General features: G+C 65.8%; 121 protein-coding genes and 3 pseudogenes (1 of these 124 only partly in view). 57 read left to right on the top strand and 67 right to left on the bottom strand.

Annotated features, from left to right (window positions below; all coding sequences use genetic code 11):
- Window positions 1-155: the beginning of an ATP-binding protein gene (locus CP958_RS04135; RefSeq protein ID WP_141400411.1), read on the bottom strand. It extends 1,636 nt beyond the left edge of the window; only the first 155 of its 1,791 coding nucleotides appear in the window; its start codon is at window positions 153-155; its stop codon lies off the left edge, out of view.
- A 72-nt stretch (window positions 156-227) separates the two neighbouring features.
- Here CP958_RS04135 and CP958_RS04130 point away from each other — a divergent pair, with 72 nt between their 5' ends.
- Complete coding sequence (locus CP958_RS04130; protein ID WP_096700732.1) at window positions 228-1,568, top strand: sigma-54 dependent transcriptional regulator; 1,341 nt, start codon at window positions 228-230, stop codon at window positions 1,566-1,568.
- A 36-nt stretch (window positions 1,569-1,604) separates the two neighbouring features.
- Here the strand turns inward: CP958_RS04130 and CP958_RS04125 are convergent, their stop codons facing one another.
- Window positions 1,605-2,972: a patatin-like phospholipase family protein gene (locus CP958_RS04125; RefSeq protein ID WP_096700731.1), complete on the bottom strand. Its 1,368-nt coding sequence runs from the start codon at window positions 2,970-2,972 to the stop codon at window positions 1,605-1,607.
- Between the two features lie 387 nt (window positions 2,973-3,359).
- Here CP958_RS04125 and CP958_RS04120 point away from each other — a divergent pair, with 387 nt between their 5' ends.
- The 3 genes from CP958_RS04120 (at window position 3,360) to CP958_RS04110 (ending at window position 6,485) form a co-directional block, all read left to right on the top strand.
- Window positions 3,360-4,643: an MFS transporter gene (locus tag CP958_RS04120; RefSeq protein ID WP_242442734.1), complete on the top strand. Its 1,284-nt coding sequence runs from the start codon at window positions 3,360-3,362 to the stop codon at window positions 4,641-4,643.
- A gap of 89 nt (window positions 4,644-4,732) precedes the next feature.
- Complete coding sequence (locus CP958_RS04115; protein WP_096700729.1) at window positions 4,733-5,944, top strand: CaiB/BaiF CoA-transferase family protein; 1,212 nt, start codon at window positions 4,733-4,735, stop codon at window positions 5,942-5,944.
- Between the two features lie 85 nt (window positions 5,945-6,029).
- Window positions 6,030-6,485 (top strand): hypothetical protein, encoded by a 456-nt coding sequence (locus tag CP958_RS04110; RefSeq protein ID WP_096700728.1) that lies wholly within the window; start codon window positions 6,030-6,032, stop codon window positions 6,483-6,485.
- 4 nt (window positions 6,486-6,489) lie between these two features.
- Here the strand turns inward: CP958_RS04110 and CP958_RS04105 are convergent, their stop codons facing one another.
- Window positions 6,490-6,696 (bottom strand): hypothetical protein, encoded by a 207-nt coding sequence (locus tag CP958_RS04105; RefSeq protein WP_141400410.1) that lies wholly within the window; start codon window positions 6,694-6,696, stop codon window positions 6,490-6,492.
- 389 nt (window positions 6,697-7,085) lie between these two features.
- Here CP958_RS04105 and CP958_RS04100 point away from each other — a divergent pair, with 389 nt between their 5' ends.
- From CP958_RS04100 to CP958_RS04025, 16 genes are all read left to right on the top strand, one after another.
- Window positions 7,086-8,216, top strand: a complete 1,131-nt coding sequence (locus tag CP958_RS04100; protein WP_096700726.1) for a hydrogenase small subunit — start codon at window positions 7,086-7,088, stop codon at window positions 8,214-8,216.
- Between the two features lie 6 nt (window positions 8,217-8,222).
- Window positions 8,223-9,242, top strand: a complete 1,020-nt coding sequence (hybA, locus tag CP958_RS04095) for a hydrogenase 2 operon protein HybA (RefSeq protein WP_096700725.1) — start codon at window positions 8,223-8,225, stop codon at window positions 9,240-9,242.
- A complete protein-coding gene (hybB, locus tag CP958_RS04090; protein ID WP_096700724.1) occupies window positions 9,242-10,447 on the top strand; it encodes a Ni/Fe-hydrogenase cytochrome b subunit in 1,206 nt (401 codons plus the stop codon). Before hybA ends, hybB begins: the two co-directional genes overlap by 1 nt.
- A gap of 13 nt (window positions 10,448-10,460) precedes the next feature.
- The gene (locus CP958_RS04085) at window positions 10,461-12,164 is read left to right on the top strand and encodes a nickel-dependent hydrogenase large subunit (RefSeq protein ID WP_096700723.1); all 1,704 of its coding nucleotides are present in this window, start codon (window positions 10,461-10,463) and stop codon (window positions 12,162-12,164) included.
- Between the two features lie 155 nt (window positions 12,165-12,319).
- A complete protein-coding gene (locus CP958_RS04080; RefSeq protein ID WP_096700762.1) occupies window positions 12,320-12,802 on the top strand; it encodes a HyaD/HybD family hydrogenase maturation endopeptidase in 483 nt (160 codons plus the stop codon).
- Between the two features lie 3 nt (window positions 12,803-12,805).
- Window positions 12,806-13,039 (top strand): HypC/HybG/HupF family hydrogenase formation chaperone, encoded by a 234-nt coding sequence (locus CP958_RS04075; RefSeq protein WP_096700722.1) that lies wholly within the window; start codon window positions 12,806-12,808, stop codon window positions 13,037-13,039.
- On the top strand, window positions 13,039-14,142 hold the full coding sequence (locus CP958_RS27295; RefSeq protein WP_096700721.1) for a nickel-dependent hydrogenase large subunit: 1,104 nt from the start codon (window positions 13,039-13,041) through the stop codon (window positions 14,140-14,142). The genes CP958_RS04075 and CP958_RS27295 overlap by 1 nt, the downstream gene beginning before the upstream one ends.
- Complete coding sequence (hypA, locus tag CP958_RS04065) at window positions 14,135-14,479, top strand: hydrogenase maturation nickel metallochaperone HypA (RefSeq protein ID WP_096700720.1); 345 nt, start codon at window positions 14,135-14,137, stop codon at window positions 14,477-14,479. The genes CP958_RS27295 and hypA overlap by 8 nt, the downstream gene beginning before the upstream one ends.
- The gene (hypB, locus tag CP958_RS04060) at window positions 14,479-15,420 is read left to right on the top strand and encodes a hydrogenase nickel incorporation protein HypB (RefSeq protein ID WP_096700719.1); all 942 of its coding nucleotides are present in this window, start codon (window positions 14,479-14,481) and stop codon (window positions 15,418-15,420) included. Before hypA ends, hypB begins: the two co-directional genes overlap by 1 nt.
- Before the next feature lie 123 nt (window positions 15,421-15,543).
- Window positions 15,544-16,617 carry a hydrogenase maturation protein HypF gene (locus CP958_RS04055; protein ID WP_096700718.1) on the top strand — a complete coding sequence of 358 codons (1,074 nt, stop codon included), beginning with the start codon at window positions 15,544-15,546 and terminating at the stop codon, window positions 16,615-16,617.
- Window positions 16,618-16,633: 16 nt separating this feature from the next.
- The gene (locus tag CP958_RS04050) at window positions 16,634-16,870 is read left to right on the top strand and encodes a HypC/HybG/HupF family hydrogenase formation chaperone (protein ID WP_096700717.1); all 237 of its coding nucleotides are present in this window, start codon (window positions 16,634-16,636) and stop codon (window positions 16,868-16,870) included.
- Window positions 16,867-18,006 carry a hydrogenase formation protein HypD gene (gene hypD, locus CP958_RS04045; RefSeq protein WP_096700716.1) on the top strand — a complete coding sequence of 380 codons (1,140 nt, stop codon included), beginning with the start codon at window positions 16,867-16,869 and terminating at the stop codon, window positions 18,004-18,006. The genes CP958_RS04050 and hypD overlap by 4 nt, the downstream gene beginning before the upstream one ends.
- Complete coding sequence (locus CP958_RS04040) at window positions 17,999-18,259, top strand: DUF4160 domain-containing protein (RefSeq protein ID WP_096700715.1); 261 nt, start codon at window positions 17,999-18,001, stop codon at window positions 18,257-18,259. Before hypD ends, CP958_RS04040 begins: the two co-directional genes overlap by 8 nt.
- 3 nt (window positions 18,260-18,262) lie before the next feature.
- Window positions 18,263-18,526 carry a DUF2442 domain-containing protein gene (locus CP958_RS04035; RefSeq protein ID WP_096700714.1) on the top strand — a complete coding sequence of 88 codons (264 nt, stop codon included), beginning with the start codon at window positions 18,263-18,265 and terminating at the stop codon, window positions 18,524-18,526.
- Entirely contained in the window at window positions 18,527-19,591 is a 1,065-nt protein-coding gene (hypE, locus tag CP958_RS04030; protein WP_096700713.1) for a hydrogenase expression/formation protein HypE, read from the top strand.
- A gap of 100 nt (window positions 19,592-19,691) precedes the next feature.
- A complete protein-coding gene (locus CP958_RS04025) occupies window positions 19,692-21,332 on the top strand; it encodes a hydrogenase maturation protein (protein ID WP_096700712.1) in 1,641 nt (546 codons plus the stop codon).
- Here the strand turns inward: CP958_RS04025 and CP958_RS04020 are convergent.
- Entirely contained in the window at window positions 21,329-21,562 is a 234-nt protein-coding gene (locus CP958_RS04020) for a hypothetical protein (RefSeq protein WP_096700711.1), read from the bottom strand. The genes CP958_RS04025 and CP958_RS04020 overlap by 4 nt on opposite strands.
- Window positions 21,563-21,676: 114 nt before the next feature.
- Between CP958_RS04020 and CP958_RS04015 the strand changes: the two genes are divergently transcribed.
- The 3 genes from CP958_RS04015 (at window position 21,677) to CP958_RS04005 (ending at window position 24,999) form a co-directional block, all read left to right on the top strand.
- Window positions 21,677-22,873 (top strand): TIGR03862 family flavoprotein, encoded by a 1,197-nt coding sequence (locus CP958_RS04015; protein ID WP_096700710.1) that lies wholly within the window; start codon window positions 21,677-21,679, stop codon window positions 22,871-22,873.
- A 100-nt stretch (window positions 22,874-22,973) separates the two neighbouring features.
- The gene (locus tag CP958_RS04010) at window positions 22,974-24,548 is read left to right on the top strand and encodes a glycosyltransferase family 39 protein (RefSeq protein WP_096700709.1); all 1,575 of its coding nucleotides are present in this window, start codon (window positions 22,974-22,976) and stop codon (window positions 24,546-24,548) included.
- A gap of 73 nt (window positions 24,549-24,621) precedes the next feature.
- Window positions 24,622-24,999: a hemerythrin domain-containing protein gene (locus CP958_RS04005; RefSeq protein WP_096700708.1), complete on the top strand. Its 378-nt coding sequence runs from the start codon at window positions 24,622-24,624 to the stop codon at window positions 24,997-24,999.
- Window positions 25,000-25,010: 11 nt separating this feature from the next.
- Here CP958_RS04005 and CP958_RS04000 read toward each other — a convergent pair whose 3' ends face one another.
- The 10 genes from CP958_RS04000 to CP958_RS03955 all read right to left on the bottom strand — a co-directional run bounded on the left by CP958_RS04000 (window position 25,011) and on the right by CP958_RS03955 (window position 37,245).
- Window positions 25,011-25,490, bottom strand: a complete 480-nt coding sequence (locus tag CP958_RS04000) for a DUF4167 domain-containing protein (protein ID WP_096700707.1) — start codon at window positions 25,488-25,490, stop codon at window positions 25,011-25,013.
- Between the two features lie 214 nt (window positions 25,491-25,704).
- Window positions 25,705-26,556 carry a peptide chain release factor N(5)-glutamine methyltransferase gene (prmC, locus tag CP958_RS03995; RefSeq protein WP_096700706.1) on the bottom strand — a complete coding sequence of 284 codons (852 nt, stop codon included), beginning with the start codon at window positions 26,554-26,556 and terminating at the stop codon, window positions 25,705-25,707.
- Complete coding sequence (gene prfA / locus CP958_RS03990; protein WP_096700705.1) at window positions 26,556-27,620, bottom strand: peptide chain release factor 1; 1,065 nt, start codon at window positions 27,618-27,620, stop codon at window positions 26,556-26,558. The genes prmC and prfA overlap by 1 nt, the downstream gene beginning before the upstream one ends.
- Window positions 27,621-27,626: 6 nt before the next feature.
- Window positions 27,627-28,874, bottom strand: coding sequence for a glutamyl-tRNA reductase (hemA, locus tag CP958_RS03985; protein WP_096700704.1), 1,248 nt, complete (start codon window positions 28,872-28,874; stop codon window positions 27,627-27,629).
- Window positions 28,875-28,887: 13 nt separating this feature from the next.
- Entirely contained in the window at window positions 28,888-30,126 is a 1,239-nt protein-coding gene (hisS, locus tag CP958_RS03980; RefSeq protein WP_096700703.1) for a histidine--tRNA ligase, read from the bottom strand.
- Between the two features lie 2 nt (window positions 30,127-30,128).
- Window positions 30,129-31,241, bottom strand: a complete 1,113-nt coding sequence (ispG, locus tag CP958_RS03975) for a flavodoxin-dependent (E)-4-hydroxy-3-methylbut-2-enyl-diphosphate synthase (RefSeq protein ID WP_096700702.1) — start codon at window positions 31,239-31,241, stop codon at window positions 30,129-30,131.
- Between the two features lie 115 nt (window positions 31,242-31,356).
- Window positions 31,357-32,622: a helix-turn-helix domain-containing protein gene (locus CP958_RS03970; RefSeq protein WP_096700701.1), complete on the bottom strand. Its 1,266-nt coding sequence runs from the start codon at window positions 32,620-32,622 to the stop codon at window positions 31,357-31,359.
- A gap of 68 nt (window positions 32,623-32,690) precedes the next feature.
- Window positions 32,691-34,964: a phosphoenolpyruvate--protein phosphotransferase gene (gene ptsP, locus CP958_RS03965; RefSeq protein WP_096700700.1), complete on the bottom strand. Its 2,274-nt coding sequence runs from the start codon at window positions 34,962-34,964 to the stop codon at window positions 32,691-32,693.
- Between the two features lies 1 nt (window position 34,965).
- Entirely contained in the window at window positions 34,966-36,000 is a 1,035-nt protein-coding gene (locus CP958_RS03960; RefSeq protein ID WP_096700699.1) for a nitronate monooxygenase, read from the bottom strand.
- Between the two features lie 24 nt (window positions 36,001-36,024).
- Entirely contained in the window at window positions 36,025-37,245 is a 1,221-nt protein-coding gene (locus CP958_RS03955; protein ID WP_096700698.1) for an aspartate kinase, read from the bottom strand.
- A gap of 173 nt (window positions 37,246-37,418) precedes the next feature.
- Here CP958_RS03955 and ubiG point away from each other — a divergent pair, with 173 nt between their 5' ends.
- On the top strand, window positions 37,419-38,153 hold the full coding sequence (gene ubiG / locus CP958_RS03950; RefSeq protein ID WP_096700697.1) for a bifunctional 2-polyprenyl-6-hydroxyphenol methylase/3-demethylubiquinol 3-O-methyltransferase UbiG: 735 nt from the start codon (window positions 37,419-37,421) through the stop codon (window positions 38,151-38,153).
- 27 nt (window positions 38,154-38,180) lie between these two features.
- On the opposite strand, the gene CP958_RS03945 is transcribed toward ubiG, so the two are convergent.
- Complete coding sequence (locus CP958_RS03945; protein ID WP_096700696.1) at window positions 38,181-38,954, bottom strand: YoaK family protein; 774 nt, start codon at window positions 38,952-38,954, stop codon at window positions 38,181-38,183.
- A 64-nt stretch (window positions 38,955-39,018) separates the two neighbouring features.
- Window positions 39,019-39,432 carry a DUF1178 family protein gene (locus CP958_RS03940; RefSeq protein ID WP_096700695.1) on the bottom strand — a complete coding sequence of 138 codons (414 nt, stop codon included), beginning with the start codon at window positions 39,430-39,432 and terminating at the stop codon, window positions 39,019-39,021.
- Between the two features lie 80 nt (window positions 39,433-39,512).
- Here CP958_RS03940 and CP958_RS03935 point away from each other — a divergent pair, with 80 nt between their 5' ends.
- Window positions 39,513-40,043: a class I SAM-dependent methyltransferase gene (locus CP958_RS03935; RefSeq protein WP_096700694.1), complete on the top strand. Its 531-nt coding sequence runs from the start codon at window positions 39,513-39,515 to the stop codon at window positions 40,041-40,043.
- Between the two features lie 125 nt (window positions 40,044-40,168).
- On the opposite strand, the gene CP958_RS03930 is transcribed toward CP958_RS03935, so the two are convergent.
- Genes CP958_RS03930 through CP958_RS03920 form a run of 3 tightly spaced genes read right to left on the bottom strand, consistent with a single transcriptional unit; the run spans window position 40,169 to window position 42,026 of the window.
- On the bottom strand, window positions 40,169-40,996 hold the full coding sequence (locus CP958_RS03930; RefSeq protein WP_096700693.1) for a carbon-nitrogen hydrolase family protein: 828 nt from the start codon (window positions 40,994-40,996) through the stop codon (window positions 40,169-40,171).
- Window positions 40,993-41,256, bottom strand: a complete 264-nt coding sequence (grxC, locus tag CP958_RS03925; RefSeq protein ID WP_096700692.1) for a glutaredoxin 3 — start codon at window positions 41,254-41,256, stop codon at window positions 40,993-40,995. Before grxC ends, CP958_RS03930 begins: the two co-directional genes overlap by 4 nt.
- A gap of 41 nt (window positions 41,257-41,297) precedes the next feature.
- Window positions 41,298-42,026 (bottom strand): ComF family protein, encoded by a 729-nt coding sequence (locus CP958_RS03920; protein ID WP_096700691.1) that lies wholly within the window; start codon window positions 42,024-42,026, stop codon window positions 41,298-41,300.
- A 46-nt stretch (window positions 42,027-42,072) separates the two neighbouring features.
- Between CP958_RS03920 and CP958_RS03915 the strand changes: the two genes are divergently transcribed.
- The 6 genes from CP958_RS03915 to CP958_RS03890 all read left to right on the top strand — a co-directional run bounded on the left by CP958_RS03915 (window position 42,073) and on the right by CP958_RS03890 (window position 47,598).
- A complete protein-coding gene (locus CP958_RS03915; protein ID WP_096700690.1) occupies window positions 42,073-42,969 on the top strand; it encodes a methyltransferase domain-containing protein in 897 nt (298 codons plus the stop codon).
- Complete coding sequence (gene sfsA, locus CP958_RS03910; RefSeq protein WP_096700689.1) at window positions 42,969-43,679, top strand: DNA/RNA nuclease SfsA; 711 nt, start codon at window positions 42,969-42,971, stop codon at window positions 43,677-43,679. Before CP958_RS03915 ends, sfsA begins: the two co-directional genes overlap by 1 nt.
- Before the next feature lie 7 nt (window positions 43,680-43,686).
- Window positions 43,687-44,490 carry a type I methionyl aminopeptidase gene (map, locus tag CP958_RS03905; RefSeq protein ID WP_096700688.1) on the top strand — a complete coding sequence of 268 codons (804 nt, stop codon included), beginning with the start codon at window positions 43,687-43,689 and terminating at the stop codon, window positions 44,488-44,490.
- A gap of 241 nt (window positions 44,491-44,731) precedes the next feature.
- Complete coding sequence (locus tag CP958_RS03900) at window positions 44,732-45,871, top strand: hypothetical protein (RefSeq protein WP_242442733.1); 1,140 nt, start codon at window positions 44,732-44,734, stop codon at window positions 45,869-45,871.
- 79 nt (window positions 45,872-45,950) lie between these two features.
- On the top strand, window positions 45,951-47,177 hold the full coding sequence (locus CP958_RS03895; protein WP_096700686.1) for a hypothetical protein: 1,227 nt from the start codon (window positions 45,951-45,953) through the stop codon (window positions 47,175-47,177).
- A 91-nt stretch (window positions 47,178-47,268) separates the two neighbouring features.
- A complete protein-coding gene (locus CP958_RS03890; protein WP_242442732.1) occupies window positions 47,269-47,598 on the top strand; it encodes a PilZ domain-containing protein in 330 nt (109 codons plus the stop codon).
- A gap of 130 nt (window positions 47,599-47,728) precedes the next feature.
- On the opposite strand, the gene CP958_RS03885 is transcribed toward CP958_RS03890, so the two are convergent.
- The 5 genes from CP958_RS03885 to CP958_RS03865 all read right to left on the bottom strand — a co-directional run bounded on the left by CP958_RS03885 (window position 47,729) and on the right by CP958_RS03865 (window position 51,754).
- Window positions 47,729-48,466, bottom strand: a complete 738-nt coding sequence (locus CP958_RS03885) for an SDR family oxidoreductase (RefSeq protein WP_096700685.1) — start codon at window positions 48,464-48,466, stop codon at window positions 47,729-47,731.
- Complete coding sequence (gene sppA / locus CP958_RS03880; protein WP_242442731.1) at window positions 48,463-50,205, bottom strand: signal peptide peptidase SppA; 1,743 nt, start codon at window positions 50,203-50,205, stop codon at window positions 48,463-48,465. The genes CP958_RS03885 and sppA overlap by 4 nt, the downstream gene beginning before the upstream one ends.
- A 69-nt stretch (window positions 50,206-50,274) precedes the next feature.
- Window positions 50,275-50,790, bottom strand: a complete 516-nt coding sequence (locus tag CP958_RS03875) for an RNA polymerase sigma factor (protein WP_096700683.1) — start codon at window positions 50,788-50,790, stop codon at window positions 50,275-50,277.
- 6 nt (window positions 50,791-50,796) lie between these two features.
- Window positions 50,797-51,252, bottom strand: a complete 456-nt coding sequence (locus tag CP958_RS03870; protein ID WP_141400409.1) for a hypothetical protein — start codon at window positions 51,250-51,252, stop codon at window positions 50,797-50,799.
- Window positions 51,253-51,418: 166 nt separating this feature from the next.
- Entirely contained in the window at window positions 51,419-51,754 is a 336-nt protein-coding gene (locus CP958_RS03865) for a rhodanese-like domain-containing protein (protein ID WP_096700681.1), read from the bottom strand.
- Between the two features lie 193 nt (window positions 51,755-51,947).
- On the opposite strand from CP958_RS03865, the gene CP958_RS03860 reads away from it, so the two are divergent.
- From CP958_RS03860 to aroC, 5 genes are all read left to right on the top strand, one after another.
- Window positions 51,948-52,415 carry a hypothetical protein gene (locus CP958_RS03860; protein WP_096700680.1) on the top strand — a complete coding sequence of 156 codons (468 nt, stop codon included), beginning with the start codon at window positions 51,948-51,950 and terminating at the stop codon, window positions 52,413-52,415.
- Window positions 52,416-52,602: 187 nt separating this feature from the next.
- Window positions 52,603-52,812 (top strand): cold-shock protein, encoded by a 210-nt coding sequence (locus tag CP958_RS03855; RefSeq protein WP_008621996.1) that lies wholly within the window; start codon window positions 52,603-52,605, stop codon window positions 52,810-52,812.
- Window positions 52,813-52,933: 121 nt separating this feature from the next.
- Window positions 52,934-53,371, top strand: a complete 438-nt coding sequence (locus CP958_RS03850) for a CBS domain-containing protein (protein WP_096700679.1) — start codon at window positions 52,934-52,936, stop codon at window positions 53,369-53,371.
- An 88-nt stretch (window positions 53,372-53,459) separates the two neighbouring features.
- On the top strand, window positions 53,460-54,278 hold the full coding sequence (gene fabI / locus CP958_RS03845) for an enoyl-ACP reductase FabI (protein ID WP_096700678.1): 819 nt from the start codon (window positions 53,460-53,462) through the stop codon (window positions 54,276-54,278).
- A 4-nt stretch (window positions 54,279-54,282) separates the two neighbouring features.
- A complete protein-coding gene (aroC, locus tag CP958_RS03840) occupies window positions 54,283-55,371 on the top strand; it encodes a chorismate synthase (RefSeq protein ID WP_096700677.1) in 1,089 nt (362 codons plus the stop codon).
- 47 nt (window positions 55,372-55,418) lie between these two features.
- Here aroC and CP958_RS03835 read toward each other — a convergent pair whose 3' ends face one another.
- The 4 genes from CP958_RS03835 to CP958_RS03820 form a co-directional block, all read right to left on the bottom strand.
- Window positions 55,419-55,853, bottom strand: a complete 435-nt coding sequence (locus CP958_RS03835; RefSeq protein ID WP_096700676.1) for a hypothetical protein — start codon at window positions 55,851-55,853, stop codon at window positions 55,419-55,421.
- A gap of 69 nt (window positions 55,854-55,922) precedes the next feature.
- Window positions 55,923-56,390, bottom strand: a complete 468-nt coding sequence (gene ruvX, locus CP958_RS03830) for a Holliday junction resolvase RuvX (protein ID WP_096700760.1) — start codon at window positions 56,388-56,390, stop codon at window positions 55,923-55,925.
- A gap of 16 nt (window positions 56,391-56,406) precedes the next feature.
- Window positions 56,407-56,697 carry a N(2)-fixation sustaining protein CowN gene (gene cowN, locus CP958_RS03825; protein WP_242442730.1) on the bottom strand — a complete coding sequence of 97 codons (291 nt, stop codon included), beginning with the start codon at window positions 56,695-56,697 and terminating at the stop codon, window positions 56,407-56,409.
- A 40-nt stretch (window positions 56,698-56,737) separates the two neighbouring features.
- The gene (locus CP958_RS03820; RefSeq protein WP_096700674.1) at window positions 56,738-57,334 is read right to left on the bottom strand and encodes a hypothetical protein; all 597 of its coding nucleotides are present in this window, start codon (window positions 57,332-57,334) and stop codon (window positions 56,738-56,740) included.
- A gap of 140 nt (window positions 57,335-57,474) precedes the next feature.
- Between CP958_RS03820 and gatC the strand changes: the two genes are divergently transcribed.
- Genes gatC through CP958_RS03800 form a run of 4 tightly spaced genes read left to right on the top strand, consistent with a single transcriptional unit; the run spans window position 57,475 to window position 60,923 of the window.
- The gene (gene gatC, locus CP958_RS03815) at window positions 57,475-57,762 is read left to right on the top strand and encodes an Asp-tRNA(Asn)/Glu-tRNA(Gln) amidotransferase subunit GatC (protein WP_096700673.1); all 288 of its coding nucleotides are present in this window, start codon (window positions 57,475-57,477) and stop codon (window positions 57,760-57,762) included.
- Window positions 57,762-59,234 (top strand): Asp-tRNA(Asn)/Glu-tRNA(Gln) amidotransferase subunit GatA, encoded by a 1,473-nt coding sequence (gene gatA, locus CP958_RS03810; protein WP_096700672.1) that lies wholly within the window; start codon window positions 57,762-57,764, stop codon window positions 59,232-59,234. The genes gatC and gatA overlap by 1 nt, the downstream gene beginning before the upstream one ends.
- Entirely contained in the window at window positions 59,234-60,691 is a 1,458-nt protein-coding gene (gene gatB, locus CP958_RS03805) for an Asp-tRNA(Asn)/Glu-tRNA(Gln) amidotransferase subunit GatB (protein ID WP_096700671.1), read from the top strand. The genes gatA and gatB overlap by 1 nt, the downstream gene beginning before the upstream one ends.
- A 52-nt stretch (window positions 60,692-60,743) precedes the next feature.
- The gene (locus tag CP958_RS03800; protein ID WP_096700670.1) at window positions 60,744-60,923 is read left to right on the top strand and encodes a hypothetical protein; all 180 of its coding nucleotides are present in this window, start codon (window positions 60,744-60,746) and stop codon (window positions 60,921-60,923) included.
- Window positions 60,924-60,962: 39 nt separating this feature from the next.
- On the opposite strand, the gene CP958_RS03795 is transcribed toward CP958_RS03800, so the two are convergent.
- The 4 genes from CP958_RS03795 to CP958_RS03780 form a co-directional block, all read right to left on the bottom strand.
- Window positions 60,963-61,778 carry a universal stress protein gene (locus CP958_RS03795; protein ID WP_096700669.1) on the bottom strand — a complete coding sequence of 272 codons (816 nt, stop codon included), beginning with the start codon at window positions 61,776-61,778 and terminating at the stop codon, window positions 60,963-60,965.
- Window positions 61,779-61,783: 5 nt separating this feature from the next.
- Window positions 61,784-62,101, bottom strand: coding sequence for a hypothetical protein (locus CP958_RS03790; RefSeq protein WP_197706345.1), 318 nt, complete (start codon window positions 62,099-62,101; stop codon window positions 61,784-61,786).
- 100 nt (window positions 62,102-62,201) lie between these two features.
- A complete protein-coding gene (gene had, locus CP958_RS03785) occupies window positions 62,202-63,284 on the bottom strand; it encodes a 6-hydroxycyclohex-1-ene-1-carbonyl-CoA dehydrogenase (RefSeq protein WP_096700668.1) in 1,083 nt (360 codons plus the stop codon).
- Between the two features lie 44 nt (window positions 63,285-63,328).
- Entirely contained in the window at window positions 63,329-63,739 is a 411-nt protein-coding gene (locus CP958_RS03780; RefSeq protein ID WP_347337832.1) for an ATP-binding cassette domain-containing protein, read from the bottom strand.
- A 202-nt stretch (window positions 63,740-63,941) separates the two neighbouring features.
- Here CP958_RS03780 and CP958_RS03775 point away from each other — a divergent pair, with 202 nt between their 5' ends.
- From CP958_RS03775 to CP958_RS03730, 10 genes are all read left to right on the top strand, one after another.
- A complete protein-coding gene (locus CP958_RS03775) occupies window positions 63,942-64,418 on the top strand; it encodes a MarR family transcriptional regulator (RefSeq protein ID WP_096700667.1) in 477 nt (158 codons plus the stop codon).
- A 252-nt stretch (window positions 64,419-64,670) separates the two neighbouring features.
- Complete coding sequence (locus CP958_RS03770; protein ID WP_242442729.1) at window positions 64,671-65,423, top strand: SDR family NAD(P)-dependent oxidoreductase; 753 nt, start codon at window positions 64,671-64,673, stop codon at window positions 65,421-65,423.
- Complete coding sequence (locus CP958_RS03765) at window positions 65,423-65,956, top strand: MarR family transcriptional regulator (RefSeq protein ID WP_096700666.1); 534 nt, start codon at window positions 65,423-65,425, stop codon at window positions 65,954-65,956. Before CP958_RS03770 ends, CP958_RS03765 begins: the two co-directional genes overlap by 1 nt.
- Window positions 65,953-67,398, top strand: a complete 1,446-nt coding sequence (locus tag CP958_RS03760; RefSeq protein ID WP_096700665.1) for an NADH:flavin oxidoreductase — start codon at window positions 65,953-65,955, stop codon at window positions 67,396-67,398. Before CP958_RS03765 ends, CP958_RS03760 begins: the two co-directional genes overlap by 4 nt.
- Before the next feature lies 1 nt (window position 67,399).
- Window positions 67,400-69,052, top strand: a complete 1,653-nt coding sequence (locus CP958_RS03755) for an AMP-binding protein (RefSeq protein ID WP_096700664.1) — start codon at window positions 67,400-67,402, stop codon at window positions 69,050-69,052.
- A gap of 64 nt (window positions 69,053-69,116) precedes the next feature.
- A complete protein-coding gene (locus tag CP958_RS03750) occupies window positions 69,117-70,280 on the top strand; it encodes an ABC transporter substrate-binding protein (RefSeq protein WP_096700663.1) in 1,164 nt (387 codons plus the stop codon).
- A gap of 71 nt (window positions 70,281-70,351) precedes the next feature.
- On the top strand, window positions 70,352-71,224 hold the full coding sequence (locus tag CP958_RS03745; RefSeq protein WP_096700662.1) for a branched-chain amino acid ABC transporter permease: 873 nt from the start codon (window positions 70,352-70,354) through the stop codon (window positions 71,222-71,224).
- The gene (locus CP958_RS03740; RefSeq protein WP_096700661.1) at window positions 71,217-72,206 is read left to right on the top strand and encodes a branched-chain amino acid ABC transporter permease; all 990 of its coding nucleotides are present in this window, start codon (window positions 71,217-71,219) and stop codon (window positions 72,204-72,206) included. Before CP958_RS03745 ends, CP958_RS03740 begins: the two co-directional genes overlap by 8 nt.
- The gene (locus tag CP958_RS03735) at window positions 72,203-72,979 is read left to right on the top strand and encodes an ABC transporter ATP-binding protein (RefSeq protein ID WP_096700660.1); all 777 of its coding nucleotides are present in this window, start codon (window positions 72,203-72,205) and stop codon (window positions 72,977-72,979) included. Before CP958_RS03740 ends, CP958_RS03735 begins: the two co-directional genes overlap by 4 nt.
- Complete coding sequence (locus tag CP958_RS03730; RefSeq protein ID WP_096700659.1) at window positions 72,972-73,658, top strand: ABC transporter ATP-binding protein; 687 nt, start codon at window positions 72,972-72,974, stop codon at window positions 73,656-73,658. Before CP958_RS03735 ends, CP958_RS03730 begins: the two co-directional genes overlap by 8 nt.
- Before the next feature lie 718 nt (window positions 73,659-74,376).
- Here the strand turns inward: CP958_RS03730 and CP958_RS03725 are convergent.
- Window positions 74,377-74,709: a hypothetical protein gene (locus CP958_RS03725; RefSeq protein WP_096700658.1), complete on the bottom strand. Its 333-nt coding sequence runs from the start codon at window positions 74,707-74,709 to the stop codon at window positions 74,377-74,379.
- Between the two features lie 274 nt (window positions 74,710-74,983).
- On the opposite strand from CP958_RS03725, the pseudogene CP958_RS26835 reads away from it, so the two are divergent.
- Window positions 74,984-75,082 (top strand): annotated as a pseudogene (locus CP958_RS26835) (leucine zipper domain-containing protein); the annotation flags it as partial.
- Between the two features lie 209 nt (window positions 75,083-75,291).
- Here CP958_RS26835 and CP958_RS03715 read toward each other — a convergent pair.
- The 10 genes from CP958_RS03715 to CP958_RS03680 all read right to left on the bottom strand — a co-directional run bounded on the left by CP958_RS03715 (window position 75,292) and on the right by CP958_RS03680 (window position 87,025).
- Complete coding sequence (locus tag CP958_RS03715; RefSeq protein WP_141400408.1) at window positions 75,292-76,134, bottom strand: hypothetical protein; 843 nt, start codon at window positions 76,132-76,134, stop codon at window positions 75,292-75,294.
- 27 nt (window positions 76,135-76,161) lie between these two features.
- Window positions 76,162-78,225: a patatin-like phospholipase family protein gene (locus CP958_RS03710; protein ID WP_096700655.1), complete on the bottom strand. Its 2,064-nt coding sequence runs from the start codon at window positions 78,223-78,225 to the stop codon at window positions 76,162-76,164.
- Between the two features lie 69 nt (window positions 78,226-78,294).
- The gene (locus CP958_RS03705) at window positions 78,295-79,056 is read right to left on the bottom strand and encodes a CHAP domain-containing protein (RefSeq protein ID WP_096700654.1); all 762 of its coding nucleotides are present in this window, start codon (window positions 79,054-79,056) and stop codon (window positions 78,295-78,297) included.
- 207 nt (window positions 79,057-79,263) lie between these two features.
- Window positions 79,264-79,596 (bottom strand): hypothetical protein, encoded by a 333-nt coding sequence (locus CP958_RS03700; RefSeq protein WP_096700653.1) that lies wholly within the window; start codon window positions 79,594-79,596, stop codon window positions 79,264-79,266.
- 20 nt (window positions 79,597-79,616) lie between these two features.
- Window positions 79,617-80,000 (bottom strand): hypothetical protein, encoded by a 384-nt coding sequence (locus tag CP958_RS25735; protein WP_141400407.1) that lies wholly within the window; start codon window positions 79,998-80,000, stop codon window positions 79,617-79,619.
- A 239-nt stretch (window positions 80,001-80,239) separates the two neighbouring features.
- Window positions 80,240-80,551, bottom strand: a complete 312-nt coding sequence (locus tag CP958_RS25730; RefSeq protein ID WP_141400406.1) for a hypothetical protein — start codon at window positions 80,549-80,551, stop codon at window positions 80,240-80,242.
- Window positions 80,552-80,633: 82 nt separating this feature from the next.
- Window positions 80,634-81,776: a hypothetical protein gene (locus CP958_RS03695; protein ID WP_141400405.1), complete on the bottom strand. Its 1,143-nt coding sequence runs from the start codon at window positions 81,774-81,776 to the stop codon at window positions 80,634-80,636.
- Window positions 81,777-81,989: 213 nt separating this feature from the next.
- Complete coding sequence (locus tag CP958_RS03690) at window positions 81,990-84,875, bottom strand: filamentous hemagglutinin N-terminal domain-containing protein (RefSeq protein ID WP_096700651.1); 2,886 nt, start codon at window positions 84,873-84,875, stop codon at window positions 81,990-81,992.
- A 12-nt stretch (window positions 84,876-84,887) separates the two neighbouring features.
- Complete coding sequence (locus CP958_RS03685) at window positions 84,888-86,594, bottom strand: ShlB/FhaC/HecB family hemolysin secretion/activation protein (protein ID WP_096700650.1); 1,707 nt, start codon at window positions 86,592-86,594, stop codon at window positions 84,888-84,890.
- The gene (locus CP958_RS03680) at window positions 86,591-87,025 is read right to left on the bottom strand and encodes a hypothetical protein (protein ID WP_096700649.1); all 435 of its coding nucleotides are present in this window, start codon (window positions 87,023-87,025) and stop codon (window positions 86,591-86,593) included. The genes CP958_RS03685 and CP958_RS03680 overlap by 4 nt, the downstream gene beginning before the upstream one ends.
- A gap of 264 nt (window positions 87,026-87,289) precedes the next feature.
- Here CP958_RS03680 and CP958_RS26830 point away from each other — a divergent pair.
- Window positions 87,290-87,427, top strand: a pseudogene (locus tag CP958_RS26830) (helix-turn-helix transcriptional regulator); the annotation flags it as partial.
- Here the strand turns inward: CP958_RS26830 and CP958_RS26825 are convergent.
- The 6 genes and pseudogenes from CP958_RS26825 to CP958_RS03650 all read right to left on the bottom strand — a co-directional run bounded on the left by CP958_RS26825 (window position 87,401) and on the right by CP958_RS03650 (window position 91,678).
- On the bottom strand, window positions 87,401-88,039 hold the full coding sequence (locus tag CP958_RS26825; protein WP_242442728.1) for a hypothetical protein: 639 nt from the start codon (window positions 88,037-88,039) through the stop codon (window positions 87,401-87,403). The pseudogene CP958_RS26830 and the gene CP958_RS26825 sit on opposite strands and share 27 nt — an antisense overlap.
- Window positions 88,040-88,041: 2 nt before the next feature.
- Window positions 88,042-88,479, bottom strand: a complete 438-nt coding sequence (locus CP958_RS03665) for a structural protein (RefSeq protein WP_096700647.1) — start codon at window positions 88,477-88,479, stop codon at window positions 88,042-88,044.
- A gap of 65 nt (window positions 88,480-88,544) precedes the next feature.
- Entirely contained in the window at window positions 88,545-88,874 is a 330-nt protein-coding gene (locus tag CP958_RS03660; RefSeq protein WP_096700646.1) for a phage holin family protein, read from the bottom strand.
- Window positions 88,875-88,886: 12 nt separating this feature from the next.
- Window positions 88,887-89,900 (bottom strand): annotated as a pseudogene (locus CP958_RS26820) (host specificity factor TipJ family phage tail protein); the annotation flags it as partial.
- A gap of 15 nt (window positions 89,901-89,915) precedes the next feature.
- Window positions 89,916-91,250, bottom strand: coding sequence for a hypothetical protein (locus CP958_RS26815; protein ID WP_242442726.1), 1,335 nt, complete (start codon window positions 91,248-91,250; stop codon window positions 89,916-89,918).
- Window positions 91,247-91,678, bottom strand: coding sequence for an NlpC/P60 family protein (locus CP958_RS03650; protein ID WP_242442725.1), 432 nt, complete (start codon window positions 91,676-91,678; stop codon window positions 91,247-91,249). Before CP958_RS03650 ends, CP958_RS26815 begins: the two co-directional genes overlap by 4 nt.
- A 52-nt stretch (window positions 91,679-91,730) precedes the next feature.
- On the opposite strand from CP958_RS03650, the gene CP958_RS03645 reads away from it, so the two are divergent.
- Both CP958_RS03645 and CP958_RS03640 read left to right on the top strand, forming a co-directional pair.
- The gene (locus CP958_RS03645) at window positions 91,731-91,955 is read left to right on the top strand and encodes an AbrB/MazE/SpoVT family DNA-binding domain-containing protein (RefSeq protein WP_096700645.1); all 225 of its coding nucleotides are present in this window, start codon (window positions 91,731-91,733) and stop codon (window positions 91,953-91,955) included.
- Window positions 91,945-92,283 (top strand): type II toxin-antitoxin system PemK/MazF family toxin, encoded by a 339-nt coding sequence (locus CP958_RS03640; protein WP_096700644.1) that lies wholly within the window; start codon window positions 91,945-91,947, stop codon window positions 92,281-92,283. Before CP958_RS03645 ends, CP958_RS03640 begins: the two co-directional genes overlap by 11 nt.
- Here the strand turns inward: CP958_RS03640 and CP958_RS03635 are convergent.
- Together CP958_RS03635 and CP958_RS03630 are read right to left on the bottom strand one after the other, a co-directional pair.
- On the bottom strand, window positions 92,280-92,906 hold the full coding sequence (locus CP958_RS03635) for a DUF1833 family protein (RefSeq protein ID WP_096700643.1): 627 nt from the start codon (window positions 92,904-92,906) through the stop codon (window positions 92,280-92,282). The two genes, CP958_RS03640 and CP958_RS03635, sit on opposite strands and share 4 nt — an antisense overlap.
- Window positions 92,907-92,995: 89 nt before the next feature.
- A complete protein-coding gene (locus CP958_RS03630) occupies window positions 92,996-93,331 on the bottom strand; it encodes a hypothetical protein (RefSeq protein ID WP_096700642.1) in 336 nt (111 codons plus the stop codon).
- 430 nt (window positions 93,332-93,761) lie between these two features.
- Here CP958_RS03630 and CP958_RS03625 point away from each other — a divergent pair.
- A protein-coding gene (locus CP958_RS03625) for an IS5 family transposase (protein WP_096700011.1) occupies window positions 93,762-94,525 on the top strand; the annotation gives its coding sequence in 2 pieces (ribosomal slippage) (window positions 93,762-94,092 and window positions 94,092-94,525; 765 coding nt in all).
- A gap of 5 nt (window positions 94,526-94,530) precedes the next feature.
- Here CP958_RS03625 and CP958_RS25720 read toward each other — a convergent pair.
- From CP958_RS25720 to CP958_RS03590, 8 genes are all read right to left on the bottom strand, one after another.
- Complete coding sequence (locus CP958_RS25720) at window positions 94,531-95,034, bottom strand: glycine-rich domain-containing protein (RefSeq protein ID WP_141400404.1); 504 nt, start codon at window positions 95,032-95,034, stop codon at window positions 94,531-94,533.
- Window positions 95,034-96,404, bottom strand: coding sequence for a hypothetical protein (locus tag CP958_RS03620; protein ID WP_096700641.1), 1,371 nt, complete (start codon window positions 96,402-96,404; stop codon window positions 95,034-95,036). Before CP958_RS03620 ends, CP958_RS25720 begins: the two co-directional genes overlap by 1 nt.
- Before the next feature lie 5 nt (window positions 96,405-96,409).
- Entirely contained in the window at window positions 96,410-96,886 is a 477-nt protein-coding gene (locus tag CP958_RS03615) for a hypothetical protein (protein ID WP_096700640.1), read from the bottom strand.
- Window positions 96,883-99,855, bottom strand: a complete 2,973-nt coding sequence (locus CP958_RS03610) for a tape measure protein (RefSeq protein WP_096700639.1) — start codon at window positions 99,853-99,855, stop codon at window positions 96,883-96,885. Before CP958_RS03610 ends, CP958_RS03615 begins: the two co-directional genes overlap by 4 nt.
- 147 nt (window positions 99,856-100,002) lie before the next feature.
- Entirely contained in the window at window positions 100,003-100,188 is a 186-nt protein-coding gene (locus CP958_RS03605; protein ID WP_096700638.1) for a hypothetical protein, read from the bottom strand.
- A gap of 26 nt (window positions 100,189-100,214) precedes the next feature.
- The gene (locus tag CP958_RS03600) at window positions 100,215-100,730 is read right to left on the bottom strand and encodes a hypothetical protein (protein ID WP_096700637.1); all 516 of its coding nucleotides are present in this window, start codon (window positions 100,728-100,730) and stop codon (window positions 100,215-100,217) included.
- 2 nt (window positions 100,731-100,732) lie between these two features.
- Window positions 100,733-101,692 (bottom strand): phage tail tube protein, encoded by a 960-nt coding sequence (locus CP958_RS03595; RefSeq protein WP_096700636.1) that lies wholly within the window; start codon window positions 101,690-101,692, stop codon window positions 100,733-100,735.
- Between the two features lie 28 nt (window positions 101,693-101,720).
- Window positions 101,721-102,149, bottom strand: a complete 429-nt coding sequence (locus tag CP958_RS03590) for an acyl-CoA transferase (RefSeq protein ID WP_096700635.1) — start codon at window positions 102,147-102,149, stop codon at window positions 101,721-101,723.
- A gap of 65 nt (window positions 102,150-102,214) precedes the next feature.
- Between CP958_RS03590 and CP958_RS03585 the strand changes: the two genes are divergently transcribed.
- Window positions 102,215-102,496 (top strand): DUF1778 domain-containing protein, encoded by a 282-nt coding sequence (locus CP958_RS03585; protein WP_096700634.1) that lies wholly within the window; start codon window positions 102,215-102,217, stop codon window positions 102,494-102,496.
- Window positions 102,493-103,014 (top strand): GNAT family N-acetyltransferase, encoded by a 522-nt coding sequence (locus CP958_RS03580; protein WP_197706344.1) that lies wholly within the window; start codon window positions 102,493-102,495, stop codon window positions 103,012-103,014. The genes CP958_RS03585 and CP958_RS03580 overlap by 4 nt, the downstream gene beginning before the upstream one ends.
- A gap of 9 nt (window positions 103,015-103,023) precedes the next feature.
- Here CP958_RS03580 and CP958_RS03575 read toward each other — a convergent pair whose 3' ends face one another.
- The 8 genes from CP958_RS03575 to CP958_RS03540 all read right to left on the bottom strand — a co-directional run.
- The gene (locus CP958_RS03575) at window positions 103,024-103,659 is read right to left on the bottom strand and encodes a DUF6441 family protein (protein ID WP_096700632.1); all 636 of its coding nucleotides are present in this window, start codon (window positions 103,657-103,659) and stop codon (window positions 103,024-103,026) included.
- Window positions 103,656-103,952, bottom strand: a complete 297-nt coding sequence (locus tag CP958_RS03570; protein WP_096700631.1) for a hypothetical protein — start codon at window positions 103,950-103,952, stop codon at window positions 103,656-103,658. Before CP958_RS03570 ends, CP958_RS03575 begins: the two co-directional genes overlap by 4 nt.
- Window positions 103,952-104,974, bottom strand: coding sequence for a major capsid protein (locus CP958_RS03565; protein ID WP_096700630.1), 1,023 nt, complete (start codon window positions 104,972-104,974; stop codon window positions 103,952-103,954). The genes CP958_RS03570 and CP958_RS03565 overlap by 1 nt, the downstream gene beginning before the upstream one ends.
- Before the next feature lie 14 nt (window positions 104,975-104,988).
- Complete coding sequence (locus CP958_RS03560) at window positions 104,989-105,378, bottom strand: head decoration protein (protein WP_096700629.1); 390 nt, start codon at window positions 105,376-105,378, stop codon at window positions 104,989-104,991.
- Window positions 105,379-105,390: 12 nt separating this feature from the next.
- On the bottom strand, window positions 105,391-106,602 hold the full coding sequence (locus tag CP958_RS03555) for a S49 family peptidase (RefSeq protein WP_096700628.1): 1,212 nt from the start codon (window positions 106,600-106,602) through the stop codon (window positions 105,391-105,393).
- Window positions 106,599-108,392, bottom strand: a complete 1,794-nt coding sequence (locus CP958_RS03550) for a phage portal protein (protein WP_242442723.1) — start codon at window positions 108,390-108,392, stop codon at window positions 106,599-106,601. The genes CP958_RS03555 and CP958_RS03550 overlap by 4 nt, the downstream gene beginning before the upstream one ends.
- Window positions 108,393-108,394: 2 nt before the next feature.
- Entirely contained in the window at window positions 108,395-108,604 is a 210-nt protein-coding gene (locus CP958_RS03545; RefSeq protein WP_096700627.1) for a hypothetical protein, read from the bottom strand.
- Between the two features lie 2 nt (window positions 108,605-108,606).
- Window positions 108,607-110,280: phage terminase large subunit family protein (locus tag CP958_RS03540; protein ID WP_141400403.1), on the bottom strand; the 1,674-nt coding region annotated here is incomplete at its 5' end.

Genomic DNA, 110,280 nt, shown 5'->3' with positions numbered 1-110,280 from the left:
TGCTGCCCCACGACCAGGGCGCCGTCCAGCGCCTCGGTGCGGGCCCGCTGGTAGACCCAGGCCACCACCAGCCCGCCCAGCAGCGCCGCCAGCACCAGCATCCCGGAGATGGGGCGACTGGGCGGCGCGGGCGATGGGGCTTCCGGCTGGGTCATGGCCTAGAGGCAAACACAGGAATCGCGTCCCCGGCAATTTGATTTTCGCGCCGGCTCGGTTATGGTCCTGGCATGAGCGCCGGTCAGATTCTGTTCGTCGACGACGAGGAACCCATGCGGATCGCCGTCAAGCAATGGCTTGGACTGGCGGGATTCGACGTGGCCGTCCTGGGGCGGCCCGAGGCGGCGCTCGCCCGGCTGTCCAAGGACTTCGCCGGCATCCTTGTCAGCGACGTGCGCATGCCCGGCGGCCTGGACGGGCTGGGGCTGCTGAAGGCGGCCCAGGCCCTGGACACCGACCTGCCGGTGATCCTGGTCACCGGCCACGGCGACATTCCCCTGGCGGTGGAAGCCATGCGGGAAGGCGCCTACGACTTCATCGAGAAGCCCTTCGTGCCGGAACGTCTGGCCGAGGCGGTGGGCCGCGCCTGCGAGAAGCGGCGGCTGGTCCTCGAGAACCGCCGCCTGCGCGCGCTCGGCGCCGGCGATGACATGGCGCACCGCCTGATCGGCCCGTCGCTGGCCATGGAGAAAGTCCGCGCCGACGTGCGGGAACTGGCCGCCCTGCCGCTCAACGTGGTGATCTTCGGCGACACCGGCTGCGGCAAGGAACTGGTGGCCCGCTGCCTGCACGATTACGGCCCGCGCGCCGCCAGGCCCTTCGTGGCGATCAACTGCGCCGCCATCCCCGAAACCATGTTCGAGAGCGAGTTCTTCGGCCACGAGGCCGGGGCCTTCACCGGAGCCGCCCAGCGCCGCGCCGGCAAGATCGAGCATGCCGATGGCGGCACCTTGTTCCTCGACGAGGTGGAAAGCATGCCGCTGGCGCTCCAGGCCAAGCTGCTGCGGGTACTGCAGGAGCAATGCGTCGAGCCGCTGGGCGGCAACCGCACCATTCCCGTGGATGTGCGGGTGATCACCGCCGCCAAGGCCGACCTGCTGGACGAGGTGCGGGCGGGCCGCTTCCGCGAGGATCTCTATTACCGCCTGCACGTAGCGGAAATCCGCCTGCCGCCCCTGGCCCAGCGGCCGGACGACATCGTCGCGCTGTTCCAAAGCTTCGCCGCCCGCGCCGCCGCCGCCCATGGACGCAATCCGCCGTCCCTGGCCGAGGACGACCTGCGGGCGCTGCTCGCCCGTGACTGGCCCGGCAACGTGCGGGAACTGCGCAACGAGGCCGAGCGCTTCGCCTTAGGGCTAGGCCTGCGGCGCGGCGCCCCCCTGCCGCCCCAGGACGACGAATCCAGCCTGCAGGCCAGCGTCGCCGCCTTCGAGAAGCGCCGTATCGAGGAGGCCCTCCGCCAGGCCAGGGGCGACGTCGCCCTGGTGATGGCCCGCCTCGACCTGCCGCGCCGCACCCTCAACGAGAAGATGGCCAAGTACGGCATCGACCGCCGCGCCCTCCTGCAATAGGTGGGCGGCGGGTCGCCCCGCCGCCCCTCTCCGGCGTCAGGAGGCCGGAGACGCCTGCTCCAGTTGTCCCAGCATGGTCTGCCACGACGGCGTCGCTCCGGAGACGCAGAGATTCGCCATGTAGGTGTCGGTCTGCTCGATCCAGGTAACCAATGCCTCCTGGGCGCTGCTCCAGGGAGGATTGCCGCCGCTGATGGGCGGATTGAGCCGGAAGAACTTGGAACCAAGCGCCTGGGACAGGAATGCGTCGGTTCCCATGCCAGGACCGTCCTTCAGCATGGTCATCAGCAGCATGTCGCCGTTGCAATTCAGCCAGCCGGGCCGACCGACGAACGGCAGGGCGCCGGCCCGCTCGACGCTGGTGTACTGGGGCTCGGTCGAGATGGAGGTGTAGCCGCAGCCGACGGAGATGAAGCTGTTGATGGGGATGTTGTTGTCGAGGCAGTAGAAATAGACCGCCAGCGCCGGACTGCCGGCATAGATGCCGCCGTCGACGAAGTAGTTGATCGCTCCGCCGTCGCTGCCCCCCTGGGTGAATTGCAGGTCGGCGGGAACCGGCGGCAGCAGCATGGGAAAGGCGCTGCTCATCAGGCAGGCCTGCAGGACGCTCAAGTTTTCCAGGGCCGAGGATGGATTGACCACCTGGGTGGTGTTGGTCAGCAATTGCGGGCCGGGCGGCGTCGAGGGATAGGTGTTGGCGCCGATGGTCACCGCCTGCTTGTTGATGACGGCGCCGACGGTGATGCCGTAATCGGGGGTCGGCATCGGCGTGGGTGGAAAATTGACGTTGAAGCTGGTGATCAGCAGGGTGTTCGGCGCATCCGACAGATGCATCACCGTCGAGCAGCCCTGATTGACCGGACCCGGCGTGAAATCCTCCATCCCGGGGACTTTCGACGATCCGGAAGCCGGGCTGCGGGTCAGGGCGTAGGCCCAGCCGGGATTGCCGTAGAGACCGGCGATGATGCTGGCCAGGGAAGCATTGCCGAAGGCGGTCGAGAACGACGTCAGCATGCTGGTTTCCGCCAGCGGCGTGCTCGTGCCCACCAGCGGGAAGATCGTTCCGGCATTGCCGATGTAGAAGGACAGGGCGTCATTGGCCGAATTGGTCTGTCCGGCCGCCGTCGGGACCGAGAGCGTCGCGGCCAGCAGCGAGCCCGTCGAGGTCCCGCCGATCACCTCGAACCATTGATTGAGGGCGTAACTCCCGGGCAATTGGGGAATCGAGCCGCCGCCCGACATGGTCGCCGGCTTGATGGAGATTGACGAATTATTGGTCCCCGGGTCGGGCGGCACCGTGACCGTGGCGACCGAACCGTCCAGGTAGGAAAGAATGCGCGCAGGGATCACGCCCATGAGGGCGCCGCCGTCGATGGACAGGATGTTCACACCGGATGCCGACATCTAACTCTCCCATTAGCTGTTTTTTTAATAGAATGACTCCGTTAGAGCGTTATCTGTATCTATAAAAATCCCAAAGAAATATATATGCCATTACACATACTCCGTTACGAGTATACAGCTCTAATTAAAATCTTTTAGTTGATTGATCCGCATCATCGGCGGAATTCCGCCGATCCGGCGCGATGTTCGGCGGAGATTCGCCGACACCGGCCAGGGGTTGGGTGGCGGCAATCACGCAATTTCAATGTGTTACGTAAAATCGCCCGATTGGCCCGCCCATTGCTCTTGCCTTCCGCAAAATCGCCCGCCCGTCGCGGGCCAATGTGGGAGGACCGAACGTTGAGTCACATGGATACGACCATAGCCCCGGCAACCGGGAGCCACGACATGGAGAGCAAGGACACCAAGGGCAAGATCCTGATGGTGTTCAAGGGCTCGGTGGGCAATCTGGTGGAATACTACGACTGGTACGTCTATTCCGCCTTCGCGCTGTATTTCTCCAAGTACTTCTTCCCCGGCGACGATCCCACCGTTCAGTTGCTCAACACCTCGGCCATCTTCGCGCTGGGTTTCTTCATGCGCCCGCTGGGCGGCTGGCTGCTGGGCACCTATGCCGACCGCAAGGGGCGCAAGGCGGCTCTGCTGGTCTCGGTCAGCATGATGTGCGCCGGCTCGCTGATCATCGCCGTGATGCCCGGCTATCAGAGCATCGGCATGGCGGCGCCCATCGCCCTGATCCTGGCGCGGCTGCTGCAAGGCCTCAGCCTGGGCGGCGAGTACGGCTCGGCCGCCACCTACCTGTCGGAGATCGCCACCAAGGACCGGCGCGGCTTCTATTCCAGCTTCCAGTATGTGACCCTGATCATGGGCCAGTTGCTGGCGCTGGCCGTGCTGATCTCGCTGCAGCGGGTGTTCCTGACCACCGCCCAACTGGAAGCCTGGGGCTGGCGCATTCCCTTCGTCATCGGCGGGCTGTGCGCGGTGGTCGCCATCTACCTGCGGAGTTCCATGGACGAGACCGAGTCCTTCGAGCACCACAAGGGCGAAGAGGTCGGTGAAAGCCGCATCCGCGCCCTGATGCGTCACCCGCGCGAGGTGATGACCGTCATCGGCCTGACCATGGGCGGCACCGTCGCCTTCTATACCTTCACCACCTATATGCAGAAGTACCTGGTCAACACCGCCGGCTTCTCCAAGAACGACGCCACCATGATCTCGGCGGCGGCCACCTTCGTCTACATGCTGATGCATCCGCTGGTCGGCCATATCTCCGACAAGGTGGGGCGCCGGACCGTGCTGATCGCCTTCGGCGTGATGAGCACGTTGTGCACCGTGCCGATCCTCACCGCGCTGGGCCAGACCCGCGATGCGGTCACCGCCTTCTTCCTGGTGCTGTCGGGGCTGACCATCGTGTCGGGCTATTCCGCCATCAACGCCGTGGTCAAGGCCGAGCTGTTCCCGGTGCAGATCCGCGCCTTGGGCGTCGGCCTGCCGTTCGCCATCGGCGTATCGCTGTTCGGCGGCACCGCCGAGTACATCGCCCTGTGGTTCAAGAGCATCGGCAACGAAACCTGGTTCTACTGGTACGTCACCGGCTGCTGCCTGTGCGGATTGCTGCTGTTCGTCGGCATGAAGGACACCAAGCAGACCTCGCTGATCGACAAGGATTGACCCTCCTCGTCCGCCGGCGGATTCTTTCCGGGTCCGCCGGCTTTTTTCCTTATCGCCCGGCCGTTTTCTTTATCGCAAGGACCCGCCCCATGACCCGACCCTTATCGCATCTTCGCGTTCTCGACCTCAGCCGGGTGTTGGCCGGGCCTTGGGCCGGTCAGTTGCTGGCCGACATGGGAGCCGAGGTGATCAAGGTCGAACGGCCCGGCGAGGGTGACGACACGCGGGGCTGGGGCCCGCCCTTCCTCAAGGACGGCAACGGCGACGACACCAGCGAGAGCGCCTATTTCCTGTCGGCCAACCGGGGCAAGCGCTCGGTGACCATCGACTTCACCCGTCCCGAGGGGCAGGACCTGGTCCGCCGGCTGGCCGCCAGATCCGACGTGGTGCTGGAGAACTTCAAGGTGGGCGGCCTGGCCAAATACGGCCTCGACTACGCCTCGCTGAAGGCGGTGAAGCCCGATCTGGTCTATTGCTCCATCACCGGTTTCGGCCAGGACGGCCCTTACGCCCAGCGGGCCGGCTACGACTTCCTGATCCAGGGCATGGGCGGGCTGATGAGCCTGACCGGCGAGCCGGGCGGCCAGCCCATGAAGGTGGGGGTGGCGCTGACCGACATCTTCACCGGCATGTATGCCGGCTTCGCCGTGCTGGCGGCGCTGGCCAACCGCGACCGCACCGGACAGGGCAGTCACATCGATCTGGCCCTTCTCGACGTGCAGGTGGCGGTGCTGGCCAATCAGGCGGCCAATTATCTGGTGGGCGGCAAGGTGCCGCAGCGCCTGGGCAACGCCCATCCCAACATCGTGCCCTACCAGGCCTTCCCCACCGCCGACGGCCATATCATCCTGGCGGTGGGCAACGACGGCCAGTTCCGCCGCTTCTGCGACACCGCCGGGCGGCCCGAGCTGGGCACCGATCCCCGCTACGCCACCAATGTGGAGCGGGTGCGGAACCGCGCCCAACTGGTGCCGGTCCTGGAAGGCCTGCTGGCGTCGCGCCCGTCCGCCCAGTGGATCGCCGCCCTGGAAGAGGCCGGAGTGCCCTGCGGCCCCATCAACGACCTCTCGGGCGTGTTCGCCGATCCGCAGGTGATCCATCGCGGCCTCAAGACCCGCCTCGATCACCCCCTGGCCGGCGGCGTCGATCTGGTGGCCAATCCCATCCGCTTCGATGGCGCCCAGGCGGTCTCCGACCGGGCTCCGCCCAGGCTGGGCGCCGACACCGCCGAGATACTGGCCGGATGGCTGGAGATGGGCGCGGAAGAGATGGCGCGGCTGAGGGATACCGGAGTGGTGTGATCGCCCATGTCGGATTTCCACATATAGACATAGGCCATTGGTATGTGATTAGGTAAGGACATGATCCCGGCCGAAGGAGACGTCCATGGGTGATCTGCGCCAGTGCCTGATGGATATCGCCGACACCGGCTTCACGCCCGGACTCGTCGTCCCCGCCCCCGACCAGACGCCACGCCACACCCTGTCGGAATTTGAACGCGCCCAGGTGCGGCGGATCGCCGAGGAGGGCGCCGTACTGGCCTCCGCCGTGGTGCTGTGGCACCGCGAGCAGAGCACTACCCCCGGACGCAGCATCGAAATGCGCCTGTCCCACGGATTGGGCGTAGCAGCCCTGGGCGCCCTGGTCATGCAGCTTCTCGCCTGGGCTCGACTGGTCGAGCCGATGGACACCGAGGCGGCTGCCCTGCGGAATGCACGAGAGGTTATCGAAACCGCCGACCCTGAAGTCCACCCGGCGGCATTGGATACCCAGGCCCGCACCCTGCTGGCCCAGGCCAAGGCGATCAAGGCCAGGGCCCGCCGCATCTCGCGTCTGTGGTAAAGGCTCAGGGGCAGCCCGGCTTGATATCGCACGGAGCCGCCTGCCCCAGCGAAACCACCAGCAGGCGGCCTTCGCATCGCCGGATGCGTTCACGCACCGCCTCGAGCCGCATGTCATCTTCCGCCCCGGCCCGGTCACGGGACAACTCCGCCAGTTGGCGGTAGGCCCGTTCCAGTTCGCCGCAGAGGGGTCCGTATCCCGGATTGCCCATATCCATCCCCATGACTTTTGTCATGAACATACTTATTACAGACCCCTATCCGCATAAGCAATGCGGCAATGGGATAATGGATATCAAGTATCCTCTAGTGGACATTATTCTTCCACCCACCCGCCCTGCTCGCGTCTTGGACGCGTTCCACAATAGGGCGCCAGCCGCCACTTCCCCTGGATTACGGTGTTGACCCTACCCCGCCACTCCCACCCGTTGGAGTTGGCATGGCATTTGCGGTACCTGCAGCGCACAACCGAGAACAAGAAGATTCGGGAGGCGTCGGGGAGGCAGGACGGCCGGGGCATGACCCCCGGACCCGCGCATGGCTCCGCGATCTTTCCTTCCGGACTTCCGACAGCCCGACGCGCCAGCCAAGGTGGGGGACAATGTACGACGATACCGAAATTTCCCGCGAGATCGCGAACCGGTTCAATCTGGAACGCCGCGACTTCCTGAAATTCTGCGCCGCCATGGCCGCGACCATGGGCCTGCCCAAGGGGGCCGACGCGCAGATCGCCCAGGCCATCACCGCCAAGGAACGCCCCAGCGTGATCTGGCTGCACTTCCAGGAGTGTACCGGCTGCACCGAGTCCATGCTCCGCGCCGAGCATCCGACCATCGAGAAGCTGATCCTCGAGATCATTTCGCTCGACTACCACGAGACGCTGTTCGCCGCCGCCGGCCATCAGGTGGAAGCGGCCCGCGAAGCGGCCATGAAGAAGAACTGGGGCAAGTACGTCCTGGTGGTGGAAGGCGCCATTCCGGTCAAGGATGGCGGTATCTACTGCAAGGTGGGCGGCAAGACCGCGCTGCAACTCACCAAGGAAGTGGCCGAGGGCGCGGCCGCCGTGATCGCCATCGGCTCCTGCGCCTCGTGGGGCGGCATGCCGTCGACGCCGCCCAACCCCACGGGTTCGACCGGCGTGCCGGAGATCCTGGCCGGCAAGCCGGTGGTGACCATTCCCGGCTGCCCGCCCAATCCCTATAACTTCCTGTCCACCGTGGTCCACTTCCTGACCTTCGGCTCGCTGCCGGCGTTGGACGACAAGGGCCGTCCCAAGTTCGCCTATTCCCGTCTCATCCACGAGAATTGCGAGCGCCGCGCCCATTTCGACGCCGGCCGCTTCGCGCTGGAATTCGGCGACGAGGGCCATCGCAAGGGCTATTGCCTCTACAAGCTGGGCTGCAAGGGTCCCGAGACCTACGCCAACTGCCCGTCCATCCTGTTCAACGACGTGGGTTCGGGCTCGTGGCCGGTGGGCACCGGCCATCCCTGCATCGGCTGCACGGAAAAGGGCATCGGCTTCGCCAAGCCCATCCACGCCTTGGCCGAACTGCAGAACCAGCGTCCGCCCGTGGGCTACCCCCGCGTGGTCGAGGAGCAGGGGGCCGGAGCCTCCATCGGCGCCATCGCCACGGTGGCGGCGGTCGGTGGCCTGGCCATCGGTGCCGGCGCCAAGCTGGTGGGCAATCTGGGCAAGAAAGAAGACGGCCAGGATTCCGGAAAGCAGGGGTAATCCGCCATGACCATCACCAGACGCAATTTCTTGCGCCGGGCGGCGGCGGGTGGAACGGCGGCGGTCGCCGCCTGTGCCACCCTCGCCCCTGCCGGCGCCGAGGCGCGCGAGAGCCATAAGGTTCCCGAGAACGCCGTCGGCCTGCTCTACGACGCGACGCTGTGCATCGGCTGCAAGGCCTGCATGTCGGCGTGCAAGGAGGCCAACAACCTGCCGCTCGAGGACAATATCGGCGGCGGGATGTGGGATTCGCCCCTCGAACTGTCGGGCAAGACCTACAACGTCATCAAGATCTACCAGTCGGGCACCATGGAGAATAAGGACAAGGCCGAAAACGGCTTTGCCCATATCAAGCGTTCGTGCCTGCACTGCGCCGATCCCTCCTGCGTGTCGGCCTGCCCGGTCTCGGCCATGACCAAGGACCCGAACACCGGCATCGTCGGCTACGACAAGGACGCCTGCATCGGCTGCCGCTACTGCGTCGCCGCCTGCCCGTTCGGCGTGCCGCAGTTCCAGTACGACACGCCCAAGCCGGAAATCGCCAAGTGCCAGCTCTGCCGGCACCGCATGGCCGAGGGCAAGTTCGCGGCCTGTGCCGAAAGCTGCCCGACCGGCGCCACCATCTTCGGCTCCTACGCGGCCCTTTCGGCCGAGATTGACCGCCGCCGGGCCATGAAGCCGGGCGAGCCCAACCTGTTCCCCCGCCGCACCCCCGATTCGGGCGACACGCACGAGAAGGCCGCGCCGGAATACGTGGATTACGTCTACGGCCAGAAGGATGCCGGCGGCACCCAGGTCCGCTACCTGTCGGGGGTTGCCTTCGACAAGCTGGCCCTGCCCATGGGCCTGCCGGAACGGGCCTATGCCGCCGATTCCGAGACCCTGCAGCACACCCTTTATGGCGGAATGATCCTGCCGGTGGTGGCGCTGGCCGGTCTGGTCACCGCGGCCTGGAAGGGCTCGAAGAACCACCACGACGATGATGATTTCGACATGTTCGATCATCCCGAAGGGGGGCACAAGTAATGGTCAATCACCCCATCCCCAGCCAGGTGATCAGCCGCCTGCGCAAGGGCAAGGCCGGCCCCACCGCCATCGGCGGCTCGCTGGTCACCCCCTTCACCATCGTGCTCGCGGTGCTGATCGGCATCGGCCTGTTCTTCATGGCCCAGCGCTTCATCTACGGCCTGGGCGCCGTCACCAACATCAACAACGGCTACCCCTGGGGTATCTGGGTGGTGTGGGACGTCGTCATCGCCACCGGCTTCGCCTGCGGCGGCTACGCCATGGCCCTGGTGTGCTACATCATGAACCGGGGCGAGTACCATCATCTGGTCCGCCCGGCGCTCACCGCCTCGCTGTTCGGCTACTCGCTGGGCGGCGCCTCGGTGCTGATCGATCTCGGCCGCTACTGGAACTTCTGGCACATCCTGTGGCCCGGCTATGCCCAGCCCGGCTCGGTGATGTTCGAAGTGGCCGCCTGCATCAGCTGTTACATCCTGGTGCTGTGGATCGAGTTCTCGCCGGCCTTCCTCGAGCATTTCGGCCTCAAGAACCTCAAGGCCAAGCTGAACAAGGTCATGTTCGTGTTCATCGGCCTGGGCGTGCTGCTGCCCACCATGCACCAATCCTCGCTGGGATCGCTGCTGGTGGTGTTCGGCTACCAGATCCATCCGCTGTGGCAGACGCCGCTGCTGCCCCTGCTGTTCCTGCTGACCGCCGTGTGCATGGGCTTCGCCATCGTCATCGTCGAGGCGACCTGGGCCTCGGTGGGCTTCAAGCGCGACATCCATGACGAACTGCCCATGCTGTCCAAGCTGGGCAAGATCATCATGGGCATCCTGGTGGCCTATCTGATCATCCGCCTGGGCGACCTGATGGTGCGCGGCGCCATCTTCAAGGTGTTCACCTCGGGCATCAAAAGCGTGATGTTCCTGATCGAGATGGCGGCCTTCGCCTATCCGATCGCGGTGCTGTCCAGCCCGGCCAACCGCCGCCGGCTGTCCAAGCTGCTGGCGGCGGCCATGAGCATGCTGACCGGTGCGGTGCTGTACCGTATCGACGCCTTCCTGGTGGCCTACGATACCGGCCCCGGCTGGCACTACTTCCCCAGCGTGCCCGAGATGATGGTCACCATCGGCGTGATCGCCATCGAAGTGCTCGCCTACATCATTTTCGTCCGGAAATTCCCCATTCTTCCCGGCCACTCGACCCCCGCGGCCGCCGAGTAAGGAGACCTGAGCAGTGTCCAAGAGAATCACCATCGATCCCATCACCCGGATTGAAGGCCATCTGCGCATCGACGTCGAGGTCGACGGCGGCAAGGTCACCAAGGCATGGTCGTCGGGCCAGATGTGGCGCGGCGTCGAGCTGATCCTGCTGGGCCGCGACCCGCGCGACGCCTGGGCCATCACCCAGCGCATCTGCGGCGTATGCACCACCGTGCACGCCATCACCTCGGTCCGCACGGTCGAGAACGCCCTCAACCTGGAAGTGCCGGTGAACGCCCAGTTCATCCGCAACATGATCATCTCGGCCCATGCCATCCATGATCACATCGTGCACTTCTACCACCTGTCGGCGCTGGACTGGGTGGACGTGGTCTCGGCGCTGAAGGCCGATCCGATCAAGGCCGCCCAGTTGGCCGAAAGCCTGTCCGACTGGCCGCTGAACAACCGCCACGTCATGACCCAGACCCTGGAGAAGCTGAAGACCTTCGTCGGCAGCGGCCAGTTGGGGCCGTTCACCAACGGCTATTGGGGCCATCCGGCCATGAAGCTGTCGCCCGAGGTCAACCTCATGGCGGTGGCCCACTACCTGCAGGCGCTCGACGCCCAACGTCACGCCAACAAGATCGTCACCCTGCTGGGGTCCAAGAGCCCGCACATCCAGAACGTGGCGGTGGGTGGCGTGTCCAACCCCATCGCCACCGACAGCCAGTCGGTGCTGACCGTCGAGCGCCTGTTGAAGCTCAAGGAGCACATGGACGCTCTGGGCGATTTCATCCGCAAGGTCTACCTGGTGGACATCGCGGCCATCGGCGCCTTCTACGCCGACTGGACCAAGTACGGCGCTGGCGTCACCAACTACCTGTCGTGCCCCGATTTCCCCATGGACAGCAAGGGCACCCAGTTCCTGGTCCCCGGCGGCTACATCCCCGACGCCGACCTGACCAAGTACAAGCCCATCACCGCCTTCGGCGACGCCTACCTGCGGGACGGCGTCGAGGAAGGGGTCAAGCATGCCTGGTACGAGTATTCCAAGCCCGGCCCGCTGCACCCCTACAAGGGCGAGACCGTGCCCAAGTACACGGACTTCCAGGACGACGGGAAGTATTCCTGGCTGAAGGCTCCGACCTTCTACGGCAAGCGCGCCCAGGTGGGTCCGCTGGCCAGCGTCCTGGCGGGCGTCGCCGCCGGCCACCAGCCGACCATCGGATACGCCACCAAGGTGCTGGACACCGCCTCGTCGCTGCTGGGTTCCAAGATCCCGCTGGCGGCGCTGCACTCCACCATCGGCCGTCACGCCGCCCGCGCGGTGCGGGCCGGCGTGATGCAGGACGTGCTGCAGCAGAACTGGCAGGCCCTGCTCGACAATATCGGCAAGGGCGACACCAAGACCTTCAACAAGCCCACCTTCCCCAAGGGCGAGATCATGGGCTACGGCTTCCACGAGGCACCCCGCGGACTGCTGTCCCACTGGACGGTGATCAGGGACGGCAAGATCGCCAACTACCAGTGCGTGGTGCCTTCCACCTGGAACGCCGGCCCGCGCGACGACAGCGACAACATCGGTCCCTACGAGGCCTCGCTGATGGACAACCCCATCGCCGACGCCGAGTTGCCGCTGGAGGTGCTGCGCACCGTCCACTCCTTCGACCCTTGCCTGGCGTGCGCCGTGCACGTGGTCGAGGACAACAAGGAAGTGGTACAGGTCAAGGCGCTCTAGTACGCTTTCCCTGTCGCGTCATGGCCGGGCTCGTCCCGGCCATCCACGCGGTGCCGCCCCGGAAAGCGCCGGACCTGCGGCACGGCATGGATGCCCGGATCAAGTCCGGGCATGACGGGATGAGGAGGCCTTTCATTTTGATGGATTCCCAAGCCATGCGCATCGTTGTTCTCGGCGTCGGCAACATCTTGCTCTCCGATGAAGGAATCGGCGTCCACGCCGTCAACCGATTGGTGGAGCTTTATGATCTCCCCGAGGAGGTGGAGGTCATCGACGGCGGCACCTCGGGCATGGATTGCCTGGATCAGGTGTCCGAGGCCGACCATCTGGTCATCGCCGACTGCATGCGTTCGAAGAAGGAACCGGGCACCATCACCCGGCTGACCGGCGACCAGATTCCCGCCTTCTTCAAGACCCGTATCTCGCCCCATCAGGTCGGCCTGTCCGACATGCTGGGAGCCCTCAATTTCCACGGCTTGATGCCCAAGAACATCGTGCTGTTCGGCGTCGAGCCCCTGTCCTTCGACCTGTCCATGGAGCCCACCCCCACGGTGGGCGCCCGCTTGGCCGAACTGGTGGAACTGCTGGCCGGCGAACTGGCCGAGATCGGCATCGCGCTCCGCAAGAAGGCGGCCTAGAGCATGTGCATGGCCGTGCCGTCGCGCATTACCGCCATCGATAACGGTGTCGCCACGGTCGAGGCATTCGGGACGCTGCGCACCACCAGCCTGATGATGCTGGCCGATGAGGTGGCGGTGGGCGATTACGTCATCCTCGGCCCCGGCGGCACCTTCGCCGCCGAGAAGATTGATCCCGAGATGGCCGCCGAGGCGCTGGCCTATCTCACCGAGGTTCTGGCAACCGGGCAGGCGTGATGCTTCCGCTGGACTCCAGCATCGCCATCGCCCTTCATCTGGACGAGGGCCGCGTCGGGCGGGTGGAGATCGGCTCCAACCGTCCCGTCCTGGCCTCGGACATGCTGAACGGCCGCAAGCCGGCCCAGGTCCTGGCCCTGCTGCCCACCCTCTATTCCCTGTGCGGCACCGCGCAAGGGCTGGCCGGGCTGGAGGCGGTGGAGAATGCCGCCGGCATCAAGGCTTCCCCGGCCCAGCATATGGCCCGCCGCGTCCTCTGTCTGGTGGAAATGGCCGCCGAACACGCCGCCGCCATCCTGCGCGACTGGCCGTCCCTGCTGGGCGAGGCCCCCGACCTGGCGGCGCTGAAGCCGCTACGTCCGCTGATCATGACGGCGCGCAAGGCGCTCTACCCCGCCGGCGACTGGGCCATGCCGGGGGGCGGAGGGCTGGCCCCCGACCGGCCGACCCTGGCGGATATCGTCCATCGCCTGGGCGAGGCCGGAAACCGGGCCGATTTGGTGGCGGACCGCCTGCTGGCCCGCATCGAGAACGAGGATCTGGAAGGATTCGGCGCCGTTTCCCCCAGTTTGATGCCCGAAACCGGACCGGCCGACCTGAACGAACGGCTGGCCGGCGACCATGATGGCTCCTATCGCGCCCGTCCCGACTGCGCTGGCGCCGTGTTCGAGACCGGGCCGCTGGCCCGCCAGTCCCGCCGCCCCTTGCTGGCGGCCCTGATGGGCCAATACGGCAACGGCTTGATGCCCCGCTTCGCGGCCCGGATGATGGAGATGGCGGCGGCATTGCGGGAAGTGGAAGATTTGGCGCAGGATTTGTGCGACGATTCCGGCGGCCTGCCCATGGAGCGGACCGACGGCGCCGGGCTGGGACTGGTGGACGCGGCGCGCGGCCTGCTGGTTCACCGGGTGGAATTGCGGGAGGGAGTGTTGCGCGAGTACCGGATTCTGGCTCCCACCGAATGGAACTTCCACCCCCAAGGCCCCCTGGCCCACGGATTGATGGGAGCCTCCGGCCCCGATCTCGAATGGCGGGCCGCCTTGCTGGCCGCCAGCCTGGACCCTTGCGTTCCCTATCGTGTCGAGGTCTGCGGCCATGCATGAGATGAGCCTGACCGAGGGCGTGGTGCGCATCCTGGAGGATCAGGCGGCGGAGCACGGTTTCACCCGGGTCAAGACGGTGTGGCTGGAGATCGGCGAACTGTCCACCGTGGTGCCGGAAAGCATGGAATTCTGCTTCGACGCGGTGGTGCGCGGCAATCCGCTGACCGCCGAGGCCAAACTGGAGATCATCCGCGTTCCCGGCGCCGCCTGGTGCATGGATTGCTCGAAGCCGGTCCACGTCACCTCGCGGGTGGACCTCTGCCCCGATTGCGGCGGCGCCAAGCTGACCGTCACCTCGGGCGAGGAGATGCGGATCAAGGAAATGGAGGTGGAGTGATGTGCACGGTTTGCGGCTGCGGAGACGCCAAGGTGGACGGCCACGCCCATTCCCATGACCACGGGCATGACGAAGACCATGACCACCATCACGGCCACAGTCACGATCACAGCCATGACCATCCCCACGGCCACACCCATCACCACCACGATCACGATTCCGACAAGGACATCCATTACGGCCGCGGCATCGCCGGCGTCCATGTGCCGGGCATGAGCCAGAAGCGCATCGTCCAGATCGAAAAGGACATCCTGTCCCACAACGACGATTTCGCCGGCCGCAACCGCGCGTGGCTGGCCGAGCATGGTGTCTTCGCGCTCAATCTGGTGTCCAGCCCCGGCTCGGGCAAGACCACGCTGCTGTGCCGCACCGCCGAGGCGCTCAAGTCCCGCTACGCCATGGCGGTGATCGAAGGCGACCAGCAGACCAGCTTCGACGCCGACCGCATCCGCGCCACCGGCATTCCCGCCATCCAGGTCAATACCGGCAAGGGCTGCCACCTGGACGCCCACATGGTGGAAAGCGCCATCGCCAAGCTGGCCGTGGCCGACGATTCGGTGCTGTTCATCGAGAATGTGGGCAATCTGGTCTGCCCCGCCGCCTTCGACCTGGGCGAGGCCTACAAGGTGGCGATCCTGTCGGTGACGGAGGGCGAGGACAAGCCCCTGAAATATCCCGATATGTTCCACGCCGCCTCCATGATGATCCTCAACAAGACCGACCTGCTGCCTCATACCGATTTCGACGTGGAGCGCTGCATCGGCTTTGCCCGCCGCGTCAATCCCGACATCGTGGTGCTGCAACTCTCGGCCCGCACCGGCGAGGGCTTCGATGAATGGCTGGCCTGGATCAACGAAGGCCGGAAGCGCGCATTGGCCCATAAGGTCGCGCTGCTGGAAAAAAAGCTGGCGGCAGCACGCTCCAGCATCGAGCAAGGCTGAAGCCATGGATTTTCACCACGAAGGCACGAAGGACAGGAAGGGAAAGGGAAGGATTTCCATTCTTCTTCGTGATCCTTCGCGCCTTCGCGCCTTCGTGGTGAACTCACTATTGGCAACCTTCCGATGAGTGCCATCGCCCATATCATCCCCCTGCCGCGTGCCGTGCCGCCGGTGCTGGCCGTGGGGGCGTTTCTCAAGAACGCCATTTGCGTGACGCGCGGGGCCGAGGCGCTGATTTCGTCCGTCCACGGCGATCTCGGCACGCCGGAGGCCATCGCCGCCTTCGAGGAATCTGTCGAGGCGCTGGTGGCCGAGGCCGGGGTCGCGCCGGTGCGCGTCGCCCACGACCTGCATCCCGATTTCCACTGTACCCGCTATGCCCAGTCCCTCGACCTGCCCCAGGTCGGGGTACAGCACCACCATGCCCACGCCGCGGCCATAGCCGCCGAGCACGGCGTCGAAGGCCCGGTGATCGGCGTGTCGTTCGACGGCTTCGGCCTCGGCCCCGGCAACCAGTCGTGGGGCGGCGAATTGCTGCTGGCCGATGGCGCCCATTACCGCCGCCTCGGCCATCTGGCGCAATTGGCCCAGCCGGGCGGCGACCGGGCGGCGCGCGAGCCCTGGCGCATGGCCGCAGCCGCCCTGCATCGCCTGGGGCGCGGGGCCGAAATCGCCGAGCGCTTCAGGGACATCCCCGCCAGTGCCATGCTGGGCCAGATGCTGGACCGGCGGCTGAACAGCCCCGAAACCTCGTCGGCCGGGCGGCTGTTCGACGCCGCCTGCGGCCTGCTGGGCGTCCATCCCATCGCCGAATTCGAGGGCCAGGCCCCCATGGCGCTGGAAGCCCTGGTCACCCGGCCGGAGGTCCTGCCCACCGGCTGGATCGTTCAGGACGGAGTGCTGGACCTGCTGCCGCTGCTGGCCTGCCTTGCCCATTGCACCGATCCGGTACGCGGCGCCAACCTCTTCCACGGCACCCTGATCGAGGCCATGATCCAGTGGATCACCGAGGTGGCCGAGACCGCCGGCACGCCCTACGTCACCCTGGGAGGCGGCTGCTTCCTCAACAAGGTGCTGACCGCCGGGATGGTGGAAAGGCTGAGTGCGGCCGGTCTTAAGCCGCTGACCGCGTCCAAGGTCTCGCCCAGCGATGCCGGCCTGTCCCTGGGACAGGCCTGGATCGCCGCGCTGAGTTAAAAAGGAAGCTGTAATCATGTGCCTTGCCCTGCCCGCCCTGGTTACCGAACTGCTGCCCGACGACAATGCGCGGGTGGAACTGGGCGGCGTCGCCAAGACGGTATCGCTGGCCCTGGTCAGCGACGTGAAGCCCGGCGACTACGTCATCGTCCATGTGGGCTACGCCCTGTCGGTGATCGACCCGGAGGAGGCGGCGCGCACCCTGGAGCTGTTCCGCGAGATGGGTGAGCTGGCCCCGGAGGCGCTCGCTTGAAGTACATCGACGAGTTCCGCGACGGCGAGGTGGCCCAAAGCATCGCGAGCGCCATCAGGGCCGAGGCCGATCCCGGTTCCACCTACCACATCATGGAGTTCTGCGGCGGCCACACCCATGCCATCTCGCGTTATGGGCTGGAAGACCTGCTGCCCGCCAACGTGCGGATGATCCACGGGCCGGGCTGCCCGGTCTGCGTCCTTCCGGTCGGGCGCATCGACGCCGCCATCTGGCTGGCCAAGCAGCCGGGCGTCACCCTCGTCACCTATGGCGACATGCTGCGCGTGCCGGGCTCGAAGCGCCTGTCGCTCTTGAAGGCCAAGGCCGAGGGTGCCGACGTGCGCATGGTCTACTCCACCCTGGACGCCATCAAGCTGGCAAGCGCCAACCCGGACCGTCAGGTGGTGTTCTTCGCCATCGGCTTCGAGACCACCACGCCGCCCACCGCCGTGGCCATCAAGCAGGCCCAGGCCCTGGACCTCAAGAACTTCAGCGTGTTCTGCAACCACGTGCTGACACCATCGGCCATCACCCAGATTCTCGACAGCCCGGAAGTGCGCGAGCTGGGCACGGTGAGGCTTGACGCCTTCATCGGTCCGGCCCACGTGTCGACCATCATCGGCTCGCGCCCCTACGAGTATTTCGCCGAGGAATACCAGCGCCCGGTGGTCATCGCCGGGTTCGAGCCGCTGGATGTCATGCAGGCGGTGCGCATGCTGGTGCGCCAGATCAACGACGGCCGCTTCGAGGTGGAGAACGAATTCGCCCGCGCCGTGACGCGCGACGGCAACGAGAAGGCCAAGGCCCTGGTGGCCGATATGTTCGAGCTGCGCCGCGTCTTCGAATGGCGGGGCCTGGGCTTGGTGCCCTATTCGGCGCTCCGCCTCAAGGAACCCTATGCCGCCTGGGACGCCGAACGCCGCTGGGACGTGCCCCAGGACAGCCCGCCCGACAACAAGGCGTGCGAATGCGGCGCCATCCTGCGGGGGGTGAAAAAGCCCACCGACTGCAAGCTGTTCGGCACCGTATGCACGCCGGAGAACCCCATGGGCTCGTGCATGGTCTCGGCCGAGGGCGCCTGCGCCGCCCATTGGACCTATGGAAGGTTCCGGGATTTGGAGAGAACCGATGCCTGAAATCAGCCGGTTCCTGGGCATGATCATCGCCATGTATTACGACGACCACGCCCCGCCCCACTTTCACGTCCGCTACGGCGACCGCGAGGCGGTGATCCGCATCAATGATCTGGCCTGTATTCAAGGCAACCTGCCGCCCAAAGCCATGGGCCTCGTGATAGAATGGGCCGCGGCTCACAAGGACGAGTTGGAGAAGGATTGGGCCTTGGCCCGCCAGGATCTGCCGCTCAACAAGATCGCACCTCTGGAGTAGGTCATGCACAGGGATGTTGTCCAAGTCACCACGGTGGACGGCTTCAAACTCCGTCTGCGTTTCGAGGATGGCACCGAAGGCGAGGTGGACTGCTCCACCCTGCTCTCCTTCAAAGGCATTTTCGCCCCCCTGAAGGACCCCGCAGAATTCGCCAGGGTGCGGGTCAATCCCGAATTAGGGACCATCTGCTGGCCCAACGGGGCCGACATTTGTCCCGACGTCCTCTATTCCCGCGCCACGGGCGCCCCCCTTCCCGGACAGCATTGAATGACCCTGCCCCGCCGTGCCCATCCCCGCCCGCTGGACATCCAGAACGGCCGCGTCGACCTCACCCATGGCGGCGGCGGCCGCGCCATGGCGCAGCTGGTCGAGGAACTGTTCGTCGCCGCCTTCGACAACGAGGCGCTGAACCAGCGCAATGATCAGGCCGCTTTCGACGTCCCCCATGAACTGCTTGGGGGCGGCCGCATGGTGATGACCACCGACGGCTATGTCATCAGCCCACTGTTCTTTCCCGGCGGCGATATCGGCTCGCTGTCCGTCCACGGCACCGTCAACGACGTGGCCATGGCCGGGGCCAGGCCCCTGTCCCTGTCGGCGGGCTTCATCATCGAGGAGGGCTTTCCCCTTTCCGATCTGAAGCGCATCGTTCTCTCCATGGCGAAAGCCAGCAAGGATGCCGGCGTGCCGGTGGTGACCGGCGATACCAAGGTGGTGGAAAAGGGCAAGGGCGACGGCATCTTCATCACCACGGCGGGCATCGGCATGGTGCCGGCCGGTGTGGAGATTTCCGGCGACAAGGCGCGGCCCGGTGACGCCATCCTGGTATCGGGCACCATGGGCGACCACGGCGTGGCGGTGATGAGCCAGCGGGAATCCTTAGGCTTCGAGACCGAGATCCTGTCGGATTCGGCGGCATTGCATACAATGGTCGCAGAGATGGTGTCGGCGGTGCCCGGCATCCGCGTGCTGCGCGACCCGACACGGGGCGGCCTCGCCGCCACCTTGAACGAGATCGCCAGCCAATCGGGCGTCGGCATGCTGATGGAGGAAGCCCTGGTCCCGGTCAAGCCGCAGGTGCTGGGCGCCTGCGAACTGCTGGGCCTCGACCCCCTTTATGTCGCCAACGAGGGCAAGCTGATCTGCATCTGCGCCGAAGCCGACGCGCCCCGCCTGCTGGCGATCATGCGCGCCCATCCGCTGGGCCGTGACGCGGCGCGCATCGGGGCATGTCGCGAGGATTCCCACCACTTCGTCCAGATGAAGACCCGCATGGGCGGCAACCGGGTGGTGGACTGGCTGGCCGGCGAGCAATTGCCGAGGATTTGCTAGCGATGGCGTGCCATCGCCTTGCGGCCAAGGGCCGGCGCGCCTTATGGCGCGGGAGCCAAGCCCACGGAGGTGGGCGCCCGGCGCTTGAGGGACTGACAAAATGAAAATCCTCCTCCTTGCCCATTCCTTCAACTCCCTGACCCAGCGCCTGTGGGTGGAACTGGGCGAACTGGGCCACGAGGTCACCTGCGAATTCGACGTCAACGACGCCGTCACCATCCAGGCGGTGGAGATGGCGCGGCCCGACGTGATCGTCGCCCCCTTCCTGAAGCGCGCCATCCCCGACGCGGTGTGGAGGAACCACCTGTGTCTGGTAGTCCATCCCGGCCCGCCCGGCGACCGGGGACCGGCGGCGCTCGACTGGGCCATCCTGGAAGGCCACGCGGAATGGGGCGTCACCGTGCTGCAGGCCGAATCCGGCATGGACGAAGGCCCGGTGTGGGCCAGCCGCACCTTTGCCCTGCGCCACGCCACCAAGTCCAGCCTCTACCGCAACGAAGTGGCCGACGGGGCGGTCGACGCGGTGCTCGACGCCCTCGCCCGCCTCTCCGACGGACCGGTCGGTCGCCCCACTTTGGCGCCCTTCAAGCCGGCGGTGAAACAGGCGGAACGGGCCATCGACTGGGCCAGGGACGACACGGCCACCGTGCTGCGCAAAATCCGCTCGGCCGACGGTACGCCGGGCCTGCTGGACAGCATGCTCGACCGGTCGGTCTATCTTTATGACGCCCATGCGGCGGCGGGGCTTTCGGGCAAGCCGGGCGAGCTGATCGCCCGCTCGGGCCATGCGGTGGCGCGCGCCACCACGGACGGCGCGGTATGGATCGGCCATCTGCGGGCCAAGGAACCCCACGCGCTGAAGCTGCCGGCGCTGGACGTTCTGGGGTCCCAGGATCACCTGCCGGACCTCCCCGGCTATCACGACATCTGGTACGACGAGCGCCACGGGGTGGGATACCTGCACTTCCCCTTCGTCAACGGCGCCATGAGCACCGACCAGTGCCGGCGGCTGAAGGATGCCTTCGCCAAGGCGGCAAGCCGGCCCACCAAGGTGATCGTGCTGATGGGCGGTCCGGATTTCTGGTCCAACGGCATCCATCTGTGCACCATCGAAAGCGCCCAGAGCCCGGCCGAAGAATCCTGGGCCAACATCAACGCCATGAACGATCTGTGCCGCGAGATCATCACCTGCGGCAGCCACTTCACCATCGCCGCCATGCAGGGCAATGCCGGGGCGGGCGGCGTGTTCATGGCGCTGGCCGCCGATCTGGTGGCGGCGCGGGACGCCGTGGTGCTCAATCCCCATTACAAAGGCATGGGCAACCTCTACGGCTCGGAATACTGGACCTACCTGCTGCCCCGGCGCTGCGGCGCCGAGCGCGCGCGCCAAGTGGTCGAGGCCCGCCTGCCCATGGGCACCAGCGAGGCGGAGCGCCTGGGGCTGGTCGATTGCCGCTTCGGGCGCGGTGTGCCCGAGTTCCGCCGGCTGGTGGAGGAAATGGCCGAAGCCTTGGCCGCCGACCCGGCCCTGGAGGAGCGTCTGGTCGCCAAGCGCCTGTCGCGCGCCGCCGACGAGGCGGAAAAGCCGCTGGACCAGTACCGCGCCGAGGAACTGGAGCACATGAAGCTGAACTTCTACGGCTTCGATCCCAGCTACCACGTGGCCCGCTACAACTTCATCCACAAGGTGCCGAAGTCGCGAACCCCGCTCTATCTGGCGCGGCATCGGCGGAAGGGTTAGCCCTTCCGGGCCTGCGCCGGCTTGAAATGGGTGTCCACGCCCTCCACCTCGGCCTTGAGCACGTCGCGCACCAGTTCGGGATCGCAGCCCATCAGGACGGCGTCTTCCAGCAATTCCAGGGCCAGGGTGCGGAACTCGGCCAGATTCTCTTCCAGCACCTTGAGCTTCTCGACGCACGCCACCGGCGAGCCGTCGGGAGCCAGCCATTTGGGAGCCTGTTTCGCAATCATCGTTTGCCGTCTTTCCTTCGGACCCTCGGTTCCTGAGCGGGACAGGACACCACCATGGCCGTTATCATGGGGGCCGGGGCCGCCGGTATCAATAGAAGCCTCCAGGGGAAAAATATGAAAATCGTCGTCGTCGGGGCAGGTCCGGCCGGATTGATGGCCGCCGAGATCATGGCTGCGCGCGGATTGGCGGTCGAGGTGTTCGACGCCATGCCGTCGCCGGGACGCAAATTCCTGCTGGCCGGCAAGGGCGGGCTCAACCTCACCCATTCCGAGCCGCTGGAGCGTTTCACCGGCCGCTATGGTGCCGCCGCCGCCTTCATGGCGCCGCTGCTGGCCGAGTTCGGCCCCGCACAGTTGCGCGCCTGGGCGGAAGGACTGGGGATCGAGACGTTCATCGGTTCGTCGGGCCGGGTGTTCCCTGCCGAGATGAAGGCGGCGCCGCTGCTGCGCGCCTGGATTCGCCGGTTGCGCTCCCTGGGCGTGCTCCTCCACACCCGCCGCCGCTGGCTGGGTTGGGACGCCCAAGGCCGCTTGCGCTTCGCCGGGCCGGAGGGCGAGGAAACGGTCGAGGCCAGGGCCTGTATCCTGGCCCTGGGCGGTGCCTCGTGGCCCAATCTCGGCTCGGACGGCGGCTGGGCACCCATCCTGACGGAAACGGGTGTGGAGATCACCCCGCTGCGCCCGGCCAATTGCGGCTTCGACCTGGACTGGAGCGCCAGCTTCGCCGAACGCTTCGCCGGTGGCCGCACCGGCACGGTGGAGTTGTCCTACGCCGGCACCAGACGGCGCGGCGAGATCACCGTCACCACCAACGGTATCGAGGGCGGGGCCGTCTACGGCCTGTCGGCGGAACTGCGCGACGGCCTTGCCGCCGCGGGCGAGGCAACGCTGCTGGTCGACCTGATGCCCGATTGGAGCCCCGAGCGGGTGGCGGCGGCCCTGGCGCGGCCGCGCGGCTCGCGCTCGCTGTCCACCTTCCTGAAGAAGGCCCTGCCCCTCAATCCCATGGCGCTGGCCCTGCTGCGCGAAGCAACCGCCGAAACGAACCCCGCCATCCTGGCCCGGACCATCAAGGCCCTGCCCCTGCGACCGCTGCGCCCCCGCCCCGTGGCCGAGGCCATCTCCACCGCCGGCGGCGTCGCCCTGGCGGAACTGGACGAAAATCTGATGCTCAAACGCCGGCCGGGAACCTTCGTGGCCGGCGAGATGCTGGACTGGGAAGCCCCCACCGGCGGCTACCTGCTGACCGGCTGTTTCACCACCGGGTATCGGGCGGGATTGGGGGCGGCGAAGCTCTGTAACTCTGTGTAACAAATCCGCCGATTTTGCTTCTGCCTTGTATCATGGCTGAGGTAGGGTGAGGCCGATCCTGTAGGGGACTCCTTATCATACGTCGTCAGCAGCGCAATTGATGGGCCTGTCGCTAGACATTGCCAAATCGGAACGCAAGCTTGTCATCGGGGTGAAGGCCCTGTTGACCTTGTCGTTCTGCCTTTATGCCCTGACCTGGGTCTGCCTTCCGCTGGCGGTCAATACCACTCTTAATCGCGATACCATCCAGATCGTCTACTGGGGGCTGGAGTGGCAGCCGGGCTTCTTCAAGCACCCGCCGCTGATCAGCTGGATGACCGAGATCGCCTTTGCGCTGTTCGGCGCCTCGGATGCCGTCGTCTACGGCCTGAGCGTCATGGTGATGACGGGCTCGTTCGCCTGCATCTACCTGCTGGCCCGCCGCTACGAGCCCCCCATGACCGCCGCCCTGGCGGTGGTGGCTTTGCCGGTTCTGGGCTACTACAGCTATATCGTCCCCCACTTCAATCACAACATCATCCTCAACCTGCCCTGGTGCGCCGCCATCCTGCTGGCCCATCTGGCCATCGAGGAGCGGCGGAACTGGGCTTGGCCGCTGCTGGGAATCGCGCTCGGCGCGGGGATTTTGGCCAAGTACACCATCCTGATCCTGCCGCTGCTGCTGCTGATCCATGTGGTGGTGACGCCGGGCCACCGCTGGGTGCTGCGCTCACCGGGGGCCTGGGGGGCGGTGGGGCTGTGCCTGCTGGTGGCCGGACCGCATATCCACTGGGTCCTGACCCATAATCTGGGGCCGCTGCGCTATCTGTCCAGCGGCGCGGGGCTGAGCGACGAGAGCTTCCTCGACCGTCACCTGATCAACCCCGCCGTGGCCCTGCTGACCATGGCCGGCATGTGCGGCTCGCTGATGATCGCCCTGGTGGGCGGACTGGGACTGCCGAGACTGCAGAGAAGGAGACTGTGCAGCCGGGACCGCTTCCTGCTGCTGATGAGCCTCGGCCCCGCGGTGATCGTGGTGATCCTGTCGGCCGTCACCGGCGGCGGATTGCGGGTGGAATGGGCCTCGTCATTCTTCCTGCCCCTTCCGCTGCTGCTGCTGCATCTGTTCTATCCTTCTCCCACCCCATGGCGGATCAACCGGCTGCTGGCCTGGACCAGCGGCCTGACGGTGGCCATGGCGGTCACCTATGTGCTGATCTTCACCGGCATCATCGCCGACATGGACGAAGGCAAGTGGTCGCGTTTCCCCGCCAAACCGCTGGCCGCCGCCGCCGCCGCCGGCTGGAGTCAGGTCTGCGACGGCCCGGTACCGGTGATCATCGGCGAAGCCTGGTTGGGCGGGACCGCCTCGTACCGGCTGCACGAGCGTCCCCGCGTCTACAGCGAAGCAGACCCCAAGATGGCGCCTTGGCTGTCCGACGAGGATATCCGCCGCACCGGCGCCCTGGTCCTGTGGGATCAGGCGCTGGATGGGCGCTATCGCGACATCGACCACCAGGACGCCCCCAGGCCGGGCGAGCCCCTGGACTGGTTCCCGGGCATCCCGGCACTGGAGCAGCGCTTCGGCCCGGTGATCGTCCTGCCCGACGTGACGCTGGATTATTCCGGCCCCGTCCACCAGGAGCCGGTGCGCCTGGGGCGGGCGGTGATTCCGCCGTCGCATCCCTGCCGTTAGACCTATTGCCATCTGGAATCCGGACGGCCGAATCCCCAGATTGGAAGCAGTTCCGCAATGGGGAGAGGCCACCATGCCCACCTGGGACCACGAGGATTGCGATCCGGCCATGGAGGCCGAGCACACCCGCCTTTACCGCGTGATGAACCGGCTGCAGCCGGTCATCACCGACAGCCACAGCGAAGCCAAGGTGGCGCGCGCCATCCACATGCTGCAAGAGCGCATGGCCGACCACTTTCATGTGGAAGAGGAATTGTTCATCACCGCCGACTGGGCGTCGCGCCAGGTGATGATCCGCGATCACCACGACCTGCTGGGCATGCTGGCCGCCCTGGCGGAAATCCCGCCCGACGACGGCGAAGCGCGGCGGAAACTGTTCACCGCCTTCCTGGAAGCGCTGGCGCGCCACGACAATGACGTGGACGCGCCGCTCTTCTCACGGAAACACTAGGTCGGTACCGGTCAGCCCTCGACGGGCTCGGCCGGCATGACGATGTCGGGCTGCTCGCCCTCGCCCGGCACCGGCGCCTGGGGCTGGGCCTGAACCTGACGGGCCTGGGGCTCGCCGCCGTTCTCGTCCTCGCCTTCGCCCTCGCCGCCCATGCTCTGGTCCTCGGCGGGGGTGGGCATCTGCTGGCGCGGGCGGCCGTTGTTCTGGTTCTGGGCGTTGATCACCCGGAAATAGTGCTCGGCGTGCTGGTAGTAATTCTCGGCGGCGACGCGGTCGCCCTGGGACGAGGCATCGCGGGCCAGCGACAGGTACTTCTCCAGCACCTGATGGGCATTGCCGCGAATACGGCCCTCGGGGCCGTTGCTGTCGAACACCTGATTGCGGTTGGGAATGCCACCGCCACCACCGCCGCCACCACCACCGCCGCCGTGCTTCTTGCCGCCACCGCCGCCGTTGGGTCCCCGTCCACGGGAACGCTGCTTGGGATTCAAAGAGGTCCTGCCTTCATGGTTCACGAGTGTGCTCTCCGTTAGAGGCCTCCCCGCCGACATCTCTGCACGGCCTATCCGCGTCCGATCTCGGGGCGGCGATGGGGGAGTACACGGCGCTGAACCGAGGGCGGAGCGAAAGGGCTCGACGCGATCCCCCGGTTCGAAATGGCGCGCGTGGGGCAACACTAGTCGCGAGCGGCCGGTATTCCAACAATTATTTTACGCGCTGCACAATGACACAGCGTTCGATGCCGCCCAGGTCGCGCCGCGTGGTGGCACCGGGCAATCCGGCCGCCGCCAGCAAGGCGGAAACCTCGGCGGCCTGTCCGGCTCCCACCTCCAGGGCGGCGACACCGCCGGAGGCCAGCAGGCGGGCCATATGGGGGATCAGGCGGCGATAGCACTCCAGCCCGTCGGGGCCGCCGGCCAGGGCGGAACGCGGCTCGTAGCGGGCCACCTCGGGCTCCAGGCCGTCGATATCGCCGTCGGGAATATAAGGAGGATTGGAGACGACGACGTCGAACGCCCCCTCGAGCCCATTGCCCCAGTCGCCCAGGCGGAACTCGGCGCGCGACGCCAGCCCCAGCACCCCGGCATTGCGCCCCGCCACCGCCAGGGCGGCCTGGCTGGCGTCGATGCCCAGGCCGGTGGAATGGCCCAGTTCCGACAGCAGGGTCAGCAGGATACACCCCGTTCCGGTGCCGAAATCCAGCAGGCGCCGGGGCCGGCCCCGGTCGTCCAGCGCGGCCAGCACCGCCTCGATCAGGGCCTCGGTGTCGGGGCGCGGGTCGAGCGTATCGGCGGTCACCTGGAACTCCAGGGTCCAGAAACCCCGCCGCCCGAGGATATGGGACATGGGCTCGCGGACCAGCCGGCGGTCCAGCATGGCCGCCAGCCGTGCCGCCTCGTCGCCGTTCAGTTCGGCATGGTGGGAGGACGGCAGGCGCCGCATCTCGACCCCCAGAACCTCGGCCACCATCAGGCGGGCGTCGTAATGGGCGGTATCGATCCCCACCCCGGTCAGCCGGGCGGCCGCCGCGTTGATGGCCTGACCGGCGGTGGTCATTATTCCATCTCGGCCAGACGCTCGGCCTGATCGGCGGCGACCAGGGCCTCGACCAGTTCGTCCAGGGACTCGCCCGACATCACCGCGTCGATCTTGTAGAGCGTCATGTTGATGCGGTGATCGGTGACGCGGCCCTGGGGGAAGTTATAGGTGCGGATGCGTTCAGAACGGTCCCCCGACCCCACCTGGCTCTTGCGGGCGGCGGCGCGCTCGGCGTCCTTGGCCGAGCGTTCACGCTCGTACAGACGGGCCCGCAGCAGCTTCAAGGCGGTGGCCTTGTTCTTGTGCTGGCTCTTTTCCTGCTGGCAGGCCACGGCGAGGCCGGTGGGAATATGGGTGACGCGCACCGCCGAATCGGTGGTGTTGACCGACTGGCCGCCCGAGCCCTGCGAGCGGTAGACATCGAAGCGCAGGTCGGAATCGTTGAGCTGGATATCCACCTCCTCCGCCTCGGGCATGATGGCCACGGTGGCGGCCGAGGTGTGGATGCGGCCTTGGGATTCGGTGGCCGGCACCCGCTGCACCCGGTGGACGCCGGATTCGAACTTGAGGCGGGCGAAGACGTTGCGCCCCGTGATGGTGGCGCTGGCCTCCTTGACCCCGCCGATGCCGGTGTCGTTGACGTCCATCACCTCGAAACGCCAGCCGTGCACGGAGGCATAGCGCTCGTACATGCGGAACAGTTCGGCGGCGAACAGCGCCGCCTCCTCGCCGCCGGTCCCGGCGCGCACTTCCAGGATGGCGTTCTTTTCGTCGGCCTCGTCCTTGGGCAGCAGCATGATCTGCACCTCGCGCTCCAGGGCGGGCAGCCGCTCCTTCAGCGCGTAGAACTCCTCCTCGGCCAGATCCTTCATGTCGGGATCGTTCATCATCTCGGCGGCCTGGACCATGTCTTCCCGGGCCTTGCGGAAGGCGAGGACGGCGGTGACCACCGGGTCCAGTTCGGCCAGTTCCTTGGACAGGCGCTGGAAGGACTGGGAATCCATCCCCTCGCCCGAGGACAACTGCGCCCGGACCTCGTCGTGGCGATACAGCACCTTGTCGAATTGCGGTTCGAGATTCATGGGGTCCTACTCATCCAGGCGGAACAGAATCCGCAGCGTCTTTTCCATGGCGCGCCACTCGGCACCTTCGGAAGCGATATTCTTCATGGCCTCGCTGGGGGCATGCAAAAGGCGGTTGACCAGCAGCCTGGTGGCTTCGGCGGCGTCGTTGCCGGCTTCGGCCAGCACCTGCTCGCGGGTTTCGTCGAAGCGGGTGCGAAGGGCGACGATGGCCGGCACGGCGGCCCGCGCCGCGCGGCCCTTGAGAAAGGCCTGGGCCTCGGCCTCGACGATGTTCCGGGCGGCCCGGGCGGCGGCCTCGCGGGTGGCGCGGCCTTCCAGCGCCACCTTCTCCAGATCGGCCAGATCGTAGAGAAAGGCGCCATCCACCCTGTTCACCGCCGGCTCGATGTCGCCGGGAATGCCGGCATCGACCAGGAAGACCGGCTTCCTCCGGCGCTTTCGCAGCGCGTTGGTCACCATGTCCGAGGTCACCGAGACGGTCCGCGCCCCGACGCAGGTCAGTACCACGTCGAACGAGGCCAGGGACTCCCGCAGATCCTCGAAGGCCAGCACGTGGCCCTCCAGCGATTTGGCCACCGCCTCGGCGCGGGCGGTGCGCGGCGCGGTGACCGAGATGTCCTTCAACCCGGCGGCCAGCAGGCTTTCCGCCACCAGTTCGCCCATCTCGCCGGTGCCGACCAGCAGGGCGCGCAGGCCCCCCATCTCGCCGTGCAGGTCGCGGGCGGTCTGGACGGCGGCCGCGGCGATACTGACCGGCCCCTCGCCGATGGAGGTCTCGCTGCGCACCCGCTTGGCGACCGCGAAGGCGGCCTGAAGGAAATGATCCAGCTCGCCGCCGCAACACCCGGCATCGCGGGCCAGCCGGTGGGCGGCCTTGACCTGCCCGGTGACGTGCGGCTCGCCGATCACCAGGGAATCCAGCGAGGCGGTGACGGTAAAGCCGTGGCGCACGGCATCGCCGCCCGACAGGGTGTAGAGATGGGGAGCAAGGGTGGACGCCTCCAACCCCGCCCTGACGGCCAGGGCCTCGCCCACCAGCCGGGCGGCGTGGTCCGGGTCCACGTCCTCGGCCCAGATCTCGACGCGATCGCAGGTGGCCAGCACCAGGCCCTCGGCCAGACCGGCCCGCTTCAGCCCATCAAGAAAGGCGGGGGCGGCGGCATCGTCCACGAACAGCGCATCGCGCAAGGACAGGGAAGCCGACCGATGGTTGGCTCCGACGACGACCAGACGATGCGAGGACCCACTCACCCCCGAAACCTCGCTACGACTGGCGGCCGAGGTAATCCTCCAGCTGCGCCAGCGGCACCTCGTCCTGACTGGACGTGTCCAGGTCGCGGATGGTGACGGCGGCCCTGGCCGCCTCCTCCTCGCCCAGGATCACGGCGAAGCGGGCATTGACCTTGTTGGCGCGGGCCATGCGCTTCTTCATATTGCCGGAGAAACCCATCTCGACGCTGCGGCCGGTACGGCGCAGCCGCTCGGCCACCGCCAGGGCGGCCATTGTGTCGCCCATGGGGATGACGCTGATCGGCCGCACGACATCGGCGACCTCGCCCACCAGCATGGACAGGCGCTCCACCCCGGCGGCCCAGCCGATGCCCGGAGTCCGCTGGCCGCCCATGGTGGCGATCAGCTCGTCATAGCGGCCGCCAGCCAGCACGGTGCCCTGGGCGCCCAGCTCGGTGGTGGTGAACTCGAAGGCGGTGTGGCAGTAGTAGTCCAGGCCGCGCACCAGTCGGGGGTTGAGCAGGAAGGGGATGCCCAGCGCGTGCAGCCCGTCGGTCACCTGGGTAAAGAACTCGCGGGCGGCCGGTGACAGGGATTCGGTCATCAACGGCGCGTTCTCGACGATGCGGCGATCACCCTCATCCTTGGAATCCAGGACGCGCAGGGGATTGCGCTCCAGCCGGTTGCGGCTGTCCTCGGACAGCGAATCGCGGAACTGGGAGAGGTAGGCCACCAGGGTGTTGCGGTAGGTCTCGCGGCTTTCGGCATCGCCCAGGGTGTTGATCTCCAAGCGCACCTTGGAGGCCAGGCCCAGCTCGGACAGCACCCGCCAGGCCACGGCGATGACCTCCACGTCGGCCAGGGGCGATTCCACGCCCAGCAACTCGACGCCCACCTGATGGAACTGGCGCAGCCGGCCCTTCTGTGGGCGTTCGTGGCGGAACATGGGGCCGCGGTAGAACAGCTTCAGCGGCAGCGACTGGGCCAGACCGCCCGAGATAAAGGCACGCGCCACACCGGCGGTGCCCTCGGGGCGTAGCGTGATGGATTCACCCGAACGGTCGGCGAAGGTGTACATCTCCTTGGTCACCACGTCCGAGGTCTCGCCCAGGGTACGGGCGAACACGTCGGTGAACTCGAAGATGGGGGTCATGATCTCGCCGAAGCCGTAACGGCGGGCGGCGGTGAAGGCGGTTTCCTCCACCCAGCGGTGGCGGCGGGCCTCGTCGGGCAGCAGATCGTGGGTGCCGCGAACCGGTTGCAGGCTGGACAAAATCAGCTTTCCTTCTGCTTGGCGGCCTCGATGGCGGCGGCGCGCGCCTCGACCAGTTCGACGATGTGGTCGACCATGGACTTGCCGTCGACATTATGGTCGGGCGAGCCGCCGATATAGACCTTGTGATTGTCGCTGCCGCCACCGGTGATGCCCACCATGGTCTCGCGGGCCTCGCCGGGGCCGTTGACCACGCAGCCCAGGATGGACAGGGTCACCGGGGCGCGGATATGGGACAGGCGGTTTTCCAGGGTCTCCACCGTCTTGATGACGTCGAAGCCCTGGCGGGCGCAGGACGGGCACGAGACGATGCGCACACCGCGATGACGCAGGTCCAGCGCCTTCAGCATCTCGAAGCCGACCTTGACCTCCTCGGTCACGTCGGCGGACAGCGAGACGCGCAACGTGTCGCCGATCCCCTGCCACAGCAGCGAGCCGATGCCGATGGACGACTTCACCGTGCCGCCGATCAGGCCGCCGGCCTCGGTGATGCCCAGGTGCAGGGGATAGTCGCAGGCCTTGGCCAGCCCCTGATAGGCGGCGACGGCCAGGAATACGTCGGAGGCCTTCACGGCGATCTTGAACTCGAAGAAGTCGTTGTCCTCGAGCAGCTTGGCATGTTCCAGCGCGCTTTCCACCAGGGCTTCCGGGCAGGGCTCGCCGTACTTGTCCAAAAGGTGCTTGTCCAGCGAGCCGGCATTGACGCCGATGCGCATGGAGCAGCCATGATCCTTGGCGGCCTTCACCACTTCGCGCACCCGCTCGTGCGAGCCGATGTTGCCGGGATTGATGCGCAGGCAGGCGGCGCCGGCCTCGGCGGCCTCGATGCCGCGCTTGTAGTGGAAATGGATGTCGGCGATCAGCGGAACCGGCGATTCCCTGGCGATGGTCTTGAACGCCGCCGTGGACTCCTCGTCCGGGCACGAGACGCGCACCAGATCGGCACCGGCATCGGCGGCGCGGCGAATCTGCTCCAGCGTTCCCTTGATGTCGGTGGTCAGCGTGTTGGTCATGGTCTGGACCGAAATGGGGGCGTCGCCGCCGACCGCCACGGAACCGACATGGATTTGCCGCGACTTGCGCCGGGCGATTTCACGGTAGGGCCGCAGACTCATGGGACACTCTCGCTGACAAAAGGGGCCTCGGCCCGGCCGGCCGATGGGCCGAGCGGGGCGAGGCGTTATAACGCATTCGGGCCAAGCTCCGAAAGCGACAACCTATTTATGGTTATCAGCCCCCGGTCGCCAGCTTGTCGGGATCGAGGCGGATGTCGCGCCGCACCTGCCCCGTGGCGCCCAGAGCCGGAACCTTGCGGCCGTCGATGCTGACCTCCAGCGATCCGGCATTGCCCACCATCAGGTTGAGGCCGGAACGGTTGGGAACCCGGAAACTGTCGCCCCGGCGCAGCAGGCGGCTCATCAGCAGGGAACCGTCCACCTCGCGCACCTGAATCCAGCAATCGTCGCCGGTGGCCTTCAGCACCACGCGGGCATCGGCGTACTCGGCGCCATAGACCTTGCCGTCGGGAACGGCGGTGGTGGCGGCCGTCTCAGCCTTGGGCACCTCGACCTTGGGCGGATCAACCTTGGCGGGCTCGGCCTTGGGCGCGTCCGTCTTGGGAGGTTCGACCTTGGCCGGCTCGACCTTGGCCGGTTCGACCTTGGCCGGCTCGACCTTGGGCGGTTCCACCTTGACCGGCTCGATCTTGGGAGCCTCGACCTTGGCCGGCTCCACCTTGGCCGGTTCCACCTTGGGGGGCTCGACCTTGGCGGGCTCGGGAGCGGCGGCATTCTGCGGCAGCGCCGGGGATTGGATGGCGACGGGCTTCTCGTCCTCCGTCTCCGGCGGCGGAACCACCTCTTCCTTGGCCTTCACGGGCTCCTGGGCGGCATCGGCCGCCGGCTTGCTCTCGCCGGTCAGGCTGGCCTGACGGTTGAGCACGCCGGCCAGACGGTCGGGCAGCGGCGGAACCATCTCGGTGACCTTGGTCTCGGCCGAGGACAGCAGATACCAGCCGCCATAGGCCACCGCCGCCAGGATCAGTCCCAGGAAGATGACGGCGCCGCCGGGGATGCGTCCCTCGGACACCGGCGAAGGGAAGGTCAGCTCGGTGCGGTTCTTGAAGCCGCCGGCCCCTTCCTCGCGGAAGCGGCGGACCATCTCCTCGCTGTCCAGGCCAAGGAACTCGGCGTAGGTGCGCAGGAAGCCGGCGGCATAGGTGCCGCCCGGCAGGTCGCGGTGGCGCCCCTCTTCCAGCGCCTCCAGGAAGGGCTGGCGGATGCGCAGCAGCTTGGCGCATTCGGGCAGGGCCTTGCCCATGCCTTCACGGGCCGCCCGCAGGGTGGCCCCCACTCCGGCATTGACCGCCAGGGCGGCGGCGGGAGCCGCGGCCTCGACGACAGGCTCGGGGACGGGCGGTATGGCTTCGGGGACAACCACCGGCTCGGCGGCGGCGGCGGGAGTCTCGGTCTGGGGATCAGAAGCTGTGCTATCCACGTCGGGCGAGCCTTTTCGCTATGCGTGTGGCGACCTTGTTTAGCAAAACCCCATGAGGGGTGGCAACATCACAGGACCACGCCGTGATCGAGCGCGAACGTCTTGAGCTTGTTCCGCAGGCTGTGGTCGGGCGATTTGAGAAGCGTGTTGAGATAGGCTTCCAGCGCGGGGATATCCAGGCTGCGGATCATGGTCTTCACCGGGCCGATATTGGGAGCCGACAGCGACAGGTTGCGGATGCCGGCACCGATCAGGGTCATGGCCTCCAGCGGACGCCCGGCCATTTCGCCGCACACCGACAGCGAGACGCGGTACTGGCCGCACTTCACCGCGACATAGCGCATGAAGCGGATCATGGCCGGGGCCAGCGGATCGTAGCGTTCGGCGATGCGCGGATTGCCGCGATCCACCGCGAACAGGAACTGGGTCAGATCGTTGGAGCCGATGGAGACGAAATCCACCATGGGCAGCAGCGCGTCCAGCTGCAGGGCCAGGGCGGGCACCTCCAGCATGGTGCCGACCAGCACCTTGGTGGGCAGCGGCGAGCCGGCCTGACGCTCGTGCTCCAACTCCTTGTCCAGGATGCGCTTGGCCTGAACGAATTCGGACACCTCGGCGACCATGGGGAACATCACCGACAATTCGCGCCCCTGGGCGGCACGCAGCAGGGCGCGCAACTGCGCACGCATCACCGCCGGACGGTCCAGGGTTATGCGGATGGACCGCCAGCCCAGGGCCGGATTGTCCTCCTCGTAGGGATTCCAGTAGGGCAGCACCTTGTCGCCGCCCACATCCAGGGTGCGGAACACCACCGGCTTGCCCTCGGCCTGATCGAGGATCTTCTTGTAGAGCAGGGTCTGGGCCGCCACGTCGGGCAGGCTGGAACGCGCCATGAAGGGCAGCTCGGTACGGTACAGCCCGATGCCGTCGGCCCCCGAATCGTGCAGATGCTGCATGTCGAGCAGCAGGCCGGCATTCATGTGGATGCCGATGCGCACACCCTGGCGGGTGACGGCCGGCAATTCGCGCAGCCGGGCATAGACGGCCTGACGCAACTGGCGCTGGCCGATGGCGTCGATATAGGTCTCGCGGATATCGTCCGGCGGGCGAATGAACACCTGGCCGTTGTCGCCGTCGCAGATCACCGGGTCGAGGGGCTCGATCTTGTCGAGCACGTCCTTGACGCGGCCGACCACCGGAATATCGAGCGCACGCGCCACGATGGCCACGTGCGAGGTGGCGGAGCCTTCCTCCAGCACCAGACCGCGCAGCCGCTTGGGGTCGTAGTCGAACAGCTCCATCGGCCCCAGGTTGCGGCCGATCAGGATGGCGCCGTCGGGCAGATCGGTCCCGCCGGGGCGCTGGTCGCCGTCGCCACCGGCCAGATGCTGCAGCAGGCGGTTGGCCAGATCCTCGAAATCGTGCATGCGCTCGCGCAGGTACGGATCGGTGATCTGACTCATGCGGGCGCGGGTGTCGTCGTGGACCTTCTGCACCGCCGCCTCGGCGGTCAGGCCGGTGCGGATCGCCTCGTTGATGCGGTTCAGCCAGCCCTTGTCCTCGGCGAACATACGGTAGGTCTCGAGCACGTCGCGGTGCTCGCCGTCGCGCATCTCGGGACGCGAGAACAATTCCTCCAGCGCCATCTTGATGCCGGTCAGCGCCTTTTTCAGGCGCTCCAGCTCGGCATCGGGGTCCTCGGCCACCAGCCGCTGGATGGTGATGCGCGGCCGGTGCAGCACCGCCACGCCCACGCCGACGCCGCCGTTGAGCTTGACGCCCTCCATGCGCAGCGGCAGCAGGGCGTTGCCGTCCACCGGCACCAGTTCGGCGCGGTTGACCAGCTCGCCCGAGACCACCAGTTCGGCCAGCACCATGGCCACGGTCTCGAGGGTCTCGATCTCCTCGTCGGTGTAGTGGCGCATGGTGCGGTTCTGCACCACCACGACGCCGACCACGCGCGAGCCGCGGATGATGGGCACGCCCATCAGCGAGTGGAAGATCTCTTCACCGGTTTCCGGGCGGAACACGAAGTTGGGATGCGACTGGGCGTCGGCCAGGGCCAGCGGCCGCGCATGGGCCGCGATGTCGCCGACCAGGCCCTCGCCGACCCGCAGGCGGGTCTGGTGCACCGATTCCTTCTTCAGGCCCTCGGTGGAGAACAGTTCCAGCACCTCGCCGGCCCGCATGATGTAGCACGAGCACACCTCGGCGACCATGTCGACGGCGATCAGCTTGACCACCTTGTCGAGGCGCTCCTGAGCCGAACCGCTGCCCGCCATGACGTCGCGCAGCCGCCCCAGCAGGCGCCGAGACACCGAGGTCATCCCCGCGCTCTGCATATTAAACCTGCACCGGAATGGGGCCGTGGCGGTCGGCCAAGGCGGCCAGGGCCTGATCGAGCAACTCCCGCAGGATGTCGGCGGTGGGCTGCTCGCGTGTCACCATGCCGACGCTCTGGCCGGCCATCAGCGAGCCGTTCTCCACATCGCCGTCAATGACGGCGCGCTTCAGGGCGCCTGCCCAGAAATGCTCGATCTCGAGTTGGGCATCCTTCTGCTCGATCTCACCGGACTTGAAGCGGGAGATCACCTCCATCTGGAACAGAATGAAGCGCCGCGTGGCGTTGTTGCCGAGCGCGCGCACCGGGATCACCGGGAATTGGGGATCGACCTGCACCGAGGGAAGGGCGTCGCGGGCGGCGGCGCGGATGAAGGCCTTCTTGAAATTGGGATGCGCGATGCATTCGTCGGCGCAGACGAAGCGGGTGCCCAGCTGGCAGCCCGACGCCCCCATCTCCAGGTAGGAGACGATGGCCTCGCCGCGACCGATGCCGCCGGCCACGAAGACCGGCACCTGCTCGACCACCGGGAGGATTTCCTGGGCCAGCACGCTGGTGGCGACGGGCCCCACATGGCCGCCGGCCTCGGCGCCTTCGATCACCAAGGCGTCAACGCCGGCCCGCAGCAGCTTCTTGGCCAGCACCACGGCGGGGGCGAAGCAGATCACCCTGGCGCCGGTATCCTTGGCCCGCTTGATGGCGGCGGCGGACGGCAGGCCACCGGCCAGCACGATATGGCCCACCTGCATCTCGCCGCAGACGTCGATCAGGGCGTCCAGATCGGGATGCAGCGTGATCAGGTTGACGCCGAACGGCTTGACGGTCAGTTCCTGGGTGGCGCGGATTTCCTCGCGCAGCAGGCCGGGCGGCATGGAGCCGCAGGCGAGCACGCCGAAACCGCCGCCATTGGAGATGGCGGCGACCAGCCGGCGTTCGGAAATCCACGACATCGCCCCACCCATGATGGCGTATTCGGTGCCGAGAAATTCCCGTCCGCGCCGCCACAGGTGTTCGAGCCGCTGCCTCGCCTTATCCATCAGGCCCTCTGGCAATAGCCCCGCTTACGCGGCGTCCAGACCGTAGGCGGTATGAAGCGCGCGCAGGGCCAGTTCGGTGTACTTTTCCTCGATCAGCACGCTGATCTTGATCTCCGAGGTGGAGATCACCTGAATATTGATACCCTCGGACGCCAGGGTCTGGAACATCTTCTGGGCGATGCCGGCGTGCGAGCGCATGCCGACGCCGATCACCGAGACCTTGACCACGTTGGGGTCGGCCAGCAGCTTCTCGAAGCCCAGGGAGGCCTTGGCCTCCTCCAGCACCTTCTTGGCCCGCTCCAGATCGGCGTTGCCGACGGTGAAGGTCAGGTCGGTGGACTTGCCGTCCTCGGACACGTTCTGCACGATCATGTCCACGTTGACCGCCGCATCGGCCAGCGGGCCGAAGATGGAGGCCGCAACGCCCGGCCGGTCGGCCACGCGCACCAGGGTGATCTTCGCCTCGTCGCGGCTGTAGGCGATGCCGCTCACCAATTCCTTTTCCACGATCTCATCCTCATCGCAAACGAGAGTACCGGGCTTGTCTTCGAAGCTGGAAAGCACCTGAACGCGCACGCGGTGCTTCATGGCCATTTCGACCGAGCGGGTCTGCAGCACCTTGGCGCCGACAGAGGCCAGCTCGAGCATCTCCTCATAGGTGATCTTGTCGAGCTTCCTGGCCACGGAGACGATGCGCGGGTCGGTGGTGTAGACGCCGTCCACGTCGGTGTAGATGTCGCAGCGATCGGCATGCAAGGCCGCCGCCAGCGCCACCGCCGAGGTGTCCGAGCCGCCGCGGCCGAGCGTCGAAATCCGCTTGTCCGGACCCAGGCCCTGGAAGCCGGCGACCACCGCCACCTCGCCCTTGCCCATGCGGGCGATCATCTCGTCCGTCTCGATGGACATGATACGCGCCTTGCCGTGCACGCCGTCGGTGTGAATCGGCAGTTGCCAGCCGCACCACGAACGGGCCTCGACACCCAGTTCCTGCAGCGCGATGGCCAGCAGGCCGATGGTCACCTGCTCGCCGGTGGCGACCACCGCGTCGTATTCGCGGGCGTCGTGCAGCGGCGCGATCTGGTTGCACCAGGCGACCAGCTGGTTGGTGGCGCCCGACATGGCCGAGACCACCACCGCAACCTCGTTGCCGGCGTCGAATTCCCGCTTGACGCGGTTGGCGACATTCTTGATGCGCTCGATGTCGGCGACCGAGGTGCCGCCGAATTTCATTACGATGCGAGCCATGAGAAAACCCTTGTTGTCCCAGCCCCGGGCTGATCCATATCCTCCCTCGCCGTCGGCCGCCAAAAACTCTCATTTGCGCGGTTGCCGCCGGAAGGGCGCGTATTCATACTCTGTCGCCCAGCGGGACGCAAGCGCGGCCCCCTGACGAAATGTTGACGGCGGAGTGGAAATACATGGATCAACTGGGCACGGCATCGCCCGACGAAATCGCCCGGTTCACCGCCATGGCCGAGGCCTGGTGGGACCCGACCGGCAAGTTCAAGCCGCTGCACCGCTTCAATCCCGTACGTCTGGCCTTCATGCGTCGCCATTTCGCCGCTCATTTCGGCCGTGACGAAAGCCTGATGCGCCCGTTCGAGGGCCTTTCCCTGCTGGATGTCGGCTGCGGCGGCGGCCTGTTGTCCGAGCCCCTGGCCCGCATGGGCTTCGCCGTCACCGGAATCGACGCGGGCGATAAGAACGTGGCCGTCGCCCGCCTGCACGCCGAACAATCGGGCGTGCCGGTGGACTACCGGATGTCGACCCCCGAGCAACTGGACCCCGCCCAAAGTTTCGACGTGGTGCTGTCCATGGAGGTGGTCGAGCACGTCCCCGACGTCGCCGCCTTCCTCGGCCACGCCACCGCCCGCCTGAAGCCCGGCGGCGTATTCATGGGCGCCACCCTGAACCGTACCGCCAAGGCCTGGGCCCTGGCGGTGGTCGGCGCCGAATACGTGCTGGGCTGGCTGCCCAAGGGCACCCACGACTGGCAGAAATTCGTCCGCCCCTCGGAATTCGCCGCCATGCTGCGCGACCGGGGCGTCACCGTGCGCCAGATGGCCGGCATGGCCTACAACCCCCTGTCGGATTCCTGGCGCGAAACCGACAATCTCGACATCAACTACATGCTGTTCGGGGTAAAGGGGTAGCTTCGCCCCATGCCCCAGGGACGGATATCAATGCAGCCGGTGACGGGTGAACACCCGGAACCGGGTGCGGGCATCGTCGACCAGGGGCACGATGGCCAGGAAGACCAGGAACACCGCCAAGGGAATGGTCGAGGCGTAGCCCACGACCTTGAAGCCGATGGCGCCCGCCACCCCGCCCGCCAGGAACGACAGCAGCAGGCATGACAGCACGGCAAGCCGGGCCTTGTTGGCCCGCACCGGCTGGTAATGCTCGGATTCCGACTGGGAATTGATATAGAAGGCCTTGCCCAGCTCGATGCCGATATCGGTGACGATGCCGGTCATGTGGGTGGTGCGGATTTCCGAGTTGGAAATCTTGGAGATGATGGCGTTCTGCAATCCCATGATGAAGCACAGCAGCATCACGGTGACCGGGATGAAGGCGCTCTGATGCAGTTCGAGGGAACCGCCCATCAACCCGAAGCACAGCAGCAGGATCGCCTCCCACAGCAGGGGATAGGCGTATTTGCTGTGCATGCGGTGGTGACGCCCCCAGTTGATCAGGATCGCCGAATAGGCCGAACCGGCGATGAAGGCCGCCAGCGAGCCCAGGCCGACCAGCACGGCGCCCAGTTCGTTGGTGACCAGATTGTCGGCCAGGGACGAGACGATGCCGGTCATGTGCGAGGTATAGCGCTCGACGGCCAGGAAACCGCCGGCGTTGATGGCGCCCGCGATGAAGGCCAGGGAATAGCCGAGATGCTTGTTGGCGGAGGATGTGCGCCGATCGCCCGAAAGCCTGCGCAGGTAGAAGATAGGCATACCGCACCAGAAATGAGCCCTTGCTGCGGCGCAGCATAGGCCTTCCGCCACGGCGATTGGAAGTCTAATTCCCCTCGGGCACCCAGGGAACGCGGGCGACGGCAACGCCCTCGTCCTCAAGCTCCCGCGCCTGCTCGGGGGTGGCCTCGCCATAGATGGGCCGGGCCTCGGCGTCACCGTAATGAATCTTGCGGGCCTCGTCGGGGAACTTCTCCCCCACATAGTCGCAGTTGGCCTGGACCTTGTGCTTGAGTCCCACCAGCATCTTGCGCAATTCCCCCGCCGCCGCCTGGGCATCCAGGGCCGCGCCGCGCGCCTTGGCCAGACGCGGCGCCATGGGAGCCTTCTCGATCCGGGCATCGCCGCACACCGGGCAGGAAATCCCGCCGGCCGCCGCCTGCCTGTCGTAGGTGGCGCCGTCCTTGAACCAAGCCTCAAAATGATGCTCGCCAGAGCAGCGCAATTCGAACAGGATCATGGTCGCTGATATCCGTTACCTGGAAACCTTCCTAACAGATATCTCAGAGTTATTACAGCCTCCACCGCACGGATAAGCCCATGGGTACCGACCCGTTCCGCGTTGCCCCCTCCCCCTGGATCGCCCGCTTCGCCGCCCTGGTGCCGGCGGGAGGCACGGTGCTCGACCTCGCCTGCGGCGGCGGGCGGCATTCCCGGCTGTTTCTGGAGCGCGGCCATCCGGTGACCGCCATGGACCGCGACGTGGCCCAGGCCCGCCTCGCCGAGGGGGCGGAGCTGATCGCCGCCGATCTGGAGGACGGCTCGCCCTGGCCGCTGGCCGGCCGCTCCTTCGACGCGGTGGTGGTGACCAATTACCTGTGGCGGCCGCTGTTCCCGTCCATCCGGGCCGCCCTGAAGCCCGGCGGCGCCCTGCTCTACGAGACCTTCGCCGCCGGCAACGAGGCGTTCGGCCGCCCGGCCAATCCCGACCACCTGCTGAAGCGGGGCGAACTGCTGGAACTGGCCGAGGGCCTCACCGTCATCGCCTACGAGGACGGCATCGAGGGCGGCGCCAAGGTGGTACAGCGAATATGCGCGGTTAATGGGCCGGGGCCGGCTGCGCTGACCTGAAACGGCCGCCGATCAGCCACGAAGGCTCGAAGGTAGGGAAGGAACACGAAGGGAAGGTGAAAACTCCTTCTTCCTCCTTCGTGCCTTCGCGCCTTCGTGGTGAAAATACTCGACGGAAAAATGGCTTACCGCTTCGGCACACCGAACGGCCGGTCGTGGTCGAGGCAGGGAATCTTGCGCCGGGCGTCCTTGACCTTCTCGGGATCGATATCGGCCATCACCCAGCCGGGCCACTCGAGCGCGTCGGCCAGCACCTCGCCCCACGGGCTGACGATCAGCGCATGACCATAGGTCTGGCGGTCGTTGACATGCTCGCCGCACTGGGCGGGAGCGAAGACGTAGCAGCCGGTCTCGATGGCGCGGGCGCGCAGCAGCACATGCCAGTGGGCCTTGCCGGTGGTCCGCGTGAAGGCCGCCGGCACCGCCAGGAAGGACGAGCCGGAATGGGCCAGCGCCCGGTAGAGATGGGGGAAACGCAGGTCGTAGCAGATGGACAGCCCCAGCCGCCCCCAGGGCAGATCGACGCAGACCGCCTCGTCGCCGGGGGCGAAGGTGGCGGATTCCTTGTAGACCTCGCCCAGGCCCAGATCCACGTCGAACATATGGATCTTGGAATAGCGCGCCGCGATCTCGCCGTCGGGGCGGAGCACATAGGTGCGGTTGGCGACCATGCCGCCGTCCAGCAGAATGTGCAGGCTGCCGATATGCAGCCAGGCGCCGATCTCGCGCGCCAGATCGCGGAAGAACCTGAGGGCCTGATGGTCCTCTTCCGGCTGGGCCTTCAGCACGATGTTGGAGCGTCCCCACTCCATCATCGCCACGTTCTCGGGCATCAGGATCAGTTCGGCGCCGGCGGCGCGGGCCTCGACAGCCAGAGCGGCGGCGGCCTCGCAATTGGCCATCAGGTCATTGCAGGCGTTGACCTGCAGGCAGGCCGCCTTGAACGCCCTCACGGGGCGCCCGCCAGCATGGGATCGAGCTTGCCGTCCTTGTCCAGCGCATAGAGATCGTCGCAGCCGCCCACATGCACCCCGCCGATGAAGATCTGCGGCACCGAGCGGCGCCCGCCGGCCCGGTTCATCATGTACTGGCGCAGGCCGTCATCGGTCGAGACGTTGATCTCGGAATAGGTCACGCCCTTCTTGTCGAACAGCTTCTTGGCCTTGACGCAATAGGGGCAGACGTCGGTGGTGTAGATCTCGATCTCGGCCATGACTGGGCTCCAGGTTTGGTTACCGCTCCTATATAGCGCAGCTAACTTTCCCGTACCACCCGCCCCAGGGTGAGAACATCCACCGCGACGGCTCCGGCCTTGAGCAGTGCGCGTGCGCATTCGTCCACGGTGGCGCCGCTGGTCATCACGTCGTCCACCAGCACCACCCGGCGCCCGTCGAGGCGGGAACGGCGCCCTTCCGCCACCTTGAAGGCCCCGGCCACGTTGCGGGCGCGGGCGTCGTGGCCGAGATGTCCCTGGGGTGGCGTGCGCCGGGCGCGGATCAGCATGCCGGGCTCGACCGCCACGCCGGAGAGGCGCCCGATGGCCACCGCCAGCAGAGCCGCCTGATTATAGCGCCGGGACAGCAGACGCCAGCGGTGCAGCGGCACCGGCACCAGCAGGTCGGCCTCCGTCAGCATCGTCCCGCCGGCCCGCGCCATCCAGCGGGCGAAGGCCCCCACCCCTTCCAGCCGGTCGGCGTGCTTGAAGCGCAGGATCAGCGCCTTGGAGGCATCGTCATAGCGCAATACTGCCCGCGCGCGGGAAAACCTCGGCGTCCGGCGGGCGCAGGCGCCGCATACCGCGCCCTCGCCCGGGTCCAGTTCGAAGGGCAGACCACAGCAGGAACAGGCGGGATCGCCCAGAAAGACCATGGCCGACCAGCACTTGGGACACAGGCTGCCCGGCTCGGCCACCTCGGTCTGGCAGGACAGGCAAAGCGGCGGCAGCAGCGCGTCAATCACCAGACGGGCAAGTCTGACCGGCATCTTCTCCCCTTCCCAGCAACGGCACGGACATGCCATACAGCCTGACATGAGAATCTTCGACCGCAGCCTGGTGCGCAAGCACCGCGACCGCGCCGCCGGCAATTTCGTCGCCCACGACTTCCTGGTGCGCGAGGTGGCCGAACGCCTCGCCGACCGCCTGGACGACGTCAAGCGGCGTTTTCCCATGGCGCTGGACCTGGGCTGCCACACCGGCGAACTGGCCGAGACCCTGCAGGGGCGCGGCGGCATCGAGACCCTGGTGCAGTGCGACCTGTCGCCGGCCATGGCCGTCCGGGCGGCGGCCAATGGTCACCCGACCCTGGCCGCCGACGAGGAATGGCTGCCCTTCGCGCCCGCGAGCTTCGATCTGGTGGTGTCGTGCCTGTCGCTCCACTGGGTCAACGACCTGCCCGGTACCCTGCTGCAGGTCCGCCGGGTCCTGAAGCCCGACGGCCTGTTCATCGCCGCCCTGCTGGGGGCCGGCACCCTGGCCGAGCTGCGCCAATGCCTGCAGGACGCCGAACTGGCCGAGGAAGGGGGCGTCAGCCCCCGCGTCGCCCCCTTCGCCGACGTCAAGGATCTGGGCGCGCTGCTGCAGCGCGCCGGCTTCGCCCTGCCGGTGGCCGATGCGGATACGGTGCCGGTCAGCTATGGCGATCCCCTGCGGCTGATGGCCGATCTGCGCGGCATGGGCGAGACCAATGCCGTGGCGGGGCAGCGCAAGGGGCTGACCCGGCGCGCCACCCTGCTGCGCGCCGTGGCCCTTTACCAGGAGCGCTTCGCCGGGCCCGACGGCCGCCTGCCCGCCACCTTCCAGGTGTTGACCATGACCGGCTGGACGCCCCATCCCTGCCAGCCGGCTCCGGCTCCCCAGGGCTGCGCCGTGCCCGGCCTGGCCGACCTTGCCGGTCCCGGCGGGCGCATGAGCCCCGAGACCCACTGATGCGCTTCGCCTCGCCTCTGATCCGCGCCACCCTGATCAAGCGCTACAAGCGCTTCCTGGCCGATGTGCGCTTCGACGACGGCACCGAGGTCACCGCCCACGTGGCCAATTCCGGCGCCATGCTGGGTACCGCCGAGCCGGGCATGGAGGTGTGGCTGTCGCCGGCCTCCAACCCCGAGCGCAAGCTGAAGTGGAACTGGGAGCTGGTGACGGTGGACGGCCATCTGGTCGGCGTCAACACCGCCCATCCCAACGGCATCGTCGCGGAAAGCGTGGCCGCCGGGCGGATTCCCGAACTGGCCGGCTATGAATCCATCCGCCGCGAGGTGAAGTACGGCGTCAATTCCCGCATCGACCTGTTGCTGGAAAGCCCCGAACGTCCTAAATGCTGGGTAGAGGTCAAGAACGTCCACCTGAAGCGGGGCGACTGGGCCGAATTCCCCGACGCGGTCACCACGCGGGGCACCAAGCATCTGGCCGAACTGACCGGCCGGGTCGGCGCGGGCGAGCGGGCGGTGATGGTCTATCTGGTCCAACGGGCCGATTGCACCGGCTTTCGCCCCGCCTCCGACATCGACCCCACCTATGCCGCGGCCCTGGCCCAGGCGACACGGGACGGCGTCGAGGCTATCTGTTATACCTGCCGCCTGTCCCGGGACGGCATCGAGCTGGCCGAACCGCTGGCAATGGATTTGAGCGAACGGACCTGAAGGATCGATGGTACACGAAGACAGGGAATACTCCCGCATCCGCCGTCACACTCCCGCCGATTTCGAAGGCATGCGCAAGGCCGGCCGCATGGCCGCCGAGGCGCTGGACTTCATCGCGCCCCATGTCGTTCCGGGGGTGACCACCGCCGAGCTGGACCGCCTGTGCGCCGAGTTCGTCATCTCGCGCGGCGCCGTCAACGCGCCCATGAACTACCGGGGCTTCCCCAAGTCCATCTGCACCTCGGTCAATCACGTGGTCTGCCACGGCATTCCCGGCGAGAAGCGCCTGGAGGACGGCGACATCGTCAATATCGACGTGACGCCCATCGTCGAGGGCTGGCACGGCGATTCCTCGCGCATGTACTACGTGGGCAAGGTGGGGGTGAAGGCGCGCAAGCTGGTCGAGGTCACCTACGAATCGCTGATGCGCGGCATCGAGGTGGTCAAGCCCGGCGCCACACTGGGCGATATCGGCTACGCCATCCAAAGCTTCGCCGAGAAGCACCGGTTCTCGGTGGTGCGCGATTTCTGCGGCCACGGCCTGGGCCGCATCTTCCACGAGCCGCCCAACGTCATGCATTACGGCAATCCCGGCGAGGGAGCCGTGCTGGCCGAGGGAATGTTCTTCACCATCGAACCGATGATCAATGCCGGCCGGCACGAGACCAAGATCCTGGCCGACGGTTGGACGGCGGTCACCAAGGACAAGTCCCTGTCGGCCCAGTTCGAGCACTCCATCGGCGTCACAGCCACAGGTTGCGAGATTTTCACCCTGTCGCCCGCCGGCCTTCACTGCCCCCCATACCAGTAGCCTAGGGGAGCGTCCCAATTCGGCAAATTCAACCAAACCGCGTATCGACGTAATTGCGCGGGGTTGCGGTGCGTCGTCTCGGGTGGGGACCTTATGCTTTTTCTCCGTCGTTATGTGAGGCGCTTCACATTAGCCTATGCCGAATGGGGGTATTGTGGCGGTGATGCGATCAGGTCCGCATCAAATTTGATGATGGGCAAATCATCGCATGCTAACGTCCTCCTTCGGGGATAGAGGCGCGATGGGAGTTAAGGTTGACGCCATGACGGATACCGCGACAGCGGTCTTCAGAATCAACGGGACCCTGCAAGGGCCGGTTGTCGATATCCTGGGGCAGTTCCTGCCGGAGCTGAAGGCCTTGCCGCGTGAGCAGGCCTATGACCGGACCCTCGACGACCTGGACCTTCTGACCCGCTGCTTCCAGATATTCCGCAAGGAGCGCCCCCGCTTCCGCTATGTCCTGGTGGATGAACGCCGCCGGCCGGTGAGCGAGGACAACGTCCCCCTTTCCTGTGGCCGCACCCTGGCCGAGGTCATCGCCATGGTGGTGCGCACCGCCGCCAAGCGCTATTTCCGCCGCCGGTTGTCACCGTCATCGGTCCGCGCCGAAATGGAGATGGAGGCCGAGGAGGTCCGCCCCCAAGGTGCCGCCCGCAGCCCCGCCGACGAACTTTACGACGCCATCAAGGCCTACCTGCTGCACGAATGGCAGGTGCCGCTGGTTCCCACCTATTCCGAAATGGACCCCGCATTGGTCCGCCGGGTGGGCGCCAAGATTCTCGATTGCCGCGAGCCGGACACCCTGGCCCGCCTGATCGCCGACCCCGACGCTCCCGTCCAGCCCATGGCCGACGAGGAAGGCCAGGGGGCGGCCACCATGCCGTCCACCTTCGCGGCCCCCTTCGTCTCGCCCTTTGCCCCGGTGGCGAAGGCTCCCATAACCCCGGTGGGGCCGGTGGTCCATGCCCGCACCGCCGACCTGGACGACGTGCTGACTCCCGATCACCAGCGCCTGCGCGCCGAGGCCTTCACGCAGACTCTTCTCGATCCCGAAGTGCGCGCCGTGCTGCCCAACGCCGACCAGATCGTCCGCATCGGCGACCTGTTGCGCGGTGTCGGCGGTCAGCCGGCCGCCGCCCTGGTCGAAGGGCTGGGACTGCGCAAGGACCAGCTGGCGGTCATGCTGATGGTGGCCCAGGACTGTATCGGCAGCACGGTGTTCGGCCGGCTGTTCGGTCCCCGCGCCGACCCGGAACTGGTATCGCGCATCGTCGAGCGGGCGCGGCTGCGCGGCATCGGGCCGACCACCGAGGTGATCGAATGCGCCATCTTCATGCGCGGCGTCTTCGCCCGCTTCGGCCATCGCTCCCGGCGCGACTAGGCTCTGACATATAGTCACTTGGGAAATCTGACCGTTCGGCTTACCTTTCGGGGAGGTACAGATTCGATCGGAAGTCACCATGCCACGCCTGCCGTCCGAGGCCCAAGCCCGGATCGTCCGCCAAATCAACCTGACCCTCGAGGGGCCGGTGGCGGAAGTCATGGCGCAGCTGGTTCCCGAGTTGAAGAAGCTGCCGCGCCGCGGCGTGCTGCAATGCGTTCTGGACGACCCGGACCTGCTGGACCGCTGCTTCAAGGCGTTTCGCGCCAATACCGAACGCTTCCACCAGTTGCTGGTCGACGAGCACGACGTGGCGGTGGAACAGGCCGATGCGCTGCTGGCCTGCGGCCGGTCCCTGGACGATGTCATCTCCATGGTGGTGCGCACCTGCGCCAAGCGGCACTTCCGCAAGCGCCTGGACGGCGACTCCCGCCCGCTCAAGGCGGGCGACCGCCGCCCGCCGCCGCCCAAGGGCCTGCTGGGCAAGCTGATGCGTCTGCTGTCCGGGTCGGCGGCGGAACCTGCCGCCAAGCGCAGCCGGGGCGAAGTGCTCTATGACGCCATGCAGGAGCACCTGCTCCACGATTGGCAGGTGGCGCTCGTACCTGAATATTCAACTTTGTCGCCGGCCCTGGTGAAACGCCTGGGCAAGCGGATTCTCGACTACAAGGTGCCCGAGGATATCCGCCGGCTGAAGGACAATCCGGCCGAGTTGCCGGTGCCGTCCACCCTGCCCAGCGAAATCCCCAACTTCCTGCTGCCGCCAGCCGCCCGTGCCGACAGGGCCAAGGCCGCCGAAAAGCCCAAGCCCATCGCCGCCGTGTCGGGCGGCGACGTGGCGGCCCCGGTGCACGAGGTCAAGGCCGGCGGCACCGCCGCCCCGGCCGGCAGCGGCGACCGCCGCGCCCGTATCGCCGAAATCCTCACCCCCGACGGCAAACGCCTGCGCTCGGCGGCCTTCACCATGGTCCTGCTCGACCCCACCGTGCGGGCCGAGTTACCCAATGCCGACCAGACGGTGCGCATCACCGGCCTGCTGGCCGATGTGGGCGGCCTGTCGGCCAAGATGCTGGTGGGCGAGTTGGGGCTGCGCATGGACCAGTTGGCGGTGATGGCGCTGGTCACCTACGATCTGCTGGGCGAGGAAATGTTCAAGCGCTCGTTCGGTATTCCCGGCAACCTGGAATACGTCGCCAAGTTCGTCGAGCGGGCCAAGGCCGCCGGCATCAACCAGGATACCGCCTTGTCCGAGGTCAGCGCCTTCGTCCGCAAGGCTTTCGCCAACGCGCCCCGCGCCGCACAATAAGCGGCCGTCCAACTCCCGTTCACATGCTCCGCAAATGCCGTTTACGCCTTTCGACTATACGGTCGACATAGCGAACAAATGAGGGAGGCCCATGATGACGCAGTTCAAGGAACGGCGGCAACACGTCCGCAAGATGGGCGACGGCCTGGCCGTCCTGATCAACGGCAAGGTCTTTCCGGTGGTGGACATCTCGGTCTCCGGCGTCAGCTTCCAGGGGAGCGGCCATCGGCCCGGCGACAGCATCCGGCTGACCGTGGCGGCGCTCCGCTCCCTCGACGACAGCGTCGAGGCCCTGGTGACCATCAAGGCGACCGAAGGCGGCATCGTGCGCGGCGAGTTCGCCCCCACCGCCAAGCTGATGCGCTACATCATCACCCATCTGGGCGAGGTCACCGGCGCCCAGCCGGCCTATTTCCGCTAGAGTGCATCAGCTTTACGCTGAAGCACTCCAGCCTTTTGTCTATACGAAAAAGCTTTTTCAGGGCTCAAGCGCCGCTCGGGCTTAAGAGTTTTTCGATTTTCCGATTCAGCTTAAATGCGAAAAACTCTAATCAGTACAGGTGCTGGCCGCCGGTGACGAACACCTCGGTGCCGGTCACATAGGCGAAATCGGGGCCGCACAGCCGGAACACGGTGCCGGCCACGTCCTCGGTGGTGCCCATGCGCTCCAGGGGGATGCGCGGCACCAGCGCCTCGTACTCGGCCGAGATCATCTCGGTCCGGATTTCTCCCGGCGCCACGGCATTGACCCTTACCCCCAACTGCGCCATCTCGGCGGCCATCTCGCGGGTCAGCCCCGACAGGGCCGCCTTCGAGGTGGAATAGGCCGATCCCGCGAAGGGATGGACGTAATGCCCGGCGATGGAGGTGATGTTGACGATGGCCCCCTTGCCCCGATGGAGCGCGCTGGCAAATCCCCGCGCCAGCCGCAGCGGCGCGAAGAAGTTCAGTTCGAAGACATCCTTCCAGCCGTCGATGGGACCATTCAGCACCCCCAACCGCTCCTTGTAGGGGGTCTTGGGGCTGACGCCGGCATTGTTGACCAGGGCGTGCAGCGGCTCCGAGCCCAGCCAGGCATTGGCCTTGGTGACGAAGTCCTGGGCCGAGGCGGGATCGGCCAGATCGGCGACGATATGGCAGGCCCAGTTGCGGTCGATCATGCACTCCTTGGGCACATCGGCCCGCGCGCAGGTGATGACCCGCCAGCCCTCGGCCAGGAAGCGCCGGGCGATGGCGTGCCCGATACCCCGCGACGCGCCGGTGACGACGACGGTTTTGGTTTCGGTCATTGCGGCCCCCTCAGATCCGGAGCGCGCAGTTGAGCCCCCGCCGTCGGAGCCAGGACGTCGAGCAGCGGCTCCAGCCGGGCCAGGATGCGCCGCTCGGCCACCGATTCACCGCCCAGGCTTTCGATCAGCACTTCCCAGGGCTTGCGCGGACGCGGGAACTCCACCAGGGTCAGCGGCTCGTCGGCCTTCAACCCGGCCACCTGCCGCAACTGGGCCATGGCCTCGGTCCAGCCGCCCAGCCCGTCCACCAGCCCGGATTGCTTGGCGTCGGCCCCGGTCCAGACACGACCGCGCGCCAGCTTGTCCATGCGGGCGGCATCCATGCCGCGTGCCTCGGACGCCTTGCCGGTGAAGTCGGCGTAAATATGGTCGAGCAGGGCATCGATACGGGCCTTGGCCTGGGGAGAGAACGACTGGTTGGCGCTCCACATGCCGGCATTGTCGCCGCGATGCATCTCATCCCAGCTGATGCCCAGCTTCTTCCAGAATTCGTCCAGCACCACCTTGCCGGTGAACACGCCGATGGAGCCGGTGATGGTCCCCGGCGCGGCGATGATGCGATCGGCGCCCATGGAGACGAAATAGCCGCCCGACGCGGCATAATCGCCCATGGACACCACCACCGGCTTACCCGCCGCCCGAGCCCGCGCCACCTCGTGATGCACGGTGTCCGACGCGATGTAGGAGCCGCCGGGGCTGTTGACGCGGAACAGAATGGCCTTGACCTTGTCGTCGTCGACGGCGTCGCGGAAGGCCTCGGCCACCGTCTGCGAGCCGAAATCGCCGTCGCCCTCCAATCCGTGATGGGATTCGCCGCGATGAATGGCGCCGATACCCGAGATCAGCGCCACCTTGGTGCCGCGCGGGCGATCCATATGCTCGGCATAGTCGGCCAGGTCGATCTCCTCGGCCTTGTCGGCGCCGATGCCGACCAGCGTCTCCCAGGCCTGATCGCGATAGCCGACCTTGTCCACCAGCTTGGCGGCCAGGGCCTCACCGGCCAGGAACGGCCCCTTGCCCATCAGCTCGCGCACCTTGTCCTCGGGCAGACCGCGCCCGGCGACGATACCCGCCACGATCTGCTCCGACCAGGAATCCAGCAGCCGGCCGAGATTTTCCCGGTGGGCCGGGGTGAAGCCGGTCTCGGTGAACATATCGATGGCCGATTTGTACTCGTGCCGGCCCGAGAACTGCGCCTTGATCCCCAGCAGGTCGAGAGTGCCCTTGATGAACGGGCTTTCCACCCACAGGCCGGTCAGTCCCACGTCGCCGGAGGGTTGCAGCCACACCTGGGAAAAGGCCGAGGCCAGATAGTAATCCAGGGTGCCCGAGCCGCCCTCGCCCATGGTCTCGGCGAACAGCACCGCCGGCTTGCCGCCGGCCCGGAAGCGGGTCACCGCGTCGCGCAGGTCCTGGCGCCCGGCCAGCCCCAGGCTGGAGTGGCCCAGGGTGGCGAACAGGCCGCTCACCCGCTTGTCGGCGGCGGCGCGGTCGATGGCCTCCACCGCCCGGCGCAGGCTGTAGGAGCGCTCGCCCGACAGCTGGGCCAGGGGATTGCTTTCGGGGGTATCGCGGAACTGGGCGTCGAGATCGAGGCTGAGCACCGCCCGATCGGGAATGTCCTTGCCGTCGCCCCCCGCCATGTGGACCGCCAGCCACGCCCCCAGGCCGATCAGCCCCAGGAAGACGAGGCCCGAGACGGCCAGGAAGGTGACCAGGATTCGACCGATACGGCGCATGTTGATTCTCTCTTTGTCACTGTCCCTGGATTAAAAAGAAAAAGGGCGGCTACGTCCAGCAATCGCCCTTCATCCCACCGCCCCGGAAGCCGTCTCCTCAAGGGCCTTGCGCAGGCGCCGGTTCGCTCGGCTCTTGCGCGAAAGCAGGGTGCCCAGGGGCTCGCCCCATGCTTCCGCCAACTCGACAAAGGCGAAACCCTCCATCTCCACAGCCAGCCACACCGCCCGTTCCGCCGTGGACAGCAGCGACAGGGCCCGGGTCAGTTCCAGACGCTCCTCCACCCCGGCGGGCTGGCTGGGCTCGGCCAGCATCACCTCGGGCATGGGCAAGTCCCGGCGGCGGCGGAACAGATCGCGGACCCGGTTGACCATGGCGGTCAGCAGGTAGGCGGTGAGGTTCTCCACCTCGGCCAGCAGGTCCGCCCGCTCCAGCAAGCCCAGGACCACATCGGACAGAATGTCCTCGGGATCCTGGTCCTGCAGCCCCCCACCCATCCGCCCGCGCACGAAGCCCAGCAGCTTCCCCCGATCCCGATCGAGGGTCGCCGCCAGCCGGTCGCCCGAGGAAGGGTGCGGCCCGGTCATTGCCGATCAGCCCTGGCCGGCCGGGGAGGACAAGCCGTCCTTGCGTGCCTGGAAGGCCTTGAACGCGGCTTGCCCCTCCTCCCACCACCACGTGGCGAAGGTATCGGGATTGGGGGGCAAGCCCTGGGACTCACCGCAGATCCGGCCGATGCCCCGCGATACGACGCACTTTTCATCGCCCCCTCTGTGCCGCCGGGGTCCGCGATGATGCAGACGGCCGGTCAGCACGCGGGCCAGGACCAGCAATGCCACGGCCTGCCAGAATTCCAGCGGCGGCAGATGGAACACCGCCGGCATCAAGACATTCCAGGCGATCATCACCACCCCGCCGACCACAGTGGCAACCACCACCACCACTACGACCCCCAACAGGGCATGGCCGCCGAACCACAGGGCTCGCGCAGTCTTACCCTCTGGACGTCCATGTCCTTCGCCGGAGCAGCAATTGCGAAAAAATCTCATGATCCTCTCCTTCATCAAACGCGATGTCTGATAGGGAGACGGGCGAGATGGGCCGAATTATTGCACGCCACCTTAAATATTTTTGCCTTCGACCGAAAAAAGAAAAAGGGCGGCTACGTCCAGCAGCCGCCCGAAGGTGGGGAAATATAGAGAGGAAGTAAAAACCTCAGGCGCCCGTCACGGTGGGCAGCCCGGCGTCGCGCCAGGCGTTGAGACCACCCTTCAGATGGATGGCCCAGCCCTGGCCCGCGGAGATCAGCTTGCGGGCCACGGCGGCGGAGCGCACGCCGCCCAGGCAGGAAATGATGACCTTGCGGCCGGGAAAGCTCGGCCAGGTCTCCAGTTCGAAATCGCTCATGGGCGACAGCACCGAGCCCTCGATATGTTCCTCGGCGAACTCGTCGTCTTCGCGCACGTCGACCAGCACCGCCTCGCCGGCATCCAGCAAAGCCTTGACCTGGGCGGGCTCCAATTCGATCAGACCGATTTCAGAAAGGCTCATGGCGGGGTCCTCGTGCGCTTAATTCCCATGTTGGACACCGTGATACCGCAGCCCTCGAAGATATTCAACACAAAAATACCAGCGAATATGATTTTTAAATTTTAATGCACACTTAAATAACTGTATTTGCGTCGCAGCATTGACGTAGCCGTCACCGCCCCCTAATGTCCCTCGGTTCTGGACAAAAACGACCATGCGCATCCTTCTCGCCCTCCTCGTCCTGCTGTTTTCGCCTCTCTCCGCCACGGCCCAGGATTTCGGCCGACTGGTGGCGCAGGTGGCGTTGCAGCCGCTGCCCGAGGGCGAGACCCCGGACATCGACCTGCTGCTGCGCACCCAATGGAAGGCCTATTACAATGCCGGCGGAACCCATGGGTTCTTCCGCGATCAGGTGCGGGCCGGGCGCATCGACCTCAACGAGGACGGCCAGGCCGAACTGTTCATCCTGATCGATTCGCCGGCCTGGGCCTCGGCCAAGGGCATGCCGCTGCTGGTCGCCGGCTGGACGTCCAAGGGCTGGACCCCCATCGGCTGGAGCTATGCCGATTCCGACAGCGTGTTCGTCACCTCGGAACGTATCGACGGCTGGGCCACCATCCTGACCCCCACCCAGGCACTGCAGCGGGTCGGCAAGAGCTATCAGGCCATCGACCGGCGTTAATAATTTACGCCCGGTCAGCTTTCATCTTGTATTCCGCCCCCGGTCAGTCCATGCTAGGGCACGTCTTTCTACCTGCCGCAGATTCCCGACAGGGAATCCGGCGCCGCTTCAGGTGTCATCGCCGGTCGAACGATTGGACCCCCCGCATGAGAGCATGCGGGGTACTACTAGTTATTTGGAGGTTCCTATGCCGAACGGCACCGTTAAGTGGTTCAATGCTACCAAGGGTTATGGCTTCATCCAGCCCGAGGACGGCTCGGCCGACATCTTCGTCCACATCTCCGCCGTCGAGCGCGCCGGCATCGGCAACCTGAAGGAAGGCCAGAAGCTCTCCTTCGAGACCGAGCGCGATCCGCGCAAGGGCAAGAGCTCTGCGGTCAATCTCAAGGCCCTCTAAGCCTTTTGAGACTGTGACGAGAAGGGGCGCGGCCTTTGGGCCGCGCCCTTTTTCGTGCCGATTGCCCAAGCCTTCGTCCAGGTTCATAGTAAATCCATTCTGGGGGAGCTGGGAGGCTCACATGCCCGTTCGACTGATCAGGGACGTCATCCGCAACCAGACCGTTCTCGCCATGCCCGCCGGCGCCACCGTGCGCGAGGCGACCCGCCAGATGCGGGACAAGGGTGTCGGCGCGGTGATGGTCACCGACCACCATGGCAAGCTTCAGGGTATCTTCACCGAGCGCGACTGCCTGTTCGACGTGGTGGCCGAGGGGGTGAACCCCGACACCACCACCCTGGCCATGGTGATGACCGCCGATCCCTATACCATCACCGCCGACCGCAAACTGGGCCAGGCCCTGCACATCATGCACGACAACGGCTTCCGTCACATCCCGGTGGTGGATCACGGCATTCCGGTGGGCATGGTCTCCATCCGCGATGCGCTGGGCTCTGAACTCAGTAACTTCGAACGCGAAGTGGTGAAGAAAAAGGAACTGGGCGAAATCCTGGGATAGCCTTTGCCCCATTGCCTCTTTCGTGTATGTAGGTGGGCCGTGGCCCAATCTGGCGCCACCAATCCGTTCACCACGAAACGAGGACCGCATGACCTCTCCCGCTCCCCTGATGGCCGGCAAGAAGGGCCTTGTCATGGGCGTCGCCAACGATCGCTCCATCGCCTGGGGCATTGCAAAGGCTGTCCACGCCCAGGGTGCCGAACTGGCCTTCACCTATCAGGGCGAGGCGCTGGAGAAGCGGGTGCGTCCCCTGGCGGACAGTGTCGGGTCGAGCATCGTGTTGCCCTGCGACGTGTCGGACGAGGCCTCCATCGACGCCGTCTTTGCCGAGTTGGAGAAGCGCTGGGGCAAGCTGGATTTCGTGGTCCACGCCATCGGCTATTCCGACAAGAACGAACTGCGCGGCCGCTATGCCGACACCAGCTTGCAGAACTTCCTCACCTCCATGCACATCTCGGTGTTCTCGTTCACCTCGGTGGCACGCCGGGCCTCGGCCATGATGCCCGATGGCGGCTCGCTGCTGACGCTGACCTATTACGGCGCCGAGCGGGTGATGCCCCACTACAACGTCATGGGCGTCTGCAAGGCGGCGCTGGAAGCATCCGTCCGCTACCTCTCCGTCGACCTGGGCGGCCAGGGCATCCGCGTCAACTCACTGTCGGCCGGCCCCATGAAGACCCTGGCGGCGTCGGGTATCGGCGATTTCCGCTATATCCTCAAGTGGAACGAGTACAACAGCCCGCTGAAGCGCAACGTCACCCTGGACGATGTCGGCGGCGCCGGCCTCTATCTACTGTCCGGCCTGTCGTCGGGCGTTTCGGGCGAGACCCATCACGTGGATTGCGGCTATCACGTGGTCGGGATGAAGGCGGTGGACGCCCCCGACATCACCGTCGCCAAGGACTGACACCGTGAGCGGAAACGGATTCGGGCATCTTTTCCGCTTCACCACCTTCGGCGAAAGCCATGGGCCGGCGATCGGGTGCGTGGTCGACGGGGTGCCTTCGCGCATCCCGCTGGCCGAAGCCGATATCCAGCATTACCTCGACCAGCGCAAGCCGGGCCAGAACCGCTTCACCACCCAGCGGCGCGAGCCCGACGCGGTGAAGATCCTGTCCGGCGTCTTCGAGGGGCTGACCACCGGCACCTCCATCGGCCTGCTGATCGAGAACACCGACCAGCGCTCCAAGGATTACGGCGAGATCAAGGACACCTTCCGTCCCGGCCACGCCGATTGGGTCTACCAGCAGAAATACGGCATCCGCGACTATCGCGGCGGCGGACGTTCCAGCGCGCGGGAAACCGCCATGCGCGTCGCCGCCGGGGCTATCGCCCGCAAGGTGCTCGACGTCCTGGCGCCGGGTCTTTCCATCCGGGGCGCCATGGTGCAGATGGGGCCGCACGCCATCGACCGCGCCGCCTGGGAGTGGGCCGAACTGGGCAACAACCCGTTCTGGTGCCCCGATGCCGCCGCCGCCAAGGCGTGGGAAGACTATCTGGACTCCGTCCGCAAGGCCGGCTCGTCCATCGGCGGAGTGGTCGAGGTGGTGGCCTCCGGCGTGCCGGTGGGCCTGGGCGCCCCGGTCTACGACAAGCTGGACGCCGATCTGGCCAAGGCCATGATGAGCATCAACGCCGTCAAGGGCGTCGAGATCGGCGACGGCTTCGCCGCCGCCGCGCTGTCCGGCGAGGAGAACGCCGACGAAATGCGCATGGGCAATGACGGTCAGGTGCGTTTCCTGTCCAACCATGCCGGCGGCATCCTGGGCGGCATCTCCACCGGCCAGGACGTGGTGGTGCGTCTGGCGGTCAAACCCACCTCCTCCATCCTGACGCCCAAAAAGAGCGTCGACGCCAAGGGCAACGAGGTGGAAGTCTCCACCAAGGGGCGCCACGACCCCTGTGTGGCCATCCGCGCCGTACCGGTGGCCGAGGCCATGATGGCCTGCACCCTGGCCGATCATCTGCTGCGATCACTGGCGCAACCCCGGCTCTCCTGAGCCGCCCCCTCCCGCCGCCCGGCCTTTCGGTCGGGACGACGAAAGAATCAGTCCTTGCACACCGCCTTGCCGCCCTCGACGCTGCAGGGCGCCTTGGTGCGGTAGGTGAGATCCAGGCCGTTGTCGTAGGAGCAGACAACCCGGGTCATGCTGCCGATCCGGATGGCGCCGATGCTCTTGAATTTCGAGGACCTGATGGTCTCGGCCGGCTTGGAGCAGTGCAGATAGCCCTGGAACTCGCCAACCTCCCACAGCGACACGTCCTTGACCTTCCTGTAGTGCTCCTCCGACAGGCAGGTATCCTCCGCCTTGCCGTAGAGGCGCTGGTCGTCGCCGCAATAGCCGGTGAAGCCCCACTTCAGTTCCTGTTCGCTGGCGCAGGCGCCCACCTGCTGGGCGGCGGACAGGTCGGGACAGGTCACTTCGGCGGCCAGGGCCGGCAGCGAAATCAGCGACAGGACAAAGGCAAGACGACGGATCATGGTGGGCGTTCCTCCCCGTTGAACGGAGCGCATCCTAACCATGCCCACGCCGTTGGGAACTGACATTCGTCAAGCGAAGCCGGATCGATTGTCCAAAAGCCCCTGCAGGATGTAGGCGGCGGCCATCTTGTCCACCACCTCGGCCCGGCGTTTCCTGGACGAATCCGCCTCCAGCAGGGTGCGGGTCACCGCCGAGGTGGACAGCCGCTCATCCCAATAGGCGATGGGCATGTCCCGGAGGCGGGCCAGATTGGCGGCGAACGAGCGCACCGACTGGCAGCGCGGCCCCTCGAATCCGTCCATTTCGACCGGCAGGCCGAGCACCAGCCCGCCGACCTCGTGCCTGTCGACCACGGCCAGCAGCAGTTCCGCATCCTTGGTGAACTTGGTGCGGCGGATGGTGTCGAAGGGGGTGGCGATGGTACGGCTGACGTCGCTGAGCGCCAGCCCGATGGTCTTGGACCCCAGGTCAAGGCCCAGCAGCCGCTGGTCACGGGTCAGGGAAGCGAGGAGTTCGGCGGGGGAGAGAATGGGCATGGCCCGCACCATACAATCAACAGCATTCGTCTTCCAGCCGCCGCAGCGCTTCCAGCCCGACCTCGTCACCCGCCGCTTCGAACAATTCCTCGATGTAATAGGTGTGCGAACAGGCCAGGCACAGTTCATCCGCCTTGCGCGCCCCCACCTTGCCCGCCTCGGCGAGACGCAGCAGGAAGCGGTCCCAGAAGCCATTGGCGTGCTCCGGCATGGCGGCGAGCGCAATCACCCGGTCGATCACCACCTTGGCGTTGCCGTCGCAGTCGATGCCGGAAAAGCTGGTGTAGCGGTCGGTAACGGTGGTCATGGACATGGCGTCTCCTTGATGCGGCGAATGGCTGACGAGATCAGGTATCGGTGACCCGATGAAGGTAGATATGGAACCACCCGCTCTCGCCCACCGGGAACAGCGGTTGGGCGCTTCCCCCCAACGGCATCCAGAAACCGTCGGCCAGGTCCTGCTTCGTCCCCCGGCGGAGCCAGCCGTGCCAAGCCTCGGGCTCCTCGATCCCACTCAGGGACGCCATCATGACCATGACCAGCCGGCTACGCCCCTTCCCGGCCGGAATGCGGCGGATCTTCCGGACATCCCCATAGATGCTGTCGCCGTTATGCCGTGCCCGATCGCGATAACCGTTGATGGTATAGTCGTGGACCAGCTTGGCCTCGATCAGCACGCTTCGCGACTTGTCCGGAGCCAGAAGCATCAGATCAAGCGCCGTCTTCGGGCCGAGATCGGGATCGCTCTCGTCCATCCCCAGGTCCATATACGGCGTCTCGCGGACGCAAATGATGTCCTGATCGGAAAATGCGCGGGCGAACAGGTGATTGAGATACCCTTCGCATGACAACCTTTCCTCCATGCGGCTCCGGATCGACGTGGAGTGAGCTTCAAGAGCGGCCACGGCAACGCCGAACGCCTTGCATTCGAACTGATCCAGCATCCCTTCCCTCTCATCGGCCGGTGGTCGGTATGATCCTACATCATTGGATCGGCGGGCGCTAAACCCCTCCCCCGCTTGCACCGCCGTTGCCCGGATGCTAACGTCCGGCCACCCTGATTTACCGGAGTTTTCCGCAGCCCATGTCGCTCGACAAAGCCACCGTCCGCGCCATCGCCGAGTTGGCGCGCATCGAAGTCAAGGACGAGGAACTCGATCACCTCGCCGGCGAATTGTCCAACATCCTCACCTTCGTCGAGCAACTCTCCGAGGTGAACACCGACGGCATCCAGCCGATGACATCGGTGGCCGACATCACGGCGCCCATGCGGGCCGACGTGGTCAATGACGGCGGATACCCGGACAAGATTCTGGCCAACGCGCCGGAGGCCGCCGAAGGCTTCTTCACCGTTCCCAAGGTGGTCGAATAATGAGCAAGCTCACCGATCTGACCATGGCCGAGGCCCGTGACGGCCTGGCCAAGGGTGCGTTCACCGCCGTTGAACTGACGAGCGCCCACATCGAGGTGGTGGAGGCCAAGCGGGCCCTCAATGCCTTCATCGTCGAGACCCCCGATCTGGCGCTTGACGCGGCCAAGGCCTCGGACGCCCGCCGTCAGGCCGGCACGGCCGGGTCCATGGACGGCCTGCCCATCGGCATCAAGGACCTGTTCTGCACCGAGGGTGTGCAGACCACGGCGGCCAGCCATATCCTGGAAGGCTTCAAGCCGCCTTACGAGTCCACCGTCTCGGGCAAGCTGAAGGCGGCCGGCGCCGTTTCCCTGGGCAAGCTGAACCTCGACGAATTCGCCATGGGCTCGTCCAACCAGACCAGCTATTTCGGCGCCGTGGAAAATCCCTGGAAGAAGACGTCCGATCCCAAGGCCAAGCTGGTCCCCGGCGGCTCGTCGGGCGGGTCCGCGGCGGCCGTGGCGGCGCGCATGGTGCTGGGCGCCACCGGCACCGACACCGGCGGCTCCATCCGCCAGCCGGCCGCCTTCTGCGGCATCACCGGCATCAAGCCGACCTATGGCCGCTGCTCGCGCTTCGGCATCGTCGCCTTCGCCTCGTCGCTCGATCAGGCCGGCCCCATGGCCCGCACGGTGCGCGACTGCGCCATCATGCTGGGCGCCATGGCCGGCTATGACCCCAAGGATTCCACCTCGGTCAACATGGCGGTGCCCGATTTCGAGAAGGCGCTCTCCGGCGACATCCGCGGCCTCAAGGTGGGCATTCCCAAGGAATACCGCCCCGACGGCCTGTCGGACGAGGTCGCCAAGGTTTGGGATCGGGGCATCGAGTGGCTGAAGGCGGCGGGGGCGACTCCGGTCGAGATCAGCCTGCCGCATACCAAGTACGCCCTGCCCACCTATTACATCATCGCCCCCGCCGAATGTTCGTCCAATCTGGCGCGCTATGACGGGCTGCGTTATGGCCTGCGGGTGCCGGGCAAGACGCTGGACGACATGTACAAGAAAACCCGTGCCGCCGGCTTCGGAGCCGAGGTGCGCCGCCGCATCCTGATCGGTACCTACGTCCTGTCGGCCGGCTATTACGACGCCTATTACGCCAAGGCCCAGAAGGTCCGCCGCCTGATCGCCGAGGACTTCCGCAAGGCATTCGAAACCGTCGACGTCATCCTCACCCCCACCGCGCCGTCGGCGGCGTTCGGCATGGGCGAAGGCGCCGACGATCCGGTCACCATGTGGCTGAACGACGTGTTCACCATTCCCACCAGCATGGCCGGCCTGCCCGGCCTCAGCCTGCCCGCCGGCCTGTCCTCCGACGGCCTGCCGCTGGGTCTGCAGCTGATCGGCCGTCCCTTCGACGAGGAGACGGTGTTCCGCGTGGCGGGCGTGATGGAAACGGCCGCGAACTTTACCGCCAAGCCGGAGGGCGTGTGATGGCGTACATCATTCAGGGCGACACCGGCGATTGGGAGATCGTCATCGGTCTCGAGGTCCACGCCCAGGTCATCTCCAAGGCCAAGCTGTTCAGTGGCGCCGCCACCCTTTTCGGCGCCGAGCCCAACACCCAGGTGAGCTTCATCGATGCCGGCTTCCCCGGCATGCTGCCGGTGATCAACGAAGTCTGCGTCGAGCAGGCGGTACGCACCGGCCTGGGCCTGAAGGCCAGGATCAACCTGACTTCCGTGTTCGCGCGCAAGAACTACTTCTACGCCGACCTGCCCCAGGGCTATCAGATCAGCCAGTACGACCAGCCCATCGTCGGCGAGGGCGAGCTGATCCTCGACCTGCCCGACGGCGGCACGCGGACCGTGGGCATCGAACGCCTGCACCTGGAGCAGGACGCCGGCAAGTCCATCCACGACATGCATCCGTCCAAGTCGTTCATCGACCTGAACCGTTCGGGCGTGGCGCTGATGGAGATCGTCTCCAAGCCCGATCTGCGCTCGCCGGAAGAGGCCGGTCTTTATCTCACCAAGCTGCGCTCCATCCTGCGCTACCTGGAAACCTGCGACGGCAACATGCAGGAAGGCTCCATGCGCTGCGACGCCAACGTGTCGGTGCGGCCCGTGGGCTCCACCGAGCTGCGCGACCGCTGCGAGATCAAGAACGTCAACTCCATCCGCTTCGTGCAGCAGGCCATCGAGTACGAGGCGCGGCGCCATATCGACGTCTATGAGGCGGGCGGCACCATCAAGCAGGAAACCCGCCTGTTCGACTCGGTCAAGGGCGAGACGCGGTCCATGCGGTCCAAGGAGAATGCCCACGACTACCGCTACTTCCCCGACCCGGACCTGCTGCCCCTGGTGATCGAGCAGTCCTTCGTGGACGGCATCAAGGCCGGCCTGCCCGAGCTGCCCGACGAGAAGAAGGCCCGCTTCATGGCCGAATACGGGTTGAACTCGTATGACGCCGGCGTGCTGGTGGCGGAGAAGGCCTCGGCCGAGTTCTTCGAGACGGTGGCCAAGGGCCGCGATTCCAAGATGGCCTGCAACTGGGTGATGGGCGACTTCTTCGCCGCTCTCAACGCGACGGCCAAGACCATCGAGAACCCGCCGGTCAGCGCCGCCGACCTGGGCGCGCTGATCGACCTGATCAAGGACGGGACGCTTTCCGGCCGGCTCGCCAAGGACGTCTTCGCCCTGATGGTGGAAAGCGGCAAGGCGCCGGCCGTCATCGTCGAGGAAAAGGGCATGAAGCAGGTCACCGATACCGGCGCCATCGAGGCGGCGGTGGACGCGGTGATCAACGCCAACGCCGACAAGGTCCAGCAGGTCAAGGACGGCAAGACCACCCTGCTCGGCTGGTTCACCGGCCAGGTGATGAAAGCCACCCAGGGCAAGGCCAACCCGGCCATGGTCAACGAGATGCTGTCCAAGAAGATCCTGGGGTAGCCGAGGAGTCACACGACGTTCTCTCGTCCCTGTATCGCGGCGGCGCCGGCACATGTTCAACGGGCTTTCCTGTGCCGGCCCTCGCTTCCGCCGAGACAGCCATGCCGGGGCCGGTGCTGAAGCCGCGATACAGCGGATTCTGGAACTTCAGGATGAGTTGGCAACGGTCCCGGCCAAGCGCCAGCGCGAAGAGAATTACGATGTGCCGGCGGAAGCGGATATTGGCCGGTAGCTGACTGCCGTCCCCCGCCCCTTCCCACGACTTTGGGAATCAGTGCGCCAAAAGGACCGGCACGGTCATGTGCTCCAGGACATAGCGGGTATCCGATCCCAGCAAAGACGAGAGGGCATGGCCGCCGTACCCCCCCATCACGGCCATATCCGCCTCCAAGTCACACAGCCGCGACAGCAACAGATCCATCTTGCCGACATCCTCGCCGGCGGCTCGCTCCAGTCTGGCCGAGACCCCACGGCTTGCCAGATAATCGATGATGTCGACCCGGGGAACCTCAACCATGCCCGAGGCGGTTCCGGTCTTCGCGTCGAACAGGGACAACACGACCACAGAGCGGGCCATGGCCATCAAAGGCTGGGAATCGACCATGGCGCGGACCGCCTCCCGGCTGGCATTCCAGGCCAAAACGATGCGTTCGCCGATCGTGGGGAAAGTGCCGTGACGGGGAATCACCAGGACCGGCCGCCCGCAATTCAAGATGGTGTGCTCGACCAGATCCTTCGGGACGAACCTATCTTCGGGACCGTGCTGCCCCATGATCACCAGATCGGCGTAGCGGGCACAGAACATGGTCTCACCCAGCACGTGAGCGGGTGCACCATGGGACAGTTGCCACCACCTTGCGCTGATGCCCGAGGCCGCCGTTTTGATCGCAAAATCATCGGCCGCCTTTTTACAAACGGCCGCCAGGAAGGCGCTGGGCTTTTGGGCCACGGCGCTGGATCGATCACTCTCACAGCGGGCGAACAGGCCCGTCAAGCGGGCCTTGAACTTGGCGGCCAGCCCTATGGCAATACCCAGACGCACGGAACTGCGCTCGCCGTCGTCGAGATGGACCAGAATTTCCCGCATTACCGTCACCCCCGCCGTCCGGGCATCAGGTCTGTGATCGACTCCTTCGACCAGGGCGTCCCGGCGGCCTGAGCCCTACGCAGTGCAATGAAGTCGATCTCCCGGCCGGTCTCCTTGGTCCCGACCGCAAAGGCGCCGAAGCCGACTTTGGCTTCGGTTGCCATGTCGAGCGCCATCCAGGCGCGACCGCCTTCCTTGCTGCGGTTCCAGGCCTCGAGCTTGGACTTGCGCAGTTCCTCGCCCCCCTTTTCCGTGCGGGCCGGCCGCTTCTCAACAACCACGCCCGGGACGGTCTCTGCCAGGGGAATGGTATGATTGATCAACGTTCTTTCAGGCGTTGGCATTGAAGTGTCCCTCTCGAGTGCTGAGTGCCCTGGATTGGCCATGGCCGCCGGCCAAAGCTGACCGGCGGCGATCCATCGATCACGATGCCGGAGGCACCAGAACGGCCCGTCGGGTGAGCTTGTGGTCATGCACGGCGGCAAAGGTTTCGTTGATGCTGTCGAGCGGACGGCATTCGACGAAATTCTTCACGTTGATCTTGCCCGAGAGCACCAGCTCCAAAGCACCGGGGTAAAGATCGGGAGGACAGCCCCAGTTGCCCAGCGCACGGGCATGGAAAGCCATCAGATTGGAAAGCCGAAACTCGCCCTTGTTCATGGTGTAGCCGACCACGCACACGGTGCAGCCATGGACCATCAGATCGAAGGCGGTCTGCTGCCCCGGCACGCTGCCCGAGCACTCCATGATGATCCACTCGGTCGAGCGCAGGCCTTGGGCCTTGGCGAAGACACCGATCTCCTTCTTGAGATCCCTGGTGCTGGCAAAATCCTTGGGGTTCAGGGCCAGTCCGACGACGCCGGCGGCCCGCAAGGCCTCCAGCTTGGCCGGATCGAGATCCAGAGCCACCACGGTGGCCCCCATGGCCGCCGCGACCTGCACGGAATAACCACCGACGCCACCGCAGCCGACGACGATGACCAGGTCACCCTTGCCGATCCCGGCCTGCACGGCGGCCTGATAGGGCGTCGTCAGGGCGTCGGCCACCACGGAAACCTCGGCGAGTTCGAGTCCCGCGCTCTTGAGGCGGGCCTCGTCGACCTCGCACAATCCCCTGGCGGGAACCTTGATGTGGGTGGCAAACCCGCCCTGGATATCGTAGCCGGGCATCATCTGCGAGCGGCAGATGGTCCCCTTTCCGCGCTTGCACAGGTCGCATTCGCCACAGGGGATCACGGCGGAAATGATGACCGCCTTGCCCACCCAGGGCCCGGCGCCGGCACCGGCGGCCTGGACGTAGCCGCTGATTTCATGGCCAAGGGCCAGAGGCAGCGGATGGTTGGTGCGTACCCCGTTGTAATAATAATCGAGATCGGTATGGCAGACGCCGCAGCCGGCGATCTTCACCACAACCTCCCCGGCCTCGACCGGACCAATATCCATCGGCTCCCTGACCATGGGCTGCCCCACACCGGTCATCAGCCATCGATACGCATCAACTGCCATTTCAACTTCCTTTTTTTCTTGAACATCAAAGGTATGAAGGGATGTCAGACACCGATATGGCGCTTGAGGATTTCAGATTCGGGTGTCAGGTCGCTTCCGTCGTAGACCACCTGACCCTTGACCAGAATGACGTGCCGGTCGGCCAGACCGAGCAGAACATTGACGTTCTTGTCGACGATGATGCTGGCGATGCCGGTCTCCTTGATGGAGCGGATGACATGCCAGATCTCGCGCCGGATCAGGGGCGCCAGCCCTTCCGTCGCCTCGTCGAGGATCAGCAGATCGGGATTGGTCATCAGGGCGCGGCCCACGGCCAGCATCTGCTGTTCGCCACCGGAAAGGTGTGTCCCTAAGCTCCCCAGCCGCTCGGCCAGACGCGGGAACGTCTCGGCACGCTTCATCAACGCCGCGAAATGCAGACCGGCGGGACCGGCACCAACGATCTTGATCTTCATGGTCACGTCCTCCTAGTGGCAATCAACCGAGTTACGGCGGCCTCCCTACTCCACAGAGATATCGTTCCATATGGAAGTTCATATCACAACAATTTTTTGAATGCTTCCAAATTAGATTACCGCGATATTCCTAGACTGACTCCCCATAGATACGGTATAAATTACCCAGGCGCCTTGGTAAAGAAAGTCAGAATAGAATAAAATGACTGAAGCCGACGGCACAAAAACGTTCCATCTGGAAGAATACATCCCCTACCTCCTGCACCAGGCATACCTGGCCGGGCTGACACTGTTCGCCCCGACCCTGGCCGAGCACGGCCTAAGCCTGCAGGAATGGCGCGTTCTAGCGGTATTGCACGATGGAAGACTCATGCGCTTTAGGGACTTGGCCGCAGCCACCGGCCTGGAACCGCCCACCTTGGTTCGGGTTGTGGCGAAACTCGAGGCGCGATCCTGCCTCGTTCGGGAAAAATCCGGCGACGACAAACGAGGTACGCTGATCTCCAGCACCACGGAGGGGCAAGCGATCACCAACCTTGCAATTCCAAAAGCCCACGAGGCGCAGGCGCAGGCGATCCAGGACTTTTCCGACGATGAGGCGGAACTGTTGCGCCGGCTCCTCAGGCGCATTCCGGCCAACGCAAGCCGCGGAGACGCCAACTCCCGGGCCGTAACCTGAACCCCACCACCCCACCCTCCAGCCGTCGCTGAAAATTTCGCGCGGACGGGCCGCCGGCATCCGTCCGACCCGATTCGGCTGTGATCGCCCGAATCAGGCGGCGACTCATAACCACATTTTTAATGGTTGTTTGATGTCGAAATTTAGTTTAGGTTCGAACTTATAAGTTCTGACTTGAACTAAATTCCGGAGGCTGTTTTGGCGGAGATGATGGCGACGACGCAGGGGAAATCACTTCAGGGGCGCCACGCCGTGGTAACCGGCGGAGGCCGCGGAATCGGCGCCGCCATTGCCGACCATCTGGCCGGCCTGGGGGCTTGCGTCACCGTCATGGGACGGACCCGCGAGACCTTGGCCCGCAGTGCGGCGGCCATCGAAGCCGCCCATGGCGTCAAGGTGGGACTGGAAGTGGTCGACCTGGCCGAACCCGATCAGATCGAGCGCGCCTTTTCTTCGGCCATGGGGCGCCTGGGGCCGGCGGCCATCCTCGTCAACAATGCCGGCATCGCCCTTCCCGCCCCGTTCCTCAAGACCGATCTGGCGCTGTGGAACAGGATTTTCGCCGTCGACGCCACCGCTCCCTTCCTGTGCACCCGCCAGGTGCTCAAGGGGATGATCGATGGCGGATACGGACGGGTGATCACCGTTTCATCCACCGCCGGGCTGACCGGCTTTCCCTATGTCTCGGCGTACTGCGCCGCCAAGCACGCGGTGATCGGCATGACCCGCGCCCTGGCCCGCGAAGTCGCCAAGACCGGCGTCACGGTCAATTGCGTCTGCCCCGGCTATACCGATACCGACATCGTGGCCGGCGCCCTCGACAACATCGCGGCCAAGACCGGCCGCAGCCGCGAGGATGCGCTGGCCGACATCGTCTCGCACAATCCCCAGGGACGGCTGATCCAGCCGGACGAGGTCGCCGAGACGGTGGCTTGGCTGTGCCAGCCCAACAGCCGGTCCATCACCGGCCAAAGCATCCTGATCGCCGGCGGAGAGCTGATGTGATGGCTAGAAAGCCCGCCTCGGAAAAGGTCTCGGTCGATGACGGACACCTCCAGGTACGCGTCTGGCTGCGCATGCTGGGCAGCGCCAACGTGGTGCTGGCACAGCTTCGGCGGGCTCTGCGCGAGGAATTCGACATTACCATGCCGGCCTTCGACCTGCTGGCCCAGGTCCATCGCCCGCCGCAGGGACCGACCATGGGGCAACTGTCGCAACGGCTGATGGTCAGCAAGGGCAATGTCAGCGACCTGGTCGAGCGTCTGGAAGCCAAGGGCCTCATCCTGCGCCTGACCGACGACGAGGATGGCCGAGTCCAGCACGTCTACCTGACGCCCGAGGGCGAGGCGTTGGTGGAGCGCATGCTGCCGGCTCACCGCATCTGGCTGAAAGACATGATGACCGGTCTGGACGAGGGCAGCCTTGCCCAACTCTACCAACTGATCGGCACCTTCAAGGCGACGCTGGTCGCCAACACCACCAAGAAGCCGGGCAAGACTCGCCTTCCCAAGACTTCCAACAAGGAGATCGATCGATGAAGCTGCTCGAGCCGCTGGACATCCAGGGCATGGTCCTGCCCAACCGCGTCATGGTTCCCGCCATGGTCACCCGGCTGGCGGACGAGGAAGGCTGGGTCACCCAGGAGATCAGTGACCGCTACGTCCGCTACGCCCAAGGGAATGTCGGCCTGATCATCGTCGAGGCCATGGCCATCCACCATTCCAACTCCGGGCCGCTGCTGCGCATCTCCGACGACAAGTTCGTGCCCGGCCTGGCGGATATGGTCAAGCGCGTGCACGACACCTCGAATTCCATGATCGTTCCCCAGATCATCCACTTCATGAAGGTCGCCAAGTCGGGCTGGCGCCAGACCGTCGACATGCTGTCGCTGGAAGACATCGAGCGGATCATCGAACAGTTCGGCGACGCCGTGGCCCGCGCCCGCGAGGCCGGGTTCGACGGCGCCGAACTGCATTCGGCGCACGCCTACACGCTGGCCTCGTTCCTGTCTCGGCGCAACCCGCGCAAGGACGAATACGGCGGCACCCTGGAAGGCCGCCTGCACCTGATCGGTCGGGTGATGGAGAACATTCGCCGCAAGGTCGGCCCCGATTTCCCCGTCGGCATCCGCTTTTTGTCCGAGGAGTTCATCAAGGACGGCTACACCGTCGCCGATTCCAAGTTGATCGCCCTGCGCCTCGCCCAGTTGGGCTTCGCCTACCTGTCGCTATCGGTGGGCGGCAAGTTCGAGGACGCCGAGCACGTCCCCGGCCATGTCCCCTATCCCTATACCGGCTATTCCGGCGACCGCTGCATGCCGGGCGCCTGGTATCCGGCTGCCCTGCATGCCGGCCTGGCCGGCGAGATCAAGGAATTCATCAATTCCAAGGGCTATGACACCCCGATCGCCGCCGCCGGCAAGATTTCCGACCCCGCCGATGCCGAGCGGGTGCTGACTGAAGGCAAGATGGACTTCGTCGGCATTGCCCGCGGCCTGCTGGCCGATCCCGACTGGGTCAAGAAAGTGCGGCGCGGCGAGAACGACCGCATCATCAAGTGTGACTATTGCAATGTCTGCAAGCACCTGGATGGCACCCACAACAAGGTCATCTGCTTCCTGTGGCCCAAGGGCGAGATGCAGGCTCCGGCCGATGACGCCTCGGCGGCCGCCCCCGCCTGGAGCGCCGGCCACGGCAACCTGCGGGCCAAGGTGGAAAACGGCTCGATCGTCCTGCAGTGGGACAAGGCACCGGGTACGGCCCGCTACGACGTCTATCGCGCCAGCGACGACGGGGAAATCCAGGTGGAAGACGCGGTCAAGGTCACCCGCTGGGTCGATACCACCATCCTGGCCGGCATGAGCTACCGCTACTATGTGCGCGCCTGCAGCGCCACCGGCCAGGCCAGCGTGCCGTCCAACACCGTGGTGGTCGAGCCGGAAATTCCGTCCTACGTTCCGCAGACGGCGGAGGCGCTCTGACATGCTGGCCGGATGCACGCCTTGGCCCGAGGAGTTCGCCGCACGCTATCGGGCGGCGGGCATCTGGCGCGGCCTCACCGTCCCCGAGGTACTTGAGCGGACCATCGCCGCGGTACCGAACAAGGTGGCCCTGATCGACGGTGAACGGACCCTGACCTATACCGAACTGGGCCAGGCCGTCGACCAGTTGGCCTCGGCCTTCATCCGCCGGGGGCTGAAGCCGCTGGACCGGGTGGTGTTCCAACTGGGCAACAGCGCCGATCTTGTGGTGGCGTTCTTCGCCTTGCTCAAGGCGGGCGCCATCCCGGTACTGGCGCTGCCGGCCCACCGGCAGAGCGAGATCGGCCATTTCCTCGCCCATACCGAGGCCACCGCCTACCTGATTCCGGCGGAGGTGCGGGGATTCGACTACCGGGAGATGGCGCGGGACCTGGCGCGGGAGTTTCCCGCCCTTCGCCATGTCTTCGTCGACGGAGACCCCGCCGAAGGCCAGACCGACCTGCGGTCGTTGATGGCCGAACGAACCGAGGCCCGGGTGGCGGACGAGATGCTGGCCGCCCGCAAGCCGCCGGCCGACGAGGTGGCGCTGATGCTGCTGTCGGGCGGCACCACCGCCATCCCCAAGATGATCCCGCGGACCCACGACGACTACGTCTACAACTTCACCCAGTGCGCCGCCGCCACCGGCGTCACCGGCGACACCGTCTTCCTGGCGGTGCTGCCCATGGCCCACAACTTCACCCTGGCCTGCCCCGGCATCCTTGGGGTTCTGGCGGTGGGCGGCACGGCCGTGGTCGCGCCAGCCACCAATCCCGAGATCGTCTTCCCGCTGATCGAGCGTCATCGCGTCACCATGGTCTGCACCGCCGTCCCACTGGTGACCTCGTGGCTCAACTCGGATGTTCCCGAGCGCCACGACCTGTCGTCGCTGGACGTGCTGATGAACGGCGGAGCCAAGCTGGTGCCGGAACTGCGCCGCCGTATCGAGGAACGGTTCGGTTGCCGCTTCATGGAAAGCTTCGGCACCGGCGAAGGATTACTCAACAACACCCGCTATGACGACCCGGAGGAACTTCGCTTCCATAGCTCCGGCCGCCCCATCTCGGCCGAGGACGAACTGCGCGTGGTCGATCTGCTGGGCGAGGAGGTTCCCGACGGAACCCCCGGGGAGCTGCAGGTGCGCGGCCCCTACACCATCCGGGGCTATTACAAGGCGCCCGAAGCCAATGCGGCGGCCTTCACCCCCGACGGCTTCTACCGCATGGGCGATGTGGTCAAGCGAGTGGACGGATACCTCTATGTCGAGGGCCGCATGAAGGATCTGGTCAACCGCGGGGGCGAGAAGATCAGCTGCGAGGAGGTGGAGAACCACATCCTGGCCCATCCCGCCGTGGCGGAAGCCTGCGTGGTTGCCATGCCGGACAAGGTCTACGGCGAGAAGGCTTGTGCCTTCGTCATCACCCGTCCCGGCGCTCATCTCGATTTCGACGGCCTGATCGAATTCATGGCGGCGCGCAAGATCGCCAAGTTCAAGCTGCCGGAGCGGTTGGAAATCGTCGAGGCCTTTCCCATCAGCCCGGCGGGCAAAATCCTGCGGCGCGAACTACGGGCACGGATCGCCGCCAAGCTGGAAAAGGAAGAACAAGTCTCCTAATCGATTCCTACAAATAAAATCCCTGACAGGCAAATCAAGCCAGCAGGAACAGGAGAGGGAAGCCATGACTAGGAAAGCACTGTTGGCCGTAATAGCGGCCGTTACGCTCGTAAATCCGGCCGTCGCGGCGGAAAAGGTCAAGATCGGGTTCATCTCCACGTTCTCGGGTCCGCAAGGCGTGCTGGGCCGCGAACTGATGGATGGCTTCTCCCTGGCGCTCAAGAATTTGGGAGGGAAGCTGGGCGGCGCCGAGGTTGTGGTGATCCAGGGCGACGATCAGGGCAAGCCCGATATCGGGGTGCAACTGGCCGAAAAGATGGTCGAGCGCGACAAGGTCGACGTGGTGACCGGCATCAACTTCTCGAACGTGCTGCTGGCGGTCGCCAAGCCGGTGCTGGAAAGCAAGACCTTCCTGCTGTCCATCAATGCCGGCCCGTCCCAACTGGCGGGCAAGGACTGCAACCCCTATTACTTCAACGTCGCGCACCAGAACGACAACGTCCCCGAGGCCATGGGGCAGTTCCTCACCGCCAAGGGGGTGAAGACGGTCTACCTGCTGGCGCCCAACTATCCCGCCGGCAAGGACATGCTGGGCGGCTTCAAGCGCTTCTTCCACGGCCAGGTGGTGGGGGAGGTCTATACCCAGTTCAACCAGCCCGACTATGCCGCCGAACTGGCCCAGATTCGCCAGGCCAAGCCGGACGCGGTGTTCTTCTTCTACCCGGGTGGCATGGGGATCAATTTCCTCAAGCAATACGCCCAATCGGGCCTGAAGGGGCAGGTGCCGCTGTACGGCCCCTCCTTCTCCCTGGACCAGACCATCCTTCCCGCCGTGGGCGATGCGGCCATCGGCACCTTCAGTACCGCCTTCTGGTCGGAAACCGCCGACAACAAGGCCAACAAGAAGTTCGTGGCCGATTTCGAGGCGGCCTACGGGCGGATTCCGTCACCCTACGCCGCCACCGCCTATGACGGCGCCTATCTGCTGGACGCCGCCATCAAGACGGCCGGCGGGACCAAGAACAAAGACGCTCTGCGGAAGGCCCTGGAGACGGTCAAGTTCGACTCGGTGAGGGGTAAGTTCAGCTTCAACAGCAACCACAACCCGATCCAGGATTACCACCTCTACGAGGTGACCAAGGATTCCGCCGGCCGCCTGATCAACAGCTACCGCAGCGAAGTCTTCACCGAGCACAAGGACGCCTATTCCCCGACCTGCACCATGTGATGTGACACCGGGGCGACGGCCCTTGTCGGGCCGCCGCGTTCCGTTGCCGACCAGGAAAGGGAGGGAGTGGCATGGGCATTTTTCTTTTCGCGGAACAGGTTCTGAACGGCCTGCAATTGGGGACGATGCTGTTCCTGATGGCGTCCGGCCTGACCCTGGTATTCGGCATCATGAACCTGGTCAATCTGGCGCACGGTTCGTTCTACATGATGGGGGCCTATTTCGCCGCCACCTTGTTCAAACTGACCGGATCGCTGGTCCTCGCCGCCGCCGGAGCCTTCGTCGGCGTCCTGGCACTGGGCATGGCCCTGGAAATCGCCATCCTCCACAGCTTCTACCGCCGCGACCATCTCGATCAGGTGCTGGCCACCTTCGGCATGATCCTGTTCTTCAACGAACTGGTCCGCATGGTCTGGGGGCCGCAGGCCTATTTCCTCGCCCTGCCCGAGGCGCTCAACGGCTCGGTCGAACTGATTCCCGGCGCCCCCTACCCGGTTTACCGCCTGATCGTCATCGTGGTCGGTCTGATCGTGGCGCTCGGGCTCTATCTGCTGATCTCGCGCTCGCGCATCGGCATGCTGATCCGGGCCGGCGCCAGCAACCGCACCATGATCGAGGCGCTCGGCGTCAACATCCGGGTTCTGTTCACCGTGGTGTTCGGATTGGGCGCCGCCCTGGCCGGACTGGCCGGCACCATGGCCGGGCCGCTGCTGGCGGTACAGGTCGGAATGGGCGATTCCATCCTCATCACCACCCTGGTGGTCATCGTCATCGGAGGCATCGGCTCGGTTCGCGGGGCCTTCCTGGCGTCACTGCTGGTGGGGCTTTCCGACACGTTCGGCCGCATGCTGCTGCCCGCCTCCCTGGCGGAAATGACCATCTACATCCTGATGGCCGTCATCCTCTACCGCCGCCCGCAAGGACTGTTCCCCGCCCATGGCTAAGTCAATTTCCCCCCGGGCCGTCCTCGGCCTTCTGCTGGCGCTGGCGCTTCTCGCCCTGCCGCCGGTCGCGCTGTCGCTGGGCGAGCCGTTCTATATCGGACTGGCCAGCCGCATGCTGGTCTTCGCCCTGGCCGCCATGAGCCTGGATCTTATCCTCGGATATGGCGGGCTGGTCTGCTTCGGCCATGCCGCCTTCCTGGGCGTCGGGGCCTATGTGGTCGGCATCCTCGGCCACCATGCCGCCGAGCAGACGCTGCTGTTCGGAATCCTGCCCGGCACCACCAGCGGCTGGGTCACCTGGCCGCTGGCCATGCTGTGCGCCGGGTTCATGGCCTTCCTGATCGGGCTGGTATCGGTCCGGACCCAGGGGCTCTACTTCATCATGATCACCCTGGCTTTCGCCCAGATGGCCTATTTCTTCTTCGTCACCCTGAAGGGCTACGGCGGCGACGACGGCCTTTCGTTGAGCCAGCGCTCCACGTTTTCCGATCTCGTCAGCCTGCGCGACAAGACCACCTTCTATTACGTGGCGCTGGCCATGGCCGTGCTGGTGGGCGGTGGGCTGGTCAAGGTCACCCGCTCGCGCTTCGGCATGGTGCTGCGCGGCATCAAGGAGAACGAGCGGCGGATGCTGCACATCGGCATCCCCACCTTCCGCTACAAGGTGGCGGCCTTCACCCTGGCCGGCGCGGTGGCCGGGCTGGCCGGGGCACTGCTGGCCAATCAGACCAATTTCGTCAGCCCGGCCATGATGCATTGGACCCGGTCGGGCGAACTGATCGTCATGGTGATTCTGGGCGGCATGGGCTCGCTGCTGGGACCGGCGGCGGGCGCGGTGGTCTTCCTCACGCTGGAGGAGGTGCTCTCCGCCTATACCGAGCACTGGCAGATCATCCTGGGGCCGTTGCTGATCCTGGTGGTGTATTTCGCCCGCCAGGGCCTGTACGGCATGCTGCCCCGGGGAGGGAGGGCCGACCGATGAGCGCCAAGCCGCTGCTGCAGGCCAGGGGGCTGATCAAGACCTTCGGCGCCCTGGTCGCCACCAACAATCTCGACCTCGAGGTCCGTCCGGGAGAGATCCACGCCCTGATCGGCCCCAACGGCGCAGGAAAGTCCACCCTGGTGGCCCAACTGGCCGGTGAACTGGCCCCCAATTCCGGACGCATCCTGTTCGACGGCGCCGACGTCACCGCCGCCGATATTCCCACCCGCGTGGCGGCAGGTCTGGTCCGCTCGTTCCAGATCACCAGCATTTTCCCGCAATTCTCGGCGCTGACCAATGTGGCGATGGCGGTTCAGGCGCGGGCCGGACACAGCTTCCGTTTCTGGACGGCAGCAGGGACCGATCCCCACCTGGTCGGTCCCGCCATGGCACTGCTCGATCAGGTGGGTCTTGGGGGCTTGGCCGACACTCCGGCGGGGGAAATGGCCTATGGCGAACAACGGCAGTTGGAGATCGCCATGGCGTTGGCGACACGGCCCCGATTGCTGTTGCTGGACGAGCCCCTGGCCGGCATGGGGCGCGAGGACGCCTTGGCGATCATCGAGTTGCTGCGCGGCCTGCGCGGCGCCTACACCATCCTGCTCATCGAACACGACATGGACGCGGTGTTCAGTCTGGCCGACACGATCACGGTGCTGGTCTACGGCAAAGCCATCGCCACCGGCCGCCCCGACGAAATCCGGGCCAATCCGGACGTGCAGCAAGCCTATCTGGGCGAGGAAGCCCAAGTCCGGGAGGTTCAGCATGCTTGAGGTCAAGGGACTGGAAGCCGGCTACGGCGGTTGCCAGGTGCTGTTCGGCGTCGATCTCAGGATCGGTCCCGGCGAGGTCGTCTCCTTGATCGGCCGCAACGGCATGGGCAAGACCACCACCATCAAGGCGATCATGGGGGTGGTGAAGCCCAGGAAGGGCGAGGTCTCCTTCTGCCGACAGAGCCTCCACCACCTGCCCGCCTACAAGGTGGCGCGCTGCGGCATCGGACTGGTGCCGGAAGGCCGCCAGATCTTCCCCAACCTCACCGTCGAGGAAAACATGGTCGCCACCGCAACCAAGGGCGAGTGGACCCTTCATCGGGTCTACGAGCTTTTTCCCCGGCTGCGCGAGCGCCGGACCAACCTGGGAAACAAACTGTCGGGCGGCGAGCAACAGATGCTGGCCATCGGCCGCGCCCTGATGACCAATCCCAAGCTCCTCATCCTGGACGAAGCCACCGAGGGCTTGGCGCCTCTGATCCGCAACGAAATCTGGCGATGCATGGCCATGCTCAAGCGCCAGGGACAATCCATTCTGGTGGTCGACAAGAACGTGGATGCGCTGATCGACCTGGGGGACCGCCACTTCATCGTCGAGAAGGGCCGGATGGTATGGTCCGGCGACAGTGCCCAGTTGACCCGCGCCGGCGATATCCGGCAGCGATACCTGGGCGTCTGAGCGATGACCGCCAGGGACGAGATGATTATGATGGCCATCGAGCCGCGCATCACCGCCCTTGGGGAGGAAACCGGCCACATCGTGATGGCTGCCGAGTGCATGGGGGCGGCAAGGCGGCAGTGATGATGGATATACACCTCGCCCATCTTTGTCAAAGGGCGGCATTGGGGTGCGGTTCGCCTGGATGTGTCCAGCCGCAAGCCATCAGAGGTCGGCTCGGGAGGAGGATTTGGAGCATCGAGTGCCCTTCGAACAGCGGCCTCTATCAATGCCGCGAGGTCCAGAACCGTAGGTGATGCCGACGATGGCTGAACCAATGCCTCACCTCCCCTCGCCTGGGCCAACAGGTTCTCCGCCTCGACGGCATGAACCAGGACCAGGCGCCGCGCTTCGCGGCAGTGTCAGGTTTTCAGCGAGCGGGCGATTTCACACCGCCGACGGCGGCACGGAGGGCGGCGGGAACGGCGCGGCGAAACCAGTAGATGCCGGTGCGGGGGTGGCGACGGAGATAGGCGGTCGCGGGCATTTTGGAACACTCCTTTGGAACACTGGAGTGCCGATCAGCCGTTGATCTGTCTGGATGTCGCGGTTTTCCCCGGGATACGAGGAGATTTGGCGTAGGAAAGGGAACCACTAACCAACCCTCTCCACTAGAATATCAATCAGTTCTATGTTCCCAATAACTTTATGACGTCGCGTTTGGCCTTGAAGCTGAGCTTCAAATCGGCGACATGGGCCGTCTGCTCGGGCAGGCCGTGACACCGTCGTCGTGGTCGGAGAGACTGGCCTCCGCGAGGATCACCGTGCGCGTGATCTCGATCGGAACCTTGCTGCGCCCCCCGGTTCTGCCGGCAATGGCTTTCAGGTCTTCGAGAAATTGCGGATTGAGATCGTCCAAACTGTCGATCAAGGGATTCTGCAGTCCATCGACCGTTCGCCCCCGCCCATCATAAGGTCCGCACGCCAACTCCGAACCTTGGCGGTCATTCTCCGTACCTTGGGCAAAATTCTCCGTACCTTGGCCCACCCCGGCTTCATCGCCGAACACCATCTCGGGTGTCGGCAGCTTGGATATATAGGAACATCTGCTGGAGAATGCGGTTGCGCTCGTCGCTGTGCCGGATCACACCGGGCAGGTCATCGACCTTTTCAAGATGCAGGGCTTCCACCGGGTTTTGCTAAGGGAGGAGGTCATCAAGCTGTTGGGTGATCTGCAGGCGGCAGAAAAGGCCATCCAATTCTTGGTGGATCGGAAAATGGTGGCCTAGGACGGAGATTGTTTCCACCTGAGAGGGGTGGTGCCGACCAACGTTGCCATCAAATGGCTGAGCCCCCGAACCGCCCGCAAGTGGGTCAAGCGTTTTGAGAGTGAAGGAGTATGCGGCCTTCAGGATCGGTCATCGCGTCCACATCGGTCCCCGACGCGAACAGAGCAGCGTTTCCGCTCTGACTGTTCGACACAATGGCGCAGAAATCGGGGATTTCTCGGGGTTACCGAGACGTGTTACCCCCTCCAAGGGATGAGTAGCATGGGGATGGAGTCCGCGAATGAACCTTCTCTCATTCCGGCTCAATAGGTTCTGTATTTCAGAAAACCAGCATCAATATCTCTCTCCCAAGAAGAAGATCAATTTTACTTGGCGAAATCTTTTCCCCCTTTCGGCCGGTTGCCGCCGGAACGCAGGGAAACCAGGCCCTTCAGCGCATCGAACCAGAATTGCGCCCCCAGGGAAACGGCAATCGCCGTGATCGCCCACCCCACCAGCGTCCGCAGTGGGGTGGACCAGGGCGACGCCCCACCCCACCCCATGGGGACCGGCAGGGCGGATAAATCCTCCAGGAATTCCCGGGTCCTTTGCGACGCGTCCTTCAATTCCTGGGAAGGATCGCCGCCCTTTCCGGCCAGTTCCGCCGATATACGGTCATCGGCGAGAGCATGTTCCGCGGCGGTCACCATGACGGTCCGGGATGCGGCATCCTTCCACAGCGTCTTGGCGATCTCCACGGTGTTGACGTTTAGGCCGGCCGTCAGGGCAACGCTGATCAGCAGGAGGCGGATCTGGGACAGCCGGTTGTACCAACCCGAAATCCGGTCCATGGCGTCCTGATACCACTGTTCGAGTTCGGCGCGGAAACGGGTGACATCGCCACCGGCCGCATGGTCGAGGGCGGCGATAACCGGGGAAACGAATTGCCGGTGAACGGGCCGATTGGCGTCGAGGAGATCGAGAACCGCCAATGAGACGGTCGGCGGCGCTATGTAGGACGGCAGCCGGCTTCCTTTGCCAAGGCCGGCGATCAGGGGATGGCGCAGCAGAGCCTCGGCGAAATGCGTCCCGTTCTCGCCATCGAGGAGGCTGACCAGTCCGTCGCGCAGCGTCTTGCCCCGTGAATTGAGAATGCCGGCGATCATTTCCTGTATCGCCGAGCAGATGATCGCCATCAGCAGATAGATGAGGGCGAGGCCGATGGCCACTTCGATAATCTTCATGATTCCCCTCCCTCAATTGATCGTGGGGGGATTGATCATGTCCTGGCCCGCGCCCAAAAGGCCGCCCACGATCGGAATGCCGCGGGTTCCGCGACGGTATTCCGTCTCAAGGGCGTAGCTGGCTGTGTCCTTTGCGGGGTGCCCGGTCACGACAACCTTTTCCGGACCGGCCGATGCGGCGAACTGGTCGAGGATGGCCTGGACCACGCCCGAATCCAGGCCCGTCTCCCCGGCGATTCCGTTCGTCTTGTCAGGGATCCCCGCCGCCGTCCGTTGATCATAGGCGGGATTGAGCAGGGCGGCGGCAACCTTCCGTTCATCGTCACAGGTCAGTGTCCAACCATCCATCTGGTCCCGACGGACCAGATCGGACTTGATGGCTTTGGCCACGTAATTCATCAACGCCCCCTTCCCGAATAGCTTCCAAAGCAGGCGTGCACCGGTTCGTGTGGACCAGTTGCCGATCTGCTCCGCGATGAGCTTCGGCACCAGAACCGAAGCGCGCGCGTCGATGCGCTTTAGGACCTCGTTCAGTTCCTTGGGCTGAATCCGATACCAGTCGCCCAGGGCGATAGGGGGAATCGCGTCCCCGATCAGCGGAATGATCTGGTAAAAAAGTACCGGACTGGGCCCCGGATCGGCAGCCGCCTGGAAGTCCAGCTTCGGGAACGCAGGGTCTTGTGCCCAGCCACGGATCACCTTGTTGTCGGCTGGGAGGGCGAAGCAATCCCTCAGGAAGGCTTGGCAATTCCGCCGCCCCAACTGGAAGTCGTGCTCACGGAACTTCTGGTGCAGAAAGCCCCCGAACCCGCCGAGTAGGCCGCAGGCAATGCCATAGGTACAAGGTTCCGTCGCCCCGGGAGGCGTGCGGCGCGGCTGGATTAGAAAACGGCTGAAGATATTCTCGTCGGCGGCTTGCGCCAGATCGTCGATCTTGAAGCGCGCCTGATCGATCAGGGCCGGAAACAGGGCCTTGACCACCGAAATCAGCCCGATATCGACGTCGTCGCTCAGCTTGAACTCGGGGGGCTCGGGAAAGGGATCGATCATGATGACGGCACGATCGGCTTTGTCCCGGTCCTGCTCGTTCCGATCCCTGCCGGCGGGCACCAGGGCCTTGTGGGCATAGGCGAAAGGTTCGTTGTCGATGCAGCCGCCATCCACATTCGGCGTCGGCTGCGGACGGCCTGGGGGCACCTTGCCGGCCGGACCTTTCCAGGAGTCAGGCCAATCCGGTTCGATGGAGGCATCAACCTGCGGCCATTTTCGACGATCATAATCGCCGACGCACCCATCCAGTTTGCGGGCACGCAAGCCGATCGGAAACGCGCCGGAGGCCAAGGCCGCCTCGGTCATGTCCCGCCACTCGGGATAGGCGGGGTCAGTCCGCAGGTTCGCCGCATCCAGGTCGCGGGGGGCGTCGCTGTCCGCCCATTGCCTGCCGACCCGCGTCCCTCCCAGATTCTCGATCCGATAATGCCAGCGGTCACCGTGGCTTTGCATGCCATATTTGGCCGTCTGGGGGCCATTCGGTCCGGGTGTCGTGAATTGGATCGCGTAGGGAATGCCGCGAAGATTGGTGGTGGTGAAGTAGATATGGAAGGGATCGTACAGGTAGGGCGGCTTGTAGGTGCCCTTTCCGGCCTTGGCGATCGCTTCGTCGCGAATGGCATCGAGCAGATCGGCATTGAGCAGAGATGTGACCGGTTTTCCGGCAAGATCGGTGGTCGACAGGAAATCCAGCCCTCCGCCGGTCGCCAGCATGGCCGGTCGGGTGACCCAGGCCGTATACAGTCCGGGTAGCACCGGAACGGTGATCGGCGTGCCCAGCGGCGGCGGCGGCGCGCGTCCGGCCAATTCGGTGACCGCCAGCGCCGCGGTGATCGCCCCAGCCGACGCCCCCGACATCACCCGCACCCGCACCCGATGGTTGGGAATGCCGGGCTCTCCGCGGTGACGTTCCCACTCGTCGAGCGTCTGAATGAGAAAGTCCAGCACGCCGGCACTATAGGCCCCCGCCGAAATTGCTCCGGCCATGGTGATGCCAACTTCAAACGTGTCTCGGGTGGTTTCCATTTCTTCCTCCCCATATCGTGGAACTGGCCGGTATCCGGAGCCGGACACGAGCCTGGTCGGCACCTGCCATCAGGCATCCGGCAGGCGGCAGAAGCCGAGCAGCTTGTCCATGGCTGCGTACGTGTAGGAGAACCCCTGGACGAAGGCGCTCTTATTGCCTTCTATGGTGTAAAGCTTGCCATCCCTAAGCTGGTGGACGAATCCGACATGCCCCTGCCAGCCATCGGCGGCGACGCGCCACCACACCACCAGGTCACCCGGCAGGGGTGATGCCGACGAACCCGGAGGAAAGGCCCAGCCGCGCTTCCTGCACTGGGCCAGGATGTCCCGTGCGCCGAGGCTGTAGACCAGGGGAGAGGCCCCGCCGTTGCCCTCGCGCAGGCACCAGCTGACGAAGCCGGCACACCAGCTGGAACCGGGCGGCGCTCGCCCGTCGAGGTATTTTTCCACCCATGGGCCGCTGTTGTCACCGCCGATCTCCCCCGCTCCGGCAGTCAGTTCGCCGATTGCCGCCTTCAGGCCGTTGCGCCCTGTCGCCGCCCCTCCAAGGTCGGACGGCGGCATCGTGGTGAAATCAACGCCGATGGGATGGGCGGCCGCGGCCGGCTTGCCGCCGGTCAGGGCCGCCCAGGTCAAGTCGCCGACGCTTCCATCGACTTTCAAGGGTTGGCCGTCGCGATCGACATTCTGGGACTGGAAGGCGCGGACCGCCTGATAGGTGGTGGTGTCGAAGCGTCCCGTCGGCGCGACGACGAAACCGCGTATTACCAACGCCGTCTGAAGCTCACGGACTTCGGGGCCATCGCCGCCCCTTTTTAGCAGATGAGGCATCGAATACCACTCCGCATAAATAATGTTCGCTAAGTATCAATCAACCAATCATCGATTGTCCAGATTGATGGAGCGTTTTAATTGGCGTTGTCCCGGCTGTCCCACTGCCCTGGGCTGCATGCCTCACCCCAGGCCGGCCTTCGTGCCGCATGGCCCGGCACCCATTTTTGGGGGAAATCCTCCCCGCATCTGTATCCGCCCCTGGGGCTACCCGATTTTAGGAATATGCCAAAGCACGGCCAGGGCGGCTCCGAAGCCGATCCACAGATCTTTCGCCAGGGATTGGGCGTACTTGAAGCGGTCAAAGGCCTCGACATTCGGGGGGGTGTAGCCGGCCAGTTCCCAGAGGAACCATAACGGTACACCAACGGCCCATAGCGCAATCAGGATACTCTTGAGTGTTTCCACAGCCTTTTCATCGATACGGCCCTGGAGAAAATATGGCGCGGCGAGAGTGAGAAATATGCATCCGCCACCGATGAGGCAGAGAATTTTGTTCTGTAGCATTGCCTTATCTTTTTCATACATATTATCTTCCATTCGACGACGTTCTTCAGAAGTCAACTGCAGTCAATCAAGCGTCCCTGCTGATCGAACTCAATGCTCGCCCCCTCACGGCAAGCAACGGCTGTCCGGCCATCGGCCGAGGTCGTCAGGCCACTGGCGAGCGTGCAGGATGCCAAATAGCCATTCTTGTGGAGAATAACCGTACTCGGGGCGCGGCATATCACCGGAGTGGGGTAGCACCCGGAAAACTTGGACGGTGCGGCTTTGAGTGCCAACCCGTTGCTGGTGAAATTGCAGACATATTGGCTGCCTGATTGCCGGCAACGGGACATCAACCATTCATTCTTCTGGAAATGATCGCCGCAATTGGCAAGAGCCCCTTCCGATACCACTGCCATTGCGCACGCTACAATTAGCGTCGCCAAATAATTCTTCATAGCGGTGTCCTCCAATTTCCTAAATTCAGATACGCTGAAATATATCGGCACTTCCCGCCGCCTACTCACCCATAAGGCCAAGCCTGTTATCTATCGGCAAAGATGCATCGCCCTGGCTCTCATCCCGCCGCATCTCCTATCGGTGGCACAGGACTGTCCGGTAGACTGCCAGTCAGTTCTCCTGGCCTGATTTTGGCAAAAGCACACCTTGCCGAGCGATATGCGGATTATATACACAGTTACTTAAGTGTTGATAAAATATAACTGCAATTACACTGAATTGATGATAGAATAAATAATCCTCGATCTCCTTCTAATGCTTGATAGTTTTTCTTAAAGTATTTTATATTTTGATCACACCATTTCTGTAGATGTAAGCGAGTTTTCCCTATTGTATCTAAAAATATATTTCCTTGTCCAAGCTCGCGGGATTTGCAGAATTGACGAGCCTGATCCACATGTTCAGGGAGAACTTCCGGGGCCGCATTTGCTACCCCGGACACAAGGAGACCGGCGGCCAGATAGACGACAGCGGCTGTCTTATTCAGCATCCTCACCCCCGCAGCTCCGTGCATGTGCCAAGCTTGTTCCGGATGAGTCGCGGCCACATCCCCCGAACGAGGTATGCCGTGCTTATTTTTTCGGCGCCCCCATCCCCAGCACCGGATTGCCTAGCAGGTCGCGCACCAGTTCGGCCTGCCGGCCGGCGCCGGTCTTGGCGAAGACCTGCTTCAACTGGGTCTTGGCGGTGTGCAGGCTGACGCCCATCCGGCCGGCGAAGTCCTGGAGGGTGTCACCGGCCAGCAGCGCCTGGGTCAGACGGGCCTCGGCCGGGGTCAGGCCATAGAGGCGGACCAGCATCTCGGCGGGGGCGGGGCGGTGGTCGTCGGGGTCGCCGATGAAGATCAGGGCCATGGGCTGGATTGGCCCCAGCGCCATGGTCTCGGGGCGGAGCGGGCAAACCAGCAGCGACAGCGGGCGGCCCTCGTTCCGGGGGGCGGGCAGCACGCCGCCGGCTCCCATGCTCTTTCCCACGGCCGCCTGGGCGGCCTGCTGGATCAGGGGCCCGAGAGCGGCGTCGGCGGTGCGGTCGGTGCATCGCAGACGGCCGTGGTTGACGGTCAGGCCCCGGCCGGCCGCCAGCAATCGCTCGGCGGCCGTATTGGCGAACCGCAGGGTGCGATCGGTTTCGACGGCGATGACCGCGGTCGGCAGGGTATCGAGGGCGGCGGTGGCGATCATGCCGCTTCGCTGGGCGGCGGCTAGGCGGTAGTAGAGGCGCAGGGCCTGAATCAGGTGTCTCGACAGCAGTTCAAGCGTCCGCAGGTCCTGCTCATCGAACGGCAAGCCCGTGCGCGGGCGATGGAATCCGAAGACGCCGACCATGTGCCCGTCGATCGGGATAAGGTTCCCCGAGCCATGAAAGATGCCAAGCGGCTTACAGAAATCGTTGTAGACCTCGCTGCCCAGGATCTCGTTCTCGCTCGTGAACTGTTCGCAGAGGAAAGGCTTGCCAACTTCCGCTTGCAGGGCAGCCGCCGTCCAGAAATCGAGCTTGTGGTAGTAGGCTTCATAGTCTGCGATGGCCTTGGCATCGTAATTGGCCGTGACGCTCAAAATCTCGACGGTGCCACTTTGGACGTCGCGGGTAAACAGCGTGCCGCTTTCCGAATGGAACAGGTGCGCCAGCTTCGGGACCAATCGTCGCCAGCCGTCCGGTTCGGCGGCGGCCTGGTAGATCTCTTCGATGACCGATGAATAGGCCCACATCGTCATGCCACCCTCCGCCATGCGGCAGGAACGTCACGTTGCAGATTAAAACGTACAACAAATATGTATGAATTTATAGTTACCATGTCTTGGTATTATCTAAAGTTATACATTCAAAGCTAAATTGAATTGCGATAATTCAAAATAAACTCTCATGGGCGGAGTTGCGCCGTATTCACTTCCTTTCCGCCTGGGTGTCTTCCGCTTCATCCTCCCCGATCAACGGATTTCCCCTTCCCCGGGCTGTCCCTGGGCGGTTCCGTGCCGCAGGAGGGTGGGATCGATGGTGACGCTGGCGCGCTCTCCCAGCGACAATCTGACCGGTCCCGAGGCGAACCGGGCGAGATCGATCCCGTCGACCGCCTGGGTGGGCGGCGCGGCAAGGGATTGGAGGGACCGATACGGCTGGCTGGCCTGCAGGGTTTCGCTGGAGACCTGGTTGGCTTTGTCGGTGACGGCGGTGGCCTGCCCGGCCGACGGCTTGCCGGGCGTCGTGACGGTCAGGGTTCCCACGGCATGGTTATCCACGGCCGGGGCCGAAGCGGCCGCCAGAACCACGTTCCGGCCGCTGGCGATCGTCACGGTGCCGCCGAAACGGTTGCCGGCATTGCCCAGAATGATGTCGTTCCGATGGCCGGAGATCAGCGTCGTCGCTCCGCCGACACTCAGCGAACCGGCCTGGGCCAGCGATCCCCCCACTTCCGTGAGCTGGGTCCAGGGGGTTTCGGCATCGGTGGTGGTGGAGGTACTCGTCGTCGTCTGCTGCTTGTTATCCTGGACGAACGAGGAGGAGCCGCCGTTGTGCATGATCGTCGTCGTCGCCACCCCCGCATCGACGGTGGTGGTGGTGTTCGTCGTCGTGGTCGTCGTGGTCGTGCCATAGGTGGTGGTCACCGTCTGATTGCCGTTGGTGACGGACGTGGTGGCCGGACCCGGGCTGGTCGCCGTGGTGATGGTGTTGGCCGTGGTGGTGGTTTGCGTGTGGTCGAAGCTGGAATTGAACGGATTGGTGCCGCCGATGGCAAAGTAATCTCCATGGCCCCACATGCCCTGGTCGGTGCAGGTGCCGGAACACGCCTGGTATTCCGCCGTCGCCTGGGTGACCGCTGCGGTCTGGGTCATTCCCTGAAAATTCATCAGATAGCCGGCGCGGTTGTTGACCCAAAGGGATTGCAGCAGTGAGGCATCGGTACCGGATGCGCTGACCCCCGACCCGATGGTGGTCAGCTGGGAGGTAAGGCCGTTGGTCGTCTGTATGTTCGACAGGACACCGGAGGTCGTGGAGGACCTGTAGGTCCGCACCGTCAGGCCGCCCCCGACCACCGAGGTGCCCAGCACGGTATCCCAGGTATTAGTCAGGCTGGCGTCCCCGGCCGACCGCAGGGAGACGGTTCCCGACAGCCGGTTGCCGGTGTCGGTCAGAAGGATGGAACGGCCGGCTCCGGTGGTGGCGAACGACGACGCGCCACCGACCGTCAACGCCGCCGTCTGCGTGATGTCGCCGCCAGCGACCACGTCGAGCCTGCCGACAGCGACCGCGCCCCCGAAGGCCACCCCGCCCGCGCCGCTCAGGCTCAGCCCCCCGTTCGGGCCGGAGATGGCGGCGTTGACCGAGATGCCGCGATAGGCGGACAGGGTCAGCACCGTATCGGCGCTCCAGCCGATGGCGGAATTGACGATGATGTCGCCATCGCCGCCGCCGTTGGCGATGCCATAGCCGCTGCTGCCGTTGGCGGTGGTCTGCAAGGTGACGTTGGTGGTGGCCAGGGCGCCGCCGATGCTGCCGGCCGCGGCGGCGTCCACGGTCAGGTCGTAGGGGTCCAGCAGCCAGGTTCCGGCCTTGCCCCTGGGGGCCGAGGCCCGGACAGTGGCGCCGCCGATATCGAGGGTATGGCCCGATGTCTCGATCCGGCCGCCATTGCCCCCATCGACGCCCCCCTCGGCCCGGATGGCGCCCCGGGCGATAGTGGCCCTGGCGACGACCGCCACCTCGCCGCCATCGCCGTTGCCGCCGGCCGAGGCGTCGATCAGGCTGTCCCGGGCCAGGCTGACCGAACCGCTGTCCCAGGCGCCGACCTTCACGCTGCCGCCGGCCGTACCCGATGCCAGCAGCCGGGCTCCGTCCACCACCACGATGTCGTCGCCCCGCACCGTCACGGCGCCGCCGGCGGCCCCATCGGTGCCACCGGCGTCCAGGGTGCCGGCCACCCGCACGGTGCCGGCGGCGGCGCCATCCAGCACGATCTCGCCGTTCCTGCCGCTCACCGAGCGAGCCATGGCGATGCCCTCGAGGTTGATGACGTTCCTGACGATGTCGCGGGCGGCCCCGGCGGTCAGCAGGATGACGCCGCCATCGGCGGACAGGGTGCCGGTATTGCTGACCAGGGAGGCCAACTCCCGGCCGTCGGCGGATCTGACCTGGCGGGTGACCGGGTCGCCCACCGCCAGCCGGATCAGCCGGTCGCCGTAGAGGTCGATGGCGAAGGTATTGCCGGCGGCCATCTGCACCACCCCCAGGCGGGCCTGGATGATGCCGGAATTCTCCACCCCCGGCGCCACCAGCCCCACCAGCCCCGCCTCGGCGGCGGTGATGGTGCCCCGGTTGACCACGCTGGCGGTGGCGCTGTCGCTGGGAATGTCGAATTTCAGCTTGCCGGCCATGAAGCCGGCATCGGTGATGCCGGCGGTGGTGGCGATGATGGCGCCCACGTTCACCTGGGCGCCGTTGCCGAACAGGATGCCGTTGGGGTTGGTGATGATCACGGTGGCATTGGCCGAAAGGCTTCCCAGGATGACGCTGGCCTGGCCGCCGACCACCCGGTTCAACGCCTGCATCAACTGGTCCATCTGGACGAAGACGACCTTCTCGCCGGCCGCGATGTTGAAGCTGGACCAGTCGATCACCAGCTTGGCGGAATTCTGGGTCACCGTCATGGTGGTGCCGCTGGTGGCGATGGTGCCGCTGCCCTGGGCGATGGTGCCGTTCTGGGGCAGGGCGGCGGCCGGCGGCGCCTGCGCCACGCTGGCGGCGGACAGCGCGGTGCAGGCCAGCAGTGTCCGGCGCAGGGAACGGAAACGGGCGGAGTGATCGGGCTTGGGTGGCATGGTCGTTCGTCCCTAGTAGCGTACGGTCAGGCTGAGGAAGCCGCGCGGCCCCTTGCCGCCGTCCCCGGACGCCACGGCCAGGGGATGGGTCAGCGGCTTGGCCAGTTCCAGGGTGAGGCCGGCCCGGTCGGCAAGGGCGGCGCGCAGGCCCAGCCCGGCCGAGGCGATATCGTGGGCCTGGCCGGCGCCATGGGGATCGGCCGGCCAGACACGGCCGCCGTCCCAGAAGCCATAGATCTGCCAACTATCGACGGCGGGGATTTCCGGCCCGGCGCAGCGCAGCTCCAGCTTGGCTCCGATGCCGTGGTCGCCGGCGATTTCCGCCGGGTCGTAGCCGCGCCCGTATTGGCCGCCGCCCAGGCTGAACTGTTCCGCCGACAGCAGGGTGGAGGCCGCCCATTGCCCGGTCAGGCCGGCCAGCAGGCTGAAATCCTCGTCCAGGCGCTGGGTACGGGTCGCCTCGGCGGTCACCTTGAAGAAGTCGGAACGGCCGCCGGCGACCGACAGGCCGTCGGAACCGGTCCGCCGCGCCCCCAGCACGTCCAGCCCCTGGCTGGCCTCCACCGTGACCAGGGTGACGGCCGGCGCCCAGGCCCAAGCGTCGATCCAGTCGTAGCGGCCGCCCAACCGGACGGTCCGCAGGGCATCCTTGGCGATCAGGCTGTCCCCGTACTGGAACGTGGCGGTGTCGCGGGCCTCCAGCCTGCCCTGCAAGCCGAGGTTCTCCGCCCGTGAACGAATCAGCGCATGGCCGAGGGTCAGCCCGAGGCTGGTGGAGCGGCTGCGCACCGCCAGGTCCTTGAGGGTATGGCCGGGATGGGCCGAGATCAGCCCGGCATCCAGGCCGAGGCGGGTACCCTCCTCGTTCAGCGTCTCCTCGTGGCTGACGCGGCCGTATTTCAGCTTTTCCCACTGGAAAGGCGAGAAGGCGTAGAGCAGGCCGGTACGCTCGTTCAATCCCATCGGCGAATTGAGGTTTACCCCGGCAATGCCCTGCCACGGCCCCACGTAGCGGCTACCGCGATTATCGAGGGCAGCATGGGCGTCCACCGGCTTGTGGTCGATTTCGAAGATCAGATCGGCGGCGCCGGGCACCGTGGCCGACGGGGTCAGCGTTCCGCTGACGCTGGCGCCCGGCAGGTCGGAGGCCAGCAGCAGGTAGCGCTCGAGGGTCTTCAGGGTCAGCGGCCGCTCGGCGCGGATGCGCTCGCCATAGGCGCGCAGCAGGCCGTCCCGGCCATGGGCCCCGCCCCGGATGATCGTCCGGTCCACATAGCCCTCGACCACCCTCAGCCTGGCGATGCCGTCCTTGCCGATCTGCTGGGGCGGCACCACCGCCTGGCTCAGCACGTAGCCGGCAGCGACGTAGCGGGCGGTGATGGCGGCGGCGACCTCGTACAGAGTCCGTACCGACACCTCGGTACCGATCAGCCGCTCGTACTCCGAAACAAAATCCCGAGGATCGAACACCGTGGCGCCTTCGATCTCGAAGCCCCGCAGCACGAAGGTGGCGGCCTCCGCCCCCTCGGGCATCTCCACCGGCGGCCTTTGCGGGGGGCGGACGCCATCGCCGCCCGACAGCGGCTGCTCCGGCGGCTTGAACTGCCGCTCGATCTGGGCGGGATCGACCCCGCCCGGCAATGCCGATTGCGCCCAAACGGGCGACGCCATGGCCAGCAGCGCCAGCACATACCCTGATCTCTGGACTGTTCCCCTCATTCTCGCCCCTGCCAGACCGACACTCCCGCCAACACGCGCCGCGATCTCGTCTTGTGGACGATCGCCCGGCGGCCCACATCCCTCATTCGAGGTATATGGCCGCCTTTTTCCATTCGATGGCGGAAAGAAGATGGGAGCGGGACGAAGGTGCGGGAAAGCCTGCTCCTTCTGCGAGACGGCAGCGTGGTGTTCGAGGCCACCACCCGGGATGCCCTGTCCCAAAAGGCCTTGTCCGCCGACAGGACATAGGTCCCGCCGCTGCCGGGTTCCATATGTACCGCCACCTGCCCCTTGCAGCAGATGTCCACCGCATCGTCGCGGATCTCGATGATCAGGTCACGGTTCCAGTAGACCACCCCTAGCAACGGGACCAGGGGGTCGGAGTTAAATGTATTTAAAAATTTGTGGTCTAGAAGGAGATATTTAGACATTGGTACTATCCATTAAAGATATATGGAAATGATTAGACAAAAACTAGCCTGTCACACCTGTACTAATATTCATTCTCTCTCGAGGTGGTTATGTTGACCGCAATGGTGAGTTTTTTGATGTGCAGCTTTTGCCCTGCTCTGAGGCCGCAGGCATGACAGGGGTTGCCTGAAGCCATCTGGAGCATAACCGAATATCGGATTTTTGAATAATGGATTTTCCGATTTAGTTAATCCCCCGGCTACTTCCGGCTGGGAGCAAGTTCAGTGTGGGTACCACCGGGTGAGCACAAGATTGTCGGTGGGATTCTCGCCGCAGCCCGTAAAGCGCAGGGTTTAACGCAGGTCGATTTGGCACACCGCCTGGGAAAACCCCAGTCATTCGTGTCGTCTTATGAGGCCGGCCAACGGCGCGTAGACGTGGTCGAGCTCCTTCGGATCACCGAAGCCATAGGCGTTCCAGTCCGCAGGGTTTTTGACGACATCGCGGAAGCTTTCACCAACCACTGACTTCGGGCATGGCGGAGCCTTACGTCTGTCCAAGTCAGTACGTCTGTCTAAGTCAGTTTTTGCTCTTTCCGACTGGGCTTGCCTGCCCAAGCAAGCATTGCTTGGTGGTGAGGATGGGCTGCGGTTCCCGTCTCGCCCCGACCGGGCAACCAGCAGGGCCTTGGTGGTGGGGCCCAGCGAGCGTCGTGGGCCATGCACCGACAGGAGCTCAATCATGTCCACCACCACCGAGACCTCCGCCATCAGCACCTCAGCCGCCGAGCAGGCCGGGCCGAAGCCCCCAGCTGCGCCGAAGACCAAGCAGGCCCAGTTGGTCGAGCGAAGCTGGAACACCAGATTGGAGTCCGCCAGAATCTGGCGGGCCTTGTCGGGATCGCCGGTGTCGGTGACGGCACGCACGGTGTCCGCCAGCTTGCCGACGGCCTTCTCGGCATCGTCGCCGAAGAGGCCGGCGATGGGGTTGGCGGCGATGGCGGCGGCGTCGCCGAGCAGATCGAGCAGGTTCATGGTCAGGCCCTCTCCAGGCCCATATCCACGCCGGCCAGGATTACCTCGCGGGCGTAGGGCTGTTGGCCGTTCTCGTGGCGGATGATGGCTTCCACCAGATCGGCCATGATCTCCGGCCGGGTGACGTCGATAATCTGACTGGGCGTTACACCGAGGCGGGCGGCGACATGGGCGATGTAGGCCCCGGTATCGTTCTCGCAGCCCGGCGCCCAACGGGTGATGATGCTGGCCACGGTATTCAGGCCATGGTGGCGCCGGTAGTTGAGCAGGATGCGGGCCAGGGCACGGATGCCCGCCTCGGGGCTGACGAATTCCTCGAACACCGGATCGTCGTCGGTAGTGCGCTCGCCCAGCCATTGGGTCTTGTCGCCGGGGAATTCCTTGATGTTGCCGGGATTGTTCAGGCGGATGCCGCGCGGCAGGGTGCAGGTCTTGGTCATGGGGAGCCTCCAATAGGAAAGCCGCCCGAAGGCGGCTGGTGGGGATGGGAAATCGAGGGAAATGCTCAGTCCTTGGGATCAGAAATGCCGACCTTGCGTTCGGCCCAGATCTGGACGGCTTCGATGCTGCGGGGGCCGAGATAGCTGATGGCGGCGATGAAGCCGGCGGTGGTCATGCCGGTGAGTTGGAGGTATTCGGCGGCGCCTCCGGCCACCACGCCCATGCCGATGGCGATCATCAATTCCCAGGCCAGGGTGAGCGACCAGAACCACCGCCGCCCCTGACGCACCAGATTGGCGTGATAGAGCGAGCGACCGATCAATGCCCACCAGCAAGCCCAGGCGAAACCGGCGAGGGTGTGCTGCATCTCGGGCGGCAGGTTGCGCCAGACCATGGTGATGCTCCTTCAATTGACATGGACGCGGTCGTCTTCGCAGACGCCGGAAATCTCGACCTGCCGCGAGCGGGGGCGCAGTGAGCGGACCAGGACCCGCTGGGCCCAGGTGGTGCCGGGGCCGAGGGCGTAATAGGTGCGCTCGCGCTCACCGCCGGTATCGGGAGTGAACGGCAGTGGGTCGAGGACCCGGACCTGGAAGGGATCGCCACCGGGAGCCGGTTCGATCTCCACCGGGTCATCGAGTCGACCGTCGCGACGGCGGAGCGCCATGAAGTGGGGCTGGCCGTCGCTCCAGCGCACCGGCTCGGACAGGGTGAGCGTGGCCGATATCTCGTCCCACTCCACCACCTCGCCGCCCTGGCCCCAGGACGGCATGGGGTGCGAGACGGCCACCAACTCGCCATAGGACAGGATCATGCCGTCCAGCTCGGTCTTCCAGGTGGGCAACCGGCGGCGGTAGATGTTGCAGGCGACCAGAAAGCAGGCTTCGCGGCCGGCATGATCGCGGTTGGTGATGCCGAACATCTGGACCCGACCCGGCTTTTCCGGTGGGGCGTTGACCATCTCGGATGGGGTCAGCACCCGAATGGCGCCACCCCGCTGGGCGGCGGTGATTTCGGCGATCTTCCAGGTGATTTCGTCGAAGAACTCCACCGTCACCGCATCGGCGGTGTCCTCGCCGGGCATGACGTATTCGATGGCGAAGCTGCCGCGAACGATGTTGCGGCCGTTGAACAGGGCGGCTGGCAGAGACCGGGGCTCGTCGCGGACATAGCGGACGATGCCGCCCTGCTGATAGGGGGCAGCGCGCCCCGTCCGAAGCACCTTGACCAGGGCCTCCCAGGCGGTAGTGGTGGTGTCGAACACCCCGCTGAAGCGGTCGCCACGGGCTTCCCAGACAGGATGCAGCCGCCACAGCATGTCGAGATCCTGGCGGGTATCGGCCAGTTGCGCGCCGTTGGTCGCCCGCATGATATAGGCCGCCACCGGGGCGATGGCCTGGGTGGGCACCGGCTCGGACCAGCCGGTCTCCGGCGATCAGATGGGGAGCTTGCGGGTGACGATGCCGTTGATCAGGCGGGATGATCGCTGCGACAGATTGTCGGTGGCCCGCATCTTGATCGCCAGTAAGGTGACGTCGCCGTAATCGGGGGAACCCTCCAGATAGGACCGCATCTCGCCCCAGCGAATCTCGTGGGCGGTGCGGCCGTCCTGGTCGCGATCATTGGTGCGGCGGAGCTTGATCTCCCAGCGGGCCGAGGCCACCGGGTATTTGTAGGACAGCCGGATCTGGGTGTTGGTGGCGGCGGTGTAGGTCTCGGCGGCCAGCAGGGCGAAGTCCTCCAGCGCCGTGCCGAGATCATCGATCCGCCGCCCCCATACCTCCCAGGTCACGGTCTTGGGATCGAGCGTGCCGGAATTGTTGGCGTAGTAGAGGCCGTTGGTGAACACCACGTCGATGCCGATGTGATGGGTGGTGGTGGCGGCGGGATTGGCGACGAAGGGGCCGACCCAGCCGGTCTCGCCGGTAGTCAGAGTGTTGGGGCCTTTCAGTTCCTGGCCCGCCACCTCGACGGCGGTGACCACCCAGGCATCCATCAGGGTGACGGCGGCACCGGGCGGGACGATCTGATATTGCACCTCCTCGAACGAGGCCAGCGGGGTGTCGTCGATCATCAGGGCATCGAGCCGATATTGGCCCACCCCGATGCAGTGGAGCTGGAACAGGTACTGCTCTCCGGCCAGGTATTCCTGGTAGGGGGTGGCGGCGAGGTCGAACACCACCTTGTGACGGCCGAAAATCTCGGGGATCGGCTGGCCCAGGCGGGCCTGGTTGCCCGAGGCGGTCAGGCTGTAGGTGGGAGACGGCGCCACCCCGCCGCCACCGCCCCAGTTGAGCGAGGGCGTGGCGGGGCTGGGTGCCGAAACCAGGGCGCCCACCGCCATCATGCCCACCGAGGCGATGGCCGCCGTCGAAATGGCTCCCACCGTGGCGATACCGGCGGCGCTGGTGACCCCCAGGGAGGAGGCCAGCATCGGCCCGACATAGTACTGGCCCAGCACCATGGCCACGACCATCACCGCCACCATCAGCACGGTGGTCAGCGGGTTCTTGCCGCCACCACTCCCGCCGCCGCCCAGCGGCTGGGCGACGAAGGCAACGATGTCGTCATGCTCGATGACGGTCCCGGCCCAATGGCGCCTCAGCAGCGGACGGCCATTACGCAGGCAGATGGTGGGAACCGGAAACTCGTCGATGCCGCGCCCGTCCAGGAAGGCGCGGATGGTGACGACCCGATCCACCTCCACCACCTGCATGGAGCGCAACGGATTGAAGGCGTCCGCCACCAGGGTGACACGCGCCCTCATCATGCAGCTCCTTGATGACGATAGACCCCGTCGATCCGCCAGCCATTGGCGGCCAGATCGTGCCGGGACTGGCACACCACTCCCGACGGGGGAGCACAATGCAGCACCCTACCGCCATCCACCTCCAGCCACACCCCCACATGGATGGGATAGCGGGCGGTGCGCATCATCACCCCGTCGCCCTCCCGATAGGCGATCACCGGGTGCCAGCGAGATCGCTCGCCGTGATCGCGGAACAACCGCGCCAGCGCCAGCAGATCGTCGGCGTAAGGCACTGCCGGGGTCCCGACGCCGAAATGGGCTTTCTGAACGTGGCGGAAGAAGCTCCAGCAGTTCCAGGCGTCCGGCCCCTGGCCGTGTTTCGACCAGGGGCTGCCGATATAGGGCGTGGCCCAGTGGGCGGAAATCGCCTGGAATGGCTTGCCTACCACAGCCGAAACTCCGATATTCTTACTGGTAAGAAATTTGGAAAGGTCATTCCCGATGGAACTGGCGAGAATTACGTCGAAGGGGCAGATGACGATCCCCAAGCGGGTCCGCGAGGCCGCTCATCTGGCGGCGGGAGACACCGTCACCTTCGTGGTCGATGATGATCAGGTTCTGATCCGCAAGGTCGCTCCGGGCGGCGATGAATACCTTCGCGCCATCCAGGGAACACTCGGCGAGTGGAACAGCCCCGAGGACGAGGAGGCCTGGCGTGGGCTTTGAGCCGTTCGACGTGGTGGTGGTGCCGTTTCCCTTCACCGATAAGGTCGGAGCCAAGCGGCGTCCCGCCCTGGTGGTTTCGACCTCGGCTTTCAACGACCGGCATGATCAGGTCGTGCTTGCCATGATCACCACCGCCAGGCAAAGGGACTGGCCGAGCGATGTGCATATCGACGATTGGGACAAGGCTGGCCTGACCGCTCCCTGCCGGGTGCGGTTCAAGCTGTTCACCCTGGAGCAGTCCCTGATCCTGAGACGAACGGGATCCCTGGCGAAGAAGGACAAGGCCGCTATTCAGGCGGCCCTGTCCAACTGCCTGGCGACCGGCTAGCCGCCCAGCCCCGGAAAGCAACGCTGGGTATAGGTGCGCCAGGGGAAGGCCTTGTTGCCGATCTGGGACATCTGGGCGCGGGCGGTGATCCGGGTGGCGGTGCAGTTGACGTGGACCAGGGTCATGGTCAGCGGCGGGTCCATCTGGGGGCCGTCGAGATCGATGTCGAGATAGGGCCGGTAGGTGACCTCGATACGGACCAGGGAGGTGGCGGCGGCCTCCAGCGGCTCCATCAACTCGCGGCCGACATTGTCCATGGTGACGGTCAATTCCGGCACCGGGGCGGAACTGACCTCGGGCAATTGGAAATCGAACGCCAGGGCGATGAAGGCGACCATCCGACCGGCATCGACCGGAGCATCGGCCTCCAGCCGCGCCACCAGCCCGACCCGGCGGCGCGCCTCCTCCGTCATGGCATCCAGTACCGCCGCCACCTCGACCCCACCGCGCTCGCGCCAGGTGACCTCGTCCTCGTAATTGCGCACCACCCTGACGGCGGTCGGATTGCCGTTGTCATCGACGAAGGCGGGATGACGCAGTTCCATGGTGTGGAGCGGGATGGCATTGGACGGGCACGAGGCGTAGGCTTCCTTGATTGCCTCCTCGAGAGAGGGATCGGGCATCGGCCAAGCCCCCCTTCGGGCATGAAAAAGGCCGCTCGCGGCGGCCGGGCGGTCAGTGATGAGGGATGGTGCCTATGCCCAGATCGGGATCAGGCCGGTATCCACCCGCCATCCTCCTTATTCCAGCGATATGGTCCGCCATCCGACGGATAGGGGATAGGCGGGTCCCATCGGCATGTGGCTTCGTCCAGCACCCAGTCTTCGCCGAGCCGGGGCGGCACGAAGGCGTCGCGGCCGGGATCGTAGGTGTAGCCGTTACCGGCGAAGTTATACCGTATGCTGGCGTTGTAGCTGGTCCGCACCCAGCGGCCGCCCAGGCCCAGGTCGAGTGCCAGGTAGTCCTGGCCCCGGTGCTCCTGATCGTCCGGAACGACCAGCACGCGCAGGACGCGGCTGCCGTCATCGATTTCGGCAAAATGCGCCATGCTTCTCTCCCTAGATTTTGTAGCGGACGATGACGATGCCGGAACCGCCGTGTCCGCCGGTACTATAGGAGCTATTTGTCGCAGGGCTGCCACCACCACCGCCACTATTTACGGTTCCATTCGCCCCATTACTTCCACCGCCGCCGATACCGCCGGCCCCGGCACCTGAGCCATAGCCGCCACCGCCTCCACCACCACCCGCATAATAAGTTAACTCCCCCGCATAGGTATTCGCCAATCCATTGCCTCCATTACCCCCAGAACTACCGCCATTGCCACCGGCTGTCGCAGCGCCGCCACCGCCGCCGCCCGCATAATAAGGTCCTGACCCGCTTCCACCGATGTGCCCATTAGGCCGTAAACTCATAAACAGGCTTCCCCTTCGTCGCGCGTCGTGATTCAACGATTCCCTCTGGCACGGAGGGCATTGATGGCACGGCGGCGGTACGAGTTGACGGATCACGAATGGTCGATCATCGAGCCCTTGCTTCCGAACAAGCCTCGCGGCGTGCCTCGGGTTGATGACCGTCGGGTCCTGAACGGTATCCTGTGGCGGTTCCGCACGGGCTCGCCTTGGGCGGAAGTTCCCGAGCGCTACGGCCCATCGACCACCTGCTACAACCGGTTCGTCCGCTGGCGCAAGGCGGGCGTCTGGGACCGGCTTCTGGAGGAAATCTCCAAGGCTTACGATGGCGACATCATCATGATCGACTCGACCTGTGTCCGCGTTCACCAACACGGGGCCACGGGAAAAAAGGGGCTCTCGACGATGGCAGCATGGGACGTTCCCGTGGGGGGCTCACCAGCAAAATCCACGCGCTCGTCGATGCGGAAGGCCGTCCCGTCACCCTGCGCCTGACCGCCGGGCAGGTCCACGACAGCGTCGAGGCCGAAGCCTTGCTCGATGGAGCCTTGGGCGACGGCTCAACCCTGCTGGCCGACAAGGGCTATGACAGCAACGCCATTCGGGCCTTGGCCGAGAAGAACAAGACCTGGGCCAACATCCCGGTCAGGTCCAACCGCAAGGGCACCTTCGCCTTTTCCGCCTGGGTCTATCGCCAGCGCAATCTGGTCGAACGCTTCTTCAACAAGATCAAACACTTCCGGGGGATCGCCACCCGCTATGACAAAGACCCACGGAATTTCCTCGCCGCCGTAAAGCTCGTCGCCCTGCGCATTTGGTGCGCCGCGTAATGAGTCTACGGCCTAGCCCCTGTCGCCCCGCCACCGGCAAACACATCACCCGTCCCCCAGCCGCATCCACCACCTCCGGATGCGCCGCTTTTACCATTCCCATCAATTTCCCCGTCTACTCCGCCCCCACCAATAGATATCAGGGAATTAAACGAGCTTTGCGAGCCGTTGCTTGAATTAATATATCCAGAAGTGCTTCCGCTACCCCCGGCGCCAATAACGACGGGATATGTACCCTGGGAAATATTTTCACTGCCTGTACGAAAATCCCCGGCGCCACCGCCGCCGCCGCCCCAGCCAAAATATTCCCCGTTGCCTGATGAGTAGGCGCCGCCACCGCCGCCAACGACAAGGTATTCAACGTCCACCGGCCCGCTTACGACCTCCAAAACTCCGGACGAGGTGAACGTATGGATACGGTAACCGCCCGCCTCCGTCATGATTCCGCCCGTCACCACGGGACGAACTCTACCGCCGGCCGCCGCCAGCATCTGATGCACGGCGCTCATCAGGTCAGTCCCGTGCCGGAGATGATCCATTCCGTGCTGGCGATCTTGAGCGCCGTCGCCATGCCGTCGGCCGCCAGGGTGCGCGCCCCCGTCGAGCCCGCACCGGCCAGCCGCAGGGTGTCGCCGGCGATGGCGATGGTGACGATTCCGGCGCCGTGCTGATTGACGAAGGTGATGGCCGTGCCGATCGGGTAGGCCACATTGGCGTTGCTGTCGATGGTGATCGTCCGCGCCGCGCTATCGGCGGATGGATGAAGAATGTGCTTGCCGGCATCGGTAAGCACGGTGGTGTACGCCGCCGACCTGCTGTTCTGCGGAACCGTCGCCACGTAGGTTTTCACTGCCTTCTGGCTGGGCAGCGCCGAATCACTGTTGGAGGCCAGCGTCGCATCGGCATCCGCATTCAGGGCGGCGGCCGTGCCGAGGGCGGGCTTGCCCGTCAGGTCGGCATAGGCTCCGGTATTGCCCACCGTCGCGATGCCGAGATTGGTCCTTGCCGAGGTCTTGTCGGTCAGATCTGAAAGATTGGCGGATTTCTGGGCGGCACTATCCGCCGTGGCGCCCTGGGCGGCCGTCGCGTAAGCCGCCGCTGCCGTCGTCGCGGCGGTCCCCAGGCCGAGATTGGTTCTCGCCGCCGCCGGGTCCGCCACGTCGGAAAGGTTATTGGCGCCCAGCATATCCCCGGCACCGGAACCGTTGGCCCCCTTGGCGGCCAGCACGTCCCAACAGGTGGCATTGGGCGGCGGCTGGTTGGTATTGGGGGCGATGGCGATGTACGACGCCCCCGACAGCGCCACGGCGTCATGGGTCCCGTACTCCGCCACGCCCGACCATGTCCCCCGCCAATTGATCTTCGCCACGATGGCCGCCTCGGCGGAGGCGGCAGCCGAAGCAGCGTCCCCGGCCGCGGCTGCGGCCAAAGCGGACGTTGCCGCGGCATTCGCGGCCGTCGACGCGACATCGGCATCGCACAGCAGCCGATCGGCACGGGCAGCGGCGGCACTGGCCGCCGCGGTGCTGTCGTGGCCGGCGGCGGAGGAGGAGGAAACGGATGCGGCGGCGGCCTGGGTGGTGGCGATGTCCGCCTGCGTCGTGGCGGTCGCGGACGAGGCGGCAGCGACAGTGGCCGAGGCGTCGGCGGCGGCTTTGTCCGCCGCCGCCTGGGCAGCAGCGGCGGCGGCAACAGCGGCGGAACCCGTCGCCGCCTCCTCCAGGTCGCCCACCGCCCTGGCCAGGGATTTCACCGCACCCGCCCCGGTGACGATGGTCGACCCCGGGCCCGAGGCGGGACCGTTGGCCACGTCGTGCAGGATCCGCGCCGCCGCCCCGGCCTTGGCGGTGGCCGCCAGAAGGTCGTCTTTGATGGTCATGAGAGTCAGGCTCCGATGGCGGCGTAAAGCGTGGCGTTGGCGAGGATGTCGAGACCGGTGACCGCCCCGGACAGGTCGGCCCAGGAACTATCGAGCAGGATGTCCAGCTCCGCCTCGGACAGCACCGGGCGGTCGCGGACCTCCAGTTCCACCGTCACCAGCCAGAAACCGCCCGAGGACAGCGGGGCCTCGTACTGCCGGGTGAAGCGGGCGACGTGGTCGATCACCCCGAGGCCACTGCGCAGCGGAATGATGAACCACTCCGCTCCGGCCCTGCCCTTCCACTGGTACCAGGCGTCGAACACCGCGTATTGGGCGTCGGTGAAGCGCCACTTCAGCGGGATCTTGGTGGGAACTTGGGTGAATTCGCGGCGCTGGCGGGCCGGTCCTTGCTCCATGTCGGTGCGGACCACCCCGTCGGCGGGCTTGACCGCATAGGGTTCCGCCAGCGGCATGGGCAAGGTGGCGGGAAAGCGGATCATCGATAAGCCCCGTTGGCGCGGTTGAGTCCGTATTGCCGCTCCAGCACCGGGGCGATGCCCTGGCCGCGGACGATGTCGCCGGACATGGCATCGGTGATCTGCTCGACGATGATGTCGAGCGTCAGGCCGCCGCCGGAATCGCGCCGCTGCACTGTCCGGGCCTGTGTCCCCTGCGGCGTCTGGATATTGACCGAAACCGGCACGCTGACGCTCACCGGAACATCGTCGCGGGAACGCAGGTTGAAGCGATGACGGGGATCGCCCCGCGTCAGCACCTCCTCACCCTTCTGGGCGATGATCGGCACCTCGCCCCCCACCAGACCGCCCCGATGGAAGCGGGACGCGCCGATGAACACCGCCGGATCCAACCTCCGGGTTTCCAGCCGGTCGAGACCAATCAGGCCGCCCGAATGGGCGATGGCGAAATTGCCGGTATCGGGCACTGGGACGGAACCACCGCCGCCACCGGAGAACCAGCCGCCGATGCCGGCGATCATGCCGCCGAAGATGCCGCCACCGGCTCCACCGAACGGCGGCGCCACCACCGACATGCGCCATGCCGCCCGCAACGCCTCCTCGGCCAGGCTGTTGAACAGATCCTGCCCGGCCAGCTTGCCGGTCATGGCCCATTTGACGAAGGCATCCTCGCTGGCCCGCAATGCCCCGGACATGGCCCGCTCGGCACTGGCGGCGGCATTGCTGGCCTCGTCGGCATAGGCCCGCACCGCCCGGATGGCGCCATCCTGCCAGTCGCGGCTGGCGGCCAGTTTGTCCTGCTCCAATTCCTGGTAGCGGCGGGCGTAGGCTTCCTCGGTGAGGGCGCCCGAGGCCCGCTGCTCGTTCAGCTTGGCCAGTTCATCCTTGAATCGCAGGGTGGCGTCGTAGGCCAGAGTGGTTTGTCGGGCCTCGTCCTTGACCGCTTCGGCATATTGCCGCGAGCGGGCCGCCCGATATTCGTCCACCTTGGGATCGTCTTCGGCCAGCTTGTGGCCGCGGGCGAATTTGGCCACGTCATTGTCGATGGTGACGGTGCGAACGCGGTTGCGATCACTGCTGCGCACCGCCGCCGCCAACCGCATTTGGGCATCGATCTCCCGTTCCAGATCGGCAACCGCGCGGGCCGCCTCGCTGTTGGCGCGCGATTTCTGCACCTGGGCGTAGGAGGCTGCCAGTTCGCCATTGGCATCGGTCAGTCCCTTGGAGGCCTCTTCGGCCAGCCAATTGGTCCGCTCCGCCAGGATGGTGTCGGCCACCGAGCCTTTGGCCGCATCGGCGAGGCGGTCATTGGCGGCGGCTTCCTGATCCATGGTGCGGATCAGGCCGTTCTTCTGCTCCAACAGTTTGGCGGCATCGATGCGGCGCAGCGCCCGGTCGTATTCGGCCACCGCCGCGCCGTTATTCTTGAAGGCGAATTCCAGCACCTTGGCGGCGCGGGCCGCGTCGATCTGGGCCTGTCCGCCGATGCGGGCGGCTTCGGCCAGACGCTCCTGGCCACGGGCCTGGAGGTTCAGCCCCAGCACCTCGGCCTGGGCCTGGGCCGACATTTCGCCCGCCCCCTTGGCTTCGGCCTCGCGGGCCAGCAGATCCTTGATCTCCTGTTCCTTGGGCTGGGTGCGATAGACGCCGCCTTGCTGGAACAGCTCCTTTTCGATCTGGCGAAAGCCCTTGGCCGCCTCGTATTGGGCCTTGGTGCGGGAGAACTCGGCGTTGCCGGCGGCGCGGGCCGTATTCAGCTTCTCCTGCCATTCCACCTCGAATTTAAGATCGGACAGCTTCTCGATATAGGTCGGCTCGCGCTGCTCGGCCCGGACCCGGTCGCGCTCCATCTTGGCCTGGGCTTCCATGCCTGCCCGCTTGCGGGTGATCTCGTCGAGATCGGCGGCGACATCCTGGCGTTCGGCCAGCAGGCGGCGCAGTTCCTCGTTCTCCTCCCTGACCGCCATCACCACCACGGAATGGGTTCCGGCGGGCAACGGCTTGTCGAGGGCCTGCTCGCCCCCCAGGGCGGCGATACGGCGATCCAGATCGGCCAGCCGCGTCTTGACCGAGGATTCCCCCGGCGTCAGCGATTCCAGTGTCGCCGCCCCAGCATTGGCGCCGCCCGACAGAACCTTGCGCAGCCAGGGGGCGTTGGTGAAGGCAGCCCAAGCATTGGCCATGCGGGTGAAGGACCGCTCGGCGGTGTCGGCGCTTTCCTTGGCGGCTTCGTCGAAGCCCCGCAACGCCTTGATCAGGGTGTCGCGGAAGAAATCCGCCGTGACCTTGCCCTGGGTGACCATCTGACGGAACCCGCCCGAGGGCAGAGCGGCGGCCCGGTCGAGAGCCTGGAGCAGGCCCGGCATGGGCTCGACGATCTGGTTGAGCTCCTCGGCCCGCAATGTGCCCGACGACAGCCCCTGGGCCAGACCGAACAGCGACTGCTCCAACTGCTCGGACGACGCACCCAGCGCGATGGCGGTGGACTGGAAGCCCTCCAGCAGGGCACGAGATTCACCGGTGGTGATGATCCCGGCTTTCTGCAACACGGCCAGCCGGGAATAGGCCCCGACCACCGTCTCCAGGGCGGTGCCGGTCTTCTGAGCCTGGGCATAGAGATAGCTGGTGGTCTCAGACAGGGCGGCGGCGCCGACCAGCCCCTTGAGGCGGGCTTCCAGGCTTTCCACCTTGATGGTGGACTCGACCATGGCCTTGCCGAAGAAGCCGATGGCCGCGCCCGCCGCCAGCCCCGCCGGTCCCAGCGCCATCATCACCGAGCCAATGGGGCCAAGCCGGGAAGCAAACCCCGCCATGCCGCCCTGGATATCCTGGCTGGCGGCATTCATGGCCAGCAGCGACTTCGACGCGGGCTGGGCGGCCCCTTCGATCCGGGCCAGCGCCTTCTGCCCGTCCTCGCCCAGTTGCAGCAGGGCGCGGCGCACGGTTTCGCCGTCCTGCAGGGACAGGCGGATGGAGAGGGATTTGGTGGCCATGGGGGCGTACTTTCGCCATCGCGAGCGGGCGGCTGCCCGCACCCGCCCGGAAGCACAGCTTCCGGACCTTCAGTTTTTTCTCAATAATTCAGGGTGGGTCCGGGAGGTCCGCGACCTCCCGGATGGGGTTCGGGGCAATCGCCCCGATCATGGTTCCGCAGTCAGCTTCGCCGCCCCCGTCACCATGCCCCGCTCGGCGAACGGCAGCAGCCTCGCCAGCAGGGGCTGGTCGTAACCCATGGCCTCGGCCTGGATCAGCAGGGCCGGAAGGTCGAGGCCGGTGATGCCGCCACGCGGGCCGATACGAATGGCGCCGATGGAACCGGTCAGCAATTCCCAGGCTTGCCAACCGGATTCGGTCAGGGGGGCGTTGCGGTCATAGGGGCAGTCGCAGTTTCCACCGCAGCCTCGGCAGTATTCCGGCCCGCCGCCGAAGTGCCATTCGGCGCGGGCCTGGAGACGTTTCCCTCGGCGATGACCGCTTCATGGGTTTCGGTGTACTGGACGACGAAGCCCTCGGCCATGCGGGGAAGCTGCATCAACTCGGCGATGGCTGTGTCGGAGATCTCGGCGGGCTGGTCACCGGCATCCAGCACACCTTCCCATTTGGTGATGGCGGATCGCGCCAGACCTTGGGCGAACAGCATCTGCGACAGACCGGCCAGGGCGTCCTCGTCGGACAGATCGGGCAGGCCGGTGATGTCGGCCCCGGCGGCTTTCAGATCGGCATGTTCGGCGGCGATGGCGCGGGCCATGCGCCAGCCTCGGGCACGGGCGGCCTCGTACACCGCCGTAGTCAGCGGGCGCACGAACACCTTTACCCCGTGGGGCAGATCGATCCAGTAGGGTTCCTTGGGGATGGTCAGGCGGATCATGATCAATACCCCGTCACGTCGTTGACCAGGGTGACGCGGAGCAGATACCCCGCCACCGGATCACGGGCCGCGCGCCAGTCGTAGCTGGCCTGGATGCCGCCGGGGCCTTTGATCTCCTGCTTCTTCTTGGGCAAGAAGACGCGGGGCAGATGGAAGGTCAGGGCGAAGGCCGAGCCGGGAATGGTGAAGCCGTATTCCATCGCCACCGGGCTCTCGGCTGCGATGGCGGTGGTCAGCGTGGTGTCGGTGCCAAAGCGGATATCTACCGAGCCTTCGGCGGTGGCCTCGGTTTCGTCCACGCCGTCGATCAGGCCGTCGGCGCGGATGGTTTCGACCCGCTCCAGATTGTTGGAAAAGGACAGCTTGCCGCCCACCACGTTGGCCAGTTGGCCGCCGCCGACCCGGATGGTGCCGCTGCCCTGGCTGAACCGCTTCAGGGCGAAGCTGGTCGGGCTGGCATCGATGGTGATCGCGGACTCGGCCTCGCCCTGGGCGATCACCCCGATGCTGGCATTGGCGGCACCGGAGCGGGCCATGTCGAAGGACAGCTTGTCCAGCTTGGCGCCGCCATGGCGGAAGAACTTCGGTGCTGCCAGTTGGGCGTGGCCGATCTCGATGGCGAGGCTGGGCAGCGTGCCGCCCGAGGTGAAGACATGGTCGAAGCTGCCGTCACCGTTATCGCTGGTGGCGGGGGCGCCGAACAGGCCCTTCAGCCAGAAGCCGAGCGCCCGCACATCCAGCGGCACACCGATATCGCCCTCGTCCTTGATCGCCTCGTAGAACGGGTCCTGGGCGTCGCGACCCTGGCCCAGCAGCGGGTCGTAACCCAGCGGTCGCTCGGCCCCCAGGCTGGAGTCCTTGAACGACAACCGCCCATAGCCGTCGGCCGGAAGCGTGCCGTAAACCGTCTCGAAGGCGGCCAGCAGGGTGCAATCGGCGCCGTAGGCCCGAGTCTTCGCCATGGGGAACTCCCATATATTAAGGTGTGGGTCAGCCCAACGGGTCGCTGGAGCCGTAGTGAATGGTGAGCGGCACCGTGGCTCCCCGCAGCGCGGCGGCGCCGTCGATGGCTAGGCCGGAAGTCTTGGGAGCGCCCCATTCCAGCCATTCGGCCAGACCACCGAGGGAACGGTCGGCCGCCAGGACGTCCCCCACCGCCATAAGCAGTGCATCCAATGCGGCGCTGTCGTCGTCCTGGCCGCGTTGAAGGATGACCTCGATCTCGGCTTGGTGTTCCCAGAGATAGGAGAGCGGTGATAGCAGCACCTCCGGGTCGCCGGGATCGCCGTCGCGCAGGATGATCAGACCACCGGCGGGGACCGTTTCCGGAAGCGGCGCTTCCCGTTTGATCGTGGCATCCGGCACCGTTTCCAGCCGCGCCAGCAGGGCGGCGAGGATTTGTTCGCGGACGGAGGGCATGGGCAATCCTTGAAACGTGCGCCAATAAGGCGTACATATTTAAAGCATCAATTGGAGCCGCCATCATGCCCAGGACTGCCCAGCGCCAGGAGCGCATCAGCATTCGTCTCAGCCCGCAATCGAAGCGGAAGCTGGAACGGGCCGCCGCCTATGCCGACAAGACGCTCACCGACTTCGTGGTCGATGTCGCCTTGCAGAAGGCGGATGCGGTGGTGCGCGAGCACGAGGTCATTGCGCTCAATGCTGAGGAATGGGAGCGTTTTCAGGAACTGCTGCTCAATCCGCCCGAGCCGAACGAGAAGCTCCAGAAGGCGCTCGAGGATCATTCGCGGGTCGTGCGCCGGTGAGTCTCGCCACCGATTCCATCCAGATCGAGCCGCTTGAATCCCATCATGATCGCTCGTCCTTCTCTTGCGGCAATGAGTCCCTCGACCGCTATATCCACGAGCAGGCCAGCCAGGATGTCCGGCGGAATACCGCACGGGTGTTCGTGGCCGTCATGCCGGATCGGCCCGAGCATATCCTCGGCTTCTTCACCCTCAGCGCCGCGACGGTGGTCGCCGCTGACCTGCCGCCAGCAATGGAGAAGCGCCTACCGCGACATCCCATTCCGGCGGCACTGATCGGGCGCCTCGCCGTTGATCTGGCCGCTGCTGGACAGGGTCTGGGCAGTGTTCTGCTGGCTGATGCCGTCAAGAAGACCAAGGTGGCGGCGGAGACGGTCGCCATGTCGGTGATCGTCGTTGACCCCATCGACGATGGTGCCCAAGGATTCTACTCGGCGTTCGGGTTCCAGTCCCTGCGGGGACCACAAAGACGGATGTTCATGGCCATCCATGGTGGTGCTGCCAAATCGGTACAGTGATCGGAATGATCACCGCCAATTCCTGACGATCAGCTCCGGCAGCGCCGAAGCCCACCGCTCGGCGGCGGCGTTGACGTCCAGTCGCTTTCGCAACGAGAGCTGCGGCACCAGGATGAACATCACCACCGTGGCCAGCCCGCGCCCGGAGCGGAGCGCCGAGGCGCTGCCCTGGGCGAAGCCACCCCGTTTACCGGTGCGGGCCCGCATGTTTTCCGCTACCAACAGCGAGGGGGCTCCCCGGCGGTAGATGAAGCGCAGCCGGGCACCGTGCATCTGTTCCCATAGGCCGGGCGTCATGCGCTTGGCCCTCGGCCCGGTGCCGGCGGCGGGTGTGGGAATGGCCAACCAGAAGCCGTGCTTGGACTTGATCACGGCACCCTGGTCGAAGGCGCGGATGATGGTGGGAGCCCTGGTGAAAACGAACCCCGCGGCCTTGATGCTTTTCCGGCCCTTGGGATAAAGCTCGGCCCGCCAGGTGTTGGCGAGGCGCTGGCCCATGCCCGCTTCGGTGACTTGACGGCGGAGATCCGCTTTCAGGCCGTCGGCGGCCTGGCGCATGGCGGCGGTGACGGCGTCTTCGGCGGCCTTGACCTCCTCGGCCATGATCTTGCGCAGATCGCCGGAAATAGCCGCCGCCAGTTTCATGCCAGTCTCGTGTCCAAGGTCCAGATCAGCCGTTCGGCATCCAGGCGGGGCTCGCCCTGGACGACGAAGCTGTCACCGCCATGGGTGATGATGTCCCCCGGCTGGGGTGCCGCAACCTCCCGCCGCCGAATCTCGAACAAAGCCGTGCCGGTCTGCACGGTGATGTCCGAGAATTCAATGTCGCGGTCGGGCCGCCGCACCAGGGCACGGATGGACCGGCCCTGACACGTCACCGTGACGGCCATGTTCGGATCGGCGAACAGGTCGTCGATGGCGTCGGTGAAGGCGCTCATCAATTCCCCGAAAACAACCGCACCGCCAGACGCGGGCGCTTGTTGACCGGCAGGATGGAGGCCTCGGTCTTGACGTCGATGGCGCTGCCGTCCTGGCGGGCCAGTTGGCGGGCGTACATGGGTACGCCCAGGGTGTTGACCGTCTCGATCAGATTGGCCGGGGCGCCATAGGTGACGAAGGTGTCCATGGTGCCGAGCGGGAAGGCGATGCCTTCGCCCGCCGGGATCAGGGTTTCCGTCTGGCCGGTGGAAAGGGTGACGGTGGCGCTGTATTCCTCGAACACCATGCCGGCGAAGGGGAAGCGGCGCCGCACGTCTTCCCGCAGCGGCTGGGCGCCGGTCGAGGAATAATACTGGTAAGCCTGCTCGACTTTGGCATGGCCGATCAGACGATCGAAGAATTCCGGGCTGACCAGGGCCAGCACGCTGGTCATGGTCTCGCCCTTGAGTTCCGTCTCCACCTTGCGCAACACGTCGCGGATCTTGGCCTGGACATTGGTGGTGGCGGTGCCGAGGGTGAAATCCACCTGCTGGCGGCTCAGGCCGAATTCGTTGAAATAATCGTAGAGGGTCGAACCACCACCGTCGCGGACCACGCCCTTCAGGGCGTTGACCTCCATAAACTCGCGGGTCTGGGCGTGCTTGCTCCGCATGCGGGTCAGCTTGCGCTCCATCACCGTGGCCAGCGGATCGGCGGCATCGGCGACACCGAAGCCGCGCACGCCCTGGACGTCCTGGGGGGTGATGGAATCATCGTGGGGAATCCACGGCACCGTGAACGACCGCATGCTCCGGGCATCGCGGTTGGCGACGGTGGCCGGGCCGCCCAGGGGCACAGTGGGCAGCAGGTTGAGGACGCCTTCCGCCTGCTCGATGATGACGCTGCGCTGGGTAACGCCCTCGAAACGGAACAGCCCCATCTGGCCGAGACGGGTGTAGAGGTTGGGCAGGATGTTGATGGCTTGGGTCATTTCGGCGAGCGAGTAGCCGCCCACGTCGAAGGGATTGATGATCTGGGTCATGGGAAAGGCTCCGATCAGACGGTGGCACGGGCAACCAGCCCCACGGTGGCAAGCTGGACAATCTTGGCGGCCCGTTCGGCAGGCTGGTCGACCGAGGCATCGAACGCCAGGGCACCATCGGCCAGAATGACGGGACCGCGGGCGACGATCAGGCCGGTGACGGCGGCATCCGTGGCATCCACCGCGTCCAACAGCACGGCGATGGCCACCTCGGCGCCTTCGTCGCCGGCCACCAGTGCGGCGGGGGACAGACGGTATTCGCTGTTGGCGGTGATGCGGCCCAGCACGGAACCCAGAGGATAACTGGTCCCCACCTTCAGGGTGACGGTCTCGCGGGTGTAGCTGGCGTTCAGTTCAAACTTCAGCAGATCGCCCAGGGTGGGCGCCATGGTCAGCACGGACATGGGTGATCTCCGTTATTTCCGGGCGGCGGCCTCGCGGGCACGCCGGACGATGGGGCTTTCGGTTTCGGTCTTGGGGACGGCTCCCGCCGGAGCGGCGGCGACCACATCGGTGGCCTCGGAGCGCTCGGCCAGTTGCTCCAGCACAGTGCGGCGCAACGCCTCGGGGCGGATGCCCTTGGCCATGGCCTCGGCGGGATCGATGGTCACACCCAGTCGGGCGGCCTGGGCGGCGATGGCGCTGATCTCGGAATATTCGGCGCGCAGACGCTGCTCCAGGTCGGCGGATGCCTGGGCGGGCGGCTGCGGCATGGCAGCCAGAACGGGGATGTCCCCCGTGTTCTCGGACATGGTGGTCTCCTTGGGTTTGGACAGGACGGGGGAACGGATAGACGGGCGCGCCAGGGTGGCGCCGAGATCGGCCAGGGCAACGTGGAGCGTGCCGACCTTGTCGGCCAGCCCGGCGGTCACCGCCTGATCGCCGCGATAGACCGCAGCCTCGGTGGCGCGCACGACGTCGGGAGACAGGCGGCGACGCTCGGCCACCAGGGTGGTGAATTTCCCGTGCAGCGCATCGACATCGGCCTGAAGGGCTGCGCGGGCAGAGTCGGACAGCGGCTGGTGGGGATTGCCATCCACCTTGCAGGCCCCGGCATGGACGAAGCTCCAGGCCAGCCCGGCTTGGGCATCGGCCCCGGATTCGTCGCGGTGGACCGCCACCACGCCGATGGAGCCGACCTCGCCGGTCTGGGTGACGTAGAGGCGGTCGGCGGTGCAGGCGATGGCATAGGCCGCCGACAGGGCGGCTTCGTCAGCCACCGCCCAGATGGGCTTGCCACACTGGGCGCGGATGGCCTGGATGTGGTCGACCAGATCGAACAGGCCTCCCACCTCGCCACCGGAGGAGTCCACGTCCAGCAGAATGGCGCGGATGCCGGGATCGGTGGCCGCCGCCTCGATGGTTTCGGCGATGTCGGAATAGGCGGTCAAGCCGCTGGCGGCACCCAGGTAGCCGGAGCGGGCCACCAGGGTGCCGACCACCGGGATGATGGCGATACCGTCGGGCGTGACCGCCACATCGGCGGACGGAGCCGTATCGCCGTCGAAGGAGATGGACTGCCCAGCCAGCCGGGGGCCGAGAGCACCCAGGATCACATCCAGCTTACTGCGGGCGACCAGCAGCGGCGTCCCATACAAGCGAGCCGCGAGATGAGGGAGGTCCGTCATGACCGCTCCCCTACCATCCGGTCGCGGACACGGTCGGCGATGCGGGCTACATCGACGGTGATTTCGATCTCGCCGCTGCGGCAGGTGACAATATCCCGCCCTGCTGTGCCGTCAGCCGAGGAGCCGACCATATTCACCGCCCGCCGGAGATCGATTCCGATGGAGCGCAGATCGGAAACGACGGCGAGATGCACCATGTCCCTCAGCGTGAAGTCACGAGCAACGCCATTTCGAGTGCTGTGAATGGGCACGAAATGCCTGCGGTGGATCAGGCCATGGAGACATGTTCGGGAAATTCCCGTCACCTCACTGACGGTGTCGATGCTGAAGACGCGTTCGCTCATATCCATCCTCCGGCTGATGGGGCTGGTGTCATGGGTGGGAACTGCCGGCGGCGTGGCGCCAAACACCAGACCCAGCCGCTGCTCCCTTTCCCGGTCGGCGGCAATCTCGGCATCCACCTGTTCCGCGTCAAAGCCGCGCTCGGCCAGTGCCTGGGTGCGGCTTTTGAGACCGGCGCCGATCTGCTCGATCTCGGCCTTGGCATCCTTCAGCGGATCGACCCAGTCCCATTTCGGCGGCAGCCAGGAACAGGCGATGAAGCTGGCGCGGTTGCGCTCATAGCCGGGAATGTCGAGCGCCCCGGACAGCACCGCCACATCCAGCCAGCGCTGCCACACTTTCCTGCACATCTGGTGGACCATCACCGAGTGCTGCCATGCCTCGACCCGGCGGCGGAACTCCAGCAGCGCCATGCGCGAGTTGGAGTAATTGGCCTTCAGCATGTCGTTGCTGAGGTAGGCGTAGGGGATGCCGGTGGCGGCGGAGATCTGCAGCAGCGTCCGGTACTCGAACGGCTCATAGGAACCGCCGACATCGGCGGGGGCCGAGGTCTGGATCTGCTCGCCCGGCTCCAAGGGCACCACCTGGCCGGGCTGGACCTCGACGATGCGGTCGCCGGAACCATCGTCGGCGGGCACCATGTCGATCACGTCGGCCGGGGCCGGAGAGATCACGAACATGGCGTACATGGCCGCGATCTTCTTGCGCTCCAGTTCGGCGTCGTCGTACTGGTCGAGCAGGAACAGCTTGACGATGGCCGGGGCCAGCCGGGAGACTCCGCGAAGCTGGCCGGATTCCACCGGGTCGATGACATGGATGATTTCGGCGGCAGGAACACGCACCATTTCGCCGACCATGCCGGGATCGGTGAGATCGCCGGGATGACGCCGCAGGAACCAATATGCCGCCCGTCGCCCGATGCGATCAAACTCGATGCCCTGACGGATCACGTTGCCGTTGAGAAGAACCTCGGTTCGGGTCAGCGGCAGCATCTCGGAGGGCAGCATCTGAAGCTGCAACGGCACCGTCAGGCCGTCTTCCGGGCGACGCGGGCGCAAGCGGAAGAACACTTCCCCGGCGATGAACACCTCGCGGGCGGCCCGGCGCTGCTGGCCGTAGAAATCGGTCAGCTCCTCGGCGTCGGACTCGTCGGTCCAGGCCAGCCAGAGCTGCTGCACCAGGGCCTTCAGATCCTTGTCGGCGATCAGCGATGACGGCTTGATGCCGGTGCCGACCGCGTTGCCGGTCCAGCTTTCGGCGGCATTGAGGGCATAGCCGTTGTTGCGGACCAGATAGCGGGCTCGCGCCGTGATGTCGGAGCCGGCGGCGGCGATCAGGGTGTTGACATGGGCGCGGCTGGGCTGGAAGCCCTTGAGCCGGCGGCTGCCCTGGGCGGCCTCGAAGCCGCCGATCAGGGCGCCGAGGCGACGGCGGAAACTCCCCAGCATGGTCATAGCCCCTTGGTGGCGACGGCGAGAATCCGGCGGCGGGGCTTCTTGCCCTCCAGCACGGCAATGCGGCGGTCGAGATCGGCCAGCACATGGTTAGCCTGGGTCAGGTCGTATTGGACGGTGCGGTCGCCCACGGTGACGCGGGCCACCAGGGAATTGCGCCGCGCCAGCACCCGCTCGCGCTCGGCCTTCAATTCATCGAGAGTCATGATCAGTGCATCCCGCTGAACTTGATGATCCGCCGGGGACGGCGGGCGATCCGGCGCACCTGCCCGGCTTCGGGGTCGCTGGCGTGGTCCGCGACCGCCACCTGCTTTTCCAGATCCCGCCACTTGGCCTCCGACCAGCGGTCGGCACCGGCGATCCAGGCGGCGGCGCGGGCGTAGACCCGGCAATCCAGCGCCTCATTGCGTTCCCGCAGCTTCTGCCACTCCAGCTTGGAGAAGCCGCGTCGGTTCTTGACCGTCACCAACTGCTCGGCGACGAACTGCTTGCACCACTCGGACTCGGCCCACGATGGCAGATGCACCGTTCCGGCCGGGAAACGGATTCCCTCGGCCAGTTCCTCATCGGTGGGGCGTTCGAGGCGCAGGAAGCGATAGGTCTCCGACTTGAAGGTGGAGACCGCCACGATCCACAGCCGGGCACCACGCCTGATCTTCTTGCCGCCCTCGGTGGCGTCCACATAGGTGGGGCCCGACACCGGGCTGGAGCGGTTGAAGCCCTCGACACCCTTGACCGGCGACACGCTGGCGACGCCCATCTTGCGGCCCCAGGTGTAGACCGCCGATGCCTCGTAACCGCTGTCGATGGCGAGGCGGGCGATCTTCAGGGCAGCGCCGTTGGCGTGGGTCCAGGTTTGGCCCAACACCCGCTCCAGCGCCGTCCAGGTCTCGGCCTTCTCGGGACCGCCCTCAATGACGACGTGATCGACCAGCCAGCTTTCCAAGCCACGGCCCCAGGCCCAGACATCGATCTCGATGCGGTCCTTCTGGACGTCGGCCCCGGCGGTGAGGAACAGCCCGCCCGTCGGGACGGTGCCCGGACTCCAAGTCTCGCGGCGGTCGTACAGCCGCTGCCAGTCGGGCGCTTCACCAGATTCGACCCAGGTTTCGCCCAGCACGGTGTTCTTGAACACCCGCAGCGCGTCATCATTGCCCTGGGCGGCTTCCCACAGCCGGACGATGTCGCGCCACGACTGCCAGCCCGGCGGCGAATACAGCGCCGAGATGTGAAAGCCGATAGTGCCGGGATCTGTGGCAATGGCGGTGGCCCGCCATTCTCCGGCAGCCAGCATGCCGCCCTTATGGTGCTCGGCGATGTCCTGGTCGCAGGATTCGCAGACGTAACGGACGCTGCCCGGCTGGCCCTTGTCCCATTTCAGCCGCTCGAATTTCAGCCACTGCATGGTCCCGCAATGGGGACAGGGCACGAAGAACCGGCGCTGGTCGCTGGCCTCGTATTCCCGCTCGATGCGGGACATGCCTCGGATGGTCGGCGTCGAGGCCAGGAACGCTTTCCGCCGATGGGCGAAGGTCAGCGAGCGGGCCTCGGCCAGCCCGACCGGATCGCCTTCCTCGTCGGCGGAGGCCGGATAGGCATCGACCTCGTCGAGAAACAGGTAACGGGCCGGCATGGAGCGCAGCCCCACCGCACTGTTGGCCCCGGTCAGCACCAATGTGCCGCCGGGAAAATCCTTGGACAGCATGGTGTTGCCGGCGTCACGCGACCGGGCAGGCTTTACTCGCTCCCGGATGGCCGGGCTTTCGTCGATCAGCGGGTCGATGCGCTGGCGCGACGCCCGCTTCGCCATCTCCACGGTGGGCTGGACGCACAGCATCGGCCCCGGCGCATGGTGGATGACGAAGCCGATGAAGCAGCACCC

Source organism: Magnetospirillum sp. 15-1, from assembly GCF_900184795.1.
GTDB lineage: Bacteria > Pseudomonadota > Alphaproteobacteria > Rhodospirillales > Magnetospirillaceae > Phaeospirillum.
Note: the sequence above shows the minus strand (reverse complement) of the source record. Positions and strands in the feature narration are given on the sequence as shown.

Bases quoted from the DNA above. Each gene is read 5' to 3' on its own strand.
- CP958_RS04130 (WP_096700732.1), top strand. From the start codon at position 228: ATGAGCGCCGGTCAGATTCTGTTCGTCGACGACGAGGAACCCATGCGG.
- CP958_RS04125 (WP_096700731.1), bottom strand. From the start codon at position 2,972: ATGTCGGCATCCGGTGTGAACATCCTGTCCATCGACGGCGGCGCCCTC.
- CP958_RS04120 (WP_242442734.1), top strand. From the start codon at position 3,360: ATGGAGAGCAAGGACACCAAGGGCAAGATCCTGATGGTGTTCAAGGGC.
- CP958_RS04115 (WP_096700729.1), top strand. From the start codon at position 4,733: ATGACCCGACCCTTATCGCATCTTCGCGTTCTCGACCTCAGCCGGGTG.
- CP958_RS04110 (WP_096700728.1), top strand. From the start codon at position 6,030: ATGGGTGATCTGCGCCAGTGCCTGATGGATATCGCCGACACCGGCTTC.
- CP958_RS04105 (WP_141400410.1), bottom strand. From the start codon at position 6,696: ATGGGCAATCCGGGATACGGACCCCTCTGCGGCGAACTGGAACGGGCC.
- CP958_RS04100 (WP_096700726.1), top strand. From the start codon at position 7,086: ATGTACGACGATACCGAAATTTCCCGCGAGATCGCGAACCGGTTCAAT.
- hybA (WP_096700725.1), top strand. From the start codon at position 8,223: ATGACCATCACCAGACGCAATTTCTTGCGCCGGGCGGCGGCGGGTGGA.
- hybB (WP_096700724.1), top strand. From the start codon at position 9,242: ATGGTCAATCACCCCATCCCCAGCCAGGTGATCAGCCGCCTGCGCAAG.
- CP958_RS04080 (WP_096700762.1), top strand. From the start codon at position 12,320: ATGCGCATCGTTGTTCTCGGCGTCGGCAACATCTTGCTCTCCGATGAA.
- CP958_RS04075 (WP_096700722.1), top strand. From the start codon at position 12,806: ATGTGCATGGCCGTGCCGTCGCGCATTACCGCCATCGATAACGGTGTC.
- CP958_RS27295 (WP_096700721.1), top strand. From the start codon at position 13,039: ATGCTTCCGCTGGACTCCAGCATCGCCATCGCCCTTCATCTGGACGAG.
- hypA (WP_096700720.1), top strand. From the start codon at position 14,135: ATGCATGAGATGAGCCTGACCGAGGGCGTGGTGCGCATCCTGGAGGAT.
- hypB (WP_096700719.1), top strand. From the start codon at position 14,479: ATGTGCACGGTTTGCGGCTGCGGAGACGCCAAGGTGGACGGCCACGCC.
- CP958_RS04055 (WP_096700718.1), top strand. From the start codon at position 15,544: ATGAGTGCCATCGCCCATATCATCCCCCTGCCGCGTGCCGTGCCGCCG.
- CP958_RS04050 (WP_096700717.1), top strand. From the start codon at position 16,634: ATGTGCCTTGCCCTGCCCGCCCTGGTTACCGAACTGCTGCCCGACGAC.
- CP958_RS04040 (WP_096700715.1), top strand. From the start codon at position 17,999: ATGCCTGAAATCAGCCGGTTCCTGGGCATGATCATCGCCATGTATTAC.
- CP958_RS04035 (WP_096700714.1), top strand. From the start codon at position 18,263: ATGCACAGGGATGTTGTCCAAGTCACCACGGTGGACGGCTTCAAACTC.
- hypE (WP_096700713.1), top strand. From the start codon at position 18,527: ATGACCCTGCCCCGCCGTGCCCATCCCCGCCCGCTGGACATCCAGAAC.
- CP958_RS04025 (WP_096700712.1), top strand. From the start codon at position 19,692: ATGAAAATCCTCCTCCTTGCCCATTCCTTCAACTCCCTGACCCAGCGC.
- CP958_RS04020 (WP_096700711.1), bottom strand. From the start codon at position 21,562: ATGATTGCGAAACAGGCTCCCAAATGGCTGGCTCCCGACGGCTCGCCG.
- CP958_RS04015 (WP_096700710.1), top strand. From the start codon at position 21,677: ATGAAAATCGTCGTCGTCGGGGCAGGTCCGGCCGGATTGATGGCCGCC.
- CP958_RS04010 (WP_096700709.1), top strand. From the start codon at position 22,974: ATGGGCCTGTCGCTAGACATTGCCAAATCGGAACGCAAGCTTGTCATC.
- CP958_RS04005 (WP_096700708.1), top strand. From the start codon at position 24,622: ATGCCCACCTGGGACCACGAGGATTGCGATCCGGCCATGGAGGCCGAG.
- prmC (WP_096700706.1), bottom strand. From the start codon at position 26,556: ATGACCACCGCCGGTCAGGCCATCAACGCGGCGGCCGCCCGGCTGACC.
- prfA (WP_096700705.1), bottom strand. From the start codon at position 27,620: ATGAATCTCGAACCGCAATTCGACAAGGTGCTGTATCGCCACGACGAG.
- ispG (WP_096700702.1), bottom strand. From the start codon at position 31,241: ATGAGTCTGCGGCCCTACCGTGAAATCGCCCGGCGCAAGTCGCGGCAA.
- ptsP (WP_096700700.1), bottom strand. From the start codon at position 34,964: ATGCAGAGCGCGGGGATGACCTCGGTGTCTCGGCGCCTGCTGGGGCGG.
- CP958_RS03960 (WP_096700699.1), bottom strand. From the start codon at position 36,000: ATGGATAAGGCGAGGCAGCGGCTCGAACACCTGTGGCGGCGCGGACGG.
- CP958_RS03955 (WP_096700698.1), bottom strand. From the start codon at position 37,245: ATGGCTCGCATCGTAATGAAATTCGGCGGCACCTCGGTCGCCGACATC.
- ubiG (WP_096700697.1), top strand. From the start codon at position 37,419: ATGGATCAACTGGGCACGGCATCGCCCGACGAAATCGCCCGGTTCACC.
- CP958_RS03945 (WP_096700696.1), bottom strand. From the start codon at position 38,954: ATGCCTATCTTCTACCTGCGCAGGCTTTCGGGCGATCGGCGCACATCC.
- CP958_RS03940 (WP_096700695.1), bottom strand. From the start codon at position 39,432: ATGATCCTGTTCGAATTGCGCTGCTCTGGCGAGCATCATTTTGAGGCT.
- CP958_RS03935 (WP_096700694.1), top strand. From the start codon at position 39,513: ATGGGTACCGACCCGTTCCGCGTTGCCCCCTCCCCCTGGATCGCCCGC.
- grxC (WP_096700692.1), bottom strand. From the start codon at position 41,256: ATGGCCGAGATCGAGATCTACACCACCGACGTCTGCCCCTATTGCGTC.
- CP958_RS03920 (WP_096700691.1), bottom strand. From the start codon at position 42,026: ATGCCGGTCAGACTTGCCCGTCTGGTGATTGACGCGCTGCTGCCGCCG.
- CP958_RS03915 (WP_096700690.1), top strand. From the start codon at position 42,073: ATGAGAATCTTCGACCGCAGCCTGGTGCGCAAGCACCGCGACCGCGCC.
- sfsA (WP_096700689.1), top strand. From the start codon at position 42,969: ATGCGCTTCGCCTCGCCTCTGATCCGCGCCACCCTGATCAAGCGCTAC.
- map (WP_096700688.1), top strand. From the start codon at position 43,687: ATGGTACACGAAGACAGGGAATACTCCCGCATCCGCCGTCACACTCCC.
- CP958_RS03900 (WP_242442733.1), top strand. From the start codon at position 44,732: ATGGGAGTTAAGGTTGACGCCATGACGGATACCGCGACAGCGGTCTTC.
- CP958_RS03895 (WP_096700686.1), top strand. From the start codon at position 45,951: ATGCCACGCCTGCCGTCCGAGGCCCAAGCCCGGATCGTCCGCCAAATC.
- CP958_RS03890 (WP_242442732.1), top strand. From the start codon at position 47,269: ATGATGACGCAGTTCAAGGAACGGCGGCAACACGTCCGCAAGATGGGC.
- CP958_RS03885 (WP_096700685.1), bottom strand. From the start codon at position 48,466: ATGACCGAAACCAAAACCGTCGTCGTCACCGGCGCGTCGCGGGGTATC.
- sppA (WP_242442731.1), bottom strand. From the start codon at position 50,205: ATGCGCCGTATCGGTCGAATCCTGGTCACCTTCCTGGCCGTCTCGGGC.
- CP958_RS03875 (WP_096700683.1), bottom strand. From the start codon at position 50,790: ATGACCGGGCCGCACCCTTCCTCGGGCGACCGGCTGGCGGCGACCCTC.
- CP958_RS03870 (WP_141400409.1), bottom strand. From the start codon at position 51,252: ATGAGATTTTTTCGCAATTGCTGCTCCGGCGAAGGACATGGACGTCCA.
- CP958_RS03865 (WP_096700681.1), bottom strand. From the start codon at position 51,754: ATGAGCCTTTCTGAAATCGGTCTGATCGAATTGGAGCCCGCCCAGGTC.
- CP958_RS03860 (WP_096700680.1), top strand. From the start codon at position 51,948: ATGCGCATCCTTCTCGCCCTCCTCGTCCTGCTGTTTTCGCCTCTCTCC.
- CP958_RS03855 (WP_008621996.1), top strand. From the start codon at position 52,603: ATGCCGAACGGCACCGTTAAGTGGTTCAATGCTACCAAGGGTTATGGC.
- CP958_RS03850 (WP_096700679.1), top strand. From the start codon at position 52,934: ATGCCCGTTCGACTGATCAGGGACGTCATCCGCAACCAGACCGTTCTC.
- fabI (WP_096700678.1), top strand. From the start codon at position 53,460: ATGACCTCTCCCGCTCCCCTGATGGCCGGCAAGAAGGGCCTTGTCATG.
- CP958_RS03835 (WP_096700676.1), bottom strand. From the start codon at position 55,853: ATGATCCGTCGTCTTGCCTTTGTCCTGTCGCTGATTTCGCTGCCGGCC.
- ruvX (WP_096700760.1), bottom strand. From the start codon at position 56,390: ATGCCCATTCTCTCCCCCGCCGAACTCCTCGCTTCCCTGACCCGTGAC.
- cowN (WP_242442730.1), bottom strand. From the start codon at position 56,697: ATGACCACCGTTACCGACCGCTACACCAGCTTTTCCGGCATCGACTGC.
- CP958_RS03820 (WP_096700674.1), bottom strand. From the start codon at position 57,334: ATGCTGGATCAGTTCGAATGCAAGGCGTTCGGCGTTGCCGTGGCCGCT.
- gatC (WP_096700673.1), top strand. From the start codon at position 57,475: ATGTCGCTCGACAAAGCCACCGTCCGCGCCATCGCCGAGTTGGCGCGC.
- gatA (WP_096700672.1), top strand. From the start codon at position 57,762: ATGAGCAAGCTCACCGATCTGACCATGGCCGAGGCCCGTGACGGCCTG.
- gatB (WP_096700671.1), top strand. From the start codon at position 59,234: ATGGCGTACATCATTCAGGGCGACACCGGCGATTGGGAGATCGTCATC.
- CP958_RS03800 (WP_096700670.1), top strand. From the start codon at position 60,744: ATGTTCAACGGGCTTTCCTGTGCCGGCCCTCGCTTCCGCCGAGACAGC.
- CP958_RS03795 (WP_096700669.1), bottom strand. From the start codon at position 61,778: ATGCGGGAAATTCTGGTCCATCTCGACGACGGCGAGCGCAGTTCCGTG.
- had (WP_096700668.1), bottom strand. From the start codon at position 63,284: ATGGCAGTTGATGCGTATCGATGGCTGATGACCGGTGTGGGGCAGCCC.
- CP958_RS03780 (WP_347337832.1), bottom strand. From the start codon at position 63,739: ATGAAGATCAAGATCGTTGGTGCCGGTCCCGCCGGTCTGCATTTCGCG.
- CP958_RS03775 (WP_096700667.1), top strand. From the start codon at position 63,942: ATGACTGAAGCCGACGGCACAAAAACGTTCCATCTGGAAGAATACATC.
- CP958_RS03765 (WP_096700666.1), top strand. From the start codon at position 65,423: ATGGCTAGAAAGCCCGCCTCGGAAAAGGTCTCGGTCGATGACGGACAC.
- CP958_RS03760 (WP_096700665.1), top strand. From the start codon at position 65,953: ATGAAGCTGCTCGAGCCGCTGGACATCCAGGGCATGGTCCTGCCCAAC.
- CP958_RS03755 (WP_096700664.1), top strand. From the start codon at position 67,400: ATGCTGGCCGGATGCACGCCTTGGCCCGAGGAGTTCGCCGCACGCTAT.
- CP958_RS03750 (WP_096700663.1), top strand. From the start codon at position 69,117: ATGACTAGGAAAGCACTGTTGGCCGTAATAGCGGCCGTTACGCTCGTA.
- CP958_RS03745 (WP_096700662.1), top strand. From the start codon at position 70,352: ATGGGCATTTTTCTTTTCGCGGAACAGGTTCTGAACGGCCTGCAATTG.
- CP958_RS03740 (WP_096700661.1), top strand. From the start codon at position 71,217: ATGGCTAAGTCAATTTCCCCCCGGGCCGTCCTCGGCCTTCTGCTGGCG.
- CP958_RS03735 (WP_096700660.1), top strand. From the start codon at position 72,203: ATGAGCGCCAAGCCGCTGCTGCAGGCCAGGGGGCTGATCAAGACCTTC.
- CP958_RS03730 (WP_096700659.1), top strand. From the start codon at position 72,972: ATGCTTGAGGTCAAGGGACTGGAAGCCGGCTACGGCGGTTGCCAGGTG.
- CP958_RS03725 (WP_096700658.1), bottom strand. From the start codon at position 74,709: ATGGTGTTCGGCGATGAAGCCGGGGTGGGCCAAGGTACGGAGAATTTT.
- CP958_RS03710 (WP_096700655.1), bottom strand. From the start codon at position 78,225: ATGGAAACCACCCGAGACACGTTTGAAGTTGGCATCACCATGGCCGGA.
- CP958_RS03705 (WP_096700654.1), bottom strand. From the start codon at position 79,056: ATGCCTCATCTGCTAAAAAGGGGCGGCGATGGCCCCGAAGTCCGTGAG.
- CP958_RS03700 (WP_096700653.1), bottom strand. From the start codon at position 79,596: ATGGAAGATAATATGTATGAAAAAGATAAGGCAATGCTACAGAACAAA.
- CP958_RS25735 (WP_141400407.1), bottom strand. From the start codon at position 80,000: ATGAAGAATTATTTGGCGACGCTAATTGTAGCGTGCGCAATGGCAGTG.
- CP958_RS25730 (WP_141400406.1), bottom strand. From the start codon at position 80,551: ATGCTGAATAAGACAGCCGCTGTCGTCTATCTGGCCGCCGGTCTCCTT.
- CP958_RS03695 (WP_141400405.1), bottom strand. From the start codon at position 81,776: ATGACGATGTGGGCCTATTCATCGGTCATCGAAGAGATCTACCAGGCC.
- CP958_RS03690 (WP_096700651.1), bottom strand. From the start codon at position 84,875: ATGCCACCCAAGCCCGATCACTCCGCCCGTTTCCGTTCCCTGCGCCGG.
- CP958_RS03685 (WP_096700650.1), bottom strand. From the start codon at position 86,594: ATGAGGGGAACAGTCCAGAGATCAGGGTATGTGCTGGCGCTGCTGGCC.
- CP958_RS03680 (WP_096700649.1), bottom strand. From the start codon at position 87,025: ATGTCTAAATATCTCCTTCTAGACCACAAATTTTTAAATACATTTAAC.
- CP958_RS26825 (WP_242442728.1), bottom strand. From the start codon at position 88,039: ATGAACCTGCTCGATCTGCTCGGCGACGCCGCCGCCATCGCCGCCAAC.
- CP958_RS03665 (WP_096700647.1), bottom strand. From the start codon at position 88,479: ATGACCAAGACCTGCACCCTGCCGCGCGGCATCCGCCTGAACAATCCC.
- CP958_RS03660 (WP_096700646.1), bottom strand. From the start codon at position 88,874: ATGGTCTGGCGCAACCTGCCGCCCGAGATGCAGCACACCCTCGCCGGT.
- CP958_RS26815 (WP_242442726.1), bottom strand. From the start codon at position 91,250: ATGATGAGGGCGCGTGTCACCCTGGTGGCGGACGCCTTCAATCCGTTG.
- CP958_RS03645 (WP_096700645.1), top strand. From the start codon at position 91,731: ATGGAACTGGCGAGAATTACGTCGAAGGGGCAGATGACGATCCCCAAG.
- CP958_RS03635 (WP_096700643.1), bottom strand. From the start codon at position 92,906: ATGCCCGATCCCTCTCTCGAGGAGGCAATCAAGGAAGCCTACGCCTCG.
- CP958_RS03630 (WP_096700642.1), bottom strand. From the start codon at position 93,331: ATGGCGCATTTTGCCGAAATCGATGACGGCAGCCGCGTCCTGCGCGTG.
- CP958_RS25720 (WP_141400404.1), bottom strand. From the start codon at position 95,034: ATGAGCGCCGTGCATCAGATGCTGGCGGCGGCCGGCGGTAGAGTTCGT.
- CP958_RS03620 (WP_096700641.1), bottom strand. From the start codon at position 96,404: ATGACCATCAAAGACGACCTTCTGGCGGCCACCGCCAAGGCCGGGGCG.
- CP958_RS03615 (WP_096700640.1), bottom strand. From the start codon at position 96,886: ATGATCCGCTTTCCCGCCACCTTGCCCATGCCGCTGGCGGAACCCTAT.
- CP958_RS03610 (WP_096700639.1), bottom strand. From the start codon at position 99,855: ATGGCCACCAAATCCCTCTCCATCCGCCTGTCCCTGCAGGACGGCGAA.
- CP958_RS03600 (WP_096700637.1), bottom strand. From the start codon at position 100,730: ATGATCCGCCTGACCATCCCCAAGGAACCCTACTGGATCGATCTGCCC.
- CP958_RS03595 (WP_096700636.1), bottom strand. From the start codon at position 101,692: ATGGCGAAGACTCGGGCCTACGGCGCCGATTGCACCCTGCTGGCCGCC.
- CP958_RS03590 (WP_096700635.1), bottom strand. From the start codon at position 102,149: ATGCCCTCCGTCCGCGAACAAATCCTCGCCGCCCTGCTGGCGCGGCTG.
- CP958_RS03585 (WP_096700634.1), top strand. From the start codon at position 102,215: ATGCCCAGGACTGCCCAGCGCCAGGAGCGCATCAGCATTCGTCTCAGC.
- CP958_RS03575 (WP_096700632.1), bottom strand. From the start codon at position 103,659: ATGAAACTGGCGGCGGCTATTTCCGGCGATCTGCGCAAGATCATGGCC.
- CP958_RS03570 (WP_096700631.1), bottom strand. From the start codon at position 103,952: ATGAGCGCCTTCACCGACGCCATCGACGACCTGTTCGCCGATCCGAAC.
- CP958_RS03565 (WP_096700630.1), bottom strand. From the start codon at position 104,974: ATGACCCAGATCATCAATCCCTTCGACGTGGGCGGCTACTCGCTCGCC.
- CP958_RS03560 (WP_096700629.1), bottom strand. From the start codon at position 105,378: ATGTCCGTGCTGACCATGGCGCCCACCCTGGGCGATCTGCTGAAGTTT.
- CP958_RS03555 (WP_096700628.1), bottom strand. From the start codon at position 106,602: ATGACGGACCTCCCTCATCTCGCGGCTCGCTTGTATGGGACGCCGCTG.
- CP958_RS03550 (WP_242442723.1), bottom strand. From the start codon at position 108,392: ATGCTGGGGAGTTTCCGCCGTCGCCTCGGCGCCCTGATCGGCGGCTTC.
- CP958_RS03545 (WP_096700627.1), bottom strand. From the start codon at position 108,604: ATGACTCTCGATGAATTGAAGGCCGAGCGCGAGCGGGTGCTGGCGCGG.